The organism is Streptomyces sp. BK239, from assembly GCF_004217285.1.
Classification (GTDB): Bacteria; Actinomycetota; Actinomycetes; order Streptomycetales; family Streptomycetaceae; genus Streptomyces.
Window position 1 is genome coordinate 172,507 of the sequence record NZ_SHKS01000007.1, and the last position, 86,980, is coordinate 259,486.

Annotated in this window: 87 protein-coding genes, 2 tRNA genes and 1 pseudogene (1 of these 90 cut by a window edge); 39 read left to right on the top strand and 51 right to left on the bottom strand. The window is 72.4% G+C overall.

Features of this window, described 5'->3' with window-relative positions; genetic code table 11:
• The 5 genes in view from EV567_RS22475 to EV567_RS22495 are tightly spaced (at most 2 nt apart) and all read left to right on the top strand, a layout consistent with a single transcriptional unit that may run on beyond the window.
• A protein-coding gene (locus tag EV567_RS22475; protein WP_242620974.1) for a type I polyketide synthase crosses the window boundary here: on the top strand, positions 1-4,715 show its 3' portion. 1 nt of this gene lie to the left of the window's left edge; only the last 4,715 of its 4,716 coding nucleotides appear in the window; its start codon straddles the left edge of the window (only 2 of its three bases are visible, at positions 1-2); the stop codon is at positions 4,713-4,715.
• The gene (locus tag EV567_RS22480) at positions 4,712-5,053 is read left to right on the top strand and encodes an acyl carrier protein (RefSeq protein WP_130442929.1); all 342 of its coding nucleotides are present in this window, start codon (positions 4,712-4,714) and stop codon (positions 5,051-5,053) included. Before EV567_RS22475 ends, EV567_RS22480 begins: the two co-directional genes overlap by 4 nt.
• Positions 5,054-5,055: 2 nt before the next feature.
• Positions 5,056-5,871: an alpha/beta fold hydrolase gene (locus tag EV567_RS22485; protein ID WP_130442931.1), complete on the top strand. Its 816-nt coding sequence runs from the start codon at positions 5,056-5,058 to the stop codon at positions 5,869-5,871.
• A complete protein-coding gene (locus EV567_RS22490) occupies positions 5,868-7,028 on the top strand; it encodes a glycosyltransferase (RefSeq protein ID WP_130442933.1) in 1,161 nt (386 codons plus the stop codon). The genes EV567_RS22485 and EV567_RS22490 overlap by 4 nt, the downstream gene beginning before the upstream one ends.
• A complete protein-coding gene (locus EV567_RS22495) occupies positions 7,025-8,095 on the top strand; it encodes a class I SAM-dependent methyltransferase (RefSeq protein ID WP_242620963.1) in 1,071 nt (356 codons plus the stop codon). The genes EV567_RS22490 and EV567_RS22495 overlap by 4 nt, the downstream gene beginning before the upstream one ends.
• A 43-nt stretch (positions 8,096-8,138) precedes the next feature.
• Here the strand turns inward: EV567_RS22495 and EV567_RS22500 are convergent, their stop codons facing one another.
• Positions 8,139-8,651 carry a hypothetical protein gene (locus EV567_RS22500; protein WP_130442935.1) on the bottom strand — a complete coding sequence of 171 codons (513 nt, stop codon included), beginning with the start codon at positions 8,649-8,651 and terminating at the stop codon, positions 8,139-8,141.
• Between the two features lie 209 nt (positions 8,652-8,860).
• On the opposite strand from EV567_RS22500, the gene EV567_RS22505 reads away from it, so the two are divergent.
• A complete protein-coding gene (locus tag EV567_RS22505; RefSeq protein WP_130443110.1) occupies positions 8,861-10,024 on the top strand; it encodes a Gfo/Idh/MocA family protein in 1,164 nt (387 codons plus the stop codon).
• Positions 10,025-10,041: 17 nt separating this feature from the next.
• Here EV567_RS22505 and EV567_RS22510 read toward each other — a convergent pair whose 3' ends face one another.
• Both EV567_RS22510 and EV567_RS22515 read right to left on the bottom strand, forming a co-directional pair.
• Positions 10,042-10,674, bottom strand: coding sequence for a TMEM175 family protein (locus EV567_RS22510; protein ID WP_130442937.1), 633 nt, complete (start codon positions 10,672-10,674; stop codon positions 10,042-10,044).
• A gap of 85 nt (positions 10,675-10,759) precedes the next feature.
• Positions 10,760-11,794 (bottom strand): LacI family DNA-binding transcriptional regulator, encoded by a 1,035-nt coding sequence (locus tag EV567_RS22515; RefSeq protein ID WP_130442939.1) that lies wholly within the window; start codon positions 11,792-11,794, stop codon positions 10,760-10,762.
• Positions 11,795-11,991: 197 nt separating this feature from the next.
• Between EV567_RS22515 and EV567_RS22520 the strand changes: the two genes are divergently transcribed.
• Both EV567_RS22520 and EV567_RS22525 read left to right on the top strand, forming a co-directional pair.
• Positions 11,992-12,768: an SDR family oxidoreductase gene (locus EV567_RS22520; RefSeq protein ID WP_130442941.1), complete on the top strand. Its 777-nt coding sequence runs from the start codon at positions 11,992-11,994 to the stop codon at positions 12,766-12,768.
• Positions 12,769-12,837: 69 nt separating this feature from the next.
• Complete coding sequence (locus EV567_RS22525; protein ID WP_130442943.1) at positions 12,838-13,842, top strand: Gfo/Idh/MocA family oxidoreductase; 1,005 nt, start codon at positions 12,838-12,840, stop codon at positions 13,840-13,842.
• Between the two features lie 64 nt (positions 13,843-13,906).
• On the opposite strand, the gene EV567_RS22530 is transcribed toward EV567_RS22525, so the two are convergent.
• From EV567_RS22530 to EV567_RS22570, 9 genes are all read right to left on the bottom strand, one after another.
• Positions 13,907-15,148, bottom strand: coding sequence for a serine hydrolase (locus EV567_RS22530; RefSeq protein WP_130442945.1), 1,242 nt, complete (start codon positions 15,146-15,148; stop codon positions 13,907-13,909).
• A gap of 137 nt (positions 15,149-15,285) precedes the next feature.
• Positions 15,286-15,834: a GNAT family N-acetyltransferase gene (locus tag EV567_RS22535; RefSeq protein WP_130442947.1), complete on the bottom strand. Its 549-nt coding sequence runs from the start codon at positions 15,832-15,834 to the stop codon at positions 15,286-15,288.
• A 67-nt stretch (positions 15,835-15,901) separates the two neighbouring features.
• Complete coding sequence (locus tag EV567_RS22540) at positions 15,902-16,816, bottom strand: ATP-binding cassette domain-containing protein (RefSeq protein ID WP_130442949.1); 915 nt, start codon at positions 16,814-16,816, stop codon at positions 15,902-15,904.
• Positions 16,817-16,821: 5 nt separating this feature from the next.
• Positions 16,822-17,898, bottom strand: a complete 1,077-nt coding sequence (locus tag EV567_RS22545) for an ABC transporter permease (RefSeq protein ID WP_130442951.1) — start codon at positions 17,896-17,898, stop codon at positions 16,822-16,824.
• Positions 17,898-18,917, bottom strand: a complete 1,020-nt coding sequence (locus tag EV567_RS22550; protein WP_130442953.1) for a sugar ABC transporter substrate-binding protein — start codon at positions 18,915-18,917, stop codon at positions 17,898-17,900. Before EV567_RS22550 ends, EV567_RS22545 begins: the two co-directional genes overlap by 1 nt.
• Positions 18,918-19,182: 265 nt before the next feature.
• Positions 19,183-19,941 (bottom strand): SDR family NAD(P)-dependent oxidoreductase, encoded by a 759-nt coding sequence (locus EV567_RS22555; RefSeq protein WP_130443112.1) that lies wholly within the window; start codon positions 19,939-19,941, stop codon positions 19,183-19,185.
• 2 nt (positions 19,942-19,943) lie between these two features.
• Complete coding sequence (locus tag EV567_RS22560; protein WP_130442955.1) at positions 19,944-21,122, bottom strand: acyl-CoA dehydrogenase family protein; 1,179 nt, start codon at positions 21,120-21,122, stop codon at positions 19,944-19,946.
• A 138-nt stretch (positions 21,123-21,260) separates the two neighbouring features.
• Positions 21,261-21,836 (bottom strand): TetR/AcrR family transcriptional regulator, encoded by a 576-nt coding sequence (locus EV567_RS22565; RefSeq protein WP_130442957.1) that lies wholly within the window; start codon positions 21,834-21,836, stop codon positions 21,261-21,263.
• A 93-nt stretch (positions 21,837-21,929) separates the two neighbouring features.
• Positions 21,930-22,003: transfer RNA gene (locus EV567_RS22570), tRNA-Pro, on the bottom strand.
• A 98-nt stretch (positions 22,004-22,101) separates the two neighbouring features.
• On the opposite strand from EV567_RS22570, the gene EV567_RS22575 reads away from it, so the two are divergent.
• Positions 22,102-22,641, top strand: a complete 540-nt coding sequence (locus EV567_RS22575; protein WP_130442959.1) for a DUF309 domain-containing protein — start codon at positions 22,102-22,104, stop codon at positions 22,639-22,641.
• Between the two features lie 67 nt (positions 22,642-22,708).
• Positions 22,709-23,485: a precorrin-6A synthase (deacetylating) gene (gene cobF / locus EV567_RS22580; protein WP_130442961.1), complete on the top strand. Its 777-nt coding sequence runs from the start codon at positions 22,709-22,711 to the stop codon at positions 23,483-23,485.
• Here cobF and EV567_RS22585 read toward each other — a convergent pair whose 3' ends face one another.
• Positions 23,486-24,253 (bottom strand): sulfite exporter TauE/SafE family protein, encoded by a 768-nt coding sequence (locus tag EV567_RS22585; RefSeq protein ID WP_130442963.1) that lies wholly within the window; start codon positions 24,251-24,253, stop codon positions 23,486-23,488.
• Between the two features lie 99 nt (positions 24,254-24,352).
• Positions 24,353-25,540, bottom strand: a complete 1,188-nt coding sequence (locus tag EV567_RS22590; protein WP_130442965.1) for a thiolase family protein — start codon at positions 25,538-25,540, stop codon at positions 24,353-24,355.
• 183 nt (positions 25,541-25,723) lie between these two features.
• Between EV567_RS22590 and EV567_RS22595 the strand changes: the two genes are divergently transcribed.
• The 3 genes from EV567_RS22595 to EV567_RS22605 all read left to right on the top strand — a co-directional run bounded on the left by EV567_RS22595 (position 25,724) and on the right by EV567_RS22605 (position 26,933).
• Entirely contained in the window at positions 25,724-25,981 is a 258-nt protein-coding gene (locus EV567_RS22595; RefSeq protein WP_165430465.1) for a WhiB family transcriptional regulator, read from the top strand.
• Complete coding sequence (locus EV567_RS22600) at positions 25,978-26,460, top strand: Dps family protein (protein ID WP_130442967.1); 483 nt, start codon at positions 25,978-25,980, stop codon at positions 26,458-26,460. The genes EV567_RS22595 and EV567_RS22600 overlap by 4 nt, the downstream gene beginning before the upstream one ends.
• 140 nt (positions 26,461-26,600) lie before the next feature.
• On the top strand, positions 26,601-26,933 hold the full coding sequence (locus EV567_RS22605) for a DUF3140 domain-containing protein (protein WP_130442969.1): 333 nt from the start codon (positions 26,601-26,603) through the stop codon (positions 26,931-26,933).
• A gap of 69 nt (positions 26,934-27,002) precedes the next feature.
• Here EV567_RS22605 and EV567_RS22610 read toward each other — a convergent pair whose 3' ends face one another.
• Positions 27,003-27,893 (bottom strand): Cof-type HAD-IIB family hydrolase, encoded by an 891-nt coding sequence (locus EV567_RS22610; RefSeq protein WP_130442971.1) that lies wholly within the window; start codon positions 27,891-27,893, stop codon positions 27,003-27,005.
• Between the two features lie 179 nt (positions 27,894-28,072).
• On the opposite strand from EV567_RS22610, the gene EV567_RS22615 reads away from it, so the two are divergent.
• The 6 genes from EV567_RS22615 (at position 28,073) to EV567_RS22640 (ending at position 32,940) form a co-directional block, all read left to right on the top strand.
• Positions 28,073-28,888 carry an SAM-dependent methyltransferase gene (locus EV567_RS22615; RefSeq protein ID WP_130442973.1) on the top strand — a complete coding sequence of 272 codons (816 nt, stop codon included), beginning with the start codon at positions 28,073-28,075 and terminating at the stop codon, positions 28,886-28,888.
• Positions 28,889-28,954: 66 nt separating this feature from the next.
• The gene (locus EV567_RS22620) at positions 28,955-30,358 is read left to right on the top strand and encodes a glutamine synthetase family protein (RefSeq protein WP_130442975.1); all 1,404 of its coding nucleotides are present in this window, start codon (positions 28,955-28,957) and stop codon (positions 30,356-30,358) included.
• A gap of 1 nt (position 30,359) precedes the next feature.
• Entirely contained in the window at positions 30,360-31,493 is a 1,134-nt protein-coding gene (locus EV567_RS22625; protein ID WP_130442977.1) for an amidohydrolase family protein, read from the top strand.
• A gap of 15 nt (positions 31,494-31,508) precedes the next feature.
• Positions 31,509-32,048: an NUDIX hydrolase family protein gene (locus tag EV567_RS22630; RefSeq protein WP_130442979.1), complete on the top strand. Its 540-nt coding sequence runs from the start codon at positions 31,509-31,511 to the stop codon at positions 32,046-32,048.
• Between the two features lie 47 nt (positions 32,049-32,095).
• Positions 32,096-32,488 (top strand): (2Fe-2S) ferredoxin domain-containing protein, encoded by a 393-nt coding sequence (locus EV567_RS22635; protein WP_130443117.1) that lies wholly within the window; start codon positions 32,096-32,098, stop codon positions 32,486-32,488.
• A gap of 17 nt (positions 32,489-32,505) precedes the next feature.
• Positions 32,506-32,940, top strand: a complete 435-nt coding sequence (locus EV567_RS22640) for a VOC family protein (RefSeq protein ID WP_130442981.1) — start codon at positions 32,506-32,508, stop codon at positions 32,938-32,940.
• 31 nt (positions 32,941-32,971) lie between these two features.
• On the opposite strand, the gene EV567_RS22645 is transcribed toward EV567_RS22640, so the two are convergent.
• The 25 genes from EV567_RS22645 to EV567_RS22765 form a co-directional block, all read right to left on the bottom strand.
• Positions 32,972-33,048, bottom strand: a tRNA-Pro gene (locus tag EV567_RS22645).
• Between the two features lie 91 nt (positions 33,049-33,139).
• The gene (locus EV567_RS22650) at positions 33,140-33,499 is read right to left on the bottom strand and encodes an MmcQ/YjbR family DNA-binding protein (RefSeq protein WP_165430458.1); all 360 of its coding nucleotides are present in this window, start codon (positions 33,497-33,499) and stop codon (positions 33,140-33,142) included.
• 38 nt (positions 33,500-33,537) lie between these two features.
• The gene (locus tag EV567_RS22655) at positions 33,538-34,449 is read right to left on the bottom strand and encodes a LysR family transcriptional regulator (protein ID WP_130442985.1); all 912 of its coding nucleotides are present in this window, start codon (positions 34,447-34,449) and stop codon (positions 33,538-33,540) included.
• 39 nt (positions 34,450-34,488) lie between these two features.
• Entirely contained in the window at positions 34,489-35,706 is a 1,218-nt protein-coding gene (locus EV567_RS22660) for a glycine C-acetyltransferase (RefSeq protein ID WP_130442987.1), read from the bottom strand.
• A 37-nt stretch (positions 35,707-35,743) separates the two neighbouring features.
• The gene (tdh, locus tag EV567_RS22665; RefSeq protein WP_130442989.1) at positions 35,744-36,772 is read right to left on the bottom strand and encodes an L-threonine 3-dehydrogenase; all 1,029 of its coding nucleotides are present in this window, start codon (positions 36,770-36,772) and stop codon (positions 35,744-35,746) included.
• Positions 36,773-36,961: 189 nt separating this feature from the next.
• Entirely contained in the window at positions 36,962-37,531 is a 570-nt protein-coding gene (locus tag EV567_RS22670) for a GAF domain-containing protein (RefSeq protein ID WP_130442991.1), read from the bottom strand.
• Positions 37,528-38,253, bottom strand: coding sequence for an ATP/GTP-binding protein (locus tag EV567_RS22675; RefSeq protein ID WP_242620964.1), 726 nt, complete (start codon positions 38,251-38,253; stop codon positions 37,528-37,530). The genes EV567_RS22670 and EV567_RS22675 overlap by 4 nt, the downstream gene beginning before the upstream one ends.
• Positions 38,231-38,602, bottom strand: a complete 372-nt coding sequence (locus EV567_RS22680) for a DUF742 domain-containing protein (protein ID WP_130443121.1) — start codon at positions 38,600-38,602, stop codon at positions 38,231-38,233. The genes EV567_RS22675 and EV567_RS22680 overlap by 23 nt, the downstream gene beginning before the upstream one ends.
• Positions 38,603-38,604: 2 nt before the next feature.
• Positions 38,605-39,039, bottom strand: a complete 435-nt coding sequence (locus tag EV567_RS22685) for a roadblock/LC7 domain-containing protein (RefSeq protein WP_130442993.1) — start codon at positions 39,037-39,039, stop codon at positions 38,605-38,607.
• 71 nt (positions 39,040-39,110) lie between these two features.
• Entirely contained in the window at positions 39,111-41,249 is a 2,139-nt protein-coding gene (locus EV567_RS22690) for an ATP-binding protein (RefSeq protein ID WP_130442995.1), read from the bottom strand.
• Positions 41,250-41,572: 323 nt separating this feature from the next.
• Complete coding sequence (locus tag EV567_RS22695) at positions 41,573-41,791, bottom strand: acyl-CoA carboxylase epsilon subunit (protein WP_130442997.1); 219 nt, start codon at positions 41,789-41,791, stop codon at positions 41,573-41,575.
• Between the two features lie 9 nt (positions 41,792-41,800).
• Positions 41,801-43,402, bottom strand: a complete 1,602-nt coding sequence (locus EV567_RS22700) for an acyl-CoA carboxylase subunit beta (RefSeq protein WP_242620965.1) — start codon at positions 43,400-43,402, stop codon at positions 41,801-41,803.
• Positions 43,399-44,265, bottom strand: coding sequence for a 4'-phosphopantetheinyl transferase superfamily protein (locus EV567_RS22705; protein WP_242620966.1), 867 nt, complete (start codon positions 44,263-44,265; stop codon positions 43,399-43,401). Before EV567_RS22705 ends, EV567_RS22700 begins: the two co-directional genes overlap by 4 nt.
• Before the next feature lie 129 nt (positions 44,266-44,394).
• A complete protein-coding gene (locus tag EV567_RS22710; RefSeq protein ID WP_130442999.1) occupies positions 44,395-45,273 on the bottom strand; it encodes an alpha/beta fold hydrolase in 879 nt (292 codons plus the stop codon).
• A gap of 4 nt (positions 45,274-45,277) precedes the next feature.
• Entirely contained in the window at positions 45,278-47,020 is a 1,743-nt protein-coding gene (locus EV567_RS22715) for an FAD-dependent monooxygenase (protein WP_130443001.1), read from the bottom strand.
• Positions 46,938-48,434 (bottom strand): FAD-dependent monooxygenase, encoded by a 1,497-nt coding sequence (locus EV567_RS22720; RefSeq protein ID WP_130443003.1) that lies wholly within the window; start codon positions 48,432-48,434, stop codon positions 46,938-46,940. Before EV567_RS22720 ends, EV567_RS22715 begins: the two co-directional genes overlap by 83 nt.
• Before the next feature lie 2 nt (positions 48,435-48,436).
• Positions 48,437-49,387, bottom strand: a complete 951-nt coding sequence (locus EV567_RS22725; protein WP_130443005.1) for an aromatase/cyclase — start codon at positions 49,385-49,387, stop codon at positions 48,437-48,439.
• Positions 49,388-49,451: 64 nt separating this feature from the next.
• Positions 49,452-50,240: a 3-oxoacyl-ACP reductase FabG gene (gene fabG / locus EV567_RS22730; RefSeq protein ID WP_130443007.1), complete on the bottom strand. Its 789-nt coding sequence runs from the start codon at positions 50,238-50,240 to the stop codon at positions 49,452-49,454.
• A gap of 163 nt (positions 50,241-50,403) precedes the next feature.
• Complete coding sequence (locus EV567_RS22735) at positions 50,404-50,679, bottom strand: acyl carrier protein (protein ID WP_130443009.1); 276 nt, start codon at positions 50,677-50,679, stop codon at positions 50,404-50,406.
• Between the two features lie 93 nt (positions 50,680-50,772).
• Positions 50,773-51,984: a ketosynthase chain-length factor gene (locus EV567_RS22740; protein ID WP_130443011.1), complete on the bottom strand. Its 1,212-nt coding sequence runs from the start codon at positions 51,982-51,984 to the stop codon at positions 50,773-50,775.
• The gene (locus EV567_RS22745; protein WP_130443013.1) at positions 51,981-53,252 is read right to left on the bottom strand and encodes a beta-ketoacyl synthase; all 1,272 of its coding nucleotides are present in this window, start codon (positions 53,250-53,252) and stop codon (positions 51,981-51,983) included. Before EV567_RS22745 ends, EV567_RS22740 begins: the two co-directional genes overlap by 4 nt.
• On the bottom strand, positions 53,249-53,578 hold the full coding sequence (locus EV567_RS22750; RefSeq protein ID WP_130443015.1) for a TcmI family type II polyketide cyclase: 330 nt from the start codon (positions 53,576-53,578) through the stop codon (positions 53,249-53,251). The genes EV567_RS22745 and EV567_RS22750 overlap by 4 nt, the downstream gene beginning before the upstream one ends.
• 105 nt (positions 53,579-53,683) lie before the next feature.
• Positions 53,684-53,863, bottom strand: a complete 180-nt coding sequence (locus EV567_RS22755; RefSeq protein ID WP_130443017.1) for a hypothetical protein — start codon at positions 53,861-53,863, stop codon at positions 53,684-53,686.
• A gap of 14 nt (positions 53,864-53,877) precedes the next feature.
• Positions 53,878-55,650: a biotin carboxylase N-terminal domain-containing protein gene (locus EV567_RS22760; RefSeq protein ID WP_130443019.1), complete on the bottom strand. Its 1,773-nt coding sequence runs from the start codon at positions 55,648-55,650 to the stop codon at positions 53,878-53,880.
• Positions 55,651-56,027: 377 nt separating this feature from the next.
• Positions 56,028-56,744: a response regulator transcription factor gene (locus EV567_RS22765; RefSeq protein ID WP_242620967.1), complete on the bottom strand. Its 717-nt coding sequence runs from the start codon at positions 56,742-56,744 to the stop codon at positions 56,028-56,030.
• 569 nt (positions 56,745-57,313) lie between these two features.
• Here EV567_RS22765 and EV567_RS22770 point away from each other — a divergent pair.
• Positions 57,314-58,024: a ScbR family autoregulator-binding transcription factor gene (locus tag EV567_RS22770; protein ID WP_165430459.1), complete on the top strand. Its 711-nt coding sequence runs from the start codon at positions 57,314-57,316 to the stop codon at positions 58,022-58,024.
• On the opposite strand, the gene EV567_RS22775 is transcribed toward EV567_RS22770, so the two are convergent.
• Entirely contained in the window at positions 57,970-59,019 is a 1,050-nt protein-coding gene (locus EV567_RS22775) for an NAD(P)-dependent oxidoreductase (RefSeq protein ID WP_130443025.1), read from the bottom strand. The genes EV567_RS22770 and EV567_RS22775 overlap by 55 nt on opposite strands.
• A complete protein-coding gene (locus EV567_RS22780; protein ID WP_130443027.1) occupies positions 59,016-60,107 on the bottom strand; it encodes a ScbA/BarX family gamma-butyrolactone biosynthesis protein in 1,092 nt (363 codons plus the stop codon). The genes EV567_RS22775 and EV567_RS22780 overlap by 4 nt, the downstream gene beginning before the upstream one ends.
• Before the next feature lie 119 nt (positions 60,108-60,226).
• On the opposite strand from EV567_RS22780, the gene EV567_RS22785 reads away from it, so the two are divergent.
• On the top strand, positions 60,227-60,955 hold the full coding sequence (locus tag EV567_RS22785) for a ScbR family autoregulator-binding transcription factor (protein ID WP_242620968.1): 729 nt from the start codon (positions 60,227-60,229) through the stop codon (positions 60,953-60,955).
• 272 nt (positions 60,956-61,227) lie between these two features.
• Here the strand turns inward: EV567_RS22785 and EV567_RS22790 are convergent, their stop codons facing one another.
• Both EV567_RS22790 and EV567_RS22795 read right to left on the bottom strand, forming a co-directional pair.
• Positions 61,228-61,962, bottom strand: a complete 735-nt coding sequence (locus EV567_RS22790) for a response regulator transcription factor (RefSeq protein ID WP_242620969.1) — start codon at positions 61,960-61,962, stop codon at positions 61,228-61,230.
• Positions 61,963-62,025: 63 nt separating this feature from the next.
• A complete protein-coding gene (locus EV567_RS22795) occupies positions 62,026-62,718 on the bottom strand; it encodes an antibiotic biosynthesis monooxygenase (protein ID WP_130443031.1) in 693 nt (230 codons plus the stop codon).
• 230 nt (positions 62,719-62,948) lie between these two features.
• On the opposite strand from EV567_RS22795, the gene EV567_RS22800 reads away from it, so the two are divergent.
• Genes EV567_RS22800 through EV567_RS22810 form a run of 3 tightly spaced genes read left to right on the top strand, consistent with a single transcriptional unit; the run spans position 62,949 to position 65,264 of the window.
• On the top strand, positions 62,949-63,392 hold the full coding sequence (locus EV567_RS22800; protein WP_130443033.1) for a nuclear transport factor 2 family protein: 444 nt from the start codon (positions 62,949-62,951) through the stop codon (positions 63,390-63,392).
• Positions 63,389-64,699, top strand: a complete 1,311-nt coding sequence (locus tag EV567_RS22805) for a cation:proton antiporter (protein WP_130443035.1) — start codon at positions 63,389-63,391, stop codon at positions 64,697-64,699. The genes EV567_RS22800 and EV567_RS22805 overlap by 4 nt, the downstream gene beginning before the upstream one ends.
• Before the next feature lie 13 nt (positions 64,700-64,712).
• Positions 64,713-65,264 (top strand): flavin reductase family protein, encoded by a 552-nt coding sequence (locus EV567_RS22810; RefSeq protein ID WP_130443037.1) that lies wholly within the window; start codon positions 64,713-64,715, stop codon positions 65,262-65,264.
• 19 nt (positions 65,265-65,283) lie between these two features.
• Here EV567_RS22810 and EV567_RS22815 read toward each other — a convergent pair whose 3' ends face one another.
• Positions 65,284-65,706, bottom strand: coding sequence for a helix-turn-helix domain-containing protein (locus EV567_RS22815; protein ID WP_130443039.1), 423 nt, complete (start codon positions 65,704-65,706; stop codon positions 65,284-65,286).
• Between the two features lie 189 nt (positions 65,707-65,895).
• Between EV567_RS22815 and EV567_RS22820 the strand changes: the two genes are divergently transcribed.
• From EV567_RS22820 to EV567_RS22840, 5 genes are all read left to right on the top strand, one after another.
• Positions 65,896-67,386 carry an MFS transporter gene (locus EV567_RS22820; RefSeq protein ID WP_130443041.1) on the top strand — a complete coding sequence of 497 codons (1,491 nt, stop codon included), beginning with the start codon at positions 65,896-65,898 and terminating at the stop codon, positions 67,384-67,386.
• Between the two features lie 16 nt (positions 67,387-67,402).
• Positions 67,403-67,798, top strand: coding sequence for a pyridoxamine 5'-phosphate oxidase family protein (locus EV567_RS22825; RefSeq protein WP_130443043.1), 396 nt, complete (start codon positions 67,403-67,405; stop codon positions 67,796-67,798).
• Between the two features lie 189 nt (positions 67,799-67,987).
• Complete coding sequence (locus EV567_RS22830; RefSeq protein WP_130443045.1) at positions 67,988-69,448, top strand: FAD-dependent monooxygenase; 1,461 nt, start codon at positions 67,988-67,990, stop codon at positions 69,446-69,448.
• A gap of 167 nt (positions 69,449-69,615) precedes the next feature.
• On the top strand, positions 69,616-71,319 hold the full coding sequence (locus EV567_RS22835; RefSeq protein WP_130443128.1) for an NAD(P)/FAD-dependent oxidoreductase: 1,704 nt from the start codon (positions 69,616-69,618) through the stop codon (positions 71,317-71,319).
• A gap of 175 nt (positions 71,320-71,494) precedes the next feature.
• Positions 71,495-73,012 (top strand): FAD-binding oxidoreductase, encoded by a 1,518-nt coding sequence (locus tag EV567_RS22840; protein ID WP_165430460.1) that lies wholly within the window; start codon positions 71,495-71,497, stop codon positions 73,010-73,012.
• A 164-nt stretch (positions 73,013-73,176) separates the two neighbouring features.
• Here the strand turns inward: EV567_RS22840 and EV567_RS22845 are convergent, their stop codons facing one another.
• Positions 73,177-73,782, bottom strand: coding sequence for a TIGR03086 family metal-binding protein (locus EV567_RS22845; RefSeq protein WP_130443049.1), 606 nt, complete (start codon positions 73,780-73,782; stop codon positions 73,177-73,179).
• Positions 73,783-73,847: 65 nt separating this feature from the next.
• On the opposite strand from EV567_RS22845, the gene EV567_RS22850 reads away from it, so the two are divergent.
• The 4 genes from EV567_RS22850 to EV567_RS22865 all read left to right on the top strand — a co-directional run bounded on the left by EV567_RS22850 (position 73,848) and on the right by EV567_RS22865 (position 77,402).
• Positions 73,848-74,813, top strand: a complete 966-nt coding sequence (locus EV567_RS22850; protein ID WP_130443051.1) for a YafY family protein — start codon at positions 73,848-73,850, stop codon at positions 74,811-74,813.
• A gap of 100 nt (positions 74,814-74,913) precedes the next feature.
• Positions 74,914-75,759, top strand: coding sequence for an SDR family oxidoreductase (locus tag EV567_RS22855; RefSeq protein WP_130443053.1), 846 nt, complete (start codon positions 74,914-74,916; stop codon positions 75,757-75,759).
• 227 nt (positions 75,760-75,986) lie between these two features.
• Positions 75,987-76,763, top strand: a complete 777-nt coding sequence (locus EV567_RS22860; protein WP_130443055.1) for a hypothetical protein — start codon at positions 75,987-75,989, stop codon at positions 76,761-76,763.
• 102 nt (positions 76,764-76,865) lie between these two features.
• Positions 76,866-77,402, top strand: coding sequence for an AAA family ATPase (locus EV567_RS22865; protein ID WP_130443057.1), 537 nt, complete (start codon positions 76,866-76,868; stop codon positions 77,400-77,402).
• Positions 77,403-77,437: 35 nt separating this feature from the next.
• On the opposite strand, the gene EV567_RS22870 is transcribed toward EV567_RS22865, so the two are convergent.
• Positions 77,438-78,286, bottom strand: a complete 849-nt coding sequence (locus EV567_RS22870) for a LysR family transcriptional regulator (protein ID WP_130443059.1) — start codon at positions 78,284-78,286, stop codon at positions 77,438-77,440.
• A 104-nt stretch (positions 78,287-78,390) separates the two neighbouring features.
• On the opposite strand from EV567_RS22870, the gene EV567_RS22875 reads away from it, so the two are divergent.
• From EV567_RS22875 to EV567_RS22890, 4 genes are all read left to right on the top strand, one after another.
• Positions 78,391-79,134, top strand: a complete 744-nt coding sequence (locus EV567_RS22875; RefSeq protein WP_130443061.1) for an SDR family oxidoreductase — start codon at positions 78,391-78,393, stop codon at positions 79,132-79,134.
• A 159-nt stretch (positions 79,135-79,293) separates the two neighbouring features.
• On the top strand, positions 79,294-79,581 hold the full coding sequence (locus tag EV567_RS22880) for a hypothetical protein (RefSeq protein WP_130443063.1): 288 nt from the start codon (positions 79,294-79,296) through the stop codon (positions 79,579-79,581).
• 123 nt (positions 79,582-79,704) lie between these two features.
• Complete coding sequence (locus tag EV567_RS22885; protein ID WP_130443065.1) at positions 79,705-80,271, top strand: SMI1/KNR4 family protein; 567 nt, start codon at positions 79,705-79,707, stop codon at positions 80,269-80,271.
• A gap of 64 nt (positions 80,272-80,335) precedes the next feature.
• Positions 80,336-80,908 (top strand): GNAT family N-acetyltransferase, encoded by a 573-nt coding sequence (locus EV567_RS22890; protein ID WP_130443067.1) that lies wholly within the window; start codon positions 80,336-80,338, stop codon positions 80,906-80,908.
• A gap of 361 nt (positions 80,909-81,269) precedes the next feature.
• Here EV567_RS22890 and EV567_RS22900 read toward each other — a convergent pair whose 3' ends face one another.
• Both EV567_RS22900 and EV567_RS22905 read right to left on the bottom strand, forming a co-directional pair.
• A complete protein-coding gene (locus EV567_RS22900) occupies positions 81,270-82,160 on the bottom strand; it encodes a PhzF family phenazine biosynthesis protein (protein WP_242620970.1) in 891 nt (296 codons plus the stop codon).
• Between the two features lie 71 nt (positions 82,161-82,231).
• The gene (locus EV567_RS22905) at positions 82,232-83,749 is read right to left on the bottom strand and encodes an MFS transporter (protein WP_207228832.1); all 1,518 of its coding nucleotides are present in this window, start codon (positions 83,747-83,749) and stop codon (positions 82,232-82,234) included.
• Between EV567_RS22905 and EV567_RS22910 the strand changes: the two genes are divergently transcribed.
• Positions 83,748-84,509, top strand: a complete 762-nt coding sequence (locus tag EV567_RS22910; RefSeq protein WP_130443071.1) for a helix-turn-helix transcriptional regulator — start codon at positions 83,748-83,750, stop codon at positions 84,507-84,509. The two genes, EV567_RS22905 and EV567_RS22910, sit on opposite strands and share 2 nt — an antisense overlap.
• 28 nt (positions 84,510-84,537) lie before the next feature.
• Positions 84,538-84,816, top strand: coding sequence for a hypothetical protein (locus tag EV567_RS22915; RefSeq protein WP_130443073.1), 279 nt, complete (start codon positions 84,538-84,540; stop codon positions 84,814-84,816).
• 130 nt (positions 84,817-84,946) lie between these two features.
• Here the strand turns inward: EV567_RS22915 and EV567_RS28545 are convergent.
• Positions 84,947-85,168, bottom strand: a pseudogene (locus EV567_RS28545) (Tn3 family transposase); the annotation flags it as partial.
• 71 nt (positions 85,169-85,239) lie between these two features.
• Positions 85,240-86,793: an alpha/beta hydrolase gene (locus EV567_RS22925; protein WP_130443075.1), complete on the bottom strand. Its 1,554-nt coding sequence runs from the start codon at positions 86,791-86,793 to the stop codon at positions 85,240-85,242.
• Positions 86,794-86,980: the final 187 nt, after the last annotated feature.

An 86,980-nucleotide genomic window follows, 5' to 3' on the forward strand; every position in this document is an offset into this window, starting at 1 on the left:
TGGCGGTGCTGCTGCCGGGCGCGGCCGATCTGGACGCCTACTGGCGGAACCTGCGTGACGGTGTGGACGCCGTCGGCGAGGCGCCGGACGGGCGCTGGGACGCCGGCTACTACCGCCCCGGCAGCGCGACCGGACCGGCCGTGGCGGACCGGGTCTACGCCCGGCGGGGCGGGTTCGTGGACGGGCTGGCGGAGGTCGAGGTGACCCGGTTCGGGATCATGCCGAACTCGGTGGCCGGGACCGAGCCCGACCAGCTGATCGCCCTGCATGTGGCCGCGGCCGCCCTCACCGACGCGGGCGGCGTGGACCGTCTGCCGGAGCGAGGGCGCGTCGGCGTGGTCCTCGGACGGGGCGGCTATCTGACCCCGGGCCTGGTCCGGCTCGACCAGCGCGTCCGCACGGCAAGCCAACTCACCCGGACTCTCGGCGAGTTGCTGCCCCATCTCACCGGCGAGCAACTGGACCGGGTGCGCGAGGCGTTCACCGACCGGCTGGGCCCGTACAGCCCCGAGTCGGCCATCGGGCTGGTGCCCAACCTCGCCGCGTCCAGGATCGCCAACCGGCTCGACCTGCGGGGGCCGGCCTACACCGTGGACGCGGCCTGTGCCTCGTCACTGGTCGCCGTGGACCAGGCGGTGGGCGAACTGGTCAGCGGGCGCTGCGACTTGATGCTGGCGGGCGGTGTCCACCACTGCCACGACATCACGCTGTGGAGCGTGTTCTCCCAGTTGCGCGCGCTGTCCCCGAGCCAGCGCATCCGCCCCTTCCACCGGGACGCCGACGGCATCCTGATCGGTGAGGGCACGGGTGTGGTCGTCCTGAAGCGGCTGGCCGACGCGGAGCGCGACGGCGACCGGGTCTACGCCGTGGTCCGGGGCACCGGGGTGGCGAGCGACGGCCGGGCGGCCGGGCTGGTCAACCCCGATCCGGGCGGCCAGGCGCAGGCGGTGCGGCAGGCCTGGCGGGCCGCCGGTCTCGACCCGGCCGCCCCCGGTTCGCTCGGCCTGCTGGAGGCCCACGGCACCGCGACCCCGGCCGGTGACAGCGCCGAACTCGCAACGCTGGCCGAGGTGTTCGGACCGGGTGACATTCCCGGTGCCGGGTCCGCCGCGCCGGGTCGGGAGGCGGAGTCCTCGGCCCGTACGGCCGTCCTCGGCTCGGTCAAGTCGATGATCGGGCACACCATGCCCGCCGCCGGGGTCGCCGGTCTGGTGAAGGCCGCGCTCGCCGTGCACCACCGGACGCTGCTGCCCACGCTGCACTGCGACGACCCGCACCCCGCCCTCGCCCGCACCCGCTTCCGCACGCTGGAGAAGGCCGAGCCCTGGGAGACCACCGGGGAACAGCCGGTGCGGCGGGCGGCGGTCAACGCCTTCGGGTTCGGCGGGATCAACGCCCACGTGGTGCTGGAGGAGGCGCCGGGCGCCTCCCGGGCCGCTCCGGCACGCGCCCCCGGGGCACGCCCGGCAGCGGTCACTCAGGTGACCGAACCTGAACGCGTCCTCCTCCTCGCCGCCGACTCACCCGAACGGCTGGCCGCCGCGCTCGACGCCGACGACGAAGCCGTACGGCGCCAGGGTCTCGACCCCGCCCGCACCCATCCGGCGGCCGGCCCGGCCCGGCTCGGCATGGTCGACCCGACCGACAAGCGGCTCGCCCTGGCCCGCCGGGCCGTCGCCCAAGGGAGCGCCTGGCACGGCCGCAACGACGTCTGGTTCCGCCCGGGCCCCCTGCTCGACCCCGGCCACCGCACCGGCCGCCCTCCCGCCCGCGCCACCGGCCGCCTCGCGGCCCCCGGCAGACTCGCCTTCCTCTTCCCTGGCCTGGAGGGAGACTTCACCCCCCGCGTGGACGACGTCGCCACCCACTTCGGCCTGCCGCCGCTGCCCGTGCCCGAGGAGCGGGCCGGTGACATCGGTCTCGGTCTGCACGGTCTCGGGGTCGTCGCGGCCGGCCGGCTCCTCGACACCGCGCTGCGCCGGACGGGGATCGTGCCGGACGCGGTCGCCGGACACAGCGTGGGCGAGTGGACGGCGATGGCGGCGGGCGGACTCTACGCCGGGGACGACGTCGACGCCTTCATGGCCGCGTTCGACCCGGACGCGCTGACCGTGCCCGGCGTCGCCTTCGGCGCGATCGGCGCGTCCGCCGAGCGGGTGACGGCCGCCCTGCGGGAGGAGGACTGGGAGGAGGCAGGTCTGGTGCTCTCCCACGACAACGCGCCCCACCAGTCGATGGTGTGCGGTCCGCAGCCGGCGGTCGACGCCTTCGTGCGGGCGTTCCGCGCCCGGGGGGTGCTCAGCCAGGTGCTGCCGTTCAGGTCCGGCTTCCACACGCCGATGCTGGCGCCGCACCTGGGCCCCATCAAGGAGGCCGCCGAGCGCTTCCGGCTGCACCCGCCGCACACCCCGGTCTGGTCCAACACGACCGCCGCGCCCTTCCCCGCGGACGAGGCCGAGACCCGCGCCCTGTTCGTACGCCATCTGCTGGAGCCGGTGCGCTTCAGGCAGTTGACCGAGGCCCTGTACGCGGCGGGCCACCGGGTGTACGTCCAGGTCGGGCCGGGGCAGCTCGGCTCGCTCGTCGGTGACACCCTGGGCGCGCGGGACCATCTCGTCGTCGCCGCCAACTCCACCCGCCGCACGGGTCTCGCTCAGCTCCGCCGGGTCGCGACCGCGCTGTGGACGGCGGGCGCCGCGGTGGCCCCGGCCCTGCCGCACACAACCGACGCCGTGACATCCGACGCCGTGACATCCGACGCCGTGTCCGCCGGGACCGTCTCCGCCGGCGGCGCGTCCGGCACCGGCCGGGCGGCGCTCTCACGGCCGGTCCGACTGGACCTGGACGGCGCGCTGGTCTCCCTCGACCCGGGACGACTCGCCGAACTGCGAGCCGACTTGCGTACGGCACCGGCGCCGGCCCACGCGGCGGGCGTCACCCGCGCCTCAGGGTCCAGCACCCCCCTGGACGCCCTGGTCCCCCACTCCCCCGTGGCCGCCGAACTCAGCGCTCTGCTGCGGGAGACGGCGGACACGGCGGCCGAGCTCCTGACCGCCCCGCCCCGCCCGCACCCCACGCACCCCACATCCCCCGCCCCCCTCACCGCACCCGCCTCACCCGCCTCACAACGGCCTCTCACTCCCCGCCGCTCCACCGTCCGCGTCTCGCCCGACACCATGCCGTACCTCCTGGACCACTGCTTCTTCCCGCAGCGGCCAGGCTGGCCGGACGTGGCGGACCGGTGGCCGGTGGTCCCGGCGACGACGATCGTGCGGCACATCATGGACGCGGCCGCCGAGGCCGCGCCCGGTCTGGTGCCGGTCGCCGTGCTCGGGGCGCGGTTCGAGGAGTGGCTCACCGCGACGCCCGCCGTCGACGTGCCGGTGACGGTCACCCCCGAGGGCCCGGACCGGCTGGCGGTGTCCTTCGGCCCGAGGGCCCGTGCCACCGTCGAAGTCGCCGCCGTGTACCCGCCCCCGCCGCCCGTCCGGCCGCCGCTCGATCCGGCGTCCGAACGCATCCCCGAGCACACGGCCGCCCAACTCTACGAGCAGCGGTGGATGTTCCACGGCCCGGCGTTCCAGGGCGTCACCGAGCTCACCGCGATCGGGGACCGCGGGGTGCGGGGTGTGATCACGACGCCGCCCGCGCCGGGCGCCCTGCTCGACAACGTCGGTCAGATTCTCGGCTACTGGATCATGGCCACCCGCACCGAGCGCACGGTCGTCTTCCCGGTCGGGATGCGGGACATGCGGTTCTACGGGCCGCACCCCGCACCGGGCGCCGAAGTGGTGTGCGACGTGAGGATCACTTCGCTGACCGACACCGCCCTGGAGGCCGACGTCCAGTTGACGGTCGACGGCACGGTGTGGGCGGAGCTGCACGGCTGGCAGGACCGCCGGTTCGACAACGACCCGACCACCCGCCCCGTCGAGCGCTTCCCCGAGCGCAACACGCTCTCCGAGGTCCGTCCGGGCGGCTGGACGCTGCTGTTCGAGCGCTGGCCGGACCTGGCCTCCCGCGAGCTGATCATGCGCAACTCCCTGAACAGCGCGGAGCGTTCGCGGTACGCCGAGCATCCGCCGCGCGGACGGCGGCAGTGGCTGCTGGGGCGGATCGCGGTCAAGGACGCCGTCCGCCGATGGCTGTGGGAGCACGGTGAGGGCCCGGTCTTCCCGGCGGAGCTGCGGGTGCACAACGACACGGCGGGCGGCCCGTATGTGACGGGCGTGCACGGCCGGGTGCTGCCCGCGCTCGACGTGTCGCTCGCGCACCGCGCGGAGGCGGGCGTCGCCCTCGTCCGGCCGCACACGCCCGGTCCGGGCCCCGGCATCGACATCGAGGAGGTCGTCGAGCGAACGCCGGAGACCGTGGCGACCGTGCTCGGCCCACGCGAACTCCGTCTGCTACGGGGCCTGTCGTCGTCCGCCGGTGACTCCGAGGCGCTGTGGTTCACCCGGTTCTGGGCGGCGAAGGAGGCGGTCGCCAAGGCGGAGGGAACCGGGTTCGGGGGCCGGCCACGGGACTTCGCGGTCCTGGACGCCGCCCCGGACAGCGGCCGGCTGACCGTCTCCGGGCGTCTGGAACGCGCCTACACCGTGCACTGCGCCCCGGTCGCCAACCCGCCGTCCCTGCCGGACCGCCGCTACGTCGTGGCCTGGACGACCGGGCCCGTCGAGCCGTCCCCCGCCCCAGCGAAGGAGTACGACCGATGACCGCCGACAGCCCCCGCACTCCCGATTCCCCTCTCCCGCCGGTCGCCGACGAGGAGGCCGTCCTCGCAGACCTCAGGGACATGCTGACCCGGCTCCTCCAGGACGAGTACGGGCTCGACGACGTCGAGATCGGCCCGCACACCACGTTCAACCGCGATCTGGAGCTGGAGAGCATCGATCTCGTCACCCTGGCCGGGATGCTCCAGGAGCGGTACGGCGAGCGGATCAACTTCGCGGAGTTCGTGGCCGGGATGGAGTTCGACGAGATCATCGAGCTGACCGTGGGGCGGCTCGTCGAGTACGTCGTGACCGGTCTGAAGGCCGCGGAGGCGAGCTGACCGTGGCGATGGTCGACACCGGCGCCGTCCGGTTGCACGTACAGAGGATGGGGCCCGGCGGCGGCCGCCCGGCGGCCGCCACCGTGGTGCTGGTGCACGGTCTGCTCACCGACAGCCTGGCCAGCTACTACTTCACCGTGGCCCCCGCGTTCGCGGCCGCCGGCCTCGACGTCGTCATGTACGACCTGCGGGGCCACGGCCGCAGCGAACGCCCCGCCGAGGGTTACACGTTGGACCACAACGTGGACGACCTGGAGGCGCTGCTCGACCGTCTCGGCGTCACCGGCCCCGTGCACCTGGTCGGCAACTCCTACGGCGGCACGGTCGCGTTCGGCTACGCGGCCCGCCGTCCGGAGCGGGCGGCGAGCGTCACGCTGGTCGAGTCCGAACCGGCCACCGCCGCTTGGGCGGTGAAGCTGGGCGGCATCCTGGAGCGGGTGGTGGCCGAGCTGGCGTACAACGAGCCCGACGTGATCGCCTGGATCACCGCCCATCGCGGCCACAACACCGCCCGGCTGGCCAGGGGCGCGGCCCGTCTCGCCCGGGAGACCACGCTCGGCCGGGACATCCCCGCGAGCCGGGTGATGACGGAGTCTCAGATCGCGGGGGTGCGCTGCCCGGTGCTGGGCGTGTACGGCGGTGACTCCGACCTCGCCGAACTCGTGCCGTGGCTGGAGGGGTTGCTGCCGGACTGCCGGACCGTGGTGATCCCCGGGCAGGAGCACTCGGTGCTGGTGGAGGCGGCGGGGACGGTGGGCGGGCACGTCCTGTCGCTGCTGCGGGAGGCCGAGTCGGCCAGGGCGGCGGAGGTCCGGTGAGCCGATTCCTCTGTGTCGTACCGCCGTTGACGGGGCACATCAACCCGCTCGTCGGTGTGGCCGCCGAACTGACCGCGCGCGGGCACCGGGTGGCGTGGGCGTGCTCCGACCCGGCGCTGGTGCGGCGGCTCGCGGGCGACGGCGTCGAGGTGCACCCCTGCGCCGGGGCGCCGGAAGGGTCCCGGCCGCCGGAGCTGCGCGGACCGGAGGCGCTGAGGTTTTTGTGGGAGTGGTACCTGCTGCCGCTGGCCGAGGCGATGGCGCCCGGTGTGCGGGCGGCCGTCGAGGCGTTCCGGCCGGACGTGGTGGTTGCCGACCAGCAGGCGTTCGCGGGCGCGCTGGTGGCGGAGCGGATGGGCGTGCCCTGGGCGACCTCGGCGTCGACGTCGGCGGAGTTCACCGATCCGCTGGCCGGGCTGCCCAAGGTGCGGCAGTGGCTGGAGGAGCGGCTGGCCCGGCTCCGGGAGACGATGGGCGACCCGGCGGGCGTCGCCGATCCGCGGTTCTCCCCGCGTCTCGTCCTCGCCTTCAGCACACCGGAGTTGGCGGGGCAGCGCGCCGGGGTCCGGTGGGTCGGCCCGTCGATCGCCGCCCGCCCGTCCCCGGCCGCCTTCCCCTGGGAGTGGCTGGATCCGGGCCGGTCCGTGGTGCTGGTCACGCTCGGCACCGCTAACACCGACGTCGGCGGCCGGTTCCTCCAGGTGTGCCGCGGTGCGCTGCGCGAGCGGGCCGACCGCGTGCAGGGGGTGATCGTCGACCCGGGCGGCGCCCTGGGGGGCGGCCACACCGGCGGGAAGGATCTCCTCGTGGTGCCGTCGGTCCCGCAACTTCCGCTGCTGGAAAGGACGGACGCCGTCGTCTGTCATGCCGGGCACAACACCGTGTGCGAGGCGCTGTGGCACGGCGTCCCGCTCGTGGTCGCGCCCATCCGGGACGACCAGCCGGTCGTGGCAGGGCAGGTCGCGGACGCCCTTGCCGGGGTACGCGTGCGGTTCGGCCGCGTCGGCGAGGAGAAGCTGGGGGCCGCCCTGGACGCCGTACTGGACGATCCGGGGCACCGAGCGGCGGCCCGCCGGATCGGCGCCGCGTTCCGCGCCGCGGGCGGCGCGTCCGCCGCCGCCGACCATCTCGACGAGCTGGCGAAGGAGTTGTGGTGAGCGACGAGAGCAAGCGGACCACCGAGCGGATCGCGGAGCTGCGTCCGGGCTACCAGGCCGACCTGGCGGCCGGCCTGGACCGCTTCTTCGAACCGCGGCGCACCACCTGCCCCTGGTGCGGCTCGGAGCGGCTCACCACCCGGCTGCGCACCACCGACCTGCTCCAGCACAAGCCGGGCCGTTTCGTCCTGGACCGGTGCGAGGCCTGCGCCCACACCTTCCAGAACCCCCGGCTGAGCGCCGAGGGACTGGAGTTCTACTACCGGGACTTCTACGACGGGCTCGGCGAGAAGAAGCTCGGCGACACCTTCGGCGGGCGCACCGCGATGTACCGGGGGCGGGCGGAGTCGATGCTGCCGCACGACCCCGGGCCGAAGACCTGGCTGGACGTCGGCACCGGGCACGGCCACTTCTGCGCGGCCGCCCGCGAGGTGCTGCCGGACACCGTCTTCGACGGCCTCGACTTCACCGAGGGCGTCGAACTGGCCGCCCGCGAGGGCCGGGTGGGGCACGGCTACCGGGGTGAGTTCCACGAGCTGGCGGCGGACCTCGCGGGCCGGTACGACGTGGTGAGCATGTTCCACTACCTGGAGCACAGCACCGATCCCGACCGTGAACTGCGCGCCGCCCGGGAGACCGTCCGTCCCGGCGGACATCTGCTCATCGAGGTCCCGGACCCGGAGAGCCGGTGGGCGCGCCTGCTGGGCCGCTGGTGGCTGCCCTGGCTGCAGCCGCAGCACCTGCACTTCGTGCCGGTCGCCAACCTGCGGCGACGCCTGACGGACCTGGGCTTCACGGTGGTGTCCGAGCAGCACCGCGAGCCGCACGACCCGGTCGACCTGCTGGCCGCCGTCTGGCTGTCGCTGGACCGGCTGGCCCCGCGGGACGACGCGCCCTGGCTGCCGCGGCGGCCGGGGGCGGCCCGGAGGGTGCTGCGCGGGGCGCTGCTGGTCGCCGGGATCCCGGCGCTGGTCGCCGGCACGCTGCTCGACCGGTTCGCCATCCGGCCGCTGTCGCACCGGCTGGGGCTGTCCAACGCCTACCGGATCGTGGCCCGTCGGGACTGACGGGGGCGGGGCCGCGTCCGGCGGGCGGCGGCGCGCCGCAGGGTCACTTGATCACCGCGTTGGCGACGACCACGATCACGCCCAGCAGCGCGTCGAGCAGCCCGGTCAGCAGCGCCTTCGGCCATGATCTGCGCGACCAGCGGGCCGAGACCAGGCCGAGGCCGAACAGCATCGAGATGTTGAGGACGAACGCCGGGAACTCGACGCCGTCCGGCCGCCACCAGCCCCACCCCGCGCCGGCCAGGACGAAGACCGTGGGCAGGACGGCCACCACCAGCGGCCACTCCTCGCCCACGGTGCGCAGGGCGTCCCACCGCCGGCTCGGCCGGCGCTCGGCGACGAAGTGGGCGTAGCCGTGGGCGAGGGCGGAGGCGAGCGCGGTCACCAGCAGCCACAGGGCGTCGTAGCGGCGGCTGGCCCGCGAGGAGTGGCCGTAGGTGCTGAGCGCCGCGACCAGCGACGAGGCGAGGACGGCGCCGTAGACACCGCCGAAGAGGACGGCCTCGCGGGTGTCGTGCCGGGGCGGCACGTCGTCAGCCGCGGTGGGGTCCGCCATGATCTCCACGATCGCCGGTGTACGGCCGGGTCGCCAGCCACGAGGCCCGAAGGGGCGGGAGCGCGGCAGGAGGGTTGACACGGCCGCGACCGCGCCCCCAGGGTGGCCTGGCAAGGACATCAGGACATATGGACCGCTCATGTGGGCCTTCCGAGGAACGTCCCTGTGCACGTCCGTGTGGACCGCTCGTGGGGAAGGGCAGGGCTCTCGTGGTGGACGCGCTGGGTGTCGCGGTCGTCGGGTTCGGCTGGATGGGCCGGGTGCACACCCAGGCCTACGCGCGCGTGCCGCATCACTTCCCGCGGCTCGGGGTGCGGCCGGAGCTGGTCGCGGTCGCGGAGGAGGTGCCGGGCCGGGCCGAGGAGGCCGCGGCGCGTTACGGATTCGCCTCGACGTACCGCGACTGGCGTGACATCGCCGCCGACGCGCGCGTGGGGGCCGTCAGCATCACCGCGCCGAACTTCCTGCACCGGGAGATCGGCGTCGCGATGGCCGAGGCCGGCAAGCACATCTGGATCGAGAAGCCGGTGGGCCTCACGGCCGCCGACGCCCGCGCGGTCGCGGACGCGGTCGCCCGCGCGCGCGTGCAGGGGACGGTCGGCTTCAACTACCGCAACGCGCCCGCCGTCGAGGCCGCGCGCGAGCTGATCGCCTCCGGGGAGATCGGCGCCGTCACCCATGTCCGCATCCGTCTCCTCAGCGACTACGCGGCCCACCCGGACGGGGCCCTGACCTGGCGCTACGAGCGGGAGCGGGGCGGCAGCGGGGTCCTCGGCGACCTCGCCTCGCACGGCGTCGATCTCGCCCGCTTCCTGCTCGGCGACATCACCTCCCTCGTCGCCGACACCGCGGTCTTCATCCCCCGGCGCGCCCGCCCCACCGGCGCCACCGCCGGGCACGCCCTGGCCGCCGGCGGCGAGCCGGGTCCCGTGGAGAACGAGGACTACGTCAACTGCCTGCTGCGGTTCGCCTCCGGGGCCCGCGGCGTCCTGGAGGCCTGCCGTGTCTCGGTCGGCGAGCAGAACGACTACGGCTTCGAGGTGCACGGCACCCGGGGCGCCGTCTCCTGGGACTTCCGCCGGATGAACGAACTCGCCGTCAGCCGCGGCACGGCGTACCAGGACCAGCCGGTCAGCACGGTGTACGTCGGCCCGGGCGCGGGCGAGTTCGCCGCGTTCCAGCCGGGCGCGGCGAACGCGATGGGCTACGACGATCTGAAGGTGATCGAGGCGTACCGGTTCCTGCGCTCGATCGCCGAGGGCCGGCCGTACGGGACGACGCTCGCGGACGCCGTGCACAGCGCGACCGTCCTGGACGCGATGACCCGCTCGGCCCGCACCGGCGCCTGGACGGCCCTGGAGCCCGCGTCCTGACAGGCGCCCTCACCACGTCACCCTTTCGGCCGGCCGCGCGCGATCCTCCTCCGCGCTCGCGCGCCGAGGATCACCTTCGCCGGGAACAGGGCCACCCACCACCACGCGGCCGCGCCGTCCAGCACCTGGGCGAGCGGGATCGTGACCGCGAAGACCGCCACCGTCGCGATGAGGTCGGCGGCGGACAGGAGGAGGTCCGGGTCGCCGGCGGGGGCCTCGCGCAGCCAGGGCCGTCGGTTGAGGAGGACGGCCAGCGCGAGGTGGGTCGCCCCGAGGGCCGTGACGGCCGCGGAGTAGACGACCACCGAGACGGCCTCCTGCGGGTACTCCGAGATGAGGGTCGTGGGGAAGGGCAGGAGAGCGGCGAGGCCCATGCCGAGCAGGGAGAGCCGGACGATCTGGGAGTCGACGTGCCGCACCCGGCGGAAGATCCGGCGGTGGTCGCGCCAGAACTGCGCCAGCACGAAGAAGCTCAGGGCGTAGGCCCCGAGGTTGGGCAGGACGTCCCGCAGCGCGTCTCGGTACTGCTCGTCGTCCAGGCCCGGCGGCACGGACAGGTCCAGCACGAGCAGGGTGACGGCGATCGCGAACACGCCGTCGGCGAGCGCGACGAGCCGCTCCGGTTCCCCCTCGGGGGCTGCTTTCCACACGCGTACGACAGTAGGAAAGCCGACGGCCCGCACATGCCCTCACACGCCGGACGTACCGGGTGACAGCGAATGCCCGGTGCCGCGGTCAGCCGGCCGTCGCCTGGGGCGGTGTGTTGTACGGCGTCACCACCTGGATCGCGGAGGGCAGCACCGGTCCGGCCGGCGGCAGTGCGCCGTGGGCCCGCATCACGACGTGGCAGGCCTCGCGCATGTCCTGGCGCAGGTCGTGGTGGAGCACGGCGGACAGGCGGTGTTCGCGCAGCAGCCGGGTGTTGTCGTGGTCGAGGTCGTGCGCGACGAACACGACGCACTCGCGGCCGAGGTCCTCGAAGGCCCTGAGGGTGGCGATGTTCCCGCCGCCGATGGAGTAGACGGCGCGGATGTCCGGGTCCCGTTCGAGGGCGGCGCGGACGACGTCGTACTGGGTGGCGTCCAGGCCCTGGCCCTCGGCGATCTCGACGAGCGCGCGCTCGGGATGGCGGGCGCGCATGACGCTGCGGAAGCCCATCTCGCGCTCTTCCTCGTTGCGGAAGAACCCGCTGCTGAGGCTGGTGAGCACATTGCCCGGCCGCTCGCCCAGCCACTGGCCCATGAGGTACGCGGCGGTGGCGCCGGCGGCCCGGTTGTCGATGCCGACATAGCCGAGCCGGGCGCTGGCGGGCAGGTCGGTGACGAGGGTGACGACAGGGATGCCCGCGGCGGCGAGCCGGCCGACCGCCGCCGTGACCTCGGGGACGTCCGGCGCCTTGAGGATGACGCCCTGCGAGCCGCGGCGGGCGATCCGGTCCAGGCCGGCGACGAGTTCCCGGACGGGGCCGGTCTCGCGGAAGTGGAAGCGGGAGCGGAGCACGGCCGGGTGGAGCGCGGGCAGTTCGGCCTCCAGCGCGGCCCGCACCGCCGTGGTGAACCGCTCGGGCGCCTGCATCACGATGTCGACCATGAAGGTGCGGCCGACGAGCCGGACCTGGGTGCGCTGCCGGTCCAGGTCGGCGATGGCCCGGCGCACCTCCTGCTCGGTGGAGGCGCGCACCCCTCCCCGGCCGTTGAGGACCCGGTCCACGGTGGCCTCGCTCAGGCCCGCCTGGCGGGCGATCTCACGGATCGGGAAAGGGTGGCCCACGGCCGGCTCCTGAAGGTGTGCTGGACGGATGACCCCGACGGCGCTTGAGGGGTTTTTGATGGCTCGCTGCAGGTTGTTCGAGGGTTTTGTGCTGACAAGAATGGCAGAGCCGCACGACGCCGTGGGGCCCCGCGGAACGCAGCGGGCTCCGTCGAGCCCGCCGGCGACGCCGCGAGAGCTGAGAGGAACGCCGATCCATGCCACTTCTCGACGACAAGGTCGTCCTCGTCAACGGCGGCAGCCAGGGCGTGGGCGCCGCGACCGCCAGGGCGGCCGCCCGCGAGGGCGCCGTCGTCGCGGTGAGCGGCCGGCGCCCCGAACCCGGCGAGGCCCTGGTGACGGAGCTGACCGCGGCCGGCGGCGAGGCGATGTTCGTCCCCGCCGACCTGGCCGACGCCGCACAGGTGACGTCCTGCGTCACCCGCGTGGTCGAGGCGTACGGCCGGATCGACTGCCTGGTGAACTCCGCGGGCCTGACCTCGCGGGGCACACTCCTGGACACCACGCCCGAACTGTTCGACCAGCACATCGCGATCAATCTTCGGGCGCCGTTCTTCGCGATGCAGGCCGCCGTCCGGGACATGGTCGGCCGGGGCGCGCCCGGCACCGTGGTCAACATCATCACCTCGTCCGCGCACGGCGGTCAGCCCTTCCTGGCGCCGTACGTGGCCGCCAAGGCCGGGCTGGCCGGCCTCACCCGCAACGCGGCGCACGCCCACCGCCACGACCGGGTGCGCATCAACGGGCTGAACATCGGCTGGACGGCGACCGAGGGCGAGGACGCGACGCAGCGGGCCTTCCACGGCGCCGGCGACGACTGGCGGGAGCAGGCGGCGGCACGGCTGCCGATGGGCAGGCTGGGCCTGCCGGACGAGATCGCGGACTTCGTGGTCTTCCTGCTGTCCGACCGGTCCGGCGTGGTCACCGGTTCGGTGATCGACTGGGACCAGAACGTCCTGGGCGGCCTCGACTAGGCCGTTCGACAGTCCCGCCCCTGCCTCCTCCGGCCCTTCCCGCACGACCCTCAAGGAGCTGCACCCCCCATGCGCATCGGAATCCTCGGCCTCGGCCGCATCGGCGCCTTCCACGCCGAGACCCTCTTCGGACTCGACGCCGTCGAGTCGCTCGTCGTCGCCGACCCGTTCGCCGAGGCCGCCAAGACCGCCGGGGAGCGGTTCGGCGCCGAGGTCGCGGACTCCCCCGAGGCGGTGCTCGCGGCGGGCGTGGACGGCGTGGTGATCGCCGCCGCGACGGACGCCCACCCGGGCCTGATCCTCGCCGCCGTGGAGGCCGGGGTGCCCGTCTTCTGCGAGAAGCCGGTCGCCCGGACCATGGCCGAGGGCGTGGAGGTCCTCAAGGCCGTGCAGGGCCGGGACGTCCCGATCCAGATCGGCTACAACCGCCGCTTCGACACCGGTTTCGTCAACGCCCGCGCGGCCGTGCGGTCGGGCGAGCTGGGCACGCTGCACACGGTCCGCTCGACCACCCTCGACCCCGCGCCGCCGCCCGCCGCGTACATCGCCGCCTCGGGCGGCATCTTCCGCGACTGCTCGGTGCACGACTTCGACATCATCCGCTGGGTGACGGGCCGTGAGGTGACCGAGGTGTACGCGGTCGGCGGGAACCGGGGCGCGGACTTCATCAAGGAGGCGGGCGACGCGGACACCACCGGCGCGATCCTCACCCTGGACGACGGCACGATCGCGGTGGTCTCCAACTCCCGTCACAACGCGCGCGGTTACGACGTGCGCATGGAGATCCACGGCTTCCAGGACTCCATCGCGGTGGGCCTGGAGGACAAGCTGCCGCTGCGCTCGGTGGAGCCCGGGGTGACCTTCCCGGCCGGTCCGCCGCACGACTTCTTCATGGACCGCTTCACCGCCGCCTACCGCGCCGAACTCACCGCCTTCACCGAGGTGGTGGCGGGCTCCCGGCCCTCACCCTGCACGATCGAGGACGCGCTGGAGGCCGGCTGGATCGCGGAGGCGTGCACGCTGTCGCTGCGCGAGCACCGACCGGTGACGATCGCGGAGGTCCGCACGGCCTGACCGGCGGACTCGGTCGGACCACCACCCGCCCGGCCCGCCTCGACGCGCGGTGGTCCGACCGGCCTCACTGCGCCGCCGGCTGGGCCGGCAGGTTGTACACGTGCTCCGGCGAGATGATCTTCGTGATGGCGTCGCCGAACAGGGTGCTGGGCTCCTCGTTGTCGTGCCCGATGTCGGTGTTCAGCACCACGACGAGGGTGGTCCGGGCGGACGGCAGGTAGATCGTCAGGGACTCGTAGCCGGGCAGGGAGCCGTTGTGGCCGATCCACCCCTGCACGTCGAAGATGCCCAGGCCGTATCCCGCGCCCGGGATCGGGGTCGGCGGGGTGGTCAGCCGCTGCTTCTGCAGAGCCGGGCTGATCAGCCTGCCGCCGTCGGGCAGTTCACCCGTGGCCACCGTGCGGGCCCACACGCGCAGATCGTCCAGGTCTGAGATCATCGCCCCGGCCGCCCAGCCCCAGGAGGGGTCCCAGTCGGTGGAGTTCTCGACCTTCCCGGTGGCCGTCTGGTTCGTGTAGCCCTGCGCGTGCGGCGAGGGGAACTCGCTGCCCGTGGGGAAGAGCGAGTGCTTCAACCCGACCGGATCCAGGACGCGTTGCTGGATGTACTCGGCGAGGGGGCGTCCGCTCGCCTTCTCGACGACCAGGCCGAGCAGGATCAGGTTGGTGTTGCAGTAGTAGAACTTCTCGCCGGGCGGGAACAGCACGGGGTGCTTGAAGCTGTAGTCGAGCAGCTGCTGCGGGGTGAACGGGCGGCGCGGGTCGGAGGTCAGGGCCTTGAAAAAGTCAGGGTCCTCCGAGTAGTTGTACAGTCCGCTGCGCATGCCGGCCAGTTGCCGCAGGGTGATCTTGTCGCCGTTGGGCACGCCGGCGATGTACTCGCCGATGGTGTCGTCGAGGCCGACCCTGCCCTGGTCGACGAGTTGGAGCAGCGCGGTGACGGTGAACGTCTTGGTCTCGCTGCCGATGCGCATGTACAGGTCCGGCGTCATCTTCTGGCCGGTGTCCTTGTCCGCGACGCCGAACGACTTCACGTACTCGCCCCGGTCGGGCGTCCAGATGCCGACGCTGACGCCGGGGGTGCCCGTCTCCTTCTGGACCCGCTGCACGGCCTGGTCGATCTGTTCCTGGACGTCGGCGGTGAGCGCGCGGACGTCTCCCCCGGTCGGCGTCGGCGAGGGCTGGGCCGCGGGGGCGGCCGAGGACGGCTCGGCGGTGACCGCTCCGCCCACGGCGGGTGCCACCAGGGCCGCCAGAGCTGCGGCCACCAGGGTTCCCCTGCGCAGTCGGACACTCGGACGCGTCATGGGCTCACTCCTCCACGAGGAGACGAACGCCGCAGGCCACAGCCGCACCAACGGGTACGGGCCGCGTGCGGCCCATCGATCCCCAGCATAGAAGCGCCCCCGGGCGGCCGCCCGTCGGCGAGGCAGCAGCCGCGCCGTCACCGCCGTACGTGCAGATGTCCCGGCTGCGGATAGTCGGGCGGGGCGGCCGGCAGCACGGCGTCGAGGACGTAACCCGTCTTCTCCGCGACCCGGCAGGACGCCGTGTTGTCGCTCTGGTGGAGGAGTTCGAGACGGGTCAGGCCGCCGACGGCGGTGAAGGCCCAGTCCGTCAGCGCGGCCAGCGCACGGGGGGCCACGCCGCTGCCCCGCGCGTGCGCGGCCGTCCAGTAGCCGACCTCCGCCGAGGGGCCGCCTGACGCCTTGAGCACCACGTTCCCGACCAGCGCCCCTTCCCCGCCGCCGGATCGGGCCTCCAGCACGGCGAACGCGAAGCGTCGTCCCGAGGCCCAGCCCTCCTGTTGCGCGCGCACCCAGCGCGCCGCGCTCGCCTCGTCCCGGACGTCACCGCTCCCCCAGCGGCGCAGCGCCGGGTCCCGGTGGACGTCGATCAGATCGGCGGCGTCCGAGGGACGCCAGGTGCGCAGGACGAGGGCGGGGGCCGTCGCGGTCGCGACGGCCCCCAGCCTGACTTCGGCGTCGAACATGCCGAGCATCATAAGTGAGCTGCGGCGGAGTGCATCTGACGGATGCTCAGTGAGGCAGGCGCGAATCTCAGTCCTTCTTCTCCCCGCCGCCCGCCACCGGTGCGGTGAGGTCCGTCTCCTCGGGGAGCCCCTCGACGTCGACTCCGCGCACCTGTGACAACTCGTGCTTGAGGGCGGCGAGTTCGGCCCCGCCGGCCATGTGGTTGGTGAGCTCCTCCAGGCTGACCTGGCTGCGCTCGGCCGACAGTTCCATCGTGCCGAGGCGCAGGACGCTGAAGTGGTCGCCGACCATGTAGGCGTGGTGCGGGTTGTGGGTGATGAAGATGACGCCGAGGCCGCGCTCGCGGGCGGCGGCGATGTACTTGAGGACCACGCCGGACTGCTTGACGCCGAGGGCGGCGGTGGGCTCGTCCAGGATGAGCACGCGGGCGCCGAAGTAGACGGCGCGGGCGATGGCGACGCTCTGCCGCTGCCCGCCGGAGAGGGTGCCGATGGGCTGTTCGAGGTCGTCGAGGACGATGCCCATGTTGCGCAGTTCCTCGTCGGCGGTCCTCTTCATCCGGTCGATGTCGAGGCGGCGCACGGGCCAGGGGCCCTTGGTCATCTCGGAGCCGAGGAAGAAGTTGCGCCACACCGGCATGAGGGGGACGGTGGCGAGGTCCTGGTAGACGGTGGCGATGCCGTGGTCGAGAGCTTCGCGCGGGGTGGAGAAGCGCACGGGCCGGCCGTCGACGAGGAACTCGCCCTCGGTGTGCTGGTGCAGCCCCGAGATGATCTTGATGAGGGTGGACTTGCCCGCTCCGTTGTCGCCGAGCACGCAGGTCACGTTGCCGGGGCGGACGGCGAGGTCGACCCCGTGCAGGGCGCGGATGTTGCCGTAGGACTTGCCCGCGTTGCGCAGTTCGACGAGGGGGTGCTCGCCGTCGGCGGACGGGGTGTCCATCAGGACGGCCCCGTGGGCGCCGGTGTCGTCGTCGGTCATGGCGGTCACCTCCGGGTAGCCGTGCGCTGGACCCACAGATTGATCAGGACGGCGCCGAGCAGCATCACGCCGAGGAACGCCTTGAACCAGTCGGGGTTCCAGCCTGCGTAGACGATGCCCTGCTGGACCATGCCGAACATGAACGCGCCGAAGACCGGGCCGATCGCGGAGCCGTAGCCGCCGGTGAGCAGACAGCCGCCGATGACGGCCGCGGCGATGTAGATCAGCTCCTGGCCGACGCCCTCGCCGGACTGCACGGTGTTGAACGTGAACAGCTGGTGCATGCCGACGAACCAGGCGCCGAAGCCGACCAGCATGAACAGCGAGATCTTGGTGAAGGTCACCGGCACGCCGACGGCGCGCGCGGACTCCTTGTTGCCGCCGACGGCGAAGATCCAGTTCCCGTACCGGGTGCGCAGCAACACCCAGGTCGCCAGCGCCGCGAAGACCAGCCACCACACGATGGTGATCTTCACCTGGACGCCGCCGACGTCGAACGTCGAGGCGAAGATGCTCTTGGCCTGGCTGAAGCCGTCCATGTCGCTGATGCCGTCGGTGGCCACGTCGCCGGTGACCAGCCGGGTGACGGCGAGGTTGACGCCCTGGAGGATCAGGAAGGTGCCGAGGGTGACCAGGAAGCTCGGCAGGCCCGTCCTGACGAGCATCCAGCCGTTGAACGCGCCGATCCCCAGGGAGACCAGCAGCGCGACGACCACACCGACCCAGACGTTCATGGTGAGCTGGTAGCTCAGCATGCTCGCGGTGAGCGCCGAGGTGATCACGGCGACGCCGGCGGAGAGGTCGAACTCGCCGCCGATCATCAGCAGGGCCACGGGCAGCGCCATGATCCCGATGGTCGACGACTGGTACAGGATGTTCGCCATCGAGCTCGCCTCGCGCACCGGCGGCGCGGCGAAGAGGAAGAACACGTACACCGCGGCGGCGCCGAGGAAGACGCCCACCTCGGGGCGGGCCAGCAGCCTGAAGGCGAGCGGCCGCCGCGAGGTGCGGCCGTCGGTCTGTCGCGGGCCGGAGGCCGGCGGTGCGCTCACCGCCGGCTCGGCATGCCGGGCCATGCTCATCACCGGGTGCCCTTCGCGGCGTACGAGGCCACCGCCTCGACGTTCGACTTGTCGACGAAGGCCGGGCCGGTCAGCACGGGCTGCTCGCCGCCGCCCATGTAGTTGCCGTTGTTCTTGTAGAGCCACAGCGAGTCGATCGCCAGGTAGCCCTGGAGGTAGGGCTGCTGGTCGACGGCGAACTGGATGGTGCCGTCGGAGATGGCGCTCGTCAGGTCCTTGTTGAGGTCGAAGGTGGCGATCTTCGCCTTGGAGCCGGCCTCGGACACCGACTGCACCGCCGTCAGCGCGAACGGGGCGCCGAGGGTGACGACGTAGTCGATGGCGCTGTCCTGCTTGAGCTTGGCGGTGATCGTCGACTTCACCGACGGCATGTCGGTGCCGTTGACGTAGAGGGTCTCGGTGGCGCCGGAGAAGGTCTTCTTCACGCCGTCGCAGCGCTGGGTGAGGCCGATGTTGCCCTGTTCCTGGACGACGCAGACCGCTTTCTTGGCGCCCTCCTTGTTCAGCCGGTTGCCGAGGGCCTCGCCGGCCACCGTCTCGTCCTGCCCGAAGAACTCCAGCAGGCCGAGGCTCTTCCACTCGCTGACACCGGAGTTGAGGCCGACCACGGGTATCTTCGCGGCCTTGGCCTTGGCGATGACGTCCTTGAGGGCGTCCGGCTTGGCGAGGGTGACGGCGATGCCGTCGACCTTCTGGTCGATCGCGTTCTGGACCAGGTTGGCCTGGTTGCCGGCGTTCGGGTCGTTGGAGTAGACGAGCTTGACGTTGTCCTTGGCGGCGGCGGCCTCGGCGCCCTTGCGCACGATGTCCCAGAAGGTGTCACCGGACGCCTGGTGGGTCACGAGGGCCACCGTCATCTGCGGGGTGGTCGCCTTGCCCGCGGAGGCGCCGTCCGCGCTCTCCTCGGCCTTCTTGCCGCCGGAACTGCTGGAGCAGCCTGCGAGGGTCAGGGCCACCGCCGCGGCCATGGCCACGACCGGGGCGATTCTACGGGAGCGGGCGGGAGACGAGCTGTCCATCTTTCCGGCACCTCACTGTGCGACGGGGGAACGACGGCCCGGACCTGGCGGGGTCGGACTGCTGCGCTGTTGGGACGGGATCAAAGTACGTGTTCAGCCCGCTGTCAATGCTTTGTTAAGACATCATTTCACGCAAAGGTCCGAATGTAAGTACAAAACATTGACAGAGTGATCACTCCGCCCCCGCACCCGAGGGGCGACCTACCCCGTGCGCGGCGGCCTCACCCGCGCCAGGACCGCGCTCCCCGCCGGAGCCGGGGCCGCCCTACCGGGGGGCCATCCGCAGCGCGCCGTCCATCCGGATCGTCTCCCCGTTGAGGTAGTCGTGGTCGACGATCGCCAGCGCGAGCTTGGCGTACTCCTCGGGCAGGGCCAGTCGGCGCGGGAAGGGCACACCGGCCGCGAGCGAGGCGCGGAACTCCTCCGAGACGGTGGCCAGCATCGGCGTCTCCACGATGCCCGGCGCGATGGTGCACACGCGGATGCCGTACTGGGCGAGGTCGCGGGCCGCGGGCAGGGTGAGGCCCACGACGCCTCCCTTGGAGGAGGAGTAGGCGGCCTGGCCGACCTGCCCGTCGTAGGCGGCGATGGACGCGGTGTTGACGATGACGCCGCGCTGACCGTGCTCGTCGGCCTCGGTCCCGGCGATCGCCTCGGAGGCGAGGGCGAGCACGTTGAAGGTGCCGACCAGGTTGATCTGGATGACCTTGGCGTACAGAGCCAGGTCGTGCACGCCCTTCTTGCCGAGGATGCGCGCCGACGGGCCGATCCCCGCGCAGTTGACGACCGTGCGCAGCGGGACGCCCGAGCCGGCCGCGACGGCGACGGCGGCGCGCACCTGCTCCGGGTCGGTCACGTCGGCGGGCACGTAGGTGACGCCGTCGACCTCGGGGGCCTTGTCCACGCCGTCCTTGAGGTCGAGGGCGAAGACCCTGGCGCCGCGCCCGGCGAGCGCCGCGGCGGTGGCCGCGCCGAGGCCGGACGCACCGCCGGTGACGAGGGCGGCGGTGTTCTCGAGCTGCATCATCACTCCTTGCCGAGGACGGTGAGCACACCGCCCTCGTTCCGGTCCAGCGCACGAGAGATGATCATGCGCTGGATCTGGTTGGTTCCTTCGAAGATCTGCATGACCTTCGCCTCGCGCATGTAGCGCTCGACGGGGAAGTCGCGCGTGTATCCGTACCCGCCGAGGACCTGCACGGCGTCGGTGGTCACCTTCATGGCGTTGTCGGTGGCCACGAGTTTGGCGACGGACGCCTCGCGGGTGAAGGACAGACCGAGGTCCTTCAGCCGGGCGGCGGCCAGGGCGGTGGCCCGCGCCGACTCGATCGCCGCGCCCATGTCGGCGAGGACGAAGGCGAGCCCCTGGTGCTCGATGATCGGCTTGCCGAAGGTCTCCCGCTCGCGGGCGTAGCGCACGGCGTGGTCGAGGGCGCCCTGGGCGAGGCCGGTGGCGACGGCGGCGATGCCGAGGCGTCCGCAGTCCAGCGAGGCGAGCGCGATCTTCAAGCCCTGCCCCTCCTCCCCGATCCGCCGCTCCACGGGCACACGGACGTCGTCGAGCCGCATGGTGGCGGTCGCCGACCCGGTCAGCCCCATCTTCCGCTCCGGCGGGTCGGCGCTGAGCCCCGGGGTGTCCGCCGGGACCAGGAAGCAGGAGATGCCCTGGGTGCGGTGGTCGGAGGTGCGGGCCATGACCGTGTAGAAGTCGGCGTATCCGCCGTGCGTGGTCCACGCCTTGGCGCCGTTGAGGACGTAGGAGTCCCCGTCGCGCACCGCACGCGTGCGCATGGCCGCCGGGTCGGAGCCGGCGTGCGGCTCGGACAGGCAGTACGCACCGAGGAGTTCGCCGCCGAGCATGTCCGGCAGCCACCTGCGCCGCTGCTCGTCGGTGCCGTAGCGGGCCAGCGGGAAGCAGGAGAGCGCGTGCACCGAGATGCCGACCGCGACGCTGGACCAGACCGCGGCGACCTCCTCCAGCACCTGGAGGTACACCTCGTACGGCTGCCCCGCGCCGCCGTCCTCCTCGGCGAACGGCAGCCCGAGCAGACCGCTGCGCCCGAGGGTGCGGAAGACGTCCCGGGGGAACGCGCCGTCCGCCTCCGCGTCGGCGACGCGGGGGGTGAGTTCCTTGGCGGCCAGGGTCCGCGTGAGCTGGACGAGGTCGACGGCTTCCTCGCTCGGCAGGGCGCGAGTGGCAGGCATGGCGACCTCCGCGGAGTAGTACTGGAAGTGATACTGGAGTGCGTACGAACGTATCATTCACAGTACGGCACGCGGGCGTGCCGAGGCCATACGTGATCGGGTCGGTATCCGGGCCGCGGGGTCCCGCCGGCTCCGCCGTCAGGAGGAGACGGCGTGCACGATCAGCGAGGCGAGCTGCTCGTACGCCTCCGCGTCGCTCAGCCCGGTGCGGGCCTTCAGCTCGCCCTGCTGGATCTGCCGCATGGTCGCGGCGGCGACCTCGCCGACGAACGCGGTGTGCACCTCGCGGAACGCGCCGTCCGACACGCCCTCCGCGATCAGCCGGCGCACCCGCTCCGCGGCCATCCGCGTGTTCGCCTCGTACACCTCGCGCGCGGGCGGGAAGTCCGCCACGTCGTCCAGGAAGCGGCGGGAGAGCGGGCGCAACTGCTCGGCGACGGTGGTCAGGTACACCCGCACCCGGTCGGAGGGCTCGTCGGTCTGGGCGACCCGCTTCTCGACGGCCTCGGTGGCCCCGCGGAAGTAGTGCTTGACGGCCTCCACCACCAGCCCCTGCTTGCTGCGGGCCAGTTGGTACAGCGTGGTCTTCGAGCAGCGCAGCCGCACGGCGAGGTCGTCGAGGGTGAGGTCGGAGAACCCCTCCGCCGTCAGCAGCGCGACGAGTCGTTCCAGCAGGTCTGCCTGTCGGGCGGTACGGCGGGAGGACGGCGGCATGATCCCAGCCTATCCGCGCGCGCCCCGCCCCAGAACACGCCGAAGCCGCCCTCCCGTGAACGGGAAAGCGGCTTCCGACCGCGATGTCGCCGGTCGGGACGACAGGATTTGAACCTGCGACCCCTTGACCCCCAGTCAAGTGCGCTACCAAGCTGCGCCACGTCCCGGTGCGCTTCCCGCGGAGCTCCGCGTGATCGCGCGAAGAGCACTTTACCCCACGCCGGGCGGTGCTCCGAAGACGGCGTGGGCGCGGGACAATCGCCGTATGGACAGCGATCACCGAACGGGCGGCGCGGGAGACGGGAGCGGCGGCCGGAGCGCCGGGACGCGGGACCGGGACGAGGAGGGGCGGGCGCGCAACGCCAGGCCCCGGGACGGCCTGGGCAGGCCCCTTCCGTACGGCGCGACGGGCGTGGCCCGCCAGCCCGAGGGGGTCGTGCGCACGCCGAAGGAGTCGGTCGCCGAGGCGCAGGCCCTGCTCGACGAGGGCAAGCCGTTCCACGCGCACGAGGTGTTCGAGGACGCCTGGAAGTCGGGCCCCGAGGCCGAACGCGCCCTGTGGCGGGGACTCGCCCAGCTCGCGGTGGGGCTGACGCACGCCGCCCGGGGCAACGTGACCGGCGGGGCCCGGCTGCTGCGGCGCGGCGCGGGGGCCGTCCAGGAGTGGGCGGCGGACGACGGGCACGCGCGCCCGTACGGCATGGATCTCGACGACCTGGCCCACTGGGCGCGCGAGCTGGCCCAGGACGTGGAGCGGACGGGCACGGCGGTCGACGCGCGCGAGTCGGCGCCCCGGCTGCGCTGAACCCCCGCGACCGCGGAGGACCCGGGCGTCGAGGCCGGTGTCAGTGGCGTGCGGCAGACTCGAAGACGTGCGAAGGATCCACGTCATCGGCATCGGCGCGGGCGACCCCGACCAGCTGACCCTTCAGGCGGTCAAGGCCCTGCGCGACTCCGGCGTGTTCTTCGTGCTGGACAAGGGCGATGCGACGAGCGACCTGACGCGGCTGCGCCGGGAGATGCTGCGCACGCATCTGCCGGAGGGTTCCTACCGGGTGGTCGAGGCGCGCGACCCCGAGCGGGACCGCCGCGCGGACGGCGCCGCCTACGCCCCGGCCGTCGGCGACTGGCGGGACGCCCGCGCCGCCCTCTGCGAGCGGCTGATCGGCGAGGAGCTGGGCGCGGACGAGACCGGCGCGTTCCTGGTCTGGGGCGACCCCGCGCTGTACGACGGCACCCTGGGCGTCCTGGAGGAGGTGCTCGCGCGGGGAAGGGTGGCGTTCGAGTACGACGTGGTGCCGGGGATCAGCAGCGTCTCGGCGCTCGCGGCACGGCACCGCACGGGGCTGAGCCGGGTGGCGCGGCCGGTGCAGATCACCACCGGGCGGCGGCTCGCCGAGGGCTTCCCCGAGGGGGTGGACGACGTGGTGGTGATGCTCGACGCCCACCAGGCCTTCCGGGCGTACGCCGGCCAGGACGTCGACATCTACTGGGGCGCCTACGTCGGCACCCCGGACGAGATCCTCGTGTCCGGGCCGGTGGCCGAGGCCGGCCCGCGCATCGAGCGGTTGCGGGCCGAGGCGCGCGCCCGCAAGGGCTGGATCATGGACACGTACCTGCTGCGCCGCCGCCCGGCGGACGGTCGCTGATCAGCGCAGCAGCAGTTGCAGACCGCCGACCACGGTCGCCGCGATCACCAGTTGTTCGAAGAGACGCTGGTTGATGCGGTCCACGGCCCACTTGCCGAGCAGCGCCCCGGGGACGACGAAGGCGACGAGCGTGGCGTCCAGCAGGAGCGAGCGGGCGTCGATGAGGCCGAGGCCCACGCTGAAGGGCACCTTGGAGACGTTGACGATGAGGAAGAAGAACGCGGAGGTGCCGAGGAAGCCGAGTTTGCGGAAGCCCGCCGACAGCAGGTACATCGACATCACCGGGCCGCCTGCGTTGGCGACCATGGTGGTGAAGCCGCCGAGGACGCCGTAGGAGCGGGCCTTGATCCGGCCGGCCCGGGTGGCCACGCCGTCCGGTTCCGCGGCGGCGTCGGCGGTGCGCCGCCGCCACACGGTGACCGTGGCCATGAACAGCAGGATCGCGCCGATCGACGTCCGTACGACCGCGTCGTCGGCCCACGTCAGGAACGCCGTGCCGGCGACCACGCCGACGGCGACCGCCGGGAACAGCCGCCACAGGGTGGGCCAGTGGGCGTGCCGCCGGTAGGTGAGGACGGCCAGGACGTCGCCGGCGATCAGGATGGGCAGCAGGACGCCTGTGGAGGCGCGGGCGGGCAGGACGGCGGCGAAGATCGCCAGGCTGACCGTGTTGGCCCCGCTGACGGCGGTCTTGGAGAAGCCGACGAGGCCCGCCGCGCAGGCGAGCGCGGCGAACTCCCAGCCGGTGAGGTGCGTGATCGTGTTCATGCGGAGACCGATGCTAGATGCATCGAACGGCGGCGTCGGACACCGTCTCGCCTGGTGACCGCCGACGGGGTTCGGCGGCCGGCCCCGCGCGGGCGTCCGTCAGTGCCGTTCGACCAGCACCGCGCTCCCCTGCCCCACGCCCACGCACATGGTCGCCAGGCCGCGTTCCGCGCCCGTCCTGCGCATCCGGTGCAGCAGCGTCGTGAGGAGGCGGGCGCCCGAGCAGCCCAGCGGGTGGCCGAGGGCGATCGCGCCGCCGCTGGGGTTGACCAGGTCGGGGTCGATGCCCAGCTGGTCCACGCAGGCCAGCGCCTGGGCGGCGAACGCCTCGTTGAACTCGGCCTCCTGGACGTCGCCCACGCTCCATCCGGCGCGCGCCAGCGCCTTGCGGGTCGCGGGCACCGGGCCGATGCCCATCACGTCGGGGTGCACTCCGGCGGAGGCGCCGGCGACGTAGCGCCCGAGGGACTCCAGGCCCAGGTCGTTCAGGGCCTCCTCGCTGACCAGGAGGAGCCCGGCGGCGCCGTCGTTCATCGGGGAGGCGTTGCCGGCGGTGACGGTGCCGCCGGGGCGGAAGACCGGCTTGAGCCCGGCGAGCTTGTCGTAGGAGGTGTCCTCGCGGACGGACTCGTCGGCGTCGACGAGCACGCCGTCGGGGCGGGTGACGGGCAGGAGTTCGTCGTCGAAGTGGCCGTCCTTGCGGGCCCGGGCGGCGCGCTGGTGGCTGCGCAGGGCGAACCGGTCCTGGCGTTCGCGGGAGACGCCGTACCGTCCGGCGACCTCCTCGGCGGTCTCGCCCATGGCCAGCAGGCCGTGCAGGTCCTTCATCGCCGGGTTGACCAGGCGCCAGCCGAGCCGGGTGTCGACGGTCTCCACGCGGTGCGGGAGGGCCTCGTCGGGGCGGGCCAGCACGAACGGGGCGCGGCTCATCGACTCGGAGCCGCCCGCGATCACGATGTCGGCCTCGCCCGCGGCGATGGTGCGGGCGGCGGCGGTCACGGCCTCCATCCCGGAGGCGCACAGCCGGTTCACGGTGGCGCCGGGCACGGTCTCGGGCAGGCCGGCGAGGAGCACGGCCATCCGGGCGACGTTGCGGTTGTCCTCGCCGGCCTGGTTGGCGGCGCCCCAGTAGACGTCGTCGACGCGGGCGGGGTCGAGGGCGGGCACCTCGGAGACGAGGGCGCGCACCACGGTGGCGGCGAGGTCGTCGGGCCGCACGGTGGACAGGGCGCCGCGCAGCCGGCCGATGGGGGTGCGGCGGGCGACGGCGAAGTGGACGGGACGCACGACAGGCACTCCTGATCGGGATGTGCGGAAGGCGAGGACGCCGTTATTAGCACTGCTAGTTTAGGACTATAGACCGCCCCGCCCGCCCCTGGGTAGATCACTCCCCGGTGAGCCTGCCCGAGTGGCGCGTATCGCGAGGACAGGCCGTGTTTGCGGGTGTTCGCCCTGGGCACCCGCGCGGTCATGGAGTGGTTGCGCAGCGCCGCCTGCGTGGGCGAGGACCCCGAGCTGTTCTTTCCCGTCGGCACGTCCGGCCCGGCCCTGAGGGACGCGGCGGACGCCAAACGCGTCTGCGCCCGGTGCAGGGTGACCGCCGCGTGTCTGGCCTTCGCCCTCGACAGCCCGCCGACGTCGGGCGTCTGGGGCGGGACCGACGAGGAGGAGCGCGCCGAACTGCTCCGTACCGCACGTGACGACGCGAGAAGGAGAACCTCGGTATGACTGTCGTGAAGAGCCCGCTGCCCGAACCGGACCGTCAAGTCACCTTCGACGCGTTGCAGAGCACTCTCGTCGACCTGCTGGGCCTCTCACTGATCGGCAAGCAGGCCCACTGGAACATCGTTGGCCCCCGCTTCCGCTCGATCCACCTCCAGCTCGACGAGGTGGTCTCGACGGCCCGCACCTACTCCGACACCGTCGCCGAGCGCGCCGCCGCCCTCGGCCTGCCGCCGGACGGCCGGCCGGAGACGATCGCGTCGGCGTTCACCCTGCCCGCCCCGAAGGACGGCTGGGTGCGCGACGAGGACGTCGTGCAGGTGATCTCGGAGACGCTGGGCGCGGCGATCGGACGGCTGCGCGAGCGCATCTCGGCGACGGAGACGGCCGACCCGGTGACCCAGGACCTGCTCATCGCCATCACCGCCGATCTGGAGAAGCAGCGGTGGATGTTCGAGGCGGAGAACTGGCAGCCGGGCGACTGACCCGCACCGACCGCATCGACAGGCCCGGTACGGCTGCCCCGGCGACACAGGCCGAGCGCCGCCCGGACGGCACGTACGACGCAGAACGACGCAGAACGACGCGAACGACGCACGACGACGCACGGACGGAGGAGCACCGCATGACGGACGCCCTCGAACTCGACGCGCTGTGGGAGGACTTCCACCGCGTGGTCAACATGACCTCGCAGGAGCTGGCCGCCTGGCTGCGGGTGCGGGACGCCGACGAGAACGCGGAGCCGCTGCCCGACGAGGCGGGGACCGCGACCGGTCAGCACGTGCTGGCCATCCTGCAGAAGCGGCGCACCGACCTCACCGAGGACGACCTGCGGGTGATGCACCGCGTCGTGGACACGGTGACCGAGCGGACCGACCTGGAGGACGAGCCGGCGGCCGACGACACCCGGCTGCGGCACCGTCTGATGACGGTCGGCCACGACCCGCTCAAACCATGACGCCGGGGCCCCGAGCCCCACACGTTCGACGAGGGGTCCGCGGCGCGCGCCGCGGACCCCTCGTCGTCGTCAGCGCAGGTCGCTCAGCGGCAGGTCGAGCAGCCGGGCGATCGTGCGCAGCACGCCGTTGTCGTTGTTGGACGGGGCCAGATGGCGGGCCCTGCCGACGACCTCCGGGTGGGCGTTGGCCATGGCGAAGGACCAGTCGGCGACGTCCAGCATCTCCAGGTCGTTGAGATAGTCGCCGAAGACCACGGTCTGCGCGGGCGTGATGCCCAGCTCCCGCTGGAGCCGGCGCAGCGCGGCGCCCTTGGTGGCGGTGCGGTTCATGACGTCCACCCAGTGCTCGCCGGAGACGACGACGTTGTGGGTGCCCGTGAACGCGGCGAGGGCCGGGGCGGTGATGCGCTCGGCGGAACGGAAGTCGTAAAGGGCCACCTTGAGGACGTCGTCGTCGACGGCGGCGATGTCGTCGACGACGGCGTTGCGCCGGTAGTAGCGGCGGACCTCGGCCAGGAACGCGTCGTCGGTGCGCTCCACGTACGCGGACCGCTTCCCGCACACGACGGCGCCCACGTCCGCGCCGCCCGCGACGAGCCGCCGCACGCACTCCACGACCTGGGCGACGACGTCCGGGTCCATCGGGTCGGAGCTGAGCTCCTCACCGTCGCGGACCACGTACGTGCCGTTCTCGGCGATGAAGACCATGCCGTCGGCGAAGCCGTCGAACTCGTGCGCCAGCGTCGCGTACTGCCGGCCGCTCGCCGGGCTGAACAGCACCCCGCGCTCCCGCAGCAGCCCCAGCACCTCCCGCAGCCCTGCCGGCGGCCGCTTGTGGTCGTCGAGCAGGGTTCCGTCCATGTCGGTGACGATCAGGCGGACACCGGCCGACGCGGCCGACGGCTCCGGGACGGGCGCAGGCTCCGGGACGGGCAGAGGGGCGGCTTCGGAGTAGGGCATGTCCTGCTTCCTGTACGAGGGCGACCGGGTCGTCACCCTACCGGGGGACCCCGCGCGGCCCTCGAACACGGACTGGGCCGTCCGAATCCCGGGACACCGGTGATCACCGGGCGGCACAATGACGGCTGACGGGCTGGATGCGACGAGTACGCGACAAGAGCGCGGGAGGGAGCGGTCACGTGAGCGAGGTCCACACGCCGTCGGGCGGACCGGCGGCGCCGCTGAACACCGGGGTGGCGCACAACGCGCGGGTGTGGAACTACTGGGTCGGCGGCAAGGACAACTACGAGGTCGACCAGCGGGTCGGCGAGCACGTCGCCGGGATGTTCCCGCTGATCCGGGAGATCGCCCGCGCGGACCGCTGGTTCCTGGGCCGGGCGGTGCGCTTCCTGGCCGAGGAGCGCGGCGTCCGGCAGTTCCTCGACATCGGCACCGGGCTGCCGACGGCGGACAACACCCACGAGATCGCCCAGCGCGTCGCCCCCGACTCGCGGATCGTGTACGTCGACAACGACCCGATCGTGCTGGTGCACGCGCGCACCCTGCTGACCGGCACCTCGGCCGGCGTCACCGACTACGTCGACGCCGACGTCCACGACCCCGACGCGATCCTGCGACGCGCCGCCGGCACCCTGGACTTCACCCGGCCCGTCGCGGTGATGATGCTGGGCATCCTGAACTTCGTGCTGGACGTGGAGGCGGCGCGGGACATCGTGCGCCGGGTCATGGCGGCGGTCCCCTCGGGCAGTTTCCTGGTGCTGACGCATCCCACCCATGACAGCGAGGTGGGCGGCGAGGGCCAGATCCCCGCCATGAGGTTCTGGAACGAGAACGCGACCCCGCCGATCACCGCGCGCAGCGGCGAGGAGATCGCCGCGTTCTTCGAAGGCCTCCAGCTCCTCGAACCGGGCCTGGTGTCCTGCTCGCGGTGGCGTCCCGAGCCGGGCGCTCCGGCCGTGGTGCCGCAGTACGGCGGGGTGGCCGTGAAACCCTGACGACGCGCGCCGCCCGCGGGCACCGGCGGGGCGGACCATCGACGACGCCACTGACCCGGAGGCCGTATGAGCACCCTCGACGATCCCGTGCCCGGCGGCCGCCCCGGCGACGTGGAGCGGGCGAGAGCCCTGGCCGGCGAGCTGTCGGGGCGCGGTGTGCACGGGGTCGTGCTGGCCTACGTCGACACCGCGGGCGTGGGCCGGGTGAAGACGGTCCCGGTGGCGCGGCTGGCGTCGGCCGCGGCCTGGGGCGTCGGCATGTCCCCGGTGTTCGACACGTTCCTCGCCGACGACCGGATCGTCTCCACGGACGTGCTGGGCTCCCCCGACGGCGATCTGCGTCTGTACCCCGACCTGGACCGGCTGGTGGTCCTCGCCGCACAGCCGGGCTGGGCGTGGGCGCCGGTCGACCGGATCACCCAGGACGGCGAACGGCATCCGGGCTGCTCGCGCACGTTCCTGCGCGACGTCGTCGCCGACGCCGCCCGGACGCACGGCCTGTCCTTCCGGGCGGCCGTCGAGATCGAGTGGTCGTTCGGCCTGGACTCCGCGCCCGCCGGCGAGTTCGTCCCGGCGACCACCGGGCCCGCGTACGGCGCGATCCGGCAGGTCGAGCTGAGCGACTGCACCGCCGACCTGCTCGCGGCGTGCGCGGCCCAGGGCGTGGACGTCGAGCAGGTCCACCCCGAGTACGCGCCCGGTCAGTTCGAGATCTCCGTGGGCGCCCTGGACCCGGTGGCCGCCGCCGACCGCAGCGTCCTGGTGCGCCAGACCGTGCGCGCGGTGGCCCGGCGGCACGGGCTGCGGGTGTCGTTCTCCCCCGCCGTCACCGCCCAGGGCGTCGGCAACGGCGGTCACCTCCATCTGTCCGCCTGGCGTGCCGGGGTCAACCTGCACACGGGCGGGGACCGCCGGCACGGGATGACGGCCGACGCGGAGGCCTTCGCGGCCGGTGTGCTGGCCCGGCTGCCCGCCCTGACCGCGGTGACCGCGCCGAGCCCGGCCGGCTATCTGCGGCTCAAGCCCTCCCAGTGGGCGGGGGTGTTCACCGCGTGGGGCCTGGAGACCCGTGAGGCGGCGGTACGGCTGGTGCGGGGCACCGCGGGCCGGCGCGCGGAGCTGGCGAACCTGGAGGTCAAGCCGGTCGACCTGGCCGCCAACCCCTACCTCACGCTCGGCTGTGTGATCGCCGCCGGCCTGGACGGGATCGCGTCGGGCGCGACCCTGCCGGAGGAGACCGTGGGCGACCCGGCCGCGCTGGACGCCGCCACGGCCGAGGCCCGGGGCGTGCGCCGGCTGCCGGCCTCGCTGGCCGAGGCCGTGGAGCGGTTCCGGGAGGACGGGGTGCTGCGGGCCGCGCTGGGCCCGGTCCTCGCCGACGCGGTGACCGCCGTACGCCGGGGCGAGATCGAGGCGGTCGCCGGGCTGGACGACGAGCGGGTGGCGGCGGCCTACCGCTGGGCGTACTGAGATGCGCGCCGGGCCGGTCCACGAGGCGCTCGCCGCCCTGGCACTGGTGGACCACCACTGTCACGGGGTGGTCGCGGGCCCGCTGGACCGGGCGGGATTCGAGGAACTGCTCACCGAGGGCGACCGGTGGCCCGGCAGCTCGTCGTTCGACACCCCGGCCGGTGTGGCCGTACGGCGGTACTGCGCGCCGCTGCTGGACCTGGACCGGCACGCCCCGCCCGAGGAGTACCTGGCGCGGCGGGCCGACCTGGGGCCGCGGGAGGTGAACCGGCGGTTGTTGACGGCGGCCAGGACGGGCCGGTTCTTCGTGGACACCGGTTTCGACGCGGACCGTCTCACCCCGCCCGCCGAACTGGCCGCGCTGGCGGGCGCGAGCGCCCACGAGGTCGTCCGGCTGGAGACCGTCGCGGAGGCGGTGGCCGCGCGGGGCGTGGACGCGGGCGGGTACGCGGACGCGTTCCGGGCGGCGGCGCTGGACGCCGTGCGGGCGCCGGGGGTGGTGGCGGTGAAGTCGGTGGCCGCCTACCGCACGGGCTTCGACCTCGCCCCGGCCCGGCCCTCGGACGCCGAGGTGACCCGGGCGGCCCGGACCTGGCTCTCGGCCGGCGGCAGGCTGACGGATCCGGTGCTCGTACGCCATCTGCTGTGGACGGCCGTGGACCTGGGGCTGCCGCTGCAACTGCACACGGGCTTCGGCGACCGGGACATCCGGCTGCACCGCGCGGATCCCGCACTTCTGACGGACTGGTTGCACCTGATCGCGGGCACGATCCCGGTGCTGCTCCTGCACTGCTGGCCCTACCAGCGGCAGGCCGCCTTCCTGGCGGCCGTGTTCGAGCAGGTGTACCTGGACGTGGGACTCACGCTGCACCATGTGGGTCCCGTACGAGCGCGGGCGGTCCTGGAGGAGGCCTTGGAGATCACACCGTTCCGCAAACTGCTGTACAGCTCCGACGCCTACGGTGTCGCCGAGTTCCACGCACTCGGCGCGCTGGCGTTCCGCCGGGGTCTGGGGGACCTCCTCCAGGACCGGGTGGACGCCGGCGAACTCAGTCTGGCCGACGCGCTGCGCCTGGCGCGGTGGGCCGGGGCGGACAACGCCCTCGGGGTCTACCGGCTTCCCGACGGACACTGAAAGTATGATCAAGCAATGTCTGACCTGACCGATACCACGCCCGGTTGGCTGAGCGCCGACGAGCTCGAGATGGCCCGCGCACGGATGCCGATCCTGTACGTCGAGGCCGTCCCCGTGCGCGTCGACGACAGCGGTGAAGTCACCAGCATCGGCCTGTTGCTGCGGATCGGACCGGACGGCAACGTCAACCGGACCCTGGTCTCGGGCCGGGTCCTGCACCACGAGCGGGTCCGCGACGCGCTGCTGCGTCACCTGGAGAAGGATCTCGGCCCGGTGGCCCTGCCGCGGGTGCCGACCTCGCTGCAGCCCTTCACCGTCGCCGAGTACTTCCCGACGCAGGGCATCACCCCGTACCACGACCCCCGTCAGCACGCGGTGTCCCTCGCCTACATCGTGCCGGTGACCGGTGACTGCCGGCCCCGGCAGGACGCGCTGGACCTGGTGTGGTTCGACCCGCAGGAGGCGGCTTCGCCCGCGGTGCAGAGCGAGATGCCGGGCGGGCACGGGTTCCTGCTGCGGCAGGCCCTGGCCCACGTCGGCCTGTCGGCCTCCTGACCGGGGTGGGACCGCGTCGCACGGTGCCCGGTCAGCGCGCGGTGGCGATCGGCGCCGCCGCGCGCCGGCCCTGCACCCTCGTCGTGTGCCGGGGCTGCTGCTGCGGGGACGCCCGCAAGCATCCCGGCTTCGACCACGCCTGGCAGCTCGACCGGCTGCGCGCGGCCGCCGCCGCGTCCGACGGAGGCTTCGCGGTCCGTACGACGGACTGTCTCGGCCCGTGCGACCAGGCCAACGTGGTCGTCGTCCAGCCCTCGGCGGCCGGACGGCGGGCGGGCGGCCGGGCCACCTGGGTGGGGTTCGCCATGGACGACGACTGCACGGAGGAGCTGATCGGCTGGGCGGTCGCGGGCGGCCCCGGTGTCGCCGAGCCGCCGCTCACCCTGGAGCTGCAGTTCATCGCCCCACCGAGGGGCGCGCGGACGCGCGGCCGACGGTAGGGGAAGGGCCGGCGGGCATGCGCGGACGACCCGGCCCCGACTCGGGCGTCCCTCGCATGGCCAGGCACGACTGGTGGGGCGTGGCGCTGGAGGCCCCCGATCCCCGGGCGCTCGCCCGTTTCCCCGCGGAGCTGCTCGGCTGGGAGATCGTCAAGGAGGACGCGGACGGAGCGGCCGCCGTGCCGCCCGAAGGCCTGGGATACCTGGGCTTCCAGGTCTCGGAGGACCATGTCCCGCCGGTCTGGCCGGCCCGGGCGGGCGCCCAGCGGATCACGATGCACCTGGACTTCGAGGTGGTCGATCTGCGGGCCGCCGTGGCGCACGCGCGAGAGCTCGGGGCGCGGGAGGCGGACCACCAGCCCCAGGCGAACGTCCGCGTGCTGCTCGACCCGGCGGGCCACCCGTTCTGCCTCTACGTGGACGCCGACACCGGACAGGCCGCCTCCTCGTAGTCGAGAAGACGGCCTGCGACCTGCGTGAAGCTGGTCGGGACGACAGGATTTGAACCTGCGACCCCTTGACCCCCAGTCAAGTGCGCTACCAAGCTGCGCCACGTCCCGGTGCCCGTCTGACCTGGGGTTTCCCCCGGCAGAACGTGCATGGAAACCATACCGCACTCGCGTCGGTGGTCGCGCATCCGTTTCGGCGCGCTCAGCGCCGGCCGGGGATCCCCAGTCCGGGGTGGGCCTCCAGCAGGCGCGGCGGGGCCGCCTGGCGCCAGGAGTCGGCGAGGATGTCCCGCAGCTCGCCCTCGTCCTCCAGGGCGGCCAGCCGGACGCGCACCCAGGCGAACTGGGCCTCGTGGCCGGCGATCCAGAACTTGCCGGGCTCGGCGAGGACCAGCTCGTCGCGCTCCTCCTTGGGGCAGCGCACCGCGAGGGAGGTCTCGTCCTCGGGCAGGGTGGCGAACATCTTCGTCCCGACCCGGAACGTGGGCATGCTCCAGGCGATCTTCTCCGTGGTGTCCGGCAGGGACAGGGCGATACGGCGTACGTCTTCGGCGTCCGGCATGCTCCGCACGGTAGCCGCTGCCACTGACAACGCGGGTGTCACGCCGTCTGCGCCCGTGCCGCCTGACCGAGCGCCTCCAACACCGGCCGGATCAGCGGGTGTTCCTCCGCGCCCCGCCGTACGGCCGCGAAGACGCGTCGCGTGGGGGCCACCCCGTCGACCGGGCGGACGACCACGCCGGCGAGGTCCATGCCGCGCAGCGCCGAGCGCGGGACGAGGGCCACGCCGACGTCCGCCGAGGCCAGCGCGACGACCGCGCGGAAGTCGTCGGAGGAGTGCTCCAGGCGGGGCTGGAAGCCGGCGTGCTCGCAGGCCAGGACCACCACGTCGTGGCAGGGGTTGCCGGGGTACGGGCCGATCCAGGGGTCCTTGGCCAGCTCGGCGAGCGGCACCTCCGGGAGGTCCGCGAGCCGGTGGGTGACGGGGACGACCGCGTCGAAGGGCTCGGCGTACAGCGGGAGGTGCGCCAGACGGGGGTCGTCGGCGGCCGGCGCCCCCCGGTACTCGACGGCGACGGCCACGTCGACCTGCCGGTCGAGGACCATCCGCAGACTGGCGTCGCCCTCGGCGTCCTGGACGCGGATCCTTATCCCCGGGGCGGCGCCGGCGAGCCGGGCCACGGCGGGCGCGACGACCAGGGCGATGCCGGTCGCGAACGCGGCCACCGTGACCGTGCCGGCCGCCCCGGAGCCGTAGGCGGCGAGTTCCGCCTCCGCCCGCTCCAGCTGGGCGAGAACCGCGTGGGTGTGGGCGAGCAGGATCTCCCCGGCGGGGGTCAGCCGCACGCCCTTGGCGCCCCGCTCGACCAGCCGGTGCCCGGTCTCCTGCTCCAGCGCCGTGAGCTGCTGGGACACCGCGGACGGCGTGAGGTACAACGCGGCGGCGGCCGCCGTCACCGTACGGTGGTCGGCCACCGCCCGAAGGATGTGCAGCCGCCGAGCTTCGATCACCCCACGATTATCGCAGGCCACGAGGCCTGGGCGGGGCCGTCAGGCGGGGGTCGGTTCCGCGTCCCCCAACTCGGCCCGGGCCGCGACGAAGGCGTCCACCGCGCGGTCGACGTCGTCCGTGGAGTGCGCTGCGGACAGCTGGACCCGGATCCGGGCCTGGCCCTGGGGGACGACCGGGTAGGAGAAGCCGATGACGTACACCCCGCGCTCCAGCAGGAGTTCCGCCATCCGGCCGGCCCGCGCCGCGTCGCCGATCATGACGGGGGCGATGGCGTGGTCGCCGGGGAGGACGTCGAAGCCCTCCGCCGTCATCCGGCGGCGGAACAGGGCCGTGTTCTCGGCGAGCCGCACGCGCAGGTCGTCGGCCGACTCCAGCAGGTCGAGGACCTTGAGGGAGGCCGCGGCGATGACCGGGGCGAGGGTGTTGGAGAACAGGTACGGCCGGGAGCGCTGGCGCAGCAGGGCGACGATCTCGGCGCGGGCGGCGACGTACCCGCCGGAGGCGCCGCCGAGCGCCTTGCCCAGCGTGCCGGTGATGACGTCGACGCGGTCCATCACGCCGTGCAGCTCGGGCGTGCCGCGGCCGCCGGGGCCGACGAAGCCGACGGCGTGCGAGTCGTCGACCATGACCATGGCGTCGTAGCGGTCGGCGAGGTCGCAGATCTCGCGCAGGGGCGCGACATAGCCGTCCATGGAGAAGACGCCGTCGGTGACGATCAGCTTGCGGCGGGCGCCGCCCTCGGTCGCCTCCTTCAACCGGGCTTCCAGGTCGGCCAGGTCGCGGTTGGCGTAGCGGAAGCGGCGCGCCTTGCACAACCGGATGCCGTCGATGATCGACGCGTGGTTGAGGGCGTCGGAGATCACGGCGTCCTCGGGACCGAGCAGGGTCTCGAAGACCCCGCCGTTGGCGTCGAAGCAGGAGGAGTACAGGATCGTGTCCTCCTGGCCGAGGAACGCCGACAGCCGGGCCTCCAGCTCCTTGTGCACCTCCTGGGTGCCGCAGATGAAGCGCACGGAGGCCATGCCGTAGCCCCAGCGGTCCAGGGCCTCGTGGGCGGCGGCGATCACCTCGGGGTGGTCGGCGAGCCCGAGGTAGTTGTTGGCGCAGAAGTTGAGGACCTCGCCGGGGCGGCCGCCCGCGGTCACGGCGACGGTCGCGGACTGCGGGGTGCCGATGACGCGCTCGGGCTTGTGCAGTCCGGCGGCGCGGATCTCGTCGAGGGTGGCGCGCAGGTCGTCGCGCACGGAGTCGAACATGGGGGAAGCTCCTGAAAGTGTCTCGCCGGTGAGGGAGTTACGCGGTCCAGTCGAGGATGACCTTGCCGCCGCGGCCGCTCGCCGCGTCCGCGAAGGCCGCCTCGAAGTCGCGGTGGTCGTAGCGGCCGGTGATCACGGGTGCGAGGTCGAGTCCGCCCTCCAGCAGCACCGACATCGCGTACCAGGTCTCGAACATCTCACGGCCGTAGATGCCCTTGATCGTGATCATCGACGTGACGATCCGGGACCAGTCGACCGGGAACTCCTCGGCGGGCAGGCCGAGCATGGCGATACGGCCGCCGTGCGTCATGTTGGCGATCATGTCGCGCAGGGCCTCGGCGCGGCCGGACATCTCCAGGCCGATGTCGAAACCCTCGCGCAGGCCCAGCTCCCGCTGCCCGTCGGCGATGGACTCCCGCGAGACGTCGAGGGCGAGACTCGCGCCGATCTTGCGGGCCAGCTCCAGCCGCTCCTCGCTGACGTCGGTGACGACGACGTTGCGGGCGCCGGCGTGCCGGGCGACGGCGGCGGCCATGAGGCCGATCGGCCCGGCGCCGGTGATCAGGACGTCCTCGCCGACCAGCGGGAAGGACAGCGCGGTGTGGACGGCGTTGCCGAACGGGTCGAAGATCGCCGCCACGTCGAGGTCCACCGGCACCCGGTGCACCCACACGTTGGACGCGGGCAGCGCGACGTACTCCGCGAAGGCCCCGTCGCGGCCGACGCCGAGGCCGACGGTGGCGCGGCACAGATGGCGGCGGCCGGCCAGGCAGTTGCGGCACTTCCCGCACACGAGGTGCCCTTCGCCGCTGACCCGGTCGCCGACGGCGATCTCCGTGACGTCACGCCCGGTCTCGACGACCTCGCCGACGAACTCGTGTCCGACCACCAGCGGGGTGCGGATCGCCTGGCGCGCCCAGCCGTCCCAGGCCCGGATGTGCAGGTCGGTGCCGCAGATGCCGGTGCGGAGCACCTTGATCAGCACATCGCCCGGTCCGACGACGGGCTCCGGCACGTCCGCGAGCCACAGCCCGGGCTCCGCCTTCTCCTTGACCAGCGCCTTCACGCTACGGCTCCTGTGGTTCGGTCCCCCGCGTCCGGGCACGCCGAAGGGGCCGCCGGTACCGGGGAAGGGGTGGAATCCCGTAGCAATCTGCCGTACGGCGCGGGTGCGGTCCATCGAGAGTTTCTTAAGCGGCTCCACAGTTCCGCTTCACACGCCGGCGCTCACCGGGCCGACGCCTCTCACCGTGCCTCACAGAAAGCTTCCGTCGGCGTTCCGGCGTTCCAGCCGGCCGGCGAGGTCGGCGGCGGTCGCCTTGATCGTGTCCAGACCGGTCCGGCCCCAGGCGCGGGGCGCGAGGTCGGCGACGCACACCGTGCCGAGCGCCATGCCCGTCGAGTCGATGAGCGGGGCTCCCAGGTAGGAGCGGACGCCGTACGCGTCGACGACGGGGTTGCCCGCGAACCGCGGGTAGTCGTTCACGTCCTCCAGGACCAGCGCCTTGCGCCGGACGACGACGTGCGGGCAGTAGCCGTGGTCGCGGGGCAGGGTGCGGCCGATCTCGGGCTTGCCGCCGCGGGCCTCCCGGCCGCCGGGCGGGGTGTGCAGCCCGGCGAAGAACTGCCGTTCCCCGTCAGGGAAGTTGACCATGGCGTACGGCGCTTGGGCCAGCTGGGCGAGACGGTCCGCGAAGGCGTCGAGGGCGGGCTCCGGCCACACCCCGAGGCCCAGCCGGCGCAGTCTGCTGGTGCGGGCGGGGGCGTCCTTGTCCTCGGGGGTGAGCAGCAGTCGACCGGCCGGGCGCGGCGGGTCGTAGCTCATGAGCGGGCTCCGTCCCCGTGGACGCTCGGCTGGGGCGTCGCCGAGACGTGGGCGATGAGGTGCCGGACGAGGGTGAGCAGCGTCTGGACGCCGGAGGCGGAGATGCGGGCGTCGCAGGGCACGACGGGGACCTGCGGGTCCAGGTCGATGGCCGCACGGACCTCCTCGGGGTCGTAGCGGTGGGCGCCGTCGAACTCGTTGACGGCGATGATGAATCCCAGGCCGCGTTCCTCGAAGAAGTCGACGGCGGCGAAGCACTCCTCCAGCCGACGGGTGTCGGCGAGGATGACCGCGCCGAGCGCGCCCTCGGAGAGTTCGTCCCACATGAACCAGAACCGCTCCTGGCCCGGGGTGCCGAACAGGTACAGGACGTGGTCGGCGTCCAGGGTGATGCGGCCGAAGTCCATGGCGACGGTCGTCTCGACCTTGTTCTCGATGCCGTCGAGGCTGTCGGTCGCGGCGCTGACCGTGGTGAGCAGTTCCTCGGTGCTCAGCGGCGCGATCTCGCTGACGGTGCCGACGAACGTGGTCTTGCCGACCCCGAACCCGCCCGCGACGAGGATCTTGAGCGCGTTGGGGAAGGGCTCGGGGCGGTCGCGGCGTTCGTCGTAGGGGGCGGCGTGGGCGGCGCGGGCGCCCTGGCCGGCGCGGTTCGGGTCGAATGCGTCGTGCCCTTCTCGGGCGGCGCGGGCGTCGCTCTCAGAGCTGTCGTCGTAGTCCATCGAGCACTGCCTCCAGTAGGGCCCGGTCGGTGGGGATGTGGTGGTACTCGGGTGGCTTGGTGGTGAGCGCCCCGCAGTCGACGAGGTCCGACAGCAGCACCTTGGTGACCGCGGCCGGCAGCTTCAGGCAGGCGGCGACCTCGGCGACCGGGACGGGTCCCCGGCACAGGTCCAGCGCCTGCGCGTGCTCGGGGCCGAGATAGCCGAGGGGGGTCGACCCGGTGGCTCTCACCTGTGACATCAGATCGAGGGCGACACTGGGCTCGGTCCGGCCGTTGCTGACCGTGAAGGGGCGCACCAGCCGGCCGGCCGCGTCGTCGAGCCAGGGGCCGTCGCCGGCCGCCGCCACGCTCAAGGTCCCGTCACCGACGGTTCGACGGCGTGCCGGCGGGGCGCGGTCTCCAGGTAGGGGCGGACGCTCTTGACGAGCATCGCCATCTCGTAGCCGAGGACGGCGGCGTCGGCCTCGCGGCCGGCGAGGACGGCGAGGCAGGTGCCGGAGCCCGCGGTGGTGACGAACAGCAGCGTCGAGGCGAGTTCGACGACGACCTGGCGCACGTCGCCGCCGTCTCCGAAGCGGACGCCGGCGCTGCGGCCGAGCGAGTACAGGCCGGAGGCCAAGGCGGCCATGTGGTCGGCGCTGTCGTGGTCGAGGCCGTGGACCGACTTCACCAGGCCGTCGCAGGAGAGGAGGACCGCGCTGTTGGTGTGCGGTACGCGCTGCACGAGACCGCTCATCAGCCAGTCGAGGTCGGATACATGGCCGGTCGGCGCTTCGCTCGCCATGGTGGATCGACTCCTTGGGGTACGCGGGTCCGCGGGAGCGGCGGGGGTGGGGGTGGTGAGGGCGGTGCTGATCATCCGGCCGGCGGGCTCCCGTCGTACGGGCCGGTGGGGTACGACACCCGTCCCGGGGGCGGGGTCGGGGTGGAGTACCGGGGCGTTTCCAGGTCTTCCGGCTCCAGGCTCTGCTGGGCCTCGGCGAGGCCCATGCCGCGCTGGAAGGCGGCCATGAGGCCGGGGTCGTGGCCGACGGGCCGCTCCATGTCCTGCCGGGGAGCGGGGCCGCCGCGCAACTGGGGCACGATGTGCTCCTGGGCGCGGCGGCGGGGCAGCTGCGGCTTGCCCACGGTGCCGCGGATCGCCCCGGCGCGCGGGGTGGGCGCGATGCCCGAGTGCTCGTCCAGCACGGGCCGGTCGGCGGGCCGGATGCCGGGTACCGCCTCCGCCGGGGTGGGCCGCTCCTCGTGCGCCCCGCGCACGGGCAGCGGAGCCAGACCGTGACCGTCCGGGCGGGGGGCGTCGTGCCGGGCGCCCTGGCCCCGGGGCCGCGCACGCGGCGACCCGGGTGGGACGGGGGCGGACGCGGTGGTGGCGCCGGCCGGCCCGCCGGGGGGCACGGGACCGGGGGCCATGGCCGCGTCCAGGGCGGAGGGCGGGGCAGGCGGTGGCGCCGGCGTCCGGGGCGGGTTCGGCGGGTGGGGCGTGCCCGGCAGACGCGGCGGCAGCGCGGGGGGCCTGGGTCGGCTCCGCGCCCCCGCCGCCGAGGGCGCCGGGCCACGCCCCTGCCCGCCGCTCTCCGACGGCGCTCCTCCCCCGCCGGTCGCGCCCCCGGGAGACGGCGTCCCGCCTCGCGCGACGACGCCGGCCCCCGACGGCACCTCGCCCAGGCCGACCGCGCCGGCCCCCGACGGCACCTCGCCCAGGCCGACCGCGCCGCCCGTCGGCGTAGCCCCGGGCTGTTCCCCGGTGGCTCCTGCTCCCTCCTCCCCTGCCTGCGGCAGCCCCTGCGCCGGGCCCAGCAGGGCCTGCGGTACGACGAGCACGGCCTGGACGCCGCCGTAGATGTTGCCCTGGAGGCGGACGTGGATGCCGTGGCGGCGGGCGAGTTGGGAGACGACGTAGAGGCCGATGCGGCCGTCGGCGAGCAGGCGGCCGACGTTGACCTGGTCGGGGTCGGTGAGCAGGGCGTTCATCCGGCTCTGCTCCTCGGCGGGCATGCCGAGTCCGCGGTCCTCGACTTCGACGGCGAGCCCGGAGGTGACGAGGTTGGCGCGCAGCAGGACGTGGGTGTGCGGGGCGGAGAACACCGTGGCGTTCTCGACGAGTTCGGCGAGGAGGTGGATGACGTCGGCGACGGCGTGCCCGCGCAGGTCCCCGGCGATGGGTGGGACGAGCTTGACCCGCGAGTACTGCTCGACCTCGGCGATGGCGGAGCGCAGCACCTCGGTCATGGGGACGGGGTTGCTCCACTGCCGCCGGGAGACGGCGCCGCCGAGCACGGCGAGGTTCTCGGCGTGGCGGCGGATGCGGGTGGCGAGGTGGTCGACGTGGAAGAGGCCCTTCAGCAGGTCGGGGTCCTCGATCTCGTTCTCCAGCTCGTCCAGGATGGAGATCTCGCGGTGCACGAGGGACTGAAGGCGCCGCGCGAGGTTGACGAACACCTCCAGTTTCTGTTCGTTGCCGGCCTGGCTGGAGAGCTGGGCGGCCTGGACGACGGCGGTGACGGCCCCGTCGTGGGCGCGGGCGAGGTCGGCGGCGAGGAGCTCGAAGTCGTCGGCGTCGCCGGGCGGTCCGCCGCGTGTCCTGCGGGGCGGCGGGGCCTCGCCGCGGCGCAGGGTGTCGAGCAGCGCGCGCAGGTCGGCCTCGCCGCGCGCGCTGCCGGCGCGCAGGGCGGCGATGCGGTCGCTGACGGAGCGGGCGGCGCGGTCGGCGGCCACGGCCGCGACGAGGATGCCGACGGCGGTCACGCCGACCGCGCCGGTGAGGACGGCCCACAGGGTGGGGCTGGGCCGGGCTCCGGTGGAGCGCACGGTGAACAGCACGGCCGCGCAGGCGCTGAGGGCGACGGCGGTGGGCGGGAGCACGGCGAGCCGGACGAGCTGTGGCCGTATGTGTGTCTCGGCCGGCGCGGGTGCGGGTCGGGCGACCGGTCGTCCGTGCCGTCCGCCCTCGCGGCGGTCTGCGCGTGGGGCGGGTGCGCCAAGGTGAGACATCGGTGTCCTCGTACTGTCGGTCCGTCGGGCGTACTCGGCCGCGCGGGTGCGCGTCCCGGGCATGCGCCATCGCGGTGTCGGTCGAGAGGGCCGGGAATTCGGCCGCGCGTCGTCCGACGGACACTCACAGTAGTCGCCAACGCATCATGTGCGGTGGGCAGTTGACAAACTCCCCCGGGGAGGGTCCCGCTCTGGTATGAGACTTCGCACGACAGACCGATAAGGACCGCAATGCCCCCGTTCGCAGAGCGCCCCGAAACAACGAAGGAACGGTCGACGTCGATCAGAATCGGTCACTGTCGGTGAACACACCGGAGGTCGCCTCAACCGTGCCAGGCCCTCGGGGAGCTGTAGGTCCCGAGGCGGTCCGGGCGGGTCCAGCCGGCTGTGGGGGGCCGCTGCGGAGCGGGTTCGTCGGGGGGCGTCAGGAGCAGCGTCAGGACGACCGTCACCGCCGCGAGTTCCTCGGCGCTCGGCTCGCCCCGCAGGACCCGCAAGGACGTGGCGGCGAGCAGGTCGGAGGGTGTCGGCGTCGCTGGCATGCGGTCTCCTCACTGGGGCGGGTTGCCGTGCTTGCGGGTGGGCAGGGCGGCGGACTTGGCGGCGAGCATCGCCACGGCGCGGCTGAGGACCAGCCGGGTGTCGCGGGGATCGATCACGTCGTCGACGAGTCCGCGCTCGGCCGCGTAGTAGGGGTGGACCAGTTCGTTCTTGTACTCCTTGATCTTCTGCCGGCGCATCGCCTCGGGGTCGTCGGCGGCCGCGATCTCACGGCGGAAGACGACGTTGGCCGCGCCCTCCGCGCCCATCACCGCGATCTCGTTGGTGGGCCAGGCGAGGGCCACGTCGGCGCCGATGGAGCGGGAGTCCATGACGATGTAGGCGCCGCCGTAGGCCTTGCGCAGGACCACCGAGACACGCGGCACGGTGGCGTTGCAGTAGGCGTAGAGCAGTTTCGCCCCGCGCCGGATGATGCCCTCGTGCTCCTGGTCGACGCCGGGCAGGAACCCGGGCACGTCCACGAGGGTGAGCAGAGGGATGTTGAAGGCGTCGCAGAACTGCACGAACCGCGCGCCCTTCTCACTGGCCCTGATGTCGAGCACACCGGCCATGGACGCGGGCTGGTTGGCGACGATGCCCACGACGTGGCCGTCGAGACGGGCCAGCGTGCAGACGATGTTGGTGGCGAAGGCGGCGTGGACCTCCAGGTGGTCGCCGTCGTCGACGATCTCCTCGATCACCTTGCGCATGTCGTAGGAGCGGTTGCCGTCCTCGGGGACCAGGTCGAGCAGGGCGTCGCCGGGGCGGTCGGCCGGGTCGCCCGCGGGGTGGGCGGGCGGCAGTTCGCGGTTGTTGGAGGGGAGCAGGGTGAGGAGGTAGCGGACCTCTTCGAGGCAGGTGCGCTCGTCGTCGTAGACGAAGTGGGCGACTCCGGAGGTGCCGCCGTGCACGTCCGCGCCGCCCAGGCCGTTGTGGCTGATCTCCTCGCCGGTGACCGCCTTCACCACGTCCGGGCCGGTGATGAACATCTGGGAGATGTCGCGTACCGCGAAGACGAAGTCGGTGAGGGCGGGCGAGTAGGCCGCGCCTCCCGCACACGGGCCCAGCATGACCGAGATCTGCGGGATCACCCCGCTCGCCTTGGTGTTGCGCTGGAAGATGCCGCCGTAGCCGGCCAGGGCCGAGACGCCCTCCTGGATGCGGGCGCCCGCGCCGTCGTTGAGGGAGACCAGGGGCGCGCCGGCCGCGATCGCCATGTCCATCAGCTTGTGGATCTTCTGGGCGTGGGCCTCTCCGAGGGCGCCGCCGAAGATGCGGAAGTCATGGGCGTACACGAAGACCGTACGGCCCTCCACCGTGCCCCAGCCGGTGATGACGCCGTCGGTGTACGGCCTTCTGGCCTCCAGGCCGAAGCCCTGGGCCCGGTGCCGGCGCAGGGCCTCGACCTCGGTGAACGAGCCTGGATCGAGAAGGAGTTCGATGCGTTCGCGGGCGGTGAGTTTGCCCTTGGCGTGCTGGCGCTCGGTGGCCTTGGGGTCGGGGCCCGTGCGGACGAGCTCCTTGATGGTGTGCAGTTCCGTGAGACGGTCCACCTCGTCGAGGGTGTCCGGGGCGGTGTCGAGCACGATGGCTTCGGGATCGGTGAGGGTCATGATGCCTGGGCCCTTTCCTTCCTGTTCCTTGTGTCGATGAGGGCGTGCGGGCGCACGGAGAACGGGTCGTGGGCGCGCAGCATGGTGCGCAGGCCCGGTTCGACGGCGGAGATCCGCTCGACGGCGTCCCGGGCGTACAGCGACTCGGCGGGCACCGGGTACATGGCGGCCCGCCAGTCCTTGCCGCCGGCCAGCGCCGCGGCGCCGACATGGCCGTCGCACAGGGGCGCGTTGCGCACCGTCCAGCCGGCCGGGCGCCAGGACTCGGCGGCCTCGCCGAGGTAGTCGAGGTCGGCGGCGCGGGCGAGCCCGGTGCCGAGCCCCTTCAGGTAGGCCTCCTTCCGGGACCACAGCCGGGCGAAGGCCGTCTGCCGCCCGGCGGCGGGGAGCCGGGCGATCTCCTGGCGCTCGGCCGGGTGCAGCAGGGGCAGGCAGGCGTCGACGGTCTCCTGCGACGGCAGCGCCTGGACGTCGACGCCGACCCGGGCGCGGGCCACCGCGACCAGGGCGAGGCCGTGGCTGTGGGAGAGCGAGAACTGCGGGGCGCCCGGCAGGTCGACCAGCACCGGCCGGCCGTGCCGTTCCCCGCACTCCTCGCACCACTCCCGGCCGATGTTCAGCCGCCGGGGCTCCACGCCGGTGTACACCGACAGCACCCGGCGCAACCCCACATGGGCGGCGATGTACGTCTGCCGGTCGCCGGGCCGGCGGTAGGCGGCCGCGCGCCGCCGTTCGTCGGGGGCGAGTTCGCCGACCGGTACGTCACGCGGCGAGGCGGGGGACGGGAGCAGCCAGAGGTGCAGGTTCGACGGGCCCAGCTCCCTGGCCGGGTGCGGGCTGTTCGGTACGAGGGGGACGTTCACGTACGGCTCCTGGTTCCGGTCGTGGGTGCCTGCGGTCGCTCTGCGGGAGCCGCCGGCCGCGTGGCGCGGTCCCGCGACCGCCGGCGTGAACCGGGGCGCGGTCACCGGGGCGGGTGCGGTGCCGAAGTCTCATGGCCCGTCCCGCTCCGGCAGGCACTCCTCGAAGAAGGCGAGTGCGCGCAGGTGGTAGGCACGGGCCGTGCGGCCCAGGCTGATGTTGTGCCCGGCGTCCGGCTGCCGGTCGACGACGACCCGTGGCGCGGCGCTCAGCCTCGTGCGCAGGTCGTCGAGGGTCTCGGTGTCGTGCCGCCACCACAGTTCGTGCTCGGCGAACGTCAGGCGCACGGGGACGCGTACGCGCGGGGCGAGCGCGTCGAACGCCTCCGGCCAGCCCGAGGCGCCGCGCAGCTCCTGTTCCGGGATGGGTTTCACCAGGTCGGCGCTGCGCTGGAAGGTGGCGGGCGGGTAGAGGCCGAGCCGGCCCCAGTTGTGGCGCCACCGGGCCCGGTCGGGGCCGGCGAGCAGTTCCGCGGAGCGCGGGGCGTAGCGGTGGCCGCAGCCGGAGATGTCGAGGCCCAGCAGATCGTCCGGCGGGGCTTCGGCGGCCAGGGTCAGGGCGAGCTTGCCGCCGAAGGAGTGGGCGAGCAGGAACGTGCCGGTGCCGACGGGATGCTCGGCGTGGAAGTGGTCGAGCCCGGCGCGCAGGACCCGGGCCTGTCCGGCGAGGTCCAGGCCTTCGGGGAGCCCGACGGCGGAGTCGCCGTAGCCGGGCCGGTCGACGGCGAGGACCGCGAACCCCAGGTGCGCTCCCAACGCGCACATGGAGGCGTCCGGCTGTGCCCCGCCGTCGAAGTACCCCGCGCTCATCCCGGCCCCGTGCAGCGCGACGACGGTGGCCCGCGGTGGCGTGTCCTGGGGCGCGCTCAGCAGGGCGGACAGAGTGTGCCCGGCGGCATTCAGGGTGATCCGCCGTACGCGGGGGCCGACGGTCGAGGGCGCGGTGGTCATGGTGCTACGCCACCTCCGGAGTGCCGAACCAGCGGTGCAGGGCGATGACGAGACCGTCGATGCCGGCGGCCACCTCGGCCTCGGTCGGCTGGGGGACTTCGGAGGTCGCCGCGGCCGGCGGCTGCGGGGCTGCGGCGTGCGGGTCGGCCATCGTGCGGGAGTCCTTTCCTCCGGCGGCCCAGGCCACGTGGCCGTCCGGGCGTACGAGCAGGGCGGTCGCGCCCGAGAAGACCCCGGTGCTCTCGGGGGTGGCCGTGACGACCGTGACGCGGTCGTTCCACCGGGCGGCGTTCGCACGGAGGTCCGGGTCGTCGGTGAGATCGAGCAGGACGCCCCGGGCCGGGTGCAGCAGGTCCGTCGTGGTGGTCCGCGTGCCGTCGGCGAGCGTCAGCGGGCGTGGGGGCAGGCGCCGGCCGAGGAGGGGGTGGGCGCCGGGGGCGAGGTCGTAGGCGATGTCGAGGTGGCTGACGACACCGGCCAGCAGGCGGCGGACCTCCTCCAGTCGCATCAGCTCGCCGAAGACCTTGCGCACCGGGTCGGCCTCGGCTCCCCCGAGGAAGATCACGCCCTGCGCGCGGGTGTTCATCAGCAGCCGGGCGCCGACGGGGTGCCGTTCGTCGTGGTAGGTGTCGAGGAGCGCGTCGGGCAGGTCCCCGCGGACCACCGCGGCCAGTTTCCAGCCGAGGTTGACCGCGTCCTGCACGCCCGTGCTGAGCCCCTGGCCGCCGGCCGGGAGATGGACGTGCGCGGCGTCCCCGGCGAGCAGCACCCTGCCCCTGCGGTAGGCGGAGACCTGCCGGGTGGCGTCCGTGAAGGAGCTGACCCAGTCGGCGCCGCCGCCGGCCAGCGACTCGCCGGTGATGCGCTCCCAGGCGGCCGCGACCTCGTCGAACCCGACCGTGCGCGGCCGGTCGTCGGCGGGCGTGCCGTCCTCGCACACGATGATCCGGTCGACGCCCGGCGCCAGCGGCGCGGCCATCACCATGCCGTTCTCCAGCCGCTCCCCCAGGAAGCGGGGGCGGATGTCGCAGCCGGTGACGTCGGCCAGGTACATCAGGCGCGTGGCCGGCAGCCCGGGGAAGTCGAAGCCGGCCGCCTTGCGCACGACGCTCTGCCCGCCGTCGCAGCCCACCAGGTACGCGCCGCGCACCCGTTGTTCGCCCTCGGGCGTGGCCACCACGATCTCGACGCCGTCCCCGTCGTCGGCGAGCTTGGTCAGCTCCCAGCCCCGCCGTATGTCCGCGCCCAGCTCGCCGGCCCACTGCTCCAGGACGGCCTCGGTCTGCGACTGCGGGATGCCGCGCGCGCCGAAGTGGGCGTCCTGGAGGACGGTGTAGTCGAACTGCACGCCGCCGAAGTGGCCCATCGGGCTCTTCTCCGGCGTGCCGAACCGCGGCAGCAGCCCGCGCTGGTCGAACACCTCCATCGCGCGGGCCGTGAATCCGAGCCCCCGGGACTGCCCGGTCGGCTCCGCCAGTCTCTCCACGACGACGACCCGGGCGCCGCCCAGCCGCAGTTCCCCGGCGAGCATGAGGCCCGTCGGCCCCGCGCCGACGACGATCACATCCGTGTCCACAGCGCTTCCCTCTCTGAGCCTCGCTGAAAAATGTCGAGTCCTGTGACGGCAGGACCGGCCGCTCGCGGCGTCCTGCCGTGCGTGTCCGTCACAACCCGGGGTCGGGCCGCCCGAACCAGTGGCGGAACGCCGCAGTCGCCGCCCACGGGTCCGAGCCCGCCCAGGCGACATGGCCGTCAGGGCGGACCAGCAGCCCCTCGGCGCCGTGCAGCGGCTCGGCGGCGTCCGGTCGTACCGCCACCGAGGTGACCCGGTCCGACCAGACCTTGCCGAGCCAGCGCAGTTCGGCCCGGGCCGAGTCGGAGACGATCAGCAGTCCCCGGCCGTCCCGCAGCGACATCGCGACCTCGACCAGGCCGTCCGGCGTGGGCAGCGCGCTGAGCGGGAGCCGTGCGCCGAGCAGTGGATGGGCGCCGCCACCCGTGGGGTACCGGACGTCGAGCCCGGTGATCATCGCCGCGAGGTGGTCCCGCGCGGGTCCCGCGGCGATGAGTTCGGCGAGCAGGGTGCGCGCCGCCTCCACCTCCGGCCCGCCGAGCAGCAGGAGCGCCTGGGCCCTGATGTTGGCGAGCACCCGGCGTCCCACCTCGCGCCGCTCGTCGTCGTAGGTGTCGAGCAGCCCCTGCGGGCTCCGGCCGCGCGCCACCGCGGCCAGCTTCCAGCCGAGGTTGGCTGCGTCCTGGAGGCCCAGGTTGAGGGCCTGTCCGCCGCTCGGCATCTGGCGGTGGGCGGCGTCCCCGGCGAACAGCACCCGCCCGTGGCGGTACCGCTCCAGCTGCTGGTTGGCGTCCCCGAAGGCGTTGAGCCACACCGGGCGCCCGGCGCCGAGGTCCTCGCCGGTGACCTGCCGCCACGCGTCGAGGACCTCGGTGAACGCCGGCGGTCCCGTCCGCCGCCGGGCCGGGCGGCCGAACACGTGCACCATCACCCGGGTCACCCCGCCGGGCATCCGCGCGGCGATCGCCAGCCCGTGCTCCCGTCGCTCGAAACGCCGGTTCGGGATGTCGATCCCGGCGATGTCCGCCCGCAGCAGCTCCCGCCCCGCCGGGGCGCCGGGGAAGGCCGCTCCGGTCAGCCGCCGTACGGTGCTGTCCTCGCCGTCGCAGGCGACGACGTACGCCGCGCGCAGCCGCCGTACGCCGTCCGGGGTGTCGGCCGTGATCTCCACGTGCCCGTCCTCACGGCCGTCGTGCGGGCTGAGTTCGCGCACCTCCCAGCCGCGCCGGATGTCGGCCCCGAGGGCCGTGGCCCAGTCCTGGAGGAGTTCCTCGGTCCTGGTCTGGGGCACCTTCCACTGGCCCGAGTACGGGCCGGGCATGGTCAGGTCCATCGGCACGCCGCCGAAGTGGCCGCGTGGCTCGCGCGGCGGGTCGCCGAGCGCGTCCAGCAGCCCGCGGCAGTCGAACAGCTCCACCGTGCGGGCGTGCAGCGTGGAGGCGCGGGACTCCGTGGTGGGGGTGCGCAGCCGTTCCAGTACGACGACGTCGGCGCCGCCGAGGCGGAGCTCGCCGGCGAGGAACAGGCCGACGGGGCCCGCCCCCACCACGACGACCCGGGCGGCGGCCTGGGAGGTGTCGGTGGCCATGGTCAGCGGCTCTTCTCCGCGTGGTCCCTGGCGTGGCCCAGCGTGGCACGGCTGTTGGTGCTCAGTGCGCCCTGGACGTACTCGCGGGCGTCCTCGACGGTCGCGTCGGGGCCGAGGATCCGCTGGATGTTGTCCGGGTTGAGCACGACCGTGTGCTGCGAGGTGGCGGCGACCCCGCGCGGGTACTCCTCGAACGTCCACAGTCCGGTGTGCAGGGTCATCAGGGCCGGCAGGGTGACCTGCTTGTAGGCGATCGCGCGGTGCGGGAAGGTCACCCGGTACGACTTCGTGGTGTGCGTCGAGCCGTCCTTGGCCCGGGTGTCCATCTCCAGCTCCTGGAGGCCGGGCGTGGGCTCCTCGAACCGGACGCGGGCCACGTGCGGCAGCCTGTCCACCCAGCGGTCGGCCTCGTTGACGAAGTCGTAGACGTCCTTCGCCGAGCCCTCGATCAGAACGGTGTCCTCGAAGGAGAAGGTCAGCTCACGCGTCGCGTGGGCCCGCTCGACGTTCTCCTTCAGGGCGGCCAGCTCCGAACGGGAGTTGCGGTCGACGGCGTCGTCGATCCAGGCGAGGCCCTCGGGATCGTCGTCGACGGCGCGGTAGTCGTGCAGCAGCCGTACCAGCGAGTCGCCGCCCGGCAGCTCCTCGATCACCCAGGTGCCGCCCATGGCGGCGACCGGGGGCGCGGAGACCTCCTGGCGGAAGGTGATCCGGCGGTTGTCGGGGTCCAGGGTGCGGTGCGAGGTCCAGCTCTTGGGGGCGCCGCCCGCGGTGGCCCAGATGCGGATGCGCTCCTCGCGCTCGCCCTTCTCCAGGTGGTCCACGTGGATGGTGGGCGGGAAGATCCGCGGCCAGTTCTCCACTTCCGCGATCAGGCGGTAGACGGCGTCGGCGGGGGCCGAGACGGTGATCTCGTGCGCCACCTCGCGGGTCGTTGCTTCCGTCGTGGTCACGTCCTTGTCCTCTTCTTCGTCGGGTGGTTGCTTCGGGTGCGCCGGGTCCGGGGTGCGGGCCGGGTCAGAAGTTGCCGAGGCCGCCGCAGACGTTGATCGCCTGAGCGGTGACCGAGGCGGCGGTGTCGGAGGCGAGGTAACCGACCATCCCGGCGACCTCCTCGGGCGTGGAGTAGCGGCCGAGCGGGATCTTGGCCTGGAACTTCTCGAGGATCGCGTCCTCGGTGGTGTCGTAGGCGGCGGCGTAGCCCTGGCGGACCCGCTGGGCCATGGGGGTCTCGACGTAGCCTGGGCAGACGGCGTTGACCGTGACACCGGTCGGCGCGAGCTCGTTGCCGAGGGCCTTGGTGAAGCCGACGACGCCGTGCTTGGAGGCGGAGTACGGGGCGCCGAGGACCACGCCCTGCTTGCCGGCGGTGGACGCGATGTTGATGATCCGGCCCCAGCCGCGCTCGCGCATGCCGCCGGTGGTGAGCACCTCCCGGGTCATCCGGAAGACGCTGTTCAGGTTGGTGTCGATGACGTCGTCCCACAGCTCGTCCGCGAGGTCGGCGGTCACCCCGCCGCCGCTGCGGCCGGCGTTGTTGACGAGGACGTCGACGGGGCCGAAGCGGTCGACGGCGGCCTGCACGAAGTCACGGACCGCGTCCCGCGAGCGCACGTCCACGACGGCGCCGTCGGCCTCGATGCCTTCTTCCTGGAGCTGCTTGACCGTCGCGGCCACGTTGTCGGCGTCGCGCGCGCCGATGAACACGCGGTGCCCGTCGGAGCCCAGCCGGCGGGCGGCCGCCAGGCCGATGCCACTGGTGGCTCCGGTGATCAGTGCGACCCGCTGCGTCTGCTGCTGCGGCATGCTCTTTCAACTCCTCTGCGTGAAGGACTGCGTGGAGCGTGGGGGGACAAGGGGAAGGGGGGAGTGGGGGGCGTGGGGGGGTGCCGCCGCCGGTCCGGTGGGGGTGGGTCCGGCGGCGGATCACAGGCGGGCGGGGAGCCGATGTCCCGGGTGTGGCGGAGTGTCAGGCGGCGGCCTGCGTCCCGTCCTCCAGATGGGCGTTGACCGCGTCGATGAGGGAGCGCGGGGTGTTGCTCTCCGACAGGACGTCGTCGTCCAGGACGATGCCGTACTCACGCTCGATGCGGCCGCCGGTCTCGAGCAGTGCCAGCGACTCGTAGCCGAGGTGCTCGAAGTCCTCGTCGAGGATGTCGCCGTCGAGGTCGACGGTCTCCTCGGCGCCGGCGCCCTCGATCAGGATGCGCTTGAGGTCGTCGAGGGTGAAGGCTTGCGTTTCCACGTGTGTTCCTCTCACGTCGTGTTCGTGTTCGTGTTCGTGTTCGGTGTCGGTGTTCGTCGGTGTTCGGTGTCGGTGGCGCGGTGGGTCCGGCGGTCAGGCCACCGCCCGTACGACCGCCGCCGAGTTGAAGCCGCCGTGGCCGCGGGCGAGCACGAGCGCCGTCCGCAGCTCGCCCGTGCGCGGCCGGTCGACGACCAGGTCGAGCCGGTAGTCGGGGGACGGCGTCACGTGCACCGTCGGCGGGATCACCCCGTCACGTATGGACAGGAACGCGGTGGCCAGGTCCAGCGGCGCAGCGCCCGAGTAGAGGCGGCCCGTCATCGTCTTCGGCGCGGTGACCGGGACGCCCCTCGGTCCGAACAGTGCCGTGATCGCCTCCGCCTCGATCCGGTCGCGCTCGGGGTCGGCCGCCGCGTCGCAGAACACGACGTCCACCTGCTCGGCCGCCAACCCGGCGTCCGCCAGGGCGAGTTCGATCGCCCGGCGCAGGCCCGGCGGCCGCTCACCGCCCGGCGCGGGGTCGAACGTCGCGGCGTACCCGGCGATCTCGCCGTAGATCCGCGCGCCGCGCGAGCGCGCCGACTCCTCCGACTCCATGACGAGCAGCGCACCGCCCTCTCCGGGCACGTAGCCGTCGGCCGCCCGGTCGAAGGGCAGATACGCCTGGCTGGGCTCCTCGCGTGTGCTCAGCCGCTGCGCGGCGAGCTGGGCGACCCAGCCCCACGGGCAGATGGAGGCGTCCACGGCTCCGGAGACCACGACCGCGGTCCCCTTGCGGATCTGCCGGCGTGCCTGCGCCACCGCGTCCAGACCGCCGGCCTGGTCGCTGACGACCACGCTGCTCGGGCCCTTCATGCCGTGCCGGATGGAGATCTGGCCGCTGTTGACCGCGTAGAACCAGGCGAACGACTGATAGGCGCTGACGTACTGACTGCCCTGGCTCCACAGCGCCTGAAGCTCGCCCTGGCCGAACTCGAAGCCGCCCGACGAACTCGCCGTGACCACGCCCATGCTGGACTCGGGCAGCTCCTGCGGCCGTATCCCGGCGTCCTCGAGCGCCCAGTCGGCGGCGACCAGCGCCAGCCGGGTCATCCGGTCGGTCTGCGGCAGCAGCCGGCTCGGCAGGTACTCCTCGGCCGCGAAGCCGGGGATCTCACCGGCCAGCCGCGCCGGGTACTGCGACGGGTCGAAGCGGGTGATCCGCCCGATGCCGCTCTTGCCGGCGAGCGTGGCCTCCCAGTAGTCCTGGACGCCGAGGCCGTTGGGGGCCGTGATGCCCAGCCCTGTCACCACCACCGCGGTCATGCCGCACTCCTCTCGGGACGGGCGAGCACCATCGCGCTCTGGAAGCCGCCGAACCCGCTGCCCACGGTCAGCACCGCGTCGGTCAGCTGCTCACGCGCGGTGACCGGCACGTAGTCGAGGTCGCACTCGGGGTCGGGGGTGTGCAGGTTCGCCGTGGGCGGCACCACGTGGTGCTCCATCGCCAGCGCGGAGGCGGCGATCTCGATCGAGCCGATGGCGCCGAGCGAGTGCCCCACCATCGACTTGATGGAGCTCACGGGGGTGCGGTAGGCGTGCTCGCCCAGGCTCTTCTTGAAGGCGGCCGTCTCGTGCCGGTCGTTCTGCTTGGTGCCGGAGCCGTGGGCGTTGATGTAGTCGATCTGGTCCACGTTCATCCGGGCCTCGTCGAGGGCCACGGTGATGGCCTCGGCCATCTCCGCGCCGTCCGGTCGCAGCCCCGTCATGTGGTAGGCGTTGCTGCGGGTGGCGTAGCCGGCGATCTCGGCGTAGACGTGCGCCCCGCGCCGCAGAGCGCTCTGAAGTTCCTCCAGGACGAACACCGCGCAGCCTTCACCGAGCACGAAACCGTTGCGGGTGCCGTCGAAGGGGCGCGAGGCCTGCTCGGGGTCCTGCCTGCGCGGGGTCGTCGCCTTGATGGCGTCGAAGCAGGCCATGGTGATCGGCGAGATCGGCGCGTCGGACGACCCGGCGATCATCAGGTCCGCCGAGCCCTCGCGGATCAGCTCGACCGCGTATCCGACCGAGTCGATGCCGGAGGTGCAGCCGGTGGACACCACGGAGTTGGGGCCCTCCGCGCCGACCGTCCAGGCGACCTCGGCCGAGAAGGAGCTGGGGACGAAGTAGTTGTACAGGTGCGGTACCGCGTACTCGTGGTCGACCAGGTGCAGCCGGCCGCCGTCGCTGACGATCCGGTACTCCTCGTCCAGGCCCATCGTGGCGCCGACCGCGCTGCCGATGGTGACGCCCACCCGGTGCGGGTCGTGGGCGGCGAGGTCGATCCCGCTGTCGGCGACCGCGCCGCGCGCCGCGACCACCGCGAACTGGGCGGCCCGGTCCATCCGGCGGACTTCCTGCGGGGTGAGCCCGTGCTCCTCGGGGTCGAAGTCCATCTCCGCGGCGACCTGCGAGCGGAACGGGCTCGGGTCGAAGAAGGTGATCCCGCGCGTGGCCGTACGGCCTTCGCTCAGCATGTCCCAGAACCGGTCCTTGCCGACGCCGCCGGGCGCGAGCACCTCGATCCCGGTGATGACGACTCGGCGGCCGCTCATCGGGAGGCCTCCCAGGAGTAGAAACGCGTGGCCATCGCGTCGGCGGGAGACCGCCAGGTGGCCGGGTCGTACGCCTGGATGTAGGGCTTCAGGTCCTCGCTGATGCGCACGAAGCGCTCGTCGGACTTGGCCTTCTCGATCAGCTCGCCGCCGTTGTCCGCGTCGAAGTCCTGGAGGTGGAAGTACAGACCCCGGTACTGGAAGAGCTGACGGCGCCGGGTGCCCATCAGATGCGGCATCTCGGACTCGTCGAACGCGCCGAACAGTTTCGCGACGTCGGCCGCCGAGCCCGGTTCCATCCGAGCCACGATCAAGGTGCTGTGCATGATCTTTCTCCTTGAAAAAGGGTGCGTGGGACCTGGGGGCGAAAGGGAATGTGTGAACGGAAGGGAATACGGGGGGGCGGAAACGTGGGGGGAATCCGCATTCGGTCAGTCGATGCCCCGGCAGATGTGCGGATGGTCGCTGACGTTCTCGTCGTCCTCGCCGGCCAGGAGCCAGGCGGGGGCTTGGGGCGCGGGCGCGTCGCGCCCGTCGCGGGAGTCGGAAGAGATCTCGGAATACGTCCGCGTGAGCGGCTGGGAATGCGTCGTCGAGTACATCTGGGTCACACCTCCCCGGGAATTCAGTCCTTGATTTCGCAGATGGGTGCGCCGGAGGAGACGGAGCCGCCGACCTGGGCCGACAAGTCCTTGACGGTTCCGGACTTGTGGGCGTTGAGGGGCTGCTCCATCTTCATGGCCTCCAGGACGACGATCAGGTCGCCTTCCTGGACTTCCTGGCCTTCCTCGACGGCGATCTTGACGATGGTGCCCTGCATCGGGGAGGCGAGGGTGTCGCCGGAGGCGACGGGGCCGGACTTCTTCGCCGCGCGCCGTTTGGGCTTGGCGCCGGCGGCCAGGCCGGTGCGGGCCAGGGACATGCCCAGCGAGGAGGGCAGCGAGACCTCCAGACGCTTGCCGCCGACCTCGACGACGACCGTCTCGCGGCAGGGCTCCTCGTCCGTCTCCGCGTCCGCGGGCGCGGTGAAGGGCTTGATCTCGTTGACGAACTCCGTCTCGATCCACCGGGTGTGGACCGTGAACGGGCCGGTCGAGCCGGTCAGCTCCGGCGCGAACGCCGGGTCCTGGACCACCGCGCGGTGGAAGGGGATCGCCGTCGCCATGCCCTCGACGCGGAACTCCTCCAGCGCACGCGAGGCCCGCTCCAGCGCCTCCTTGCGGGTGCGGCCGGTCACGATCAGCTTCGCCAGCAGCGAGTCCCACGCCGGGCCGATCACACTGCCCGACTCCACGCCCGCGTCCAGCCGCACCCCCGGACCCGACGGCGCGTCGAAGAGGGTGACCGTGCCCGGAGCCGGCAGAAAGCCGCGGCCCGGGTCCTCACCGTTGATACGGAACTCCAGGGAGTGACCGCGCAGCACCGGGTCGCCGTAGCCGAGCTCCTCGCCGTCGGCGATCCGGAACATCTCCCGCACCAGGTCGATGCCGGCGACCTCCTCGGTGACCGGGTGCTCCACCTGCAGACGGGTGTTGACCTCCAGGAAGGAGATCGTGCCGTCCAGGCCGACGAGGAACTCCACCGTGCCGGCGCCGACGTAGCCGGCCTCCTTCAAGATGGCCTTGGAGGAGGAGTACAGCTCGGCGAGCTGCGCCTCGGACAAGAACGGCGCCGGCGCCTCCTCGACCAGCTTCTGGTGGCGGCGCTGCAGCGAGCAGTCCCGGGTGGACACCACGACCACGTTGCCGTGCCGGTCGGCCAGGCACTGCGTCTCCACGTGCCGCGGCTTGTCGAGGTAGCGCTCGACGAAGCACTCCCCCCGGCCGAACGCGGCGACCGCCTCACGCACCGCCGACTCATACAGCTCGGGGACTTCCTCCAGCGTCCGGGCGACCTTCAAACCCCGCCCGCCGCCGCCGAAAGCGGCCTTGATCGCGATCGGCAGGCCGTGCTCCTCGGCGAACGCGACGACCTCGTCGGCGCCGGAGACCGGATCCGGCGTGCCGGCCACCAGCGGCGCCCCGGCCCGCTGCGCGATGTGCCGGGCGGCCACCTTGTCACCCAGATCCCGGATGGCCTGCGGCGGCGGACCGATCCAGATCAGACCCGCGTCCAGGACCGCCTGCGCGAAGTCGGCGTTCTCCGAGAGGAAGCCGTACCCCGGATGGACGGCGTCCGCACCGGACTCCCGGGCGGCGTTCAACACCTTGCCGATGTCCAGATAGCTACCCGCCGGTGTGTCACCGCCCAGGGCGAACGCCTCATCCGCGGCGCGGACATGCAGAGCGTCCCGGTCCGGGTCCGCGTAGACGGCCACGCTCGCGATACCGGCATCCCGGCACGCCCGGGCCACGCGGACAGCGATTTCGCCACGGTTGGCGATGAGCACCTTGCGCACGGACGGCCCTCTCCTCGATCGGCGGGAATTGGCGGGATGATCAGGCGGGCCCGGGGTAATTCTGGTTCCGGGACCGGCGCCTGAACACTCGTCCATCCTCCGAGGAGGACAACGGTGCTTTCAACAGATGGCGATTAAGCCTTCGGACCAGAACCTCAGAAGGGATACGGCTTTGTCGGCGCAGCGCCAGGCAGATGTCAGAGAATTGTCAGAACGGCTGGAGGAATGCTCCCGGCTCGACGACAGGACCGAGCACGCGGGAAGCATGCCGGCTCCGGGATCGTCGGGCCGGCCGGGCCGCACACGCGAAACGCCCGGCCGGGAAACCCGGCCGGGCGTCTGCGTGAACTGTTCACGGCACTGATCAACGGTGAGTGTCAGCCGTTTCCGAAGCGGAACCCCACTCCGCGTACGGTGACGATCCAGTCGCTGGCCCCTAACTTTCCTCTCAGACTGCTGACATGGGTGTCCACGGTCCGCCGGGACCAGGAACCGCCCCAGACCTGCTGCATGATGCGCTTGCGGGAGATCACGGTCTCCGGATGGCAGGCGAGCATGTAGAGCAGATCGAACTCCTTGCGCGTGACCTCCACGACCCGGCCGTGCAGACTGACCTCGCGTGAGGCGGCGTCGATGCGCAACGGCCCGTGCAACACGACCTGTTCGATGTGCGTCTGCGGACGTGAGCGACGCATGACGGCGTCCATACGGGCCATCAGTTCCCTGAAGCCGTAGGGTTTGACGATGTAGTCGTCCGCGCCGGCCTGGAGGCCGAGAACGCGGTCCAGCTCGGTTCCCCACCCCGTGACGGCGATGAGCGGCACGTCGCTCAGGGACCGGATGGAGCGGCACACCTCCAGGCCGTCCACGTCGGGCAGTTCGAGATCCAGCAGAACGATGTCCGCCCGCTGGTAGGCCTGGAGAGCGGCGTTCCCCGTGCCCACTCCCTCGACCTGATGACCGTGCCGGCGCAACCCGGTGGCCAGGGCCTCCATGTCGCCGGGGTTGTTCTCGACGACCAGGACCCGCCAGGTCGTCGACGTCTTACGGGCCTGCGGCGGGACGGGCTTTCGCGACTCCAGAGTGCCGCTCATTGCGTGTTGGCTCACTGCTCTCCCCCTGAACACGTAGTTCCCGCTCGAGCACCTTGGCTCGTCGAGCCTAAAAACCTACTCCTCGGTTTGTCAAAAAAAGGTTAGGTAAACTCACCCACCGTGATATTTGCCGTCACTTTTGCCGGAATTGTCGACACATGAAGGATCAATTCCGCTCCGCAGCGTGATCGGTCGGGAAGCCCTCGGTCGAAATATCGACCCCGCCTCCGGCACAAACAGCCACTGACGGCCACTGCGGTCTGCTCTGGACGTCCAGCACCGCCCATGCCGACCGGTTGACAGGAGCACGACGGTCACCTCCGTCCGATGCATTGCGCATCCCTCAGGGCGGTGGTAGACCGTCCAGCACGTCCCCAACTGGCTGATTCCCTGCTTCCACTTTGCCCTTGCCCTGGTCACGAGGTGGGAAAGTGTGATCTTCTGGGCAGTATTGACGGAGCGTCAAAGCCGACGAGGGTGATCGACGGGCCCGACTCCCCCGGAGCGGGCACCCGTGATCCACAAACAAACCATCAAGTCCGTTTCAGGACGGGGGAGGATTCATGCCGGTGGGACTGCAACAGGAGCGGGCGATCCGCACACGACGGCTGCTGCTCAGGTCGGCGGCAGAGATCTTCGACCGGGAGGACTACTCCTCCGCGAGGCTCTGCGACGTCAGTGCGCGGGCCAACATGAGCACCGGCGCGCTGCACTTCCACTTCGCGAACAAGGAGGATCTGGCCCAGGCGGTCGTGAGCGAGGCGCGCGGCATACTGTGGCGCGCCGCGCGCCTCGCGTACGAAAGGAACTCCAAGCCGCTGCAGGCCCTCACCGACATCTCGCACACACTGAGCCAGTTACTGGCCTGGGACGTGGTGTCGAGGGCGGGGCTGCGTCTGGACAACGACCGCTCGCGCAAGGGGCGGTCGCAGTTCATCCATCCATGGCACGCCTGTGTCCAGCGCCTGCTGGACCGCGCGCGTCAGGAGGACGGGCTCGCGGGACACGTCCAGCTACGAGGGCTGACCTGCGCCGTCGTCGCCGCCACGACGGGCATGGGCGTACTGATCAAGGGCGGAGAGGGCGATCGGATCCGGACGGCCTTCACCGGCTTCTGGCAGGGCTTCCTGCCGGGGATCGCCGCGCCTGACGCGCTCGGCGGGCTGAACCCCGGCGGGACGGACGACGTGGTCGACCACGCGGTGACCGCCTCGCGTTACCTGCCCTACGGCCCGGAGGACGGTGTCCGCAGGGAGGTGGTGGTCTCCAGGGCTACGTGAGCCGGGCCCGCTGACGGGTCCGGGACCGGCCGAGGGCCCCGGTACGGGCCGGCGTGGCGGCGGAACCGCTCGGCGAACCCCGCTCCGGGGTCGCAGCCGAGCTCGGTCCAGACCGTGTCGTCCGTGAACCAGTGGTCCGCCGCCAGCAGTTCGAAGTGATGCCGGGCGAGCGGGTGGTCGCGGAGCCGGGCACGGGCGATGTCGGCCGGGAGGCCGGGCAGGGACTCCGGAAGGAGACCGTGCGCCTCGGCGACCGCCGCGAGCAGGTGCTCACCGGGTACGGGATCCGGGTGGTTGACGAAGTGGACACGCCCCGCACGGCCCGCACCGCCCGCCGGCGCCAGCGCGGCCGCGAGCAGCACGTCCCCCAGACTCGCGGCGTCGATCATCGACTGCCGTCCGAGCCGGCCCTGCGGCCGCCCCCCGAGCGCCCGCAGCAGGGTCAGCACGCCGGGCGCCACCCAGCGGTCCCCCGCGCCGTACACCAGGTGGGGGCGCAGCACCGTGCCGCCCGCCGCGAGGACGTGACGCTCGGCCGCCGCCCTCGTCCGGCTGGTGTCCGAGCCCGGCGCGATCGGCGCCTGTCCGGGCCGCACCCCGCTGAAGGGGCCCCGGCCGTGCACCGCCGCCGTGCTCAGGTGCACGAACCGTTCGACCCCGGCCCGCCGGGCCTCCTCGACCAGGGCGGCCGTGCCCAGGTCGTTGACCCGCCGCAGCTGCCGGGGGTCGCCGCCGACCTGCGCCGCGCAGTGGACGACCGCGTCGACGCCGTCGCAGACACCCCGCAGGGAGCCGGGGTCGGTGAGGTCGGCCCGCACGTACTCGACCGGGACGCCGCCCGGGAGCGGCGGGCCCTGGGCCGGCGGCGGGTCGGCCGCGGGCGGCAGGGCGCGGACCAGCAGGCGCAACCGGACGCCCGCCGCGGCGCGGACCGCGGCGACCACGTGTCCGCCGACGAAACCGCCGGAGCCCGTCACCAGGAGGCGCCGGCTCACCTGCTTCCCCGTACGGCGCCGCCCAGGGTCGCGGTGAAGACGGGTTCCTCGTCCTGCACGCCCTGTACACGCAGCACCGCTCCCTGCTCCGGGCACAGGTCGTGCCGGGCCAGGATCCAGCAGGGCTCGGCCAGTTCGCAGTACTTGTCGAAGGAGATCCGCATCGACGCGGGGTGGAAGTCGTGCCCGGGCGTGAGCGCGATGGCGGCCTGCCGGGCGGCTTCCAGCAGCACCATGCCGGGGACGTGGTCGTTCGGGCGGGCGAAGAGGGTGGGGTGGGTGGTGTCGAGGCGGAGCCGCCAGCCGGGGCGGTGCTTGGACAGTGCGAGGACGACGTCCTTGCGGTCGTCGCGGCCGGCCTCGTGCGGGGCGACCGCGGGGAGCAGTGGCACCGGACGGCTCGGCACGGACATCTGCTCCCCGCGCAGTCTTCGGTAGACGCGGGCCGAGGTGCAGATCAGGATGCCCATGCTGGTGGCGAGCACGCGGCCCAGCCGCTGGAAGGTCAGGTCCACCCGCATGCCGACGAGGCGGCCGGCACGCAACCGGACGTCGGAGCACTCGACCACGACGTCGACCGCGCCCGAGGCGCTGTCCACGGTGAAGTCCGGCGTATGGAGCCGGTATCCGATCTCGCGCATCACGAACTGGTCGTCGAGGGGGACGCCGAACTCGGCGTGGGCCAGCATCATCGTCGCCTGCCGGGTGGTCTCTGCGACCAGCAGCGGATCCTGGCGGCCGTCGGGCAGCGGGGCGAAGAAGCGGTGCGCGGCGGGCCAGTCGACCGAGACCAGGAAGCGGTGCTCGGCGAGACGCAGCCAGTCGACGGGGAAGCGGTCCTCCGGGTCCGGGCGGTGGCAGAGCGGGCCGGTGGCCAGGCCGCCCGGCGTAAGAACCGGGGAGTCGGTTCGGTTTGTGAGCTGCGCGGCGCTGAGGTCGGAGGGGATCGTCGCGGGTTGCCCGGCGAGCAGACCGGTCTGGGGTGCGGAGTGGGCCACGGTGGTGCGGTCGGAGCGTTCTGGGGCCGGGTCCAGAACGGGGTGAACACCGGCAAAACGGTTGACCACGGATATGACGCCATCAGACATGGTTTGCCCCCTGAGTCGATACATGCGGGGATCGCTCCCCTCTCGACAAAAGACTGGCAGTCCGGTTCTCTTTGCGCGGGGACCTGACCAAGCTCTGACATAGAAACAGGCACGGTGGCATGGCACGTCAAGCACGAGCAATCCAGACCCGCACGTCGATCCTGCTCGCAGCGGCCGAGGTGTTCGACGAACGGGGCTACAGCACGGCCACGATCACGGAGATCATCGCGCGGGCCGACGTCACCAAGGGGGCGTTGTACTTCCACTTCACCTCCAAGGAGGATCTGGCCCTCGGGGTGATAGCGGCACAGCTGGAGCTGGGGCCGTTGCCTCCGCAGCGGACGAAGCTGCAGGAACTGGTCGACCAGGGCCTGCTGTTCGCGCACCGGCTGCAGCACGACCCTCTTACCCGGGCCAGCGTGGGTCTGGCCATGGACCAGTGGAGCGAGAGCGCCGAGGGCGGCAACCCGTTCCACGGCAGGCCGTTCCAGTCCTGGGTGGAGCGGCTGACCGAGGTACTCGTCGAGGCGCGCAGCCGCGGGGAGTTGCTGCCGCACGTCGATCCGGCGGAGACGGCGGAGTTGCTCTCCGGGTCCTTCACCGGCATCCAGTGGACGTCCCAGGTGCTGTGTCAACGCAAGGACCTGACGGGCCGGGTGATCGCCATGTTCCGCCACCTGCTGCCGAGCATCGCGATGCCGCAGATCCTCCCGACGCTGGAGCTGACCCCCGACCGGGCCGCCTCGCTCCTCGCGTCCCGCGCCGCAGACCCGGAGGACGAGGAGGACGACTCCACCCAGGAAGGGGACGGCGGCGCCTCCCCGGAGAGGGAGGACAGCACCTCCTGACCGCCCCGCCGGGCGCTCGGCACGGTTGCACGGCAGGCTCGGCACGACCCGGCAGAACACGTCGGGGCACGGCGAACCGGCACCCCGCCCTGCCGATCGCACTCCTGGCCGGACCGGCGGCGGGCCGGCCGGGAGCCCGGCGGCGTGATGCAGGCGCCGGCTGAGTGCGAGCCGCACGGGCGCTCGCCGGCCGCCGCTCTTCATGGCGCCGCCAGCGAGACGCGGACGCCCGGCCTGTCCTGAGGCCGGGCTCCCGCGACACGCTGCCGCCCTCAACCCGCCATCCCCGCAAGGGGATCCGGCCGGCCGTCCCTCTCGCCCGGCCCCGCACGGCCCGGCAGCGAAGCGGTGCGGGACATGTCCTCCAGGCGGTAGCCCACGCCTCGGACCGTGGTGATCCAGCCCTCGCCGAGCTTGGCGCGCAGGGCGCTGACATGGGTGTCCACCGTACGGGTGGAGATGGCCCAGTCGTCCGCCCAGACCGCCGCGATCAGGTCCCGGCGTGAGATCACCGTCTCGGGCACCGAGGCCAGCAGCAGGAGGATGTCGAACTCCTTGCGGGTCAGCTCCAGGGGCTGCTCCGCCAGCCATGCCTCCCGCGCGCCGGGGTCCAGGCGCAGCGCCCCGCAGGACACGCCGGCCGGACCACCGCCCGTGGCGACGCGTCGCGTCACCGCGTTCATCCGGGCGATCAGCTCCCGGAACCCGTAGGGCTTCACCAGACAGTCGTCCGCACCCGACCGCAGACTGAGCACCCGGTCCAGCTCGGAGTCCCGGCTGGTGAAGGTGATCAGCGGTGTGTTGCCCCGGGCCCGGATCTCGGCGCACATCTCGAGTCCGTCGAGATCCGGCAACTCCAGGTCGAGCAGGACGACTTCGGCCTGTTCCCAGGCCATCAGGCCCGCCCGCCCGGTACGGGCCCGCCGGACCTGGTGGCCGTTGCGCACCAGGCGGCAGACCAGGGGTTCGGCGGTCCTGTCATCGGGATCGATCACCAGTACGCGCATGTGCACCCCACACCGGGCCGTGCCCCGTCGGCGCCACGCACCTCGGGCCGACGGCCCGGACCGTCACTCGCCCGCCGAGCGGGTGTGCACCACGCGGTAGGTGTTGGAGTCCCGCCAGACGGCCAGCGCGTCCACCCGGGCGTCGGTCTTCTGCCGCTCCGCCGACCGCTCGGCGCCCGGCTGATCGAGGAACGCGTCGTAGGCCTCCTTGCTGTCCCACTGCGAGTAGACGACGACCCACTTGCCCTCGATGCCACGCCCGCGCAGGCCGCGCAGCACCGTGTGGCTGCGGTAACCCGGGACCTTCTGCAGCCAGTCCTGGGCGGGGCCGAGGGCCTCGACCAGGTCGTCCTGGTGCTTCTCGGTGACGCCGTAGAGGTCGATGACCGTGTAGTCGTCGCGGTCCGGCCCGATCTCGGTCTCGCCGGCGCCGGGCTTCTGCTGGGTGAAGACCACCTCGTTCTGCAGCAGCCGGATCGCCGTGGTGATCTCACCGAACAGCGGCAGCGTGCGGTGCTTGAACTCCTCGCCGGCGTAACGGGCCTCCAGGTCCTCGGTGGAGCGCCACTGGATGAAGTTGGCGGTGCCGAACTTGGTGTGCCCGCTGTGCACGGTGCTGGACTGCCAGCCCTCGTAGGCCGCGGCGTCGACGATCTCGCGCATCGCGGCGAGCAGGCTGTCCTGCCTCTCGGCGGAGTCGGTCGAGAACAGGTTGAGGACGGTCAGGTTCTTACCATCGGCTGCGATCTTCGGCATTCTCTCTTCTCTTCCGGTCGATCGGTTGGTGAAAGAAGCAGAACTCGTAATTGCCGGGTCGGTGCTTCCCGATCAGCATGACAAGCCGACAAGTCGGGTTGAAGACCGTTGTGTTCAGGACTGCGCGTGGATTGTCAGGTCTTTGCCGCCCGCGTCAGATCTTCGGCAGCTACGTCAGGTCTTCGACAAGTGCCCTGGGCACCCATTGGCCCCCGCGCGATGATCGAGCGATGAATTCCGTCACGTCAGCAGCCGAAATCGGCACCCTGTTGGACCGATATCTCATCGATCTCGACGAGGAGAAACTCGACGACGCGTGGGCCCGGGCGCTGTTCAGCGACGACGCCCGTGTCGAGTTCCCGATGGCCCGGCACGAGGGCGTCGAGGGACTCGCCGACTGGCACCGCAAGGCGCTGGAGGCCTTCGCGCGCACCCAGCACCTCAACTCCCCCGCGGTCGTCGACCTCACCGGCGAGGACCGGGCGGTCCTGCGCGCCAACCTGGTCTCCACCCACGTACACCACCCGGACACACCCGGCGATCCGCTGTTCGTCGCCGGCACCCTCGTGCACGGCGCGGCCCGGCGCACCGAGCGGGGCTGGCGACTGACGGAGCTGTCGTTCCGGCTCGTGTGGTCGACGGGCAGCCCGCCCCTTCCGGGTGGCACCGGATGACCGCGCTGGCGGCCGGTGTCAAGGAGCAGCAGATCGCGACCATGCTGTTGGACATCGGCGTGATCCTGCTGGTCGGCGCCGCTCTCGGGGCCCTGGCCCGGAAGCTGGGGCAGCCCAAGGTGATCGGCGAGATCACGGCGGGCATCGTCCTCGGCCCGAGCCTCCTCGGCCTGCTGCCCGGCGATCCGACGGGAGCTCTGTTCCCGGCCGACGTCCGTCCGTTGCTGTCGGCGGTCTCCCAGGTCGGTCTGGTCCTGTTCATGTTCGTGGTGGGCTGGGAGTTCGAGCGGCGGGTGATACGTCCGTACGCGCGTCTCGCGGCCGGCGTCTCGCTGTCGTCCATCGTGCTCGCCTTCGGGCTGGGCGTCGCCGCGGCGGTCGTCCTGTATCCGCATCACGACACGGTGGCCGGACACCACATCTCCTTCATGGCGTTCTCCACCTTCATGGGCACCGCGATGTCCGTGACGGCGTTCCCCGTGCTGGCGCGGATCCTGTCCGAGAACCGGCTGATGGACACCCGGGTCGGCGCGCTGTCGCTGGCCAGCGCCGCGATCGACGACGTCCTGGCCTGGTGTCTGCTGGCGTACGTGTCGGCGCTGGTCAGCTCGGACGGCGACTACGCGGGCCTGGCCCGGATCGGGGCGCTCAGCGTCGTCTACGTGGCGCTGATGTTCCTGGTGGTGCGGCCGCTGGTGTCCCGGCTGGTGTGGCGGTGGTCCGCCATGGAGCGCTGGAACGTGCTGCTCGCGGTGCTGTGCGCCGGGGTGTTCGCCTCGTCGTGGCTGACCTCGTGGATCGGCATCCACCAGATCTTCGGCGCGTTCCTGTTCGGCTTCGTCATGCCGCGCGAACCCCGGCGGGTGCTCGCGGCGCACCTGCGCCGGCCGCTGGACGACGTCAGCGTCGTACTCCTGCCGGTGTTCTTCATCGTCACCGGCCTCGGCGTCGACCTCGGCGCCCTGACGGCGACCGACTACCTGGCCCTGTTCCTGGTCGTCGGCGTGGCCTGCGCGGGCAAGCTGCTGGGCGCGATCGTCCCGGCCCGGCTCTTCGGTCTGTCCTGGCGCGAGGCCAAGGACCTGGGCGTGCTGATGAACACGCGCGGCCTGACCGAACTCATCATCCTCAACGCCGCCGTGAGCCTCGGAGTGCTGGACGGCCGGATGTTCACCATGCTGGTGATCATGGCCCTCGTGACGACGGCGATGGCGGCCCCGCTGCTGTCCCGGCGCGAGCACCTCACGGCCGGCGAGACCCGGAAGGTTCGTACGACCGCCGCGGACGCGACCGCGCCGCACACCTGACGAGGGGGCTCTCGTGACACCCGTACAGCCATTGTCCCAGCACGGCAGACACCTGCCGCAACCGCCGGTCGACGGCCGTGCGCTGCGCACGGTGTGCGGCAACTTCGCCACCGGCGTCACCGTCATCACCACCGGCGGCCCCGAGGGCAGCGCCGCCACCACGGTGAACTCCTTCACGTCCGTCTCGCTGCAGCCGCCGCTGGTGCTGTTCTGCCTGCACCGGCAGTCCCGGCTGCGCCCGGTCCTTCAGCGCTCCCGGGGCTTCGTGGTGAACTTCCTGACGCACAGTCAGGCGGGGCTCGCCTGGAAGTTCTCGGGCCGCGAGTCGGCCCGGCTGGCGGACGTCCCGCACCACCGCTCCGCGAACGGGCTGCCCGTTCTCACCGACGCCCTGGCGTTCCTCGAGTGCCGTCTCGCGGAGGAGTACGACGGCGGCGACCACGCCATCGTGGTCGGCGAGGTCACCGCCCTGGGCTCCTCCGGGGAGGAGGCCGACCCGCTGGTCTTCTACAAGGGCGCCATGCGCGTCCTCGACAGCGACGTCCCGGAGCCCGCCCGTGGGTGAGGGTGGCGCCGGGCGCACCTCAGCGCGGCGCCGGCATCTGCTCGTCGGCCTCGTCGAACTCCCGCCTGGCCCGCTCGACCTTGCGGAGGTTCTCCGCGGACCATTCGGCGAGGTGGGCGAAGATCGGCGCCAGGCTGCGGCCGAGCTCGCTGATCTCGTACTCCACCCGGGGCGGCACCTCGGGGTGGTACGTGCGCACCACCAGGCCGTCGCGCTCCATCTGGCGCAGCCGCTGGGTGAGCACCTTCGGCGTGATGGTGCGGATGTTGCGCTGGAGCTGGACGAAACGCTGCCGTCCGAACTCGTTCAACGTCCACAGGATCGGCGTCGTCCAGCGACTGAAGACGATGTCGACCACCGGGGAGACCGGGCACGCCAGCTCCGAGTCGACCTTCCCGCCGCGCGTGGTGGCGCCGCCCATGGTGCCGGTGCTGTCGCCCATTCGAACCCTCCCAGGAAGTCACTTTCCTCTAGGTACCTACTATACCCAGGATGCTAACTTCCCGGAAGACGGTGAGCGGCCCCCCGCTCCCGGTCCCGCGCCATGTCCTTCCGTGCGGCTGTCCCGTCCCTGATCAAGCCGTACTTCCCGTCCTACGGATCCCTTCCTTCACATCCCCTTAGGAGCGACATGTCGACCCAAGAGTCGATGCGCCTTCCCCGCCACACCGCCGAAACGGAGCCGCCGCGCCGCCCGGGACTCATCCTGGCGTTCCTGTGCCTGGCCGGCTTCATGACCTTCCTCGACGTGTCCATCGTCAACGTGGCCCTGCCGACCATCGAGGACGAGCTGAACATCTCCCAGACGTCTCTGCAGTACATCGTCACCACGTACGGCATGCTGCTCGGCGGCTTCCTGCTGCTGGCCGGCCGGCTGGCCGACGCCTTCGGCCGCCGCCGGATGCTGCAGACCGGCCTGGTCCTGTTCGCCCTCGCCTCGCTGCTCGCCGGGTTCGGGCAGAGCGCGGCCATGCTGATCGTGGCGCGCGGCGCCCAGGGCCTCGGCGCCGCGTTCATCGCGACCGCCGCGCTGTCCCTGCTCGCCAACAACTTCGAGGAGGGCGCCGAGCGCAACAAGGCCCTCGGCGCCTGGGGCGCGCTCAGCGGTATCGCCGCCGTCGCCGGCGTCACCCTGGGCGGTCTGCTCACCGACGGTCCGGGCTGGCGCTGGATCTTCTTCGTCAACGTGCCGATCGGCCTGGTCTGCGCCCTGATCGCCCCCAAGATCGTCGCTGAGAGCCGTGCGGCCGAGCGCAGCAAGTCCTTCGACGTCGCCGGCGCCGTGACGCTGACCGCCGGTCTCGTGCTGCTGATCTTCAGCCTCGGCCAGACCGTCGACGACTCCGACGTGCCGATGGCCCGCGTCTACGGCGGCTTCGCCCTCTCCGCGGTCCTGCTCATCTCGTTCCTGCTGATCGAGCGCCGCGCCGAGGCTCCGCTGATTCCGCTCCAGGTGTTCAGGCGCAAGTCGCTGCGGGCCTCCAACGTCGTCGCCGTGCTGCTGCTCGGCACCTGCGTCACGCTGTTCTTCTTCGCCAGCCTGTTCATGCAGCAGGTCCTCAACTGGTCGGCCCTGAAGACCGGTCTGGCCTACGTCCCGCTCGCCGTGATCGTCGCCGTGGGCGCGGGCATCGCCTCCCAGCTGGTCACCAAGGTCGCGGCCAAGCCGGTGCTGATGACCGGCCTGACCCTGACCAGCGTGGGCATGTTCCTGCTGTGGCGGGCCCCCTCCGACGCCTCCTACCTCGTCGACCTGCTGCCCGCCTTCCTGATCTCCGGCCTGGGTCTCGGTCTGTCGTTCGTGCCGGTGCAGGTCGCCGCGTTCTCGGGCACCGACGAGGACGAGTCCGGTCTGTCCGCCGGCCTGATCAACACGGCGCAGGAGGTCGGCGGCGCCCTGGGCCTGGCCGTGGCCGCCACCTACGCCTTCCGCCAGGTCGACGAGCTGACGAAGTGGGCGGACGGGGTGCCCGCGCGGGTGACCGAGGCGCGCACCGAGGTCTTCCACGACGCGTTCCTCGCGGGCGCCTGCTTCGCCGCGGCGGGCCTGGTGCTCACGCTGATCCTGCTGCCCTTCACCAGGGCGTCGGAACAGCCGGCCGCCGGCCCCGCCCACGCCTGAGACAGGAAGACCCGCCATGCCGACGTCACCGCAGCTGTCCTCCGCGGCCGAGGGCTTCCTCGCCGAGAACCACCTGTGCACCTTCACCACCCTCCGCCCCGACGGCACGCCCCATGTGACGCCCGTGCGCTTCACCTGGGACGGCGACGCGGGTCTGGCACGGGTCATGACCGCGGTGAGCCGGCGCAAGGCCAGGAACGTGCTGGCCGCACCCGGCGGCCGGGTCTCCCTCTGCCAGACGGCGGGGCCCCACTGGCTCACCCTGGAAGGCGCCGCCACCGTCCACGACGACCCGTTACGAGTCCAGGAGGGGGTGCGGCGGTACGCCAAGCGGTACTGGTCACCGCCGCCCGAGCCGCCGGGCCTGGTCGTGATCGAGATCCAGGTCGACAAGGTGATGGGCCTGATCTGATCCCGGGCCGCCGATCCCGTGCCGAACCGCCCCGAGGGTGCCGGAAGTCTTCCGGCACCCTCGCCCATTTCCGCCGCCCGACCCGGCTGCAGAACCTCTGACGCAATTTGTCACAGACCTGTACTTGCGGCCGTTCAGATTCCCTCACTCCCCCGGAATACTGGTGAAAAATCCACTGGGAGAGGAAACATGGACCGTTTTCATGCCGATGTGATCGTCGCCGGCGCCGGCCCTGCCGGCTTGATGCTCGCCGGTGAACTCCGCCTGTCCGGACTGTCGGTGGTCGTGCTCGACCGCCTGACCGAGCCCATGCAGCAGTCCCGGGCACTCGGATTTTCCGCTCGCACGATCGAGGAGTTCGGCCAGCGCGGACTTCTCGACAAATTCGGCGAACTCGAGACGATACCCTTCGGGCATTTCGGTGGACTGCCCATCGACTATCGCATCATCGAGGGCGGGAATTTCGGCGTACGGGGTGTTCCGCAGTCGCGGACCGAGGCCATTCTCCACGCGTGGGCCGCCGGCCTCGGCGCCGAGATCCGCCGCGGGCACGAGGTCGTCGGCATGACCCAGGACGACACGGGCGTCACGGTGGAGGTCACCTCCGCCGCCGGCGTCGAGACGCTGCGCGCCCCCTACCTGGTCGGCTGCGACGGCGCCCGCTCCACCGTGCGCCGCCTGGCCGGCGTCGACTTCCCCGGCACCAGCGCCACCATCGAGATGCTGATGGCCGACGTCGCCACCAACGAGCTGCGCATCCGCCCGACCGGCGAGGTCGGCGAGTCCGGCATGGTCGTGGTGCTCCCGCTGGGCCCGCAGGCCACCCGCGTCGTCGTCTTCGAACGCGGCGCCGGCGTCCGCCCGACCCAGGAACCGCCCACCTTCCCCGAGGTCGCCGCCTCCTTCCAGCGCGTCACCGGCGAGGACATCACCGGCTACCGGCCGCTGTGGAGCAGCTACTTCACCGACGCCAGCCGCCAGGCCGCCGAGTACCGCAAGGGCCGGGTCTTCCTCGCGGGCGACGCCGCCCACATCCATCTGCCCATCGGCGCCCAGGGCATCAGCGCCGGCGTCGGCGACGTGGTCAACCTCGGCTGGAAGCTGGCCGCGGCGATCAAGGGGTACGCGCCCGAGGGGCTGCTGGACACCTATCACTCCGAGCGGCACCCCGTCGGCGCCCGCATCGTCGCCAACACCCTCGTGCAGCGCTCCCTTTACCTCGGCGGCCCCGAGATGCAGCCGCTGCGGGAACTCTTCGGCGAGCTGGTCGGCGTCGAGGAGGTCCGCCGCCACCTGGTCGGCCTGGTCACGGGCCTGGACATCACCTACGACATGGGCGAGGGCGGCCACCCGCTGCTCGGCCGCCGGCTGCCCGACCAGGAGCTGCTGGCCGGGGACGAGAAGACGAGCACGTACGAACTGCTCACCCGTGGCCGCCCGTTGCTGCTGAACCTGCGGGGTGGCGAGGCCCTCACCGCGGCTGCCGCCGGATGGTCCGACCGTGTCGACGTCGTCGCCGCGTCCCGGCCCGACCCCGACGCCCCGGCCGCCGACCTGCTGGTGCGTCCCGACGGCTACATCGCCTGGGTCGGGACGGACGGCTCCGCCGAGGGGCTGACCGAAGCCCTCCAGCGCTGGTTCGGCGCGTAAGCGCTCCGCGAAGGCCGCGAAAGACCGTCGCTCGTCTGCGGGTTCATCGTGGCTGGTCGCGCGCACGCGGCGGTAGCCGCACATCGACACAGCCCCGCGCCCCGTCGAGGGCGCCGCCCGTTCGTCAGAAGAGGAGTTCCGAGTTGACCGGCAAGGCCGAGACGAAGATGCCCACCAAGACCGACACACAGAAGAGGGCGCCGAAGGCCGGCGAGTGGACCGAGTGCGACGTCGTCATCCTGGGCGCCGGGATCGGCGGCTCCATCACCGGCGCGATCCTGGCCCGGCAGGGCGCCAAAGTGGTGCTCGTCGACGCCGGCCAGCACCCGCGGTTCGCGGTCGGCGAGTCACAGAACCCGCAGCTCGTGGAGTGGCTGCACATCCTCGCCGTGCGCTACGACGTCCCCGAGATCAAGCACCTGCTCGACGTCAAGGCCGTCACCAAGTACATCGGCGCCCACCACGGCAGGAAGCAGAGCTTCGGATTCGTACGGCACGTCCCCGACCGGGAGCCGGACCCGCGCGAGGCGACGATGTTCGTCATCCCGAAGATGCTCACCGAGGCGACGCACATGTTCCGCCAGGACACCGACACCTACTACTTCAACGTCGCCGCCAAGTACGGCTGCACCCTGCGCCAGAACTGGCGCGCCACCGACCTCGACTTCGACGACGACGGCGTCACCGTCACCGGACAGAACGGCGAGGTCTTCCGCGCCAAGTACCTCATCGACGCCAGCGGTTTCCGCTCGCCGCTCGCCCAGAAGTTCGACCTGCGGGAGAAGCCCTCGCGGATCAAGCACCACGCACGCTCGCTGTTCACGCACTACGTCGGCATCAAGCCGTACGACGACGTGTGCAACTACCCCGAGGCGCTGCGCCCGCCGGCGGAGTCCCCGTTCCACGGCGGCACCCTGCACCACCTGATCGAGCGCGGCTGGTTCTGGATCATCCCGTTCGACAACTACGAGGACTCCCGCAACCCCGTCTGCAGCGTCGGCCTCACCTTCGACGAGCGGCTGTACCCGCAGCCCGACAACATGACCCCGGACGAGGAGTTCAACCACTACCTCGACATGTACCCGGCCGTGAAGCGCCAGTTCGAGGGCGCACGGCGGGTACGCGAGTGGGTGTCGACGCCGGACCGGATCCAGTACTCGTCCAAGCAGACGGTCGGCGACCGCTGGTGCCTGATGTCGCACGCCGCCGGTTTCGTCGACCCGCTGTACTCGCGCGGCCTGTCCAACACCTTCGAGGTCGTGGACGCCCTGTGCTACCGCGTCCTGGAGGCGCTGCGCGACGACGACTTCTCCGCCAAGCGCTTCGAGTACGTCGAGCGCCTGGAGCAGGGGCTGCTGACGTACAACGACATGATCGTCAACAGCTCCTACATCGCGTTCTCCCACTTCCGGCTCTGGAACGCCGTGTTCAGGGTCTGGGCCTGCTTCACCACGCCCGCCACCATGCGGCAGATCCAGGCCCGCCAGGAGTTCTCCCTGGACGGCGACGACCGGCACTTCCGGGAGATGGAGAACGCCCCCTACCCGGGCCTGTGGTGGCCGGACAGCCACGCCTTCAAGCACCTGCTCGACGTCACGCACGAGACGTGCCTGAAGTACGAGGCCGGTGAGATCGACGGCGACAAGGCGGCCGACATCGTCTTCCAGGCCATCAACGACTGCGAGTCGGTCAACACGCCGTTCGGCTGGAAGGACGGCGAGGACCACCGATTCTACCGGGCCACCACGCCCACGATGATCAAGTTCATGTGGTGGGCGAGCACCAACGGCCCCAAGGAGATGCGCGACCTGGGCCGCTCGATGCTCAAGGGCGTCGTCAAGTCCGCCGCGCGCGGCCGCAAGGTCTCCTGACCCCCGGGGCGTGTCGCGAAGGTGTCGCCCCTGCCCCGCGACGCCCGGCACGCGCGCTCACCGCCCCCTCCGACCGGCCCGCACGGGGCCTGGTGCCAACCCCCGTGCACCCGTTCCCGTGCGGGCCCGTGCACCGACTTCTCCGCACCCGACCGCTTCGACTCTGGGACACCGTGTGATCAGTCGTAGAACCCTGCTCAGCGCCGGCACCGCCGCCGGCCTCGCCCTCGTACCCGCGGCCTCCGTCGCCGCCGAAGACTCGACGACGCCGTGGAGCCGGCTCGCGAGCAAGCTCTCGGGCAAGCTGGTGCTGCCCACCGATCCCTACTACACGGTCGCCCGCCAGGTGGAGCTCGGGCAGTTCGACTCCGTCAACCCGCAGGCGGTCGCCTACTGCGCGAGCGCGGCGGACGTCTCGGTCTGCGTGCGCTTCGCCCAGGACCACGGCGTCCGCACGGCGGTCCGCAGCGGCGGCCACAACTACGGCGGCTGGTCCACGACACCCGGCATGATCATCGACGTGTCCCGGCTGAACGCCGTGACGGTGCAGAGCGCCTCGTCGGTGGAGATCGGCCCGGGCGCCCAGAACGTCAACATCCTCAACGCGCTCGCCCCGCACCACCTGGTGGTCAGCGAGGGCGGCTGTCCGACCGTGTGCGCCGGCGGCTTCCTCCAGGGCGGCGGCTTCGGCTTCCTGACCCGGCCGACGGGCATGGCCTGCGACGCGGTGACCTCCGCACAGGTGGTGCTCGCCGACGGCCGCGTGGTGACCGCGTCGGCACAGCAGAACACCGACCTGTTCTGGGCCCTGCGCGGCGGCGGAGGCGGCAACTTCGGCATCGTCACGAAGTTCACGGTCACCCCTCACAGCGGCGACCAGACGGCCATCAGCAACCTGATCTTCCCCTACGACCGGACGGCCGACGTCCTCGACGGTGTGGCCCGTTGGCTGGTGGACGCCCCGCACACGATCGGCGGCGGCGCCTACGTGGTGCAGCCCGACGCCGCGCCCGGCTCGGTGCCGCAGGCCAACGTCTTCCTCGCCTCCCGCGGCACACCCGCCGAACTCGCCGGTGAGACGGCCCGGTTGCTCGCGCTGACCGGCGCCCCGCTGCAGCGTCAGGACGGCGTCATGACGTACCAGCAGCTGATGATGATGATCTTCGGCTGTGCCACTCTCACCGAGGCCCAGTGCCAGCGCTCCGGGAAGACCCCCGAGGGCACCCTGTCCCGCCCGGCCTACGGCCTGGAGCGCACCCGCATGGGCAGCGAGCCCTACTCCGCCGCCGGCTGGGCGGACGTGATGACCGCCTTCGACGCCAACCGCAGGGCGGGCCAGGCGCGTTACCTGGACTTCCACTTCTTCGGCGGCGCCGCCAACGACATCTCGCGCACCGCGACGGCGTACGTGCACCGCGACTCGCTCTTCTCGGTCAACTACCGGGTCCTGATCAACGACCCGGCCCAGGTGACCGACGAGGCCAAGGCGGTGGCGAACTCCTGGATCGACAACGGCTTCGCCACGATCGACCCGCTGTCGAACGGCGAGACCTACCAGAACTGGATGGACCCGTCGCTGACCGACTGGAAGGCGTCGTACTACGCCGAGAACTACGCGCGGCTGACCCGCGTCAAGGCCAAGTACGACCCGAACCGGTTCTTCCGCTTCCCGCAGTCCATAGGCACCGCCTGACGGCCCTCGTCGGACGGTGCCGCACCGACCGCCCGCCCGATCCCGGGCGCCCCTCCCCCAGGCCTCCGTGAGAACGGGCGGGCACACGCGCGAAGCCGCCGGACAACGGGGTCCGGCGGCCTCGCCTGGCGTCCCTCCCGCGGGAGGGACGCCAGGCGACGGGCTCAGGGCTTCCGGCCGTACCAGCCGACCAGGCGGTCGATGGCCGGGGCGTCCTCCGGAACGTCCACGACGGGTCCGAACGGCACCTGGCCACCGCGCGGTTCGCGGGGCACGGCACGGTGCATCGCGGCCAGCGGGCCGGCCAGGACGCTCTCGTCCCACTCCGGGCTCTGGCCGGTCGCCTTGGCCAGGTCCCAGGCGTGCAGCACGAATTCGTTGGTGTAGATGACCGCGGCGACGGCGCCGGGGACGGGGCCCCAGGGCAGGCCGATCTCCCGGCCCAGGATCGCCGGGTCGCTCCAGACGGACGTCAGCTCCTTCGCACCGGCCGCCCAGGCCTCGTCCCAGGCGCCGTCGGCGACGTCCTCGGCGAAGTGCGGAACGCTGAAGAACTGCCCGCCGGCGCCGATGACGGCGACCCTGCGGAGCACCGAGACGAGGTGGTTGGAGAGCTGGCGCACCGAGTAGTCCGGACAGGGCGTGGCGTTGTCGTAGTGCTCCGGCCGCACGGCGGCGAGCACCTCGCCCGCCAGGTCGACGGCCTTCAGCAGACCGGTGCGGGGGTCAGCGGGGGCCGGCGTGGCAGGGGTGTTCATCGGGTTCGTCATGCCGTCGAGTCTTCCGACCAAACAGGCCATCCCCCGGCCACTTTCCACGAAAGGCTGAATCACTGATGCGAGCTGACCGGTTGGTGGCGGCTCTGTTGTTCCTCCAGGCGCGCGGCCTGGTGACCGCCGCGGAGCTCGCCGCGGAACTGGAGGTCTCCGAGCGCACCGCACGACGCGACCTGGAGGCGCTGACCGCCTCCGGCGTCCCGGTCTACGCGCAGCGCGGCCGGGGCGGCGGCTGGCGGCTGGTCGGCGGAGCGCGCACGGACCTGACCGGACTCACCTCACCGGAGGTGCAGGCACTGTTCCTGGCCGCGGGCTCGTCGGGCGCCTCCCCCGAACTTCGGTCCGCTTTACGGAAGTTACTGCGCGCGGTGCCGGAACCGCTGCGCCCGCAGGCCGAGGCGGCGTCCCGGGCGCGGATCGTCGACGAGCTGGACCGGTCGGGCGCCGCCATGACAGCGGTCGGCCCGCACCGCACGGTCCTGGAGCGCGCGGTGCTGGACGGCGTGCGGGTCCGGCTCGGCTACGCCCGCCCCGGCGACGAGCCGCGCGAGCGCGTCGTGGACCCGCTCGGGCTGGTCCTCAAGGCGGGCCACTGGTACATGGTGGCGGGCACCGCGGACGGCCTGCGCTCCTTCCGGCTGGGCCGGGTGACCTCGGCCGAGCCGACGGAGGAGCCGGTCCACCGTCCCGCCGGCTTCGACCTGGCCGCCGCCTGGCGCTCGCTCGCCGCCCGCCTGGAGGACCGCCTGCTCGCGGCGACGGTCACGGCGCACGCGGACCAGGACGCCCTGCCCGTGCTCCAGCGGCTGTTCGGCGGGCGGCTGAGCATCGGCCGGCTGCTGGCGGACGGCAGGCGGGAGATCGAGGCCGCGGGGCCGTCGCTGGAGGTGCTGGCCGCACAGCTGGCGGGTCTCGGGCCCCAGGTCGAGGTGGTGGGCCCGCCCCGGGCACGGGCGCACCTGGCGCGCCTCGGTGAGGCACTCATGGCGAACTACGGAACGGCCCGTGAGGCGGCGGTCCGATAGTCACTTTCCTCTAGGTACCTACTATACGGAAGATGCTAACGTCGCAGACACAGCCCGATCGGGCCCAACCACCCCTCTTCTCACCACCTTTGGAGTTGTCATGATCGTTGTCACCGGAGCCTCCGGAAACGTCGGCCGTCCGCTCGTCGAAGCGCTCACCGCGGCGGGCGAGAAGGTCACCGCCGTGTCCCGCAGTCCCCTCTCCTACGACCTTCCGGAGGGAGCGCGGCACGTCCGCGCCGACCTCGCCGATCCCGTCACCCTCGCCCCCGCCCTGGACGGCGCGGACGCCCTGTTCATCCTGCTGGCCGGCGAACTGCTCGGCGGCGGCGCACCCGCCGTCGAGGTCCTGGCCGCGGCGGCGCAGGCCGGCGTGCGGCGCGTGGTGCTGCTCTCCTCCCAGATCAACGGCACCCGCCCGGACGCCCTCTCGCACGGCCGGCTCCGGGAGTTCGAGGAGGCCGTACGCTCCTCGGGCCTCGACTGGACGATCCTGCGCCCGGGCGGCTTCGCCTCCAACGCCTACGCCTGGATCGAGACCGTCCGCACCCAGCGCGCGGTGGTCGCCCCGTTCGCCGACGTGGCCCTGCCGGTCGTGGACCCGGCGGACATCTCCGCGGTCGCCGCCGTGGTCCTGCGCGACGAGGGCCATTCCGGACAGACCTACGAGCTGACCGGCCCGGCCGCCGTCACCCCGCGCGAGCAGGCTGCGGCGCTCGCCGAGGCCCTCGGCGAGCAGGTGGGCTTCGTGGAGCTGACCCGCGAGCAGGCCCGCGAGCACATGGCGCAGTTCATGCCCGAGCCGGTGATCGACGGCACCCTCGACATCCTCGGCGCGCCGCTCCCCGCCGAGCAGCGGGTCAGCCCGGACGTCGAGCGGGTCCTCGGCCGCCCGGCCGGCTCCTTCGCCGGATGGGCCGAGCGCAACGTCCACGCCTTCAAGTGACGGCGACGCCCTGACCGGCGCCGACGCCTTCGAGCAGCGCCGACGGGCCCCAGCACCGCCCCGGATCCGCACGTCCCCCGCACGGATCCGGGGCGGACCATCCGTACGGACACAGGTGGCGCACGGTACGAGCATGCGGGTGGTGGCTGATTTCGTGGGGAGAAAGCGGGACCGCGTGATGAGGTGTGAGCCTCTGATCACTCCGACAGCAGGGAGCGCTTCCTCCGATGACCGCACAGCCCGTACGCCCTGAGCGCACCGGTCCAGCGACCGCCTCTGCCATGGGTGTCGCGCCGTTCGCACCTTCTCTCGTCAAAGCGGTGTTCAGGGACGTGACCCCGATGCACGTCTCCCGGTCGGCCGCGTGGGCCGCCGCGTCGGTGACGCGAACAGTGCTGACGGAGATCATCGCCGGCGCAAAAAAAGCGGCGGCGGAGGAGGCCCGGAAGAGGCTGGTCCCCGGGGACCTCCTCTCGGCGATCGGCCGGAACGTCGAGGTCGAAGTGGCGGACACGTGGTACGGCCACAGCCCGACGTTCAAGGACGGGACCGGCGTCCTGTACGACGCCGAAGGTGTCATCGTGTCTTCTCCCAAGCGCAGCAGGTCACGCAAACCGAGTGCGGTGGTCGGCGCCCACAGGTTCGAGGCCGGCATCAAGAGGTTGCTGCGGAGCCAGGGGGCCAGGGCCGTCCCGGTGATGCTCCGCGACCTGGACGGAATCGCGAGCGTGTTTCTGACGAACCTCGCCCGGGACGCGGCCATGGTCGTCCGCGAGGGCGGGATCAAGCGTTTCGGTACGGTCACCCTGGGGACGCCGGGCGAACCGGCCCCTCCTCCGTCGTTCGAGAATCCCCTCCAGGACCTGTCCGTCCGCAGCGGGGACAGGCGGACCATCGGCAGGGACGACGTCCTGGCCGCCACCACGATCCAGTTGTTCGGCGACATCAGGCAGCGAGCCCTCACCGAAGCACGCGAGGCGACCCGGAACACACCGGCCGGCTGAGCGGACGGCCGCTCCCTTCCGGACGGAGCCGATACGGCTCAAGTCACCCGTCAGGCAGGCGAACACCCGACGCCGCCCGATCAAGTTCCGTAGCGTGAAGCCGTGATCGTATGGCTCAACGGCACCCACGGCGCGGGCAAGACGACGACCAGTGCACTCGTGCAGCAACTGATTCCGGACTCAAGGGTGTTCGACGCCGAGAAAGTCGGCGAGACACTCATGGACATCACGCCGGGCCTGCCCACGACGGACAACTTCCAGCACTGGCCGCCGTGGCGGCCACTCGTGGTCGAGACCGCCCGGCGCGTCCTCGAGTACACCGGCGGCACCCTGATCATGCCCATGACGGTCCTGGTCGAGCAGTACTGGCGCGAGATCAGCTCGGGCCTCGCCCACCATGCCGTACAGGTTCGGCACTTCGTCCTCCATGCCGACCAGGACACCCTGCGCGGGCGCATCGCGGGCGACACCGTCGTCGGCCCCGACTCCCCGTTCCGGCTCCAGTACCTCGAGCCCTACGCCGAGGCGGCCCGCACGTGGCTGCACGCCGAGGCCGAGGTCGTCGACACCACACACCTCACACCCGTCCAGGCCGCCCGGCAGATCGCGGCGGCCGTCGAGAGCGGAAGTCACGACTGACGAACGCACGGTTTCCCGGCGTTCGCCGCCGTCGGTCACAGGGCGGTGGCGGCGCGGACCAGCCCCGCGACCGCCGTCGAGCGGCTGTGCGGGGGCCAGGCGATGACCGTCGTGACGTGCGGGGCGTCGGGGACCGGTACGGCGGTGAGGTCCTCGCGCAGTCCGGTGCCGCCCGACTCCGGCACTACCGCGCAGGCGCGGCCGAGGGCGATGAGCTGGGTGAGTTGCGTGTGGTCGCGCACCTGTGGTCCGGGGCCGTCCGGGAAGGTGCCGTCAGGGCGGGGCCAGCGAGGCAGGGGCAGCTCGGGAAGATCGGTGATCTCGGCGAGCCGCACATGGGGGCGGGCGCTGAGAGGGTGGCCCGCAGGGAGGATCGCTACCTGACCCTCGGAGTGCAGGTCCTCGGTGTCGAAGCCGGCCGTGTCGTCGAACGGCCGATGCAGCAGGGCCACGTCGGCCCGGCCGTCGTGCAGCAGCCGTGCCTGCTCGCCCGGCCCGCACAGCACGACGTCCACGGCGACGGCGCCGGGCTCGGCGGCGTAGGCGTCGAGGAGTTTCGCCAGCAGTTCGCTGGAGGCGCCCGCCTTCGCGGCCAGGACCACGGCGGGGCGGCCGGTCGCCGCGAGGGCGGCCCGGCGGGTGCGCCGTTCGGCGGCCTCGACGGCGTCCAGCGCCGCCCGCGCCTCCCGCAGCAGCACCGCCCCTGCCCCGGTCAGGGCGACACCCCGGCTGCCGCGCTCCAACAGGAGGGCGCCCAGGCGTCGTTCGAGCCCGCCGATCGCCCGCGACAGCGGGGGCTGGGCGATCCCGAGCCGCTGCGCGGCCCGGCCGAAGTGCAGCTCCTCGGCGACCGCGACGAAGTACCGCAGCTCACGTGTCTCCACCCCGCCAGCCTAGCCGGGCCGGCCAGGAGCGATACCCGGGCGGTATCGCCGCACACCCAGTCGGTCTTGGACGCCCTGCCCGGCGAGGGAGAAGTATCGAGGTCATGAGTGAGACGAACACCATGAACCATCCCAAGGTCGCGCTGGTGACCGGGGCCAACAAGGGCATCGGGTACGAGATCGCCGCCGGGCTCGGCGCCCTCGGCTGGTCCGTCGGAATCGGCGCGCGGAACGAGGAGCGGCGCGAGACCGCTGTGGACAAGCTGCGCGCGGCCGGAGCCGACGCGTTCGGCGTGCCGCTGGATGTGACCGACGACGACAGCGTGACAGCGGCGGCTCGGCTGATGGAGGAGCGAGTCGGGCGGCTCGACGCGCTCGTCAACAATGCGGGCATCACCGGCGGCGGACCGCAGGAGCCCACCACGGTCGACGTGAACCGGGTACGGGCGGCCGTGGAGACCAACGTGATCGGCGTCATCCGCGTCACCAACGCCCTGCTCCCCCTGCTGCGCCGCTCGCCGTCGCCACGGATCGTGAACGTCTCCAGCAGCGTCGGCTCCCTCACGCTCCAGACCACGCCCGGCGCCGAGGTGGGCCCCGTCTCCGTCGCCTACACCCCGTCGAAGACGTTCCTCAACGCCGTCACCGTGCAGTACGCGAAGGAACTGGCCGACACCCCCATCCTGATCAACGCCGTCTGCCCCGGCTACACGGCGACCGACCTCAACGCCTTCCAGGGGGTACGGACCCCCCAGCAGGGCGCAGCCGCAGCGATCCGCCTGGCCACCGCACCGACCGACGGACCGACGGGCCGCTTCTTCGACGACGAGGGAGAGGTGCCGTGGTGACACGCTTCCGCCGGCGGGCGCGCGGGGCGGTGCCTGCCGGAGTCGTACGCGGCCTGAAGGTCGTCCCGTAACAGGGACGCGCGTCGAGTCGCGATCAAACTACCTGCCGCACAAGCCGGTTGGGGCCGCCTGCGTCGACCCGCGTGAGATCATCCGGCCATGAGCAGCGATCTGGAAGTAAGCGCTCTGGCGATCAACGTCGTGATCCCGCAGGCGCTCCGCTGGACGGACACCCGACGCGGTGAAGCGTTCACGCTGACCACGCTCAACGTCCGCCTCCTCCCCGACGGTCACCTGGCCGTGAAGGCCTACGGCAAGCCGGTCGGAGGCGGTCGGGGCGCATACGTCTCGTTCCCCGTCCCCGACAAACCCGAACTGGCGGCCCTGGTCTCCGACGCTGCCAGCCGTGCCGGGGCGTTGTGGGCCGCCCATCGCGGACTCGGCTGATCGCGGGCGCATATCGGGCAGCGGGATCTCCTCGTCGGTGATCACTTCCGGCCCTGCCGGCGGACGAGGATCGGTGCAGGGCCCAGGTGCGGTGTCGCGCCAGAACGCCGGTACCGTGCTGCTGTGACCAGTGACAAGGCCGACCGCCGCGGGCTGTGGGACGGTGCTGCGGTCCGTGCCCGTGTCGCCGCCATGGCACAAGGAGACCCTGGGCGTAAGCGCTTCGGGTCCTCACACCATCGATATCTCCTTCGGCCTCCTCTCGCGGAGGACACGATCCGGCTGTTCGAGCAGCAGCATGGTGCCCGGCTCCCCGCTTCCTACCGCAGCTTCCTCAAGGATGTCGCCGACGGAGGAGCGGGACCGCACTACGGGATCCTGGGCCTGACGGAGGAAGTGGACGAGGAAGAGGCTCTGCACGACGTTCGAGAGGAGGACCGGCGCGCGGGCTTCCTGTCCACGCCGTTTCCGCACACCGACGAGTGGCCGGGGCCGGGCAAGGGCGGCGATGCCGACTACTCGGTCGCCGGGAGCTTGGTCATCGGGGAGTGCGGTTGCGGCACGTTCCACCGGCTGGTCGTCACGGGGACGAACGCCGGCCAGGTATGGCTCGACGATCCTGACTGGGGCGGCCTGATACCAGGGCCGGACTTCGGAGACTGGTACCTGGCATGGCTGGCTACGACCTGACCCATGGAGGTCGGCGTCCTGAAACGAATGGTCGGGGCGAGCCTGACGCGGCAGGATCCTCCGCATGACATTGCCCACCCCCGAGCTGCACACCGCCCGCCTGCGACTGCGGCCGTTCACCGACGCCGACGCGGGGCCGCTCTACGCGCTGCACAGCAGCGCCCACGTACTGCGCTACTGGGACTCCCCGCCGTGGACCGAACCGGCCCGCGCCCGGCGCTTCATCGCGACCTGCCGGACGATCGAGGAGGAAGGCACAGGAGCGCGAATGGCCGTCGACCGGGTCTCCGACGGTGCGTTCATCGGCTGGTGCGGACTGACCGCCTGGAACCCGGACTTCCGCAGCGCGTCCCTGGGTTACGTCCTCGACGCCGCCGCGTGGGGCCACGGCTACGCCACGGAGACCGCGCACGCCGTCCTGCGGTGGGCGTTCGACACCCTGGACCTGAACCGCGTCCAGGCCGAGACCGACACCCGCAACGTGGCGTCCGCCCGCGTCCTGGAGAAGCTCGGCTTCGTCCGCGAAGGCACCCTCCGCGAGGACTGCGTCGTCAACGGCGACGTCTCCGACTCCTGGGTCTTCGGCCTCCTGCGCCGCGAGTGGCACCCGACGCCCACGCCGACGGCCGACCGCTAGGACCGGGACCCGTGCGTTCGTCGGGCGGTGCTTGTTCCGTCAAGTGATGTAGGGGCGCTGCAGGTGGCCTGGCCGGCCCGTCTGCCATCGACACTGGCCGAGCAGCGCGGCCGAGCCCTGCCCGGGCGGCTCTCCCTTGCAAGGCTCACCGTCCGCGGCGAGCGGTTCGGCCACTTCCTCGGCCGAAGACGCTCCAGCACCCTCTGCCGGCCCGGACAGCCCACCGTCGGTGACTACGCCTACGACTGGGCGCTGATCGACGTGGAAACCTCAGGACTCATGCCCCGGCGAGACCGAGTGCTGTCCGTCGCAGGGGTGACGGTCAGCCCGGAAGGGCGACAGACCGGGGAGTTCTTGAGGGTCAGAGCCGGACCGCAGTGCCCGTGACCCGGATGCGCTCATCGTCCGGGTGCAGCTCGACCTCCAGCAGCGACGGCCGGCCCATGTCGTGCCCCTGGTGCAGGGTCAGCCGGGCGTCCGGCGGGACCAGGCCCAGCTCGCGGGCGTACGCGCCGAAGGCCGCGGCCGCGGCGCCGGTGGCGGCGTCCTCGACGACGCCGCCGACGGGGAAGGGGTCACGGACATGGAAGACAGTCGCCGACTCGCGCCAGACCAGCTGCACCGTGGTCAGGTCGAGGCGGCGCATCAGCGCGAGCAGCCGGTCGAAGTCGTAGTCGAGGCGGGCCAGTCGCTCGCGGGTGGCGGACGCCAGCACCAGGTGCCGCACTCCCGCGTACGCGATCCTCGGCGGCAGCGCGGCGTCGAGCTCCCCGTCCGCCCAGCCGAGCGCGCTGAGGGCCTCCGCCACGTCCGCGGGATCCGTCTCGCTCACCTGGGGCGGCACGCTGGTGAGGGTGGCTTTCAGCGCTCCGTTCTCCTCCCGTACGTCCACCGGCACCAGGCCGGCCTGGGTGTGGAGGTCGAAGTGGCCGGGTCCGAACTGCTCGCCGAGCGCGACGGCGGTGGCCACGGTGGCGTGGCCGCAGAAGTCCACCTCCGCCTTGGGGCTGAAGAAGCGGAGAGTGAAGGACCGGCCGGCCGCGGAAGGTGTGGCGCCGTCCGGGCCGGGGGTGAGGAAGGCGGATTCGGAGTAGCCGAGTTCGGCGGCGATTGCCGTCATCGCGGCATCGTCGAGTCCGGTGGCGTCGAGCACGACGCCGGCGCCGTTGCCGCCGGCCGGGCTGGTGGCGAAGGCGGTGTAGTGCAGCACGTCGGGGGTGATCGCGGCGTTCATCGGAAGTGATCCCTTCATACGGAGCAGGCTATGCGGAACAGGCTTTGCGGAACGGACGTGGGTAGCTGGTCGCGGGCGGGGCGGGCAGGTCAACGGCTGGCGGCTGCGTCCCGCCGTGCTGCCAGGGCGAGCAGGGCGCCGGCGGCGAATGCGGCCGCGGCGATGCCGGCTGATAGCCGTAGGCCCGCGGTGAAGCTTGCGGCCGTGGCGAAGGTGCCGAAGAGGGCCACGCCGACGGCGCTGCCGGTCTGCCGGGCGACGTTGAAGACCGCAGTGGCAATGCCCGCGCCGGCGGCCGGGGCGGCGTCGACGATGGCGGCGGTGGCCGCCAGCGCCGTCGTGGTCTGGCCGAGGCCGGTAGCGATCAGGGCGAACAGAAGCGCCGGGTACGGGGTGTGCTCCCCGGCGAACAGCCAGCCGAGGAAGCCGAGTGTGCCCAGGACCTGACCCGCGGCCATCGGCACGTACGGGCCGGTGCGGGCGGAGATGCGGCTGAACAGTGGCGCCGCGAGTAGGCCCATGCACACCGACGGCAGTAGGGCCAGGCCGGTGCCAAGAGCGCTGAAGCCGCGCTCCTGCTGGAAGTACAGGGTGGTCAGGAAGAGCATGCCGTAATAGCCCAGGCTGATCAGCAAGCCCACGGCTGCGGTGGCGGTGAAGGCGGTCGAGGCGAAGAGGGACGGCGGCAGCAGCGGCGATCGCGGCCCGCCGGCAGTGGCGCGGGCTTGGAGGCCGCGCTCCACGGCGGCGAAGGCGAGAAGTGCGGCGCCGCCCACGCCGAGGGCGAGAAGCACCAGCGGCGAGGTCCAGCCGCGCGCGCCGGCTTCGTTGAGACCGGCGGCAAGCGCGACCAGGCCGACGGTGCCGAGGACTTGGCCCAGCAGGTCCATCCTGCGGTTACGCGACGGGCGGGCCGCGGCCGGCAGGCGCCACAGCGTCAGTGCGATCGCGGCGGCGGCGATGGGCACGTTGAGCCAGAACACCGACCGCCACCCACCCGCGGAGATCAGCAGCCCGCCGACCACCGGCCCGGCGCCGAAGGCCACCGAGGCGACCACACCCCACACGGCGACAGCACGAGCGCGTAGCGCCCGGTCTGGATATGTCGCCTGCAGCAGCCCGAGTGACGCCGGCACCAGCAACGCGGCGCCGCCTCCCTGCGCCAGCCGCCCCGCGATCAGAGCCCCCGCAGACTCGGCGGCCGCACACGCCAGTGAAGCGGCCGTGAAGACACCGAGCCCAGTCACGAACATCCGCCGGTGACCGAGCCGGTCGGCCAACGAGCCACCGAGCAGCAGCAGACCGGCGAAGACGGTGCTGTAGCCGTCGACGATCCACTGCACAGCGGTGCCGCCGGTTCCCAGCGAGGCGCTGATGCCGGGGATGGCGACGTTGACGACCGTGACGTCGAGCATGACGAGGAAGTAGCCGAGGCTGAGCGCGATCAGCGGGACCAGGGCGGGCTTCGGGCGCCGGACATCTTTCTGTGACCGCGTGGTGTCAAGGACTTCGGTGTGCGCAGAGAGGTTCGTTGCAGCCATGAGGAGATCATCGAAGCCAGATACTTCGTCACCCGTCAAAGTGTCGATGTCGTACGCTGCGCTCATGGACGGCGAACCGCTCAAGCAGCAGACCGACATCGCCCGCGCCGCGACCCTGATCGCCGATCCCTCGCGGGCGAAGATACTCAAGTGCCTGGCCGACGGCCGCCCCCTGCCTGCGAGCGCGCTCGCAAGCGAGGCGGGCATCAGCGCCGCCACGACCAGCGTGCACCTGGCGAAGCTGGTCGAGGGGGAGTTCGTCACGGTGACCCGGCAGGGTCGTAACCGATACTTCCGGCTGGCCGGACCGGACATCAGCGCCGCGCTGGAGGCGCTCGCGCTGATTGCCCCGCCACTGCCCATCACCTCGCTGAAGCAGAGCAACCGCAACAGTGCCCTGCACCGCGCCCGCACCTGCTACGACCACCTGGCCGGACAACTCGGCACCGACCTCATGGCCGCGCTGCTCGAGCGCGGGATCCTGGCCGGCCACGACGGCATCCACCGCGCCGAGGACGCGGTACGCGACCGGCCCGCGTCCTACGGGCACGACATCCGCTACGAACTCACCGACACCGGCCGTGCGCACCTGGCCGACCTTGGCATCGACACCGACCACCTGCCGCCGCGCCGGCCCTCGATCCGCTACTGCGTTGACTGGAGCGAACACCGCCACCACCTGGCCGGCGGCCTCGGCGCCGCGCTCGCCGCCCGCCTGTTCGAGCTGGACTGGGTGCGCTGGGGCACGGTCCCGCGCACAGTGCATCTGACCCAGGCGGGGGCAACCGGTCTTGAGCAAGCATTCGGCCTGGCGCCGGCGGATTAAGCCGGCGTCCGGGGGTGCCGACGCATGGGTGTCCGGCGGCGAGACGGTGTGCCAGGAGTTCGCCGGCCCCTTCGTCGGCGGCCTGCTGTTCGCCGCCGGCCCCGGCCTCGCGCTCGGGGCGACCGGGATCGCCTACGCGCTGGCCGCCCTCACTCTGCTCGTGCTCCCCGGAAGCTTCCGCGCCGACTGTAGTGCCGCCGCCCCGGCCTCCATCACCGCGCAGATCGCGGAGGGTGTCCGCTACCTGTGGCACCACCGGCTGCTGCGCACGTTCACCCTGGTCCTGCCGTTCCTGTTCCGCGTCTGAGGCGGCTGGTTCGCGCTGATACCGCCGTACGCCCGGACGGAAATGCACCTCTGCCCGGGCGGTACGGGATGGTGCTCAGCGCCCTCGGCATCGCCGGACTCGTCGGCGCCCTCACCGTAACCACCGTCGACCGGTCGCAGTTGACCTTGTTGCAGGCCACCGCGTCCAGCGGCCCGTACCCGCCTGCGGGGGCGCCGCCGTCGGGCAGGTCGGCCGGCCAGAACCGCTGGTCGTTCAGGTCGCGGAAGCGCGGGGCTAAGCGGAAGCCGAGCATCTTGCACAGACCGAAGGCCATGTCCGAGTACGAGGCGTTGTCGGTCGCGACCATCTCGGGCTTCACCCCGCCGTCAACCGGGATTTCCTGTACGCCAACTACGCACACCCGGGCATGCGGGCGGTCGCCCGGCGGGGGCCGTGCGGGTCTTAGGACATGCTGCCGCGGCACACCTTCCCCGGGCCCGGGGTGCGGCCTGTGCGGAGGTACTGGTCGACCGTTTCCGTGACGCAGCGGTTCTGCGGGTAGCTGCCATGGCCCTCCTCCTCGGCCGTCAGGAGGACGCCGACACCGTCGCCCAGGGCGCGGGCCATGCGGGGGGCGCCGGGGTACGGGGTGATCGGGTCGCCTGTGCCGCCGACCACCAGCACGGGGGCCGCGCCGTCGGCGTTCACCTGAGGTGTGGGGCGCTCGCCGGCGAACGGCCACTCGTAACAGAGGTAGACGCCGGTGGACCAGGCCGCGCCGAAGACGGGTGAGGCGGCTTCGACGCGGGCCTCGTCCCTGTCGAGGCGTTCGAAGTCGGGGCGCAGGCTGGAGTCCGCGCAGGTGATCGCGGTCAGCGCGGCACGGCTGCTGTCGTGCGGCGTCTTGGCGCGGTCGGCGGAGCCGGTGTCGTCCGCGCCCTCGCTCAGCGGACGGCCGTCGTTGTGGTCGATCAGCGCGGTGAGGGCCTTGGCCAGCGGCGACCAGCCGTCCGTGCCGAGGACGAGATGATCGCTGACGGTCCGTGCGAGGTCGTCGGCGTCCAAATTCCTTCCGTCGCCGGCTGGGGCGGGCTTCTTCTCCAGACGGTCGGCCAGGCGCGCCATGCGTCGCGCGGCCTCCTCGGGCCCGTCGCCGGTAGGGCAGTCGCGGATACGGGCCGCGCAGTGCGCGGCGAACCGGTCGAACGCCGCCTGGACCGCCTTGACCTGCGACACCTGCCCCTCGCTGAGGTCCTCGGTCGGATCGACGGGCGCTTCGAGGACGAGCCGTCCGACGTGCGACGGGTACAGGTGGGCGTAGACCGCGCCGAGCCTCGTTCCGTACGAGACGCCGAAGTAGTGCAGCCGCTCGTCGCCGAGGAGGTAGCGCATCAGGTCGAGGTCACGCGCTGTGTGCGAGGTGCCGATGTACGGGAGAAGCGCCCCGGAGTGCTCGGCGCAGGCGTCGGCCCCCTCGTAGCCGGTGTCGTCCGCGGTTTTCCCGCAGCGCACGGGGATGGTCGCGCCGACGCCGCGCGGGTCGAAGGAGACGAGGTCGTAGCGGTCGAGGAGCGGCTCGTACTGGGCGAGGTGTTCGGGCAGTCCGCTCACGCCGGAGACGCCGGGGCCGCCGAAGTTGAGGACGAGTGAGCCGATGCGCCGGCTGTTCGGGCCGGTGGCCTTGCGGCGGATCAGGGCGACGTCGATCGTCCTGCCGTCCGGTTTCCGGTAGTCGAGGGGGGCCTTCATGGCGGCGCAGTCGTAGCCCGTGCGCGCTGATGACGGCGAGGTGCAGCGGGACCAGCGGAGGTGCTGGCCGGTGGTGAGCGCGGTCGGCAGACCGGCGGGCGGGTTGTTCGCGGTGAACTCCGTACGGGGTTCCGCACTCCGGCCGGGAGCGTCGTGCTGGAGCCAGGCGCCGATGGCCCCGATCACGGCGAGGACGACGCCGGCGATGATGAGCGCACCGGCCGAGAGGCCCGGTCTGCGGCTTCGTAACGGATGTGCGTCACGCATGGGAATCCCCCCGCTCCCGCCCCTGGCCGCCCAGACCCCGTACCCGCATGCCCGTCCCCGTGGTCGTCCGATCGTCGAATGAGTGCAGGGTACTAGGGTCCGTCTTCAAAGATCGCCGGGTGGTGGATCATGGTGGGGTGATACGTCGCCATGAACTCACCGATGGGGAGTGGGAGTTACTCGCTCC

Bases quoted from the DNA above. Each gene is read 5' to 3' on its own strand.
- EV567_RS22740 (WP_130443011.1), bottom strand. From the start codon at position 51,984: ATGACCGCGGTGGTGGTGACAGGGCTGGGCATCACGGCCCCCAACGGC.
- EV567_RS22700 (WP_242620965.1), bottom strand. From the start codon at position 43,402: ATGACCCTCACCGATCCCGAAGCCATCGTGCTCGACACCGCCCCGGAC.
- EV567_RS22520 (WP_130442941.1), top strand. From the start codon at position 11,992: ATGCCACTTCTCGACGACAAGGTCGTCCTCGTCAACGGCGGCAGCCAG.
- EV567_RS22535 (WP_130442947.1), bottom strand. From the start codon at position 15,834: ATGTTCGACGCCGAAGTCAGGCTGGGGGCCGTCGCGACCGCGACGGCC.
- EV567_RS22525 (WP_130442943.1), top strand. From the start codon at position 12,838: ATGCGCATCGGAATCCTCGGCCTCGGCCGCATCGGCGCCTTCCACGCC.
- EV567_RS22875 (WP_130443061.1), top strand. From the start codon at position 78,391: ATGAGTGAGACGAACACCATGAACCATCCCAAGGTCGCGCTGGTGACC.
- EV567_RS22685 (WP_130442993.1), bottom strand. From the start codon at position 39,039: ATGGCGAGCGAAGCGCCGACCGGCCATGTATCCGACCTCGACTGGCTG.
- EV567_RS22785 (WP_242620968.1), top strand. From the start codon at position 60,227: ATGGCACGTCAAGCACGAGCAATCCAGACCCGCACGTCGATCCTGCTC.
- EV567_RS22675 (WP_242620964.1), bottom strand. From the start codon at position 38,253: ATGGACTACGACGACAGCTCTGAGAGCGACGCCCGCGCCGCCCGAGAA.
- EV567_RS22565 (WP_130442957.1), bottom strand. From the start codon at position 21,836: ATGCCGCCGTCCTCCCGCCGTACCGCCCGACAGGCAGACCTGCTGGAA.
- EV567_RS22780 (WP_130443027.1), bottom strand. From the start codon at position 60,107: ATGTCTGATGGCGTCATATCCGTGGTCAACCGTTTTGCCGGTGTTCAC.
- EV567_RS22555 (WP_130443112.1), bottom strand. From the start codon at position 19,941: ATGCAGCTCGAGAACACCGCCGCCCTCGTCACCGGCGGTGCGTCCGGC.
- EV567_RS22790 (WP_242620969.1), bottom strand. From the start codon at position 61,962: ATGCGCGTACTGGTGATCGATCCCGATGACAGGACCGCCGAACCCCTG.
- EV567_RS22540 (WP_130442949.1), bottom strand. From the start codon at position 16,816: ATGACCGACGACGACACCGGCGCCCACGGGGCCGTCCTGATGGACACC.
- EV567_RS22805 (WP_130443035.1), top strand. From the start codon at position 63,389: ATGACCGCGCTGGCGGCCGGTGTCAAGGAGCAGCAGATCGCGACCATG.
- EV567_RS22530 (WP_130442945.1), bottom strand. From the start codon at position 15,148: ATGACGCGTCCGAGTGTCCGACTGCGCAGGGGAACCCTGGTGGCCGCA.
- EV567_RS22750 (WP_130443015.1), bottom strand. From the start codon at position 53,578: ATGCACAGCACCTTGATCGTGGCTCGGATGGAACCGGGCTCGGCGGCC.
- EV567_RS22480 (WP_130442929.1), top strand. From the start codon at position 4,712: ATGACCGCCGACAGCCCCCGCACTCCCGATTCCCCTCTCCCGCCGGTC.
- EV567_RS22625 (WP_130442977.1), top strand. From the start codon at position 30,360: ATGCGCGCCGGGCCGGTCCACGAGGCGCTCGCCGCCCTGGCACTGGTG.
- EV567_RS22860 (WP_130443055.1), top strand. From the start codon at position 75,987: ATGACCGCACAGCCCGTACGCCCTGAGCGCACCGGTCCAGCGACCGCC.
- EV567_RS22765 (WP_242620967.1), bottom strand. From the start codon at position 56,744: ATGAGCGGCACTCTGGAGTCGCGAAAGCCCGTCCCGCCGCAGGCCCGT.
- EV567_RS22925 (WP_130443075.1), bottom strand. From the start codon at position 86,793: ATGCGTGACGCACATCCGTTACGAAGCCGCAGACCGGGCCTCTCGGCC.
- EV567_RS22605 (WP_130442969.1), top strand. From the start codon at position 26,601: ATGACGGACGCCCTCGAACTCGACGCGCTGTGGGAGGACTTCCACCGC.
- EV567_RS22910 (WP_130443071.1), top strand. From the start codon at position 83,748: ATGGACGGCGAACCGCTCAAGCAGCAGACCGACATCGCCCGCGCCGCG.
- EV567_RS22500 (WP_130442935.1), bottom strand. From the start codon at position 8,651: ATGGCGGACCCCACCGCGGCTGACGACGTGCCGCCCCGGCACGACACC.
- EV567_RS22825 (WP_130443043.1), top strand. From the start codon at position 67,403: ATGCCGACGTCACCGCAGCTGTCCTCCGCGGCCGAGGGCTTCCTCGCC.
- EV567_RS22800 (WP_130443033.1), top strand. From the start codon at position 62,949: ATGAATTCCGTCACGTCAGCAGCCGAAATCGGCACCCTGTTGGACCGA.
- EV567_RS22890 (WP_130443067.1), top strand. From the start codon at position 80,336: ATGACATTGCCCACCCCCGAGCTGCACACCGCCCGCCTGCGACTGCGG.
- EV567_RS22820 (WP_130443041.1), top strand. From the start codon at position 65,896: ATGTCGACCCAAGAGTCGATGCGCCTTCCCCGCCACACCGCCGAAACG.
- EV567_RS22720 (WP_130443003.1), bottom strand. From the start codon at position 48,434: ATGGCCACCGACACCTCCCAGGCCGCCGCCCGGGTCGTCGTGGTGGGG.
- EV567_RS22845 (WP_130443049.1), bottom strand. From the start codon at position 73,782: ATGACGAACCCGATGAACACCCCTGCCACGCCGGCCCCCGCTGACCCC.
- EV567_RS22550 (WP_130442953.1), bottom strand. From the start codon at position 18,917: ATGGACAGCTCGTCTCCCGCCCGCTCCCGTAGAATCGCCCCGGTCGTG.
- EV567_RS22610 (WP_130442971.1), bottom strand. From the start codon at position 27,893: ATGCCCTACTCCGAAGCCGCCCCTCTGCCCGTCCCGGAGCCTGCGCCC.
- EV567_RS22855 (WP_130443053.1), top strand. From the start codon at position 74,914: ATGATCGTTGTCACCGGAGCCTCCGGAAACGTCGGCCGTCCGCTCGTC.
- EV567_RS22795 (WP_130443031.1), bottom strand. From the start codon at position 62,718: ATGCCGAAGATCGCAGCCGATGGTAAGAACCTGACCGTCCTCAACCTG.
- EV567_RS22600 (WP_130442967.1), top strand. From the start codon at position 25,978: ATGACTGTCGTGAAGAGCCCGCTGCCCGAACCGGACCGTCAAGTCACC.
- EV567_RS22880 (WP_130443063.1), top strand. From the start codon at position 79,294: ATGAGCAGCGATCTGGAAGTAAGCGCTCTGGCGATCAACGTCGTGATC.
- EV567_RS22905 (WP_207228832.1), bottom strand. From the start codon at position 83,749: ATGAGCGCAGCGTACGACATCGACACTTTGACGGGTGACGAAGTATCT.
- EV567_RS22630 (WP_130442979.1), top strand. From the start codon at position 31,509: ATGTCTGACCTGACCGATACCACGCCCGGTTGGCTGAGCGCCGACGAG.
- EV567_RS22650 (WP_165430458.1), bottom strand. From the start codon at position 33,499: ATGCCGGACGCCGAAGACGTACGCCGTATCGCCCTGTCCCTGCCGGAC.
- EV567_RS22620 (WP_130442975.1), top strand. From the start codon at position 28,955: ATGAGCACCCTCGACGATCCCGTGCCCGGCGGCCGCCCCGGCGACGTG.
- EV567_RS22710 (WP_130442999.1), bottom strand. From the start codon at position 45,273: ATGACCACCGCGCCCTCGACCGTCGGCCCCCGCGTACGGCGGATCACC.
- fabG (WP_130443007.1), bottom strand. From the start codon at position 50,240: ATGCCGCAGCAGCAGACGCAGCGGGTCGCACTGATCACCGGAGCCACC.
- EV567_RS22715 (WP_130443001.1), bottom strand. From the start codon at position 47,020: ATGTCGCCTGGGCGGGCTCGGACCCGTGGGCGGCGACTGCGGCGTTCC.
- EV567_RS22815 (WP_130443039.1), bottom strand. From the start codon at position 65,706: ATGGGCGACAGCACCGGCACCATGGGCGGCGCCACCACGCGCGGCGGG.
- EV567_RS22545 (WP_130442951.1), bottom strand. From the start codon at position 17,898: ATGAGCATGGCCCGGCATGCCGAGCCGGCGGTGAGCGCACCGCCGGCC.
- EV567_RS22830 (WP_130443045.1), top strand. From the start codon at position 67,988: ATGGACCGTTTTCATGCCGATGTGATCGTCGCCGGCGCCGGCCCTGCC.
- EV567_RS22670 (WP_130442991.1), bottom strand. From the start codon at position 37,531: ATGAGCTACGACCCGCCGCGCCCGGCCGGTCGACTGCTGCTCACCCCC.
- EV567_RS22835 (WP_130443128.1), top strand. From the start codon at position 69,616: ATGCCCACCAAGACCGACACACAGAAGAGGGCGCCGAAGGCCGGCGAG.
- EV567_RS22900 (WP_242620970.1), bottom strand. From the start codon at position 82,160: ATGAAGGGATCACTTCCGATGAACGCCGCGATCACCCCCGACGTGCTG.
- EV567_RS22850 (WP_130443051.1), top strand. From the start codon at position 73,848: ATGCGAGCTGACCGGTTGGTGGCGGCTCTGTTGTTCCTCCAGGCGCGC.
- EV567_RS22585 (WP_130442963.1), bottom strand. From the start codon at position 24,253: ATGAACACGATCACGCACCTCACCGGCTGGGAGTTCGCCGCGCTCGCC.
- EV567_RS22560 (WP_130442955.1), bottom strand. From the start codon at position 21,122: ATGCCTGCCACTCGCGCCCTGCCGAGCGAGGAAGCCGTCGACCTCGTC.
- EV567_RS22745 (WP_130443013.1), bottom strand. From the start codon at position 53,252: ATGAGCGGCCGCCGAGTCGTCATCACCGGGATCGAGGTGCTCGCGCCC.
- EV567_RS22690 (WP_130442995.1), bottom strand. From the start codon at position 41,249: ATGTCTCACCTTGGCGCACCCGCCCCACGCGCAGACCGCCGCGAGGGC.
- EV567_RS22595 (WP_165430465.1), top strand. From the start codon at position 25,724: ATGGAGTGGTTGCGCAGCGCCGCCTGCGTGGGCGAGGACCCCGAGCTG.
- EV567_RS22640 (WP_130442981.1), top strand. From the start codon at position 32,506: ATGCGCGGACGACCCGGCCCCGACTCGGGCGTCCCTCGCATGGCCAGG.
- EV567_RS22695 (WP_130442997.1), bottom strand. From the start codon at position 41,791: ATGCCAGCGACGCCGACACCCTCCGACCTGCTCGCCGCCACGTCCTTG.
- EV567_RS22660 (WP_130442987.1), bottom strand. From the start codon at position 35,706: ATGTTCGACTCCGTGCGCGACGACCTGCGCGCCACCCTCGACGAGATC.
- EV567_RS22575 (WP_130442959.1), top strand. From the start codon at position 22,102: ATGGACAGCGATCACCGAACGGGCGGCGCGGGAGACGGGAGCGGCGGC.